The organism is Bradyrhizobium sp. AZCC 1578 (genome assembly GCF_036924675.1).
GTDB lineage: Bacteria > Pseudomonadota > Alphaproteobacteria > Rhizobiales > Xanthobacteraceae > Bradyrhizobium.
Window position 1 is genome coordinate 5039733 of record NZ_JAZHRZ010000001.1, and the last position, 109881, is coordinate 5149613.

General features: G+C 63.5%; 116 protein-coding genes and 3 pseudogenes (2 of these 119 running past the window's edge). 58 read left to right on the forward strand and 61 right to left on the reverse strand.

What is annotated here, in order from left to right; all coding sequences use genetic code 11:
• The 5 genes from V1290_RS24105 to V1290_RS24125 all read right to left on the reverse strand — a co-directional run.
• Positions 1-156 carry the 5' end (the start) of a cupin domain-containing protein gene (locus tag V1290_RS24105; RefSeq protein ID WP_442894137.1) on the reverse strand. It extends 252 nt beyond the left edge of the window, so only the first 156 of its 408 coding nucleotides appear in the window; the start codon lies at positions 154-156; its stop codon lies off the left edge, out of view.
• A 21-nt stretch (positions 157-177) separates the two neighbouring features.
• Positions 178-639, reverse strand: a complete 462-nt coding sequence (locus V1290_RS24110; RefSeq protein ID WP_334366680.1) for a carboxymuconolactone decarboxylase family protein — start codon at positions 637-639, stop codon at positions 178-180.
• Between the two features lie 82 nt (positions 640-721).
• Positions 722-1507: a fumarylacetoacetate hydrolase family protein gene (locus tag V1290_RS24115; RefSeq protein ID WP_334366681.1), complete on the reverse strand. Its 786-nt coding sequence runs from the start codon at positions 1505-1507 to the stop codon at positions 722-724.
• Positions 1508-1521: 14 nt separating this feature from the next.
• A complete protein-coding gene (locus tag V1290_RS24120) occupies positions 1522-2889 on the reverse strand; it encodes an LLM class flavin-dependent oxidoreductase (protein WP_334366682.1) in 1368 nt (455 codons plus the stop codon).
• A gap of 31 nt (positions 2890-2920) precedes the next feature.
• A complete protein-coding gene (locus V1290_RS24125) occupies positions 2921-3973 on the reverse strand; it encodes an Ldh family oxidoreductase (RefSeq protein WP_334366683.1) in 1053 nt (350 codons plus the stop codon).
• Between the two features lie 381 nt (positions 3974-4354).
• On the opposite strand from V1290_RS24125, the gene V1290_RS24130 reads away from it, so the two are divergent.
• Positions 4355-8443, forward strand: a complete 4089-nt coding sequence (locus tag V1290_RS24130; protein WP_334366684.1) for a sensor domain-containing phosphodiesterase — start codon at positions 4355-4357, stop codon at positions 8441-8443.
• On the opposite strand, the gene V1290_RS24135 is transcribed toward V1290_RS24130, so the two are convergent.
• The 3 genes from V1290_RS24135 to V1290_RS24145 form a co-directional block, all read right to left on the reverse strand.
• The gene (locus tag V1290_RS24135) at positions 8417-8761 is read right to left on the reverse strand and encodes a hypothetical protein (protein WP_334366685.1); all 345 of its coding nucleotides are present in this window, start codon (positions 8759-8761) and stop codon (positions 8417-8419) included. The two genes, V1290_RS24130 and V1290_RS24135, sit on opposite strands and share 27 nt — an antisense overlap.
• A gap of 60 nt (positions 8762-8821) precedes the next feature.
• A complete protein-coding gene (locus V1290_RS24140) occupies positions 8822-9061 on the reverse strand; it encodes a DUF2171 domain-containing protein (RefSeq protein WP_334366686.1) in 240 nt (79 codons plus the stop codon).
• Between the two features lie 88 nt (positions 9062-9149).
• Positions 9150-9617 carry a cupin domain-containing protein gene (locus tag V1290_RS24145; protein WP_334366687.1) on the reverse strand — a complete coding sequence of 156 codons (468 nt, stop codon included), beginning with the start codon at positions 9615-9617 and terminating at the stop codon, positions 9150-9152.
• 220 nt (positions 9618-9837) lie between these two features.
• Between V1290_RS24145 and V1290_RS24150 the strand changes: the two are divergent.
• The 4 genes and pseudogenes from V1290_RS24150 to V1290_RS24165 all read left to right on the forward strand — a co-directional run bounded on the left by V1290_RS24150 (position 9838) and on the right by V1290_RS24165 (position 12590).
• A pseudogene (locus V1290_RS24150) lies at positions 9838-10441 on the forward strand (3-keto-disaccharide hydrolase).
• Positions 10442-10526: 85 nt separating this feature from the next.
• Positions 10527-10907 carry a hypothetical protein gene (locus tag V1290_RS24155; RefSeq protein ID WP_334366688.1) on the forward strand — a complete coding sequence of 127 codons (381 nt, stop codon included), beginning with the start codon at positions 10527-10529 and terminating at the stop codon, positions 10905-10907.
• A gap of 231 nt (positions 10908-11138) precedes the next feature.
• Positions 11139-12170, forward strand: a complete 1032-nt coding sequence (locus tag V1290_RS24160) for a glycosyltransferase family 2 protein (RefSeq protein WP_442895072.1) — start codon at positions 11139-11141, stop codon at positions 12168-12170.
• A gap of 228 nt (positions 12171-12398) precedes the next feature.
• The gene (locus tag V1290_RS24165) at positions 12399-12590 is read left to right on the forward strand and encodes a hypothetical protein (protein WP_334366689.1); all 192 of its coding nucleotides are present in this window, start codon (positions 12399-12401) and stop codon (positions 12588-12590) included.
• Between the two features lie 183 nt (positions 12591-12773).
• On the opposite strand, the gene V1290_RS24170 is transcribed toward V1290_RS24165, so the two are convergent.
• The 4 genes from V1290_RS24170 to V1290_RS24185 form a co-directional block, all read right to left on the reverse strand.
• Positions 12774-13721, reverse strand: a complete 948-nt coding sequence (locus tag V1290_RS24170; protein ID WP_334366690.1) for a DUF5996 family protein — start codon at positions 13719-13721, stop codon at positions 12774-12776.
• Between the two features lie 169 nt (positions 13722-13890).
• Positions 13891-14490 (reverse strand): NAD(P)H:quinone oxidoreductase, encoded by a 600-nt coding sequence (gene wrbA, locus V1290_RS24175; protein WP_334366691.1) that lies wholly within the window; start codon positions 14488-14490, stop codon positions 13891-13893.
• 174 nt (positions 14491-14664) lie between these two features.
• Positions 14665-15363, reverse strand: coding sequence for a pirin family protein (locus V1290_RS24180; protein WP_065743667.1), 699 nt, complete (start codon positions 15361-15363; stop codon positions 14665-14667).
• 72 nt (positions 15364-15435) lie between these two features.
• Positions 15436-16188 (reverse strand): SDR family NAD(P)-dependent oxidoreductase, encoded by a 753-nt coding sequence (locus tag V1290_RS24185; protein ID WP_334366692.1) that lies wholly within the window; start codon positions 16186-16188, stop codon positions 15436-15438.
• Positions 16189-16304: 116 nt separating this feature from the next.
• Here V1290_RS24185 and V1290_RS24190 point away from each other — a divergent pair, with 116 nt between their 5' ends.
• From V1290_RS24190 to V1290_RS24200, 3 genes are all read left to right on the forward strand, one after another.
• A complete protein-coding gene (locus V1290_RS24190; protein WP_334366693.1) occupies positions 16305-17219 on the forward strand; it encodes a LysR family transcriptional regulator in 915 nt (304 codons plus the stop codon).
• 286 nt (positions 17220-17505) lie between these two features.
• Positions 17506-18495 (forward strand): tripartite tricarboxylate transporter substrate binding protein, encoded by a 990-nt coding sequence (locus tag V1290_RS24195; protein ID WP_334366694.1) that lies wholly within the window; start codon positions 17506-17508, stop codon positions 18493-18495.
• A 124-nt stretch (positions 18496-18619) separates the two neighbouring features.
• Complete coding sequence (locus V1290_RS24200) at positions 18620-18991, forward strand: hypothetical protein (RefSeq protein WP_334366695.1); 372 nt, start codon at positions 18620-18622, stop codon at positions 18989-18991.
• Here V1290_RS24200 and V1290_RS24205 read toward each other — a convergent pair.
• The 3 genes from V1290_RS24205 to V1290_RS24215 form a co-directional block, all read right to left on the reverse strand.
• Positions 18988-19473: a YbaK/EbsC family protein gene (locus V1290_RS24205; protein WP_334366696.1), complete on the reverse strand. Its 486-nt coding sequence runs from the start codon at positions 19471-19473 to the stop codon at positions 18988-18990. The genes V1290_RS24200 and V1290_RS24205 overlap by 4 nt on opposite strands.
• Before the next feature lies 1 nt (position 19474).
• On the reverse strand, positions 19475-20221 hold the full coding sequence (locus V1290_RS24210) for a haloacid dehalogenase type II (RefSeq protein ID WP_334366697.1): 747 nt from the start codon (positions 20219-20221) through the stop codon (positions 19475-19477).
• A gap of 62 nt (positions 20222-20283) precedes the next feature.
• Positions 20284-21168 (reverse strand): amidohydrolase family protein, encoded by an 885-nt coding sequence (locus V1290_RS24215; RefSeq protein ID WP_057838072.1) that lies wholly within the window; start codon positions 21166-21168, stop codon positions 20284-20286.
• A 105-nt stretch (positions 21169-21273) separates the two neighbouring features.
• Between V1290_RS24215 and V1290_RS24220 the strand changes: the two genes are divergently transcribed.
• The 4 genes from V1290_RS24220 (at position 21274) to V1290_RS24235 (ending at position 23345) form a co-directional block, all read left to right on the forward strand.
• On the forward strand, positions 21274-21750 hold the full coding sequence (locus V1290_RS24220; RefSeq protein ID WP_334366698.1) for a MaoC family dehydratase: 477 nt from the start codon (positions 21274-21276) through the stop codon (positions 21748-21750).
• Positions 21751-21764: 14 nt separating this feature from the next.
• Positions 21765-22214 (forward strand): MaoC family dehydratase, encoded by a 450-nt coding sequence (locus V1290_RS24225; protein WP_334366699.1) that lies wholly within the window; start codon positions 21765-21767, stop codon positions 22212-22214.
• A gap of 256 nt (positions 22215-22470) precedes the next feature.
• On the forward strand, positions 22471-22596 hold the full coding sequence (ykgO, locus tag V1290_RS24230; protein ID WP_002718645.1) for a type B 50S ribosomal protein L36: 126 nt from the start codon (positions 22471-22473) through the stop codon (positions 22594-22596).
• A gap of 149 nt (positions 22597-22745) precedes the next feature.
• Positions 22746-23345 carry a tetratricopeptide repeat protein gene (locus tag V1290_RS24235; RefSeq protein WP_442893803.1) on the forward strand — a complete coding sequence of 200 codons (600 nt, stop codon included), beginning with the start codon at positions 22746-22748 and terminating at the stop codon, positions 23343-23345.
• Positions 23346-23525: 180 nt separating this feature from the next.
• Here V1290_RS24235 and V1290_RS24240 read toward each other — a convergent pair whose 3' ends face one another.
• Positions 23526-23705, reverse strand: a complete 180-nt coding sequence (locus V1290_RS24240) for a hypothetical protein (protein ID WP_028351545.1) — start codon at positions 23703-23705, stop codon at positions 23526-23528.
• A 263-nt stretch (positions 23706-23968) separates the two neighbouring features.
• Between V1290_RS24240 and V1290_RS24245 the strand changes: the two genes are divergently transcribed.
• Together V1290_RS24245 and V1290_RS24250 are read left to right on the forward strand one after the other, a co-directional pair.
• Positions 23969-24934, forward strand: coding sequence for an alpha/beta fold hydrolase (locus tag V1290_RS24245; RefSeq protein WP_334366700.1), 966 nt, complete (start codon positions 23969-23971; stop codon positions 24932-24934).
• A 127-nt stretch (positions 24935-25061) separates the two neighbouring features.
• Entirely contained in the window at positions 25062-25355 is a 294-nt protein-coding gene (locus V1290_RS24250; protein ID WP_334366701.1) for an antibiotic biosynthesis monooxygenase, read from the forward strand.
• 228 nt (positions 25356-25583) lie between these two features.
• Here V1290_RS24250 and cycA read toward each other — a convergent pair whose 3' ends face one another.
• Positions 25584-25976, reverse strand: a complete 393-nt coding sequence (gene cycA / locus V1290_RS24255) for a cytochrome c-550 CycA (protein WP_334366702.1) — start codon at positions 25974-25976, stop codon at positions 25584-25586.
• 225 nt (positions 25977-26201) lie between these two features.
• Between cycA and V1290_RS24260 the strand changes: the two genes are divergently transcribed.
• The 6 genes from V1290_RS24260 to V1290_RS24285 all read left to right on the forward strand — a co-directional run bounded on the left by V1290_RS24260 (position 26202) and on the right by V1290_RS24285 (position 33165).
• Complete coding sequence (locus tag V1290_RS24260) at positions 26202-27695, forward strand: FAD-linked oxidase C-terminal domain-containing protein (protein ID WP_334366703.1); 1494 nt, start codon at positions 26202-26204, stop codon at positions 27693-27695.
• A gap of 403 nt (positions 27696-28098) precedes the next feature.
• Positions 28099-29337, forward strand: coding sequence for an FAD-binding protein (locus V1290_RS24265; RefSeq protein WP_334366704.1), 1239 nt, complete (start codon positions 28099-28101; stop codon positions 29335-29337).
• The gene (gene glcF, locus V1290_RS24270; RefSeq protein ID WP_334366705.1) at positions 29334-30644 is read left to right on the forward strand and encodes a glycolate oxidase subunit GlcF; all 1311 of its coding nucleotides are present in this window, start codon (positions 29334-29336) and stop codon (positions 30642-30644) included. The genes V1290_RS24265 and glcF overlap by 4 nt, the downstream gene beginning before the upstream one ends.
• 221 nt (positions 30645-30865) lie before the next feature.
• On the forward strand, positions 30866-31219 hold the full coding sequence (locus tag V1290_RS24275) for a histone (protein ID WP_334366706.1): 354 nt from the start codon (positions 30866-30868) through the stop codon (positions 31217-31219).
• Positions 31220-31595: 376 nt separating this feature from the next.
• Positions 31596-32585: a TorF family putative porin gene (locus tag V1290_RS24280; protein ID WP_334366707.1), complete on the forward strand. Its 990-nt coding sequence runs from the start codon at positions 31596-31598 to the stop codon at positions 32583-32585.
• Positions 32586-32652: 67 nt separating this feature from the next.
• Complete coding sequence (locus V1290_RS24285) at positions 32653-33165, forward strand: HPP family protein (protein WP_334366708.1); 513 nt, start codon at positions 32653-32655, stop codon at positions 33163-33165.
• A 24-nt stretch (positions 33166-33189) separates the two neighbouring features.
• Here the strand turns inward: V1290_RS24285 and V1290_RS24290 are convergent, their stop codons facing one another.
• On the reverse strand, positions 33190-34932 hold the full coding sequence (locus tag V1290_RS24290) for an ABC transporter ATP-binding protein/permease (protein WP_334366709.1): 1743 nt from the start codon (positions 34930-34932) through the stop codon (positions 33190-33192).
• A gap of 289 nt (positions 34933-35221) precedes the next feature.
• Between V1290_RS24290 and V1290_RS24295 the strand changes: the two genes are divergently transcribed.
• The gene (locus V1290_RS24295) at positions 35222-36886 is read left to right on the forward strand and encodes an L-lactate permease (RefSeq protein WP_334366710.1); all 1665 of its coding nucleotides are present in this window, start codon (positions 35222-35224) and stop codon (positions 36884-36886) included.
• A 154-nt stretch (positions 36887-37040) separates the two neighbouring features.
• Positions 37041-37457: an META domain-containing protein gene (locus V1290_RS24300; RefSeq protein ID WP_334366711.1), complete on the forward strand. Its 417-nt coding sequence runs from the start codon at positions 37041-37043 to the stop codon at positions 37455-37457.
• Between the two features lie 13 nt (positions 37458-37470).
• Here V1290_RS24300 and V1290_RS24305 read toward each other — a convergent pair whose 3' ends face one another.
• Positions 37471-38061: a hypothetical protein gene (locus V1290_RS24305; RefSeq protein ID WP_334366712.1), complete on the reverse strand. Its 591-nt coding sequence runs from the start codon at positions 38059-38061 to the stop codon at positions 37471-37473.
• A 430-nt stretch (positions 38062-38491) separates the two neighbouring features.
• Here V1290_RS24305 and V1290_RS24310 point away from each other — a divergent pair, with 430 nt between their 5' ends.
• Both V1290_RS24310 and V1290_RS24315 read left to right on the forward strand, forming a co-directional pair.
• Entirely contained in the window at positions 38492-38950 is a 459-nt protein-coding gene (locus tag V1290_RS24310) for a cupin domain-containing protein (protein WP_334366713.1), read from the forward strand.
• A 68-nt stretch (positions 38951-39018) separates the two neighbouring features.
• Entirely contained in the window at positions 39019-39489 is a 471-nt protein-coding gene (locus V1290_RS24315; RefSeq protein WP_334366714.1) for an SgcJ/EcaC family oxidoreductase, read from the forward strand.
• Positions 39490-39504: 15 nt separating this feature from the next.
• On the opposite strand, the gene V1290_RS24320 is transcribed toward V1290_RS24315, so the two are convergent.
• From V1290_RS24320 to V1290_RS24340, 5 genes are all read right to left on the reverse strand, one after another.
• The gene (locus V1290_RS24320) at positions 39505-40713 is read right to left on the reverse strand and encodes a hypothetical protein (protein WP_334366715.1); all 1209 of its coding nucleotides are present in this window, start codon (positions 40711-40713) and stop codon (positions 39505-39507) included.
• A 92-nt stretch (positions 40714-40805) separates the two neighbouring features.
• Positions 40806-41174, reverse strand: a complete 369-nt coding sequence (locus tag V1290_RS24325) for a hypothetical protein (RefSeq protein WP_334366716.1) — start codon at positions 41172-41174, stop codon at positions 40806-40808.
• Between the two features lie 32 nt (positions 41175-41206).
• On the reverse strand, positions 41207-41425 hold the full coding sequence (locus V1290_RS24330) for a hypothetical protein (RefSeq protein WP_334366717.1): 219 nt from the start codon (positions 41423-41425) through the stop codon (positions 41207-41209).
• A gap of 145 nt (positions 41426-41570) precedes the next feature.
• The gene (groL, locus tag V1290_RS24335) at positions 41571-43217 is read right to left on the reverse strand and encodes a chaperonin GroEL (RefSeq protein ID WP_028351510.1); all 1647 of its coding nucleotides are present in this window, start codon (positions 43215-43217) and stop codon (positions 41571-41573) included.
• A gap of 130 nt (positions 43218-43347) precedes the next feature.
• Positions 43348-43644 carry a co-chaperone GroES gene (locus V1290_RS24340; protein WP_065731467.1) on the reverse strand — a complete coding sequence of 99 codons (297 nt, stop codon included), beginning with the start codon at positions 43642-43644 and terminating at the stop codon, positions 43348-43350.
• 352 nt (positions 43645-43996) lie between these two features.
• On the opposite strand from V1290_RS24340, the gene V1290_RS24345 reads away from it, so the two are divergent.
• Entirely contained in the window at positions 43997-44506 is a 510-nt protein-coding gene (locus V1290_RS24345; RefSeq protein ID WP_334366718.1) for a hypothetical protein, read from the forward strand.
• A 157-nt stretch (positions 44507-44663) separates the two neighbouring features.
• Here V1290_RS24345 and V1290_RS24350 read toward each other — a convergent pair whose 3' ends face one another.
• The gene (locus V1290_RS24350; RefSeq protein WP_334366719.1) at positions 44664-45434 is read right to left on the reverse strand and encodes a protein phosphatase CheZ; all 771 of its coding nucleotides are present in this window, start codon (positions 45432-45434) and stop codon (positions 44664-44666) included.
• Positions 45435-45743: 309 nt separating this feature from the next.
• On the opposite strand from V1290_RS24350, the gene V1290_RS24355 reads away from it, so the two are divergent.
• Entirely contained in the window at positions 45744-46538 is a 795-nt protein-coding gene (locus V1290_RS24355) for a L,D-transpeptidase (protein WP_334366720.1), read from the forward strand.
• A 210-nt stretch (positions 46539-46748) separates the two neighbouring features.
• Here the strand turns inward: V1290_RS24355 and V1290_RS24360 are convergent, their stop codons facing one another.
• The 6 genes from V1290_RS24360 to V1290_RS24385 all read right to left on the reverse strand — a co-directional run bounded on the left by V1290_RS24360 (position 46749) and on the right by V1290_RS24385 (position 52711).
• The gene (locus tag V1290_RS24360) at positions 46749-47555 is read right to left on the reverse strand and encodes a DUF2076 domain-containing protein (protein WP_334366721.1); all 807 of its coding nucleotides are present in this window, start codon (positions 47553-47555) and stop codon (positions 46749-46751) included.
• Between the two features lie 132 nt (positions 47556-47687).
• Positions 47688-48533 (reverse strand): ChbG/HpnK family deacetylase, encoded by an 846-nt coding sequence (locus V1290_RS24365; RefSeq protein WP_334366722.1) that lies wholly within the window; start codon positions 48531-48533, stop codon positions 47688-47690.
• Entirely contained in the window at positions 48530-49576 is a 1047-nt protein-coding gene (locus tag V1290_RS24370; protein WP_334366723.1) for a glycosyltransferase family 2 protein, read from the reverse strand. The genes V1290_RS24365 and V1290_RS24370 overlap by 4 nt, the downstream gene beginning before the upstream one ends.
• 75 nt (positions 49577-49651) lie before the next feature.
• Positions 49652-50629, reverse strand: coding sequence for an ATP phosphoribosyltransferase (gene hisG / locus V1290_RS24375; RefSeq protein WP_334366724.1), 978 nt, complete (start codon positions 50627-50629; stop codon positions 49652-49654).
• Positions 50626-51792 (reverse strand): ATP phosphoribosyltransferase regulatory subunit, encoded by a 1167-nt coding sequence (locus V1290_RS24380; protein WP_334366726.1) that lies wholly within the window; start codon positions 51790-51792, stop codon positions 50626-50628. The genes hisG and V1290_RS24380 overlap by 4 nt, the downstream gene beginning before the upstream one ends.
• A gap of 166 nt (positions 51793-51958) precedes the next feature.
• Positions 51959-52711, reverse strand: coding sequence for a 16S rRNA (uracil(1498)-N(3))-methyltransferase (locus tag V1290_RS24385; protein WP_334366727.1), 753 nt, complete (start codon positions 52709-52711; stop codon positions 51959-51961).
• Between the two features lie 209 nt (positions 52712-52920).
• Here V1290_RS24385 and V1290_RS24390 point away from each other — a divergent pair, with 209 nt between their 5' ends.
• Positions 52921-53574, forward strand: a complete 654-nt coding sequence (locus V1290_RS24390; protein ID WP_334369163.1) for a hypothetical protein — start codon at positions 52921-52923, stop codon at positions 53572-53574.
• A gap of 10 nt (positions 53575-53584) precedes the next feature.
• A complete protein-coding gene (gene ubiA, locus V1290_RS24395; RefSeq protein WP_334366728.1) occupies positions 53585-54520 on the forward strand; it encodes a 4-hydroxybenzoate octaprenyltransferase in 936 nt (311 codons plus the stop codon).
• Between the two features lie 395 nt (positions 54521-54915).
• Here ubiA and V1290_RS24400 read toward each other — a convergent pair whose 3' ends face one another.
• Positions 54916-55443: a DUF6101 family protein gene (locus V1290_RS24400; RefSeq protein ID WP_334366729.1), complete on the reverse strand. Its 528-nt coding sequence runs from the start codon at positions 55441-55443 to the stop codon at positions 54916-54918.
• A 249-nt stretch (positions 55444-55692) separates the two neighbouring features.
• Between V1290_RS24400 and V1290_RS24405 the strand changes: the two genes are divergently transcribed.
• The 6 genes from V1290_RS24405 to lpxK all read left to right on the forward strand — a co-directional run bounded on the left by V1290_RS24405 (position 55693) and on the right by lpxK (position 61226).
• Positions 55693-57093, forward strand: a complete 1401-nt coding sequence (locus tag V1290_RS24405; RefSeq protein WP_334366730.1) for a TldD/PmbA family protein — start codon at positions 55693-55695, stop codon at positions 57091-57093.
• Positions 57080-57889 (forward strand): inositol monophosphatase family protein, encoded by an 810-nt coding sequence (locus V1290_RS24410; protein WP_334366731.1) that lies wholly within the window; start codon positions 57080-57082, stop codon positions 57887-57889. Before V1290_RS24405 ends, V1290_RS24410 begins: the two co-directional genes overlap by 14 nt.
• Before the next feature lie 93 nt (positions 57890-57982).
• Complete coding sequence (locus V1290_RS24415; protein WP_028351494.1) at positions 57983-58231, forward strand: DUF4170 domain-containing protein; 249 nt, start codon at positions 57983-57985, stop codon at positions 58229-58231.
• Positions 58228-58941, forward strand: coding sequence for a lysophospholipid acyltransferase family protein (locus V1290_RS24420; RefSeq protein WP_334366732.1), 714 nt, complete (start codon positions 58228-58230; stop codon positions 58939-58941). The genes V1290_RS24415 and V1290_RS24420 overlap by 4 nt, the downstream gene beginning before the upstream one ends.
• Positions 58934-60238, forward strand: a complete 1305-nt coding sequence (locus tag V1290_RS24425; protein ID WP_334366733.1) for a 3-deoxy-D-manno-octulosonic acid transferase — start codon at positions 58934-58936, stop codon at positions 60236-60238. Before V1290_RS24420 ends, V1290_RS24425 begins: the two co-directional genes overlap by 8 nt.
• Positions 60231-61226 carry a tetraacyldisaccharide 4'-kinase gene (lpxK, locus tag V1290_RS24430; protein WP_334366734.1) on the forward strand — a complete coding sequence of 332 codons (996 nt, stop codon included), beginning with the start codon at positions 60231-60233 and terminating at the stop codon, positions 61224-61226. Before V1290_RS24425 ends, lpxK begins: the two co-directional genes overlap by 8 nt.
• Here the strand turns inward: lpxK and V1290_RS24435 are convergent.
• Positions 61223-61450: a DUF2093 domain-containing protein gene (locus tag V1290_RS24435; RefSeq protein WP_057842324.1), complete on the reverse strand. Its 228-nt coding sequence runs from the start codon at positions 61448-61450 to the stop codon at positions 61223-61225. The two genes, lpxK and V1290_RS24435, sit on opposite strands and share 4 nt — an antisense overlap.
• A gap of 187 nt (positions 61451-61637) precedes the next feature.
• Here V1290_RS24435 and V1290_RS24440 point away from each other — a divergent pair, with 187 nt between their 5' ends.
• A complete protein-coding gene (locus V1290_RS24440; RefSeq protein WP_334366735.1) occupies positions 61638-62471 on the forward strand; it encodes a dienelactone hydrolase family protein in 834 nt (277 codons plus the stop codon).
• A gap of 1 nt (position 62472) precedes the next feature.
• Here V1290_RS24440 and xseA read toward each other — a convergent pair whose 3' ends face one another.
• Positions 62473-64092, reverse strand: coding sequence for an exodeoxyribonuclease VII large subunit (gene xseA / locus V1290_RS24445; protein WP_334366736.1), 1620 nt, complete (start codon positions 64090-64092; stop codon positions 62473-62475).
• 136 nt (positions 64093-64228) lie between these two features.
• Between xseA and V1290_RS24450 the strand changes: the two genes are divergently transcribed.
• From V1290_RS24450 to purD, 4 genes are all read left to right on the forward strand, one after another.
• Positions 64229-65239, forward strand: coding sequence for an alpha/beta fold hydrolase (locus V1290_RS24450; protein ID WP_334366737.1), 1011 nt, complete (start codon positions 64229-64231; stop codon positions 65237-65239).
• 25 nt (positions 65240-65264) lie between these two features.
• Positions 65265-65816, forward strand: coding sequence for a hypothetical protein (locus V1290_RS24455; RefSeq protein WP_334366738.1), 552 nt, complete (start codon positions 65265-65267; stop codon positions 65814-65816).
• A 4-nt stretch (positions 65817-65820) separates the two neighbouring features.
• Positions 65821-66126, forward strand: coding sequence for a winged helix-turn-helix domain-containing protein (locus V1290_RS24460; RefSeq protein WP_275189683.1), 306 nt, complete (start codon positions 65821-65823; stop codon positions 66124-66126).
• A gap of 95 nt (positions 66127-66221) precedes the next feature.
• A complete protein-coding gene (gene purD / locus V1290_RS24465) occupies positions 66222-67505 on the forward strand; it encodes a phosphoribosylamine--glycine ligase (RefSeq protein WP_334366739.1) in 1284 nt (427 codons plus the stop codon).
• Positions 67506-67603: 98 nt separating this feature from the next.
• Here the strand turns inward: purD and V1290_RS24470 are convergent, their stop codons facing one another.
• On the reverse strand, positions 67604-68836 hold the full coding sequence (locus tag V1290_RS24470) for an acyl-CoA dehydrogenase family protein (RefSeq protein ID WP_334366740.1): 1233 nt from the start codon (positions 68834-68836) through the stop codon (positions 67604-67606).
• Positions 68837-68959: 123 nt separating this feature from the next.
• Between V1290_RS24470 and V1290_RS24475 the strand changes: the two genes are divergently transcribed.
• The gene (locus tag V1290_RS24475; protein WP_334366741.1) at positions 68960-69865 is read left to right on the forward strand and encodes an alpha/beta fold hydrolase; all 906 of its coding nucleotides are present in this window, start codon (positions 68960-68962) and stop codon (positions 69863-69865) included.
• Positions 69866-69976: 111 nt separating this feature from the next.
• Here the strand turns inward: V1290_RS24475 and V1290_RS24480 are convergent, their stop codons facing one another.
• Positions 69977-70435 (reverse strand): nucleoside deaminase, encoded by a 459-nt coding sequence (locus V1290_RS24480; protein WP_334366742.1) that lies wholly within the window; start codon positions 70433-70435, stop codon positions 69977-69979.
• Between the two features lie 153 nt (positions 70436-70588).
• On the opposite strand from V1290_RS24480, the gene V1290_RS24485 reads away from it, so the two are divergent.
• Together V1290_RS24485 and rsmD are read left to right on the forward strand one after the other, a co-directional pair.
• Entirely contained in the window at positions 70589-72571 is a 1983-nt protein-coding gene (locus V1290_RS24485) for a pseudouridine synthase (protein WP_334366743.1), read from the forward strand.
• Positions 72572-72750: 179 nt separating this feature from the next.
• Positions 72751-73305, forward strand: a complete 555-nt coding sequence (gene rsmD / locus V1290_RS24490) for a 16S rRNA (guanine(966)-N(2))-methyltransferase RsmD (protein ID WP_334366744.1) — start codon at positions 72751-72753, stop codon at positions 73303-73305.
• A gap of 298 nt (positions 73306-73603) precedes the next feature.
• Here rsmD and mutL read toward each other — a convergent pair whose 3' ends face one another.
• Positions 73604-75409, reverse strand: coding sequence for a DNA mismatch repair endonuclease MutL (mutL, locus tag V1290_RS24495; RefSeq protein ID WP_334366745.1), 1806 nt, complete (start codon positions 75407-75409; stop codon positions 73604-73606).
• A gap of 304 nt (positions 75410-75713) precedes the next feature.
• Between mutL and V1290_RS24500 the strand changes: the two genes are divergently transcribed.
• The 3 genes from V1290_RS24500 to V1290_RS24510 all read left to right on the forward strand — a co-directional run bounded on the left by V1290_RS24500 (position 75714) and on the right by V1290_RS24510 (position 76911).
• Positions 75714-76004 (forward strand): hypothetical protein, encoded by a 291-nt coding sequence (locus V1290_RS24500; protein WP_334366746.1) that lies wholly within the window; start codon positions 75714-75716, stop codon positions 76002-76004.
• A 176-nt stretch (positions 76005-76180) separates the two neighbouring features.
• On the forward strand, positions 76181-76387 hold the full coding sequence (locus tag V1290_RS24505) for a YgaP family membrane protein (protein ID WP_334366747.1): 207 nt from the start codon (positions 76181-76183) through the stop codon (positions 76385-76387).
• Positions 76384-76911: an RNA polymerase sigma factor gene (locus tag V1290_RS24510; protein ID WP_334366748.1), complete on the forward strand. Its 528-nt coding sequence runs from the start codon at positions 76384-76386 to the stop codon at positions 76909-76911. Before V1290_RS24505 ends, V1290_RS24510 begins: the two co-directional genes overlap by 4 nt.
• Before the next feature lie 20 nt (positions 76912-76931).
• Here the strand turns inward: V1290_RS24510 and arfB are convergent, their stop codons facing one another.
• The 6 genes and pseudogenes from arfB to ileS all read right to left on the reverse strand — a co-directional run.
• On the reverse strand, positions 76932-77348 hold the full coding sequence (gene arfB, locus V1290_RS24515; RefSeq protein WP_213288168.1) for an alternative ribosome rescue aminoacyl-tRNA hydrolase ArfB: 417 nt from the start codon (positions 77346-77348) through the stop codon (positions 76932-76934).
• A 227-nt stretch (positions 77349-77575) separates the two neighbouring features.
• The gene (locus tag V1290_RS24520; protein ID WP_442895012.1) at positions 77576-78946 is read right to left on the reverse strand and encodes a M16 family metallopeptidase; all 1371 of its coding nucleotides are present in this window, start codon (positions 78944-78946) and stop codon (positions 77576-77578) included.
• Positions 78943-80334, reverse strand: coding sequence for a M16 family metallopeptidase (locus V1290_RS24525; RefSeq protein WP_442894068.1), 1392 nt, complete (start codon positions 80332-80334; stop codon positions 78943-78945). The genes V1290_RS24520 and V1290_RS24525 overlap by 4 nt, the downstream gene beginning before the upstream one ends.
• Before the next feature lie 163 nt (positions 80335-80497).
• The gene (locus V1290_RS24530) at positions 80498-81214 is read right to left on the reverse strand and encodes a hypothetical protein (RefSeq protein WP_334366750.1); all 717 of its coding nucleotides are present in this window, start codon (positions 81212-81214) and stop codon (positions 80498-80500) included.
• Between the two features lie 91 nt (positions 81215-81305).
• Complete coding sequence (lspA, locus tag V1290_RS24535) at positions 81306-81824, reverse strand: signal peptidase II (protein WP_334366751.1); 519 nt, start codon at positions 81822-81824, stop codon at positions 81306-81308.
• Between the two features lie 513 nt (positions 81825-82337).
• Positions 82338-85355: pseudogene (gene ileS, locus V1290_RS24540) on the reverse strand (isoleucine--tRNA ligase); the annotation flags it as partial.
• Between the two features lie 249 nt (positions 85356-85604).
• Here ileS and V1290_RS24545 point away from each other — a divergent pair.
• Both V1290_RS24545 and V1290_RS24550 read left to right on the forward strand, forming a co-directional pair.
• Positions 85605-85949, forward strand: coding sequence for an MbcA/ParS/Xre antitoxin family protein (locus tag V1290_RS24545; RefSeq protein WP_334366752.1), 345 nt, complete (start codon positions 85605-85607; stop codon positions 85947-85949).
• A 9-nt stretch (positions 85950-85958) separates the two neighbouring features.
• On the forward strand, positions 85959-86399 hold the full coding sequence (locus V1290_RS24550) for an RES family NAD+ phosphorylase (RefSeq protein WP_334366753.1): 441 nt from the start codon (positions 85959-85961) through the stop codon (positions 86397-86399).
• A gap of 20 nt (positions 86400-86419) precedes the next feature.
• On the opposite strand, the pseudogene V1290_RS24555 reads toward V1290_RS24550, so the two are convergent.
• Positions 86420-86973: pseudogene (locus V1290_RS24555) on the reverse strand (sugar O-acetyltransferase).
• Positions 86970-87953 (reverse strand): bifunctional riboflavin kinase/FAD synthetase, encoded by a 984-nt coding sequence (locus tag V1290_RS24560; protein ID WP_334366754.1) that lies wholly within the window; start codon positions 87951-87953, stop codon positions 86970-86972. Before V1290_RS24560 ends, V1290_RS24555 begins: the two are co-directional and overlap by 4 nt.
• 211 nt (positions 87954-88164) lie before the next feature.
• Between V1290_RS24560 and V1290_RS24565 the strand changes: the two genes are divergently transcribed.
• Positions 88165-88560, forward strand: coding sequence for a response regulator (locus tag V1290_RS24565; RefSeq protein WP_028350718.1), 396 nt, complete (start codon positions 88165-88167; stop codon positions 88558-88560).
• A gap of 167 nt (positions 88561-88727) precedes the next feature.
• Here V1290_RS24565 and V1290_RS24570 read toward each other — a convergent pair whose 3' ends face one another.
• The 9 genes from V1290_RS24570 to uvrC form a co-directional block, all read right to left on the reverse strand.
• On the reverse strand, positions 88728-89582 hold the full coding sequence (locus V1290_RS24570; RefSeq protein WP_334366755.1) for a TIGR01459 family HAD-type hydrolase: 855 nt from the start codon (positions 89580-89582) through the stop codon (positions 88728-88730).
• A gap of 15 nt (positions 89583-89597) precedes the next feature.
• Positions 89598-91070, reverse strand: a complete 1473-nt coding sequence (locus tag V1290_RS24575) for an EAL domain-containing protein (protein ID WP_334366756.1) — start codon at positions 91068-91070, stop codon at positions 89598-89600.
• A gap of 186 nt (positions 91071-91256) precedes the next feature.
• A complete protein-coding gene (locus V1290_RS24580; RefSeq protein ID WP_334366757.1) occupies positions 91257-91835 on the reverse strand; it encodes a phage holin family protein in 579 nt (192 codons plus the stop codon).
• A 102-nt stretch (positions 91836-91937) separates the two neighbouring features.
• Positions 91938-93284, reverse strand: coding sequence for an aspartate aminotransferase family protein (locus V1290_RS24585; protein WP_334366758.1), 1347 nt, complete (start codon positions 93282-93284; stop codon positions 91938-91940).
• A 104-nt stretch (positions 93285-93388) separates the two neighbouring features.
• Complete coding sequence (gene prmB, locus V1290_RS24590) at positions 93389-94354, reverse strand: 50S ribosomal protein L3 N(5)-glutamine methyltransferase (RefSeq protein WP_334366759.1); 966 nt, start codon at positions 94352-94354, stop codon at positions 93389-93391.
• Entirely contained in the window at positions 94354-94821 is a 468-nt protein-coding gene (locus tag V1290_RS24595; protein ID WP_334366760.1) for a molybdenum cofactor biosynthesis protein MoaE, read from the reverse strand. The genes prmB and V1290_RS24595 overlap by 1 nt, the downstream gene beginning before the upstream one ends.
• A gap of 6 nt (positions 94822-94827) precedes the next feature.
• Positions 94828-95079, reverse strand: coding sequence for a molybdopterin converting factor subunit 1 (gene moaD, locus V1290_RS24600; RefSeq protein WP_028350725.1), 252 nt, complete (start codon positions 95077-95079; stop codon positions 94828-94830).
• A complete protein-coding gene (pgsA, locus tag V1290_RS24605) occupies positions 95076-95690 on the reverse strand; it encodes a CDP-diacylglycerol--glycerol-3-phosphate 3-phosphatidyltransferase (RefSeq protein WP_334366761.1) in 615 nt (204 codons plus the stop codon). Before pgsA ends, moaD begins: the two co-directional genes overlap by 4 nt.
• A 102-nt stretch (positions 95691-95792) precedes the next feature.
• Positions 95793-97856, reverse strand: coding sequence for an excinuclease ABC subunit UvrC (gene uvrC / locus V1290_RS24610; RefSeq protein ID WP_334366762.1), 2064 nt, complete (start codon positions 97854-97856; stop codon positions 95793-95795).
• A gap of 221 nt (positions 97857-98077) precedes the next feature.
• Between uvrC and V1290_RS24615 the strand changes: the two genes are divergently transcribed.
• On the forward strand, positions 98078-98704 hold the full coding sequence (locus V1290_RS24615; RefSeq protein ID WP_334366763.1) for an outer membrane protein: 627 nt from the start codon (positions 98078-98080) through the stop codon (positions 98702-98704).
• A gap of 163 nt (positions 98705-98867) precedes the next feature.
• On the opposite strand, the gene V1290_RS24620 is transcribed toward V1290_RS24615, so the two are convergent.
• Both V1290_RS24620 and V1290_RS24625 read right to left on the reverse strand, forming a co-directional pair.
• Positions 98868-99083, reverse strand: a complete 216-nt coding sequence (locus V1290_RS24620) for a cold-shock protein (RefSeq protein ID WP_028350729.1) — start codon at positions 99081-99083, stop codon at positions 98868-98870.
• 262 nt (positions 99084-99345) lie between these two features.
• A complete protein-coding gene (locus tag V1290_RS24625) occupies positions 99346-100206 on the reverse strand; it encodes a 23S rRNA (adenine(2030)-N(6))-methyltransferase RlmJ (protein ID WP_334366765.1) in 861 nt (286 codons plus the stop codon).
• Between the two features lie 109 nt (positions 100207-100315).
• Between V1290_RS24625 and V1290_RS24630 the strand changes: the two genes are divergently transcribed.
• Genes V1290_RS24630 through V1290_RS24650 form a run of 5 tightly spaced genes read left to right on the forward strand, consistent with a single transcriptional unit; the run spans position 100316 to position 102279 of the window.
• On the forward strand, positions 100316-100504 hold the full coding sequence (locus V1290_RS24630) for a hypothetical protein (protein WP_334366766.1): 189 nt from the start codon (positions 100316-100318) through the stop codon (positions 100502-100504).
• Positions 100497-100799 (forward strand): hypothetical protein, encoded by a 303-nt coding sequence (locus tag V1290_RS24635; RefSeq protein ID WP_334366767.1) that lies wholly within the window; start codon positions 100497-100499, stop codon positions 100797-100799. The genes V1290_RS24630 and V1290_RS24635 overlap by 8 nt, the downstream gene beginning before the upstream one ends.
• Positions 100800-100807: 8 nt before the next feature.
• A complete protein-coding gene (locus V1290_RS24640; RefSeq protein WP_334366768.1) occupies positions 100808-101149 on the forward strand; it encodes an ArsR/SmtB family transcription factor in 342 nt (113 codons plus the stop codon).
• A gap of 3 nt (positions 101150-101152) precedes the next feature.
• A complete protein-coding gene (locus tag V1290_RS24645) occupies positions 101153-101659 on the forward strand; it encodes an SRPBCC family protein (RefSeq protein WP_334366769.1) in 507 nt (168 codons plus the stop codon).
• Entirely contained in the window at positions 101659-102279 is a 621-nt protein-coding gene (locus V1290_RS24650; protein ID WP_334366770.1) for a dihydrofolate reductase family protein, read from the forward strand. The genes V1290_RS24645 and V1290_RS24650 overlap by 1 nt, the downstream gene beginning before the upstream one ends.
• Positions 102280-102609: 330 nt before the next feature.
• Here the strand turns inward: V1290_RS24650 and V1290_RS24655 are convergent, their stop codons facing one another.
• Together V1290_RS24655 and V1290_RS24660 are read right to left on the reverse strand one after the other, a co-directional pair.
• Positions 102610-103290 carry a ribonuclease T2 gene (locus tag V1290_RS24655; RefSeq protein WP_334366771.1) on the reverse strand — a complete coding sequence of 227 codons (681 nt, stop codon included), beginning with the start codon at positions 103288-103290 and terminating at the stop codon, positions 102610-102612.
• A gap of 125 nt (positions 103291-103415) precedes the next feature.
• The gene (locus tag V1290_RS24660) at positions 103416-103877 is read right to left on the reverse strand and encodes a hypothetical protein (RefSeq protein ID WP_334366772.1); all 462 of its coding nucleotides are present in this window, start codon (positions 103875-103877) and stop codon (positions 103416-103418) included.
• A 164-nt stretch (positions 103878-104041) separates the two neighbouring features.
• Between V1290_RS24660 and V1290_RS24665 the strand changes: the two genes are divergently transcribed.
• The gene (locus V1290_RS24665; RefSeq protein ID WP_334366773.1) at positions 104042-104347 is read left to right on the forward strand and encodes a hypothetical protein; all 306 of its coding nucleotides are present in this window, start codon (positions 104042-104044) and stop codon (positions 104345-104347) included.
• A gap of 102 nt (positions 104348-104449) precedes the next feature.
• A complete protein-coding gene (locus tag V1290_RS24670; protein WP_334366774.1) occupies positions 104450-104986 on the forward strand; it encodes a DUF3617 domain-containing protein in 537 nt (178 codons plus the stop codon).
• A gap of 173 nt (positions 104987-105159) precedes the next feature.
• Here the strand turns inward: V1290_RS24670 and V1290_RS24675 are convergent, their stop codons facing one another.
• The 3 genes from V1290_RS24675 to V1290_RS24685 are packed head-to-tail and all read right to left on the reverse strand — an operon-like array spanning position 105160 to position 107839.
• On the reverse strand, positions 105160-106545 hold the full coding sequence (locus V1290_RS24675; RefSeq protein WP_334366775.1) for an ATP-binding protein: 1386 nt from the start codon (positions 106543-106545) through the stop codon (positions 105160-105162).
• Between the two features lie 8 nt (positions 106546-106553).
• On the reverse strand, positions 106554-107294 hold the full coding sequence (locus tag V1290_RS24680; RefSeq protein WP_334366776.1) for a response regulator transcription factor: 741 nt from the start codon (positions 107292-107294) through the stop codon (positions 106554-106556).
• A complete protein-coding gene (locus V1290_RS24685; RefSeq protein ID WP_334366777.1) occupies positions 107291-107839 on the reverse strand; it encodes a MarR family winged helix-turn-helix transcriptional regulator in 549 nt (182 codons plus the stop codon). The genes V1290_RS24680 and V1290_RS24685 overlap by 4 nt, the downstream gene beginning before the upstream one ends.
• Positions 107840-108171: 332 nt before the next feature.
• On the opposite strand from V1290_RS24685, the gene V1290_RS24690 reads away from it, so the two are divergent.
• Positions 108172-109248 carry a branched-chain amino acid aminotransferase gene (locus V1290_RS24690; protein WP_334366778.1) on the forward strand — a complete coding sequence of 359 codons (1077 nt, stop codon included), beginning with the start codon at positions 108172-108174 and terminating at the stop codon, positions 109246-109248.
• Between the two features lie 264 nt (positions 109249-109512).
• Positions 109513-109881, forward strand: partial view of a histidine--tRNA ligase gene (gene hisS, locus V1290_RS24695; RefSeq protein WP_442895073.1) — the 5' portion only. 1011 nt of this gene lie beyond the right edge of the window; 369 of the gene's 1380 nt are visible here — the first part of the coding sequence; it begins with the start codon at positions 109513-109515; the stop codon falls past the right edge of the window.

Sequence of the window (109881 nt, forward strand, 5' to 3'; positions counted from 1 at the left end):
GTAGTTGACCACGACGGCCGTCAGGCTCTTGCCGGGCACGTTGGGAAGTTTCTCTGAACGAACCGGCGTTACCTTGTCGCCTTCGGCATGGGCTGCGGGTATGCCGACGATTGCCAGCGCAACCACGGCCGCTGCCGCGACATGATGCATCGTCAATTTCATATTGACCTCCTCGCTTTACGCCACTGCCGCCTTTGTCTTGACCGGGTGCACCGCGCGAAAAGCGATCGCCAGCCGGTTCCAAGCATTGATAGCCCCGATCAGCATGGTCAGATTGACCGTCTCCGCTTCCGAGAAGTGGGCGCGCACGTCTTCGTAGAGATCGTCAGGGGCATGCGTTTCAGCAATCAGCGTCAGCGCGTCGGTCCAGGCCAACGCCGCGCGTTCACGGTCGGTGTAGAGCGGCGACTCGTGCCATGCACTCAACAGATACAGCCGTTGCTCGGTCTCGCCGAGCTTGCGGGCGTCCTGGGTGTGCATGTTGATGCAGTACGCGCAGCCGTTGATCTGCGAGGCGCGCGTCTTCACCAGTTCGATCAGCGACTTTTCGAGACCTGAAGCGGCGATCTGGGCCTCCAGCGCGACAAGCGCTTTGATGGTCTCAGGCGCGGCCTGGTAGTAATTCATCCGGGGCTTCATGCGCTTCTCCTTCTCTGCGACGCTTTCAATTTGAGCGGTTGTTTCAGTGTACGCTGACCGCCTGTCTTCATTTCTGAGGACGTTAGACCTTCTCCTTCACAAACCTGTTCCGCAACGTTCCGATGCCGGTGATGTCGATCTCGACGACATCGCCGGCCTTCAAATCAGGCGAGGCGCCGTCGGTGCCCATCCAGATCACGTCGCCCGGCGACAGCGTGAAATATTTGGAGAGTTCGACGAGGAACGGCACGATGCCGAAGATCATGTCGTTGGTGCGGAAGCGGCCGGTTTCAAGGCCGTTGACCCGGATCACCGTTTCCATCCTGTCGAGGTCGGGGTCGGTCTCGATCCACGGGCCCATCGGCTTGAAGGTGTCGGCGTTCTTGGAGCGCCACAGGCTGCGGTCGGCCTTCTGCCAGGTGCGCTCGCTGACGTCGTTGCCGATCGTGTAGCCGAACACGCAATCCATCGCGTTGGCCTCGGTGAGGTGTTTTGCCTTCTTGCCGATGACGACCACCAACTCGCCCTCGTAATGAATCTTCTCGGTCGCGCTCGCCGGGATCACCACATCCTCATTATGGGCGATCAGCGCGTTCTGCGCGCGATAGCCGATCTCGGGCCGGTCGGGTACGTTCGGCGCCGTGCCGGCCTTGTCGGCGGCTTCCTTGAGGTATTTGAGATAATTCAGCCCGACGCAATAGAAGGTGCGCGGGATCAGCGGCAGCTCGATCTTGACGTCCTTCAGCGCATGCGACTGCGTTCCGCGCTGCCATTCGCCGAACGGATCGCCATCGACGGCGATCACGCGCTCGCCCTCGACAATGCCCCAGGATGTCTTGCCGGCGGCGGTGAATTTGAGCCAACGCATAATGTGTCCTCTTGTTATTCGGCGGCGGCCTGCGGCCGGGTTTTCCAGGCGCCGGCGGCAGGCCGCTTCAAGCCGAGATTGTCGCGCAGGGTCTTGCCGGCATAGTCCTTGTGAAACAGGCCGCGGCGCTGCAATTCCGGCACCACATGCTTGACGAAGTCGGCGTAGGAGCCTGGCACGATAGTGGCCGCGATGACAAAGCCGTCGCAGCCGCGCTCGACGAACATCTCTTCGAGTTTGTCCGCGATCTCCTTCGGGCCGCCGACGATCGCGTCCTGCACCTGGCCGCGGCCGGAGAAGGTGACGAAGTCGCGCGCGCTGGGATTGCTCCTGCCTGATGCCTTCAGCACGCCGTCGCGAATGCCGAGGATGCCCTGCATGCTCTTGAGCTCTTCCGTGGTCAGCGGCGCATCGAGCGGCTTGGCGGCGAAGTCGAAGTTCAGCGCTTCCGCCAGCAGCGACAGTGCATCGATTTCCAGCGGCAGCTTGTTGATGACGGCCATCTTGTCCTCAGCCTCGGCCTTGGTCGCGCCGCAGACGGGGGTGGTGAGGTTGCAGAGAAACATCTGGTCGGGATCGCGGCCAGATTTCGCCGCTTCGTTGCGGACGGCCGCATAGCCTTCCTTGGCGGCGGCCACGTTGCGCGCGGCGGTGAAGATCACTTCGCCCCATCGCCCGGCAAAGCGCTGGCCGCGACCGGACGCGCCGGCCTGGATGATGACGGGATGGCCCTGCTCCGAGCGGGGCACGGTGAACGGCCCGCGCGACTTGAAGAATTGTCCCTTGTGGTCGAGCCGCTTCACCTTGGCCGGATCGGCGAAGCGGCCGCTCTTCTTGTCCATGATCAAGGAGCCGTCTTCCCAAGTGTCCCAATGGCCGAGCACGACTTCCATGAACTCGTCGGCACGATCGTAGCGGAAATCATGTTCGAGATGGGCGTCCTTGCCCATGTTGTGGGCCTCGCCGTCATTGAGCGAGGTAACGACGTTCCAGCCCGCGCGTCCCCCCGACATCAGGTCGAGGGTAGCGAAGCGGCGGGCGACGTCGAACGGCTCGTAATAGGTGGTCGAGCAGGTCGACCCCAGGCCGAGCTTCGTCGTGACCATGCCCATCGTGGTCAGCACGATCAGCGGGTCCATCTTCACGCAGCGGATGCCGTATTCGACGGTGTGGGCATGATCGTTGCCGTAGCGGTCGGGCATCGCCAGGCGGTCGTCGAAGAATGCCATGTGAAATTTGCCGGCTTCGAGGATCCGGGCGATCTCCTGGTAGTAGTCGGCCGACATCGAATCGTCGCGCGATTCCGGGTGCCGCCATGAACTCGGCAGGTTGGTGCAGTTCTGCGCCTGCAAAAATCCCACCAGCGCCATTTGCCGTGTCATGCCGTTCTCCTTGTGCGGACTGGTTTGGATTTCATTTCAGGTCGAGCTTAGCGATGAGCTTGTAGTCGGTAGCGAGTGCCTTCAATTTTTCCCAGGTGGCGTCCTCGACCTCGATACCGTCGCGCCTGCGCTGCTGCTCGCGGATATGTTCGATCTCGCCGGGATAGAACACGCCGGGCGAGCCTTCCGACGGCGGCGTCGATTTGAGATAACGCGCGAACTCGCCGACCTCCTTCTCGAAATCCTTCAGGGGACGGAAGGCCGCAACGTTAAACACCGCCATGAAACATCCGTCGTTGTGCCGGCCGGTCGGCTCGACGCCAAAACCGAGGCCGGTGAGCAGGCCACAGAGCACTTCCACCATCGCCGCCAGCCCACTTCCCTTGTAGCCTTCGCTGCCGCCGAGCGGCAGCAGCGCGCCGCCCTTGCGATACTGGGTGGGGTCGGTGGTGTGCCGTCCGTCGGCGTCGATGATCCAGCCTTGCGGAATCCGTTCGCCGCGCGCGACCGACAGTGCGATCTTGCCGGCCGCCACCGCCGAGGTGGCCATGTCAAGATAGAACGGCGCCTCAAGATCCGACGGCACCGCAATCGAGATCGGGTTGGTGCCGAGCCTTGCCTCGCGGCCGCCGAACGGCGCGACATGTTTCGGCGAGCGGCCGGAATCCGCGGCGGCAATCCCGATCATGCCGGCCCGCATCGCCATCAGCGGGTAGGCGGCGAGACGCCCGACGTGGCTTTGCCGGAACACCGTGCAGGCGGCGACATTGGCGGTCTTCGCCTTCTCGATCGTCAGGGCCATCGCCTTGGCGTTGACATGAAAGCCGAACCCCCAATGGCCGTCGATCACGGTCGTGGTCGGCGATTCCTGGACGATCGTCCATTTGGCGCCGGGCACGATATGGCCGGCCTTGATGCGGTCGATGTAGGTCGGGATCGCGATCACCCCGTGCGAGTCGTGGCCGGCGAGATTGGCGTTGACGCAGCCGACAGCGACCGCACTGGCTTCCTCTTCAGTTGCACCGGCAGCCCTAAGCAGAGCCGCGCCGATTCGCGTGAGACGGTCGGCCTGGACCATCGGCATGGGAGTTTCCTCACCTTGAGCGCCCGCGCGAACCGCGGGTCGTGCTTGGTACCGGCATGCTCTCAAAGCGCCCGCGCCAGGGCAAGCGTGGAAATATCCTGTTAGCCATGCCGTCAGCACGGCCCTCACGTATCTGGATTTTCATCCTGCAAAATTCGAAAATTGCTTGCAGCCGGTCCCGCATCCCGGCCGGCGCGCGCCAGCGGTATGGCTGACAAATCGTGAATGGGCCGTAGTTCTCCGGAGCAGCGTCGTTCGCCGTTGGTCTGACATTTACTCTGAATCGCAACTCGCGGCCGCCAATAACGAGCATTTAGGCCTGTTGCACGCATAAAATCCGCAAGGGGCAGCCCGGCGCTGCCGGCAGGGAGCTTGGGGACGGTGACGACCGACATCGCGCGAACACTCGCGGCGTTGAATGCGACCAACGAAGCGATTCTGTACGCCAAATCGCCCGAAGAACTATATGCGAAGGTCTGCGAAGCCGCGTTCTCGGTCGGCGACTTCCTGGCGGTCTCGGTCTTCCTGCTGGAGAGGGAAACCAATCTCCTGCGCTTCGCCGCCGGCTGCGGCGATGACGTGCCCCGCCTTCGCAGCATCGACATTTCGATCGTGGCTGGTACGCCCGAGGGTAACGGGGTTGCCGGGCCCGCCTTCCGCGACCGGCGCGCATGCGTCAGCAATGATTTCCTGAACGACCAGCGTTCTCTGGCCTGGCGCGAGGGCGCCAAGGCCAACCAGGTGGGTGCGGCGGCGGCGCTGCCGCTGATCTGCAATGGCCAGAGCGTCGGCGTGTTGCTGGTCTCGCGGCGCGAGGCGCACTCGATCGACGCGCAGCTCGTATCGATGCTGGAGCGCGTCTCGGCAAACATTTCGTTTGCGCTCGATAATTTCGACCACGAGGCCGCACGAAAGAACGGCGAGCGTGCGATGCGGCGGTTGAACCGGATGTTCGGCGCCATCAGCGCGACCAACGAAGCCATTCTTCGCGCCAAGACCGAACAAGATCTCTATCAGCGTGTTTGCGACGCCGCGGTATACAGCGGCAAATCCGCGGCCACAGTGGTCCTGCTCGCAGAGCCGGACTCGATCTGGCTGAAGCCGGCCGCCGGGACGGGCGCAATCGTCGAACAGATCATGCGAGCGCCGTTCTCGATCGACGCGGGCAACCCGTACGGAACGGGCGTCTGCGGCAAGGCATTCCGGACACAGCAGCCGGCCGTCAACAACGACATCCTCAATTCGACACAGGGGCAGCCTTGGCATCAGGCCACCCGCGAGACGGGCGTTATCGCCTGCGTCGCCGCTCCCTTGATTAAGGCGGATGAGAGTATCGGCGTGCTGCTGTTCTTCGTCGGAAAGCTGTGGGCGGAGGATGAAGAGATCGTCGCGCTGATGGCGCGGATTGCGGAAAACGTCTCCTTCGCGCTGGAAAACTTCGAGCGCGCCAGCGAGAAGGCGCGGGCCGACGCCCAGAAGCAACGTCTGGCGCGCATGCTGGCGGCGCTCAGCGCCACCAACGAAGCGATCGTCCGCGCGACGTCGCGGGCCGAGCTGTTCGAACTGGTGTGCGAAGCTGCCGCAAACGGCGGACGGTTCAACTCGACCAGTATCCTGTTGGCCCGCCCCGACAGCCACGATATCGATCTGGTCGCCGTTGCAGGGCCGACGGCAGACAACATGCGGCGGGTCAAGGTCTCGACCAACGCGGATCTGCCTGAAGGGCGCGGTCTCTGCGGCAATGCGTTCCGCTCCAGGCGAGCTTGCATCGCAAACGACTTTCGGACCGATCCGCGAGGATCGGCATTTCGTCAGTTCATTCACAGCGACGGTGCTATGTCTGGCGCCGCATTTCCGCTGCTCGTTTCCGGTCAGCCCGTCGGCGTGATGTTCTTCATCTCGTCCGAGAAAGACACGTTTACGCCCGAATTTGCCGAACTGCTGCAGCGGCTCACGGAGAATGTGTCGTTCGCGCTGGAAAATTTCGACCGTGCGGACGAGAAGGCGAGGACCGAAAGTCAGAAAGAGCGCCTGACGCGGATGTTCGCTGCTTTGAGCAGGACCAACGAAGCCATCATGCGGGCCAAGTCCCGCACGGAGCTCTTTGATCTCGTGTGCGAAGCTGCAGCAAATGGCGGCAGGTTCACGTCGGCCACCATTGCGCTGGCAACTCCGGGCAGCGACCTTCTCAGGATCGTGGCCGCCTCCGGCCCGGCAGCCGAGACGACGCGCCATGTCAGGTTGTCGACCGATGAAAGCCGTCCCGAGGGACGTGGGCTCAGCGGAACGGCGTTCCGAACCAGGCGTCCATGCATCACCAATGATTATGTTGGCGACCAGCGCGTTGCCGCCTTCCAGGCCGTCGTAGGTAGCTATGGCGCTCAGTCGGGCGCCGCCTTTCCCCTCCTGGTGCATGACGAGCCAGTTGGCGTCATGATTTACATGTCTCTGGATAAGGACACTTTCACTCCCGAATTTTCGGAACTGCTGCAGCGATTGGCCGACAACGTATCTTTCGCTTTGGAGAATTTCGACCGCGCCGACGACAAGGCGAGGACCGAAATCCAGAAGGAGCGCCTGACGCGGATGCTGGCGGCGCTGAGCGCGACCAATGAGGCGATCATCCGCGCGACGTCGCGGGCGGAACTGTTCGACCTGGTGTGCGAGGCCGCGGCTGACGGCGGCAAGTTTACCCTGACTTCCATCGTGTTGACGAAACCCGACAGCGACTATCTCGACGTTGTCGCTGCCGCCGGTCCGACTGCCCTCAGCGCACGTCTGGCAAAGATATCGGCCAGTGAGGCACACCCGGAGGGACGTGGGCTGTGCGGCCAGGCGATCCGTTCGCAGCGCGCCTGCATCATCAACGATTACCTCGCTGATCCCAATACCGAGGCGTTTCATCACCTAGCGCGTCTTGATGGTACGAATTCCGGCGCTTCATTCCCCCTGCTGGTGCATGGGAAAGCCGTCGGCGTGATGTCGTTCATGTCGCTCGAGAAGGATACGTTCACGCCCGAATTTGCCGAGTTGTTGCAACGGCTCGTCGACAACGTGTCCTTTGCGCTGGAGAATTTCGACCGCGCGGATGAAAAGACCCGCGCGGACGAGCGGATCGAGTACCTGGCGTCGCACGACAGCCTGACCAACCTGCCGAACCGGGAAATGTTCAACGGTATGCTTCGCCGCGCGATCGACGCCGCCGCGCGCTACCAGCGGCAGTTTGCGCTGCTGTTTATCGACCTCGACAGGTTCAAGATCATCAACGATTCGCTGGGGCATGACGCCGGCGACATGTTGCTGGTGGAAATCGGCGACAGGCTACGCCGCGCGCTGCGCTCGAGCGACGTCGTGGCGCGGCTCGGCGGCGACGAGTTCGTGGTCATTCTGGAGGAGGCGGCCGAGCGTCACGAGGTGGAGCGCATAGCCGGCGAGCTTCTCTCCGTACTGGGCCAGCCGCTGCAGCTCAGCGGTCACGAATGCCACACCACCGCCTCGATCGGAATTGCGATGTATCCGTCGGATGGTACCGACATGCAGACGCTGACCAAGAACGCCGACATGGCGATGTATCTCGCCAAGGAGGACGGCAAGAACGGCTTCCGCTTCTTTACCAAGGAGATCAAGACGCAGTCGATCGAGCGGCTGACGCTGGAGAGCGCGCTTCGCCGCGCGCTGGAGCGCGACCAGTTCTCGCTGCATTATCAGCCGAAGATCGACATGGCGAGCGGCCAGATCACCGGCATCGAGGCGCTGCTGCGCTGGGTACACCCTGAACTCGGCACCGTCTCCCCGGGACAATTCATCCCGCTCGCCGAAGAAACCGGCCTGATCGTTCCGATCGGCTGCTGGGTGCTCAAGGAAGCCTGCGCGCAGAACATGGCCTGGCAGCGCCGTGGCCTGCGGCCGGTGACAATGGCGGTCAACCTGTCGCCGCGACAATTCGCCGATCCGCATCTGCTGCACGATGTCGACGAGGCGCTGTTGGCAAGCGGCATGTCGCCGGTGCTGCTGCAGCTTGAAGTCACCGAAAGCATGGTGATGCGGAATGTCTCGCGCGCGATCAAGGTGCTCGACGCGATCCAGAGCCGCGGCATTCGCCTTGCGATCGACGATTTCGGAACCGGCTATTCGTCGATGTCGCTAATGAAACAGTTCCCGATCGATACCATCAAGATCGATCGCTCTTTCATTCGCGACCTGCCTGTCGATTCCGAAGACCAGGCGATTGCGCAGGCGATCATCAGCATGGGCAACGCGCTTGGCATGACCGTCATTGCGGAGGGTGTCGAGACTGTCGAGCAGGAGGTGTTTCTGCGCGATCACGCCTGCGACGAGATGCAGGGCTTTCTGTTCTCGAAACCGCTGCCTGCAAAGCAGATGGCTGATTTGCTTCGGGCCGAACCGCGGCTCGCCTCGCCGCCGCTGCAGCCGGAAGCCGGGTCAGGGTTGGAACGCACCGTCGTCTGACGGCTGCGGGTGCAGTTCACGCGCGAGCTTTGCGTCGCAAGCGTCAGCCTTGCGAGGAAAGTCGTCCGGCCAGGGCAGGGTCGTCTGTCCCGCAATGGCTTTGAGAAAGAGTTTGGCCGCGGCGGCATATGTCGCCTGGTTGGGCAAGCCAAGCTCGGCACACCATTCCGCCGACAGGGATTGCGGCGCGCCGCGCAACTCCATCGCCGGTCCCCACCACCATGCCGGGGCGGGCGATCGTTCGGTTTCGGGAACAGCCCGCCAGCGTGCATACTCGCCAATCAAGCGTTCGAACTGCAATCGCGCCGCCGGATGCATCTCATCTCCTGTCATCCGATGATATCCATATCCGCACGCGGCGCAATGCGTGTCAGCCGGTCACTGCCGGCCGTGCTGCCAGTGCGCGGTCACATCCGCGCCCGATTTATTGAGATGCACGTGCTGATCGACATGATCGACCCATGACATCGGAATGAAGTGGTGATGCTCGCCATCAGGCGAGCTCTGCTTGGTCAGCTTGATCTTGTCGATTCCTTCCAGATGATCGACTTTTCCGACCGTCTTCTTGTCCGACGAGATGACGTCCATGTGTTCCTTGATCTGCGCGGTAACAGCCATGTTCTACATCCCTAAAGCTGGTTGAGAACATAAAAACGCGCCGCATCAAAAATAGTTGCCCGCGGGAATTGACCGGCGAGGCCCGGGGTCACTTCTCTTCTGCCGCCGTCGAGGTCGCCGGACCTTCGCCCATGATCAGCAGCACAGCATCTTCATCCTTGGCGCCGTCCCAATGCACCTGCTTGCCGAAATGCGTGACGAAACTGCCGGCCGGCATCGGCGTCGTGTTGGCCGGATCGAATTTCGGCCCCGTGCCGACCCACCACGTGCCCTGCAGCACGACGATGTAGCGATCGTTGGGATGGAAGTGCGGACGGCTGAAATGATTGCCCTTGGTCCACTTGTTGTAGACCATGTAGAAGCCGGGTTTTGCGGGATCGCCGACCACGACGGCACTTTGCGCGCCGGCCGCATTGACCGGGCCCCAGGGAATCTGGTCCGGCAGTTTGTAAGCGACCGCGGCCGGATTGAGTTCCGCCGCAGCGGTCATGCCCGTCATTGCAATGAACGCCGGCAGTATCACGAGGCATCGCCAAGATCCGCTTGTCAGCTTCATGGATTCCTCCGATCGGCTCGTGAGCCGAGGCTCATGTCTGTGGGTCCATCCACGCTAGCCGCTCCCGTTCTCGTGGGACAAGGTGGGCACATGCATGCGTGACCGGCTGCGATACGCACGATGCGTATAACGCACCTGCAGCATGAAAAACGGATTTCCGCCCGGCGTTGTGATGCTAGGTTGCCGGCCCAACCAAGAGCAGCATGGGAGGGCTATGTTCATGAAGCGTTTGTCGAGACTTGCGGCCGGCCTGTTGATGGGTGCGGCCGCCGTTCAATTTTCCAGCGTCGCGTCCGGCCAGAGCGATGGCTGGGTGACGCTTGTCGACGGCACCAAGATGGGCGACTGGACCGAGGTCGGCAAAGCCAACTGGGCGATGAAGGACGGCGCGCTGGTCGCAGACAAGATCACTGAAGGCAAGGATCCCTCGTATCTCGTCAGCAAGGCCTCCTACAAGGATTTCGAGATGAAGGTCGAGTTCTGGGCCGACGATGACGCCAACAGCGGAATTTTCATTCGCTGCGACCAGTCGACCAAAATCGATGCCAAGACTTGCTATGAGGTCAACATCTTCGACAAGCGGCCCGATCCGACCTACGGCACCGGCGCGATTGTCGATGTGGCCAAGGTCGACCCGATGCCGAAGGCGGGCGGCAAATGGAACACCTACGAAATCACGGCCAAGGGCTCGCAACTCGTCGTCGTGCTGAACGGACAGAAGACCGTTGATGTTCAGGACTCAAAACACGCCAGCGGCCCGTTCGCGCTGCAGTACGGCTCTGGGCGTGATCAAATTCCGCAAGGTGCAGATCAAACCGCTGTAAAGTCGTTGGGGCTTGTGCCGCTCTTTGGGCTCCCTCTCCCGCGTGCGGGGCAGGCATAGGCGGCCTCCGGCCGCCGTTCTTCAAGATGACGCTGATGCGGAGCATCAGCTTCGGGTGGGGGTGTCGCCGCACCGGGATTGTCGACATTGAAGCGGAAGTCGATCCGCCTCAATCCCGACCAGGCGCACCTGTCTTCAGCGGGTACATCAAGGCGCCATTCGGCCTCGAATGGCACCGAGAGTTTGCGCATCTGAACGGCAAGCGCATGAGCTATCCCGAATGGGGCGGGCGCAATTTCGGCGACAATCCGTTCTTCACTCAGCAGATGCATCATTGGTTCATGAAGAACGAAGACAGGATTGCCTACGCTGCTTATTTCGACGTCAACGGTGCTTGGCCCACCCAGATCGACAACGGCCAGTTTCCGAACTCGCAAAGACTGTTCCGAAAACTGTTCAGCCGCTGATCCGCACTCAGCGTTCGTTCAGTGCGGATTAACTCCATCCATTAACCGTCGCCGGAATTCAGTCCGTCACGTTTCGCTGCCGGATCGGTTCTTGCACCACCGTGCGCGTTACGTCCGCAAGGACAGGATAATCCCCAAGCGAGCGGCTTTATCGAGACGGAAATGTCCCGGAATTAATCCGGCAATCCCGTTTCGGGACGATGAGACATATTCGTGAACGACCAGACTTTCATGGCAGAGAGCTCGATCGGCGATATCAGGATGGAGCGGCCTGATCCGGCGGTCAGGGCTCTGCGTGCGCTGGTGGCGGCTTCACCGGCGCTCGATCCAGGAATCGAAACGGTGGTGTGCATCCCCTGTTTTCGCCGTCCCGAATACCTGCGCCGGACGCTGCAGTCGCTTGCCGTTCAGCGCACCAGCCGCCGCTTCGCCATCGTGATGGTGGAGAACGATGCGTCGAGGAGCGAGAGCGTGCCGGTTGCCGCCGAATACCTCGCGTCGGGGAAATTCTCGGGGCTCTGCGTGATCGAGCCGCGGCAGGGGAACTGCTATGCCATCAATGCCGCCTTCGAGACGGCGCTGCAGATGTTCCCGCTGGCCACCAGCTTCCTGATGATCGACGATGACGAAATCGCTTCGCTGGATTGGCTGGAGCAGATGGTAGGGACCGCGGGGGCGACCGGCGCCGACATCGTCGGCGGTCCGGTACTTCCTGAATTCGATGACGAACGGAAGCGTGGGCTGTGGCGCCATCCCGCGTTTGCACCGGCCTACGACGCCTCAGGTCCGGTGCCGGTAATCTATCGCTGCGGCAATTGCCTGATCCGGCGCGCGGTGTTTGATCGGTTGGGCATGCCGGCGTTCGACCTCCGTTTCAATTTTCTCGGTGGCGGAGACACCGATTTCTTCTACCGCTGTAGAAGGCTTGGCCTGCGGTTTCATTGGGCGGCCGAAGCCGCGATCAGCGAGACCGTGCCGCAAAGCCGGACCAGCCTCAAATGGCTGGCAATACGGAGCCTGCGGATCGGCGCGATCAATTATCACGTCCAGCGCAAGGCGACGCTAACGTTCTGGTTACGGACGAAGCTGACCGCCAAACTGCTGGCCGCCCTGCCGCTTTCGCTCGGCTACGCCGTGCACGCAGTCTTCACCGAGCGTGAGTGGACCATTGCCATGCATCCCATCACGGTGGCGATCGGCAGCGTGCTGGCCGCGTTCGGCCTCGAGCCGCAGCCCTACAAGGCATCGAAGATCGTCTCATGAGACAGCTCATCGGCGCATCCGAAATCCGCGACGTCCCCACTGTCGCGCGATAAGAGCTGACACATTGTTGCCGCACGGGAACTGCCGTGCAAATCTGCAACACGTGCCAGGATTATGCAGCCGTTCATCGTGTGTTCGCGAGAGTTGATGATCCGTTTAGCCGCACGCGCGTATGCTGCGCTTCGGGTGATGGGCTACTCGTGAATTGCTGCCGTGGGGAGAGCCAACATGCCAGCCTATATTCATCATGATGGCATTGAGCCAGGTTTCGTCCTTTGTCCGAGCTGTGTCGGACTTCCGATGTATGTGCGCGACGTCGAACCGCATTGGAGCCAAGCCAAAATTGACTTCACCTATGAATGCGCCGATTGCGGCGCCGAAGTTCGCCAGACCATTATGAAGCCGCAACTGCGGCATTAGTGGCAGTGCGTAGGGGGCAAAGTTTCGTAGGGTGGGCAAAGCGAAGCGTGCCCACCACTCTCGATCTCCGCATGTGTGATGGTGGGCACGCGGAGCCTGTCATCACTCCGCGAGCGGCCTTGCGCTCGTCGCCGGGCGCGCGTTCGCGCGACCCGTTGGTTTTGCCCACCTTACACAGCAGCTTCAAACCTGCCTCACCACCCCGGGCTGCCCGGAATCGCATTCCAACGCGTCGCGATCCCAATTTGCCGCGATTGCCACGGCCTCATAGGTGCTGTGCAGGAAATCGAGCAGCGCCTTGTCGGGATCGGCAGCCGTCCGGACAGCGTCGTATGGTAGAATGAATTCGCCGAGCGCTTCGCTGAAGAACGCCGCATCCGGTTGCACCTTCGCCGCGCGAAAACCCGGCGGCTCGGGATAGGCATAGGAATAGAAGGCGGGATAATCGATAGCGCCACCGCCCGGCCAGAACCCGGCGCTGCTGACTTCGTGTGAATAGGCTTCATGTGCAACCGCGTCGGGCAAATGCGGCACGCCGCCGGGATGGCGTGGCGCGCGGCGTCCCGAGAAGCGCGTCACCGCGAGATCGAAACTGCCCCAGAAGAAATGCACCGGGCTGGCCTTGCCGAGGAAGCCGGTTCGGAATTGCTTGAAGATGCGGTCGCAGTTGATGAGAATTTGCAGGAAGCATCCGACGGCATCTGGATCGTAGGCGGCGTGCACGGTGTCCTCGGAGAATTTTATCGGATCGGGCAGTTCGTTCGGCATCTCGTCGATGGCAACGGCAATGCCGAGCTCGGCAAGCGCTGCCATCGTGGCAGCATAGAAGCTGGCGACCGAATGTCCTGCTAGCACAAATTGCTCTAGCGAGCCGTCGCTGGTCGAGATGCGCAGCGTGTGGTCAATGAAATCGAAGTCGATCTGGAACGTTCGTGCGCCGTCGGGCACTGGCGATGTCGTCAATCCGCGCGACGTGACATAAAGCGCCACGTGCCAGGAATGATTGAGCCATGGCGATTTAGCGAGGCGGATCTTGCCGACGATCTGGGTCCAAAGATGGAGCGTCGCATAGGTGTCACGCCACGCCGCGGTCGGCAATTCCGGCCACCGGACTTGCGAATTATTGCTCATGCTAGAACCTTTGCGTGCAGACCGGGAGGTCGAAGGCCTATCACGAATTCATAAGGCGTTTGGAAACTATGCCTCACGATTTCGTGCATTCCGGGCAGCGCCGCGCGCTGCGCTCTCGAAGGACTAGATTGGGCGGCATTCGTAAGAGAGAACGCCGCCCATCGTTGCATCAGCCATGCAGCTTGTTCGCGGTCTCCGCGATTACGCGCCCCTGATAGCGCGCAGCGGCGAGTTCGTTTTCGCTCGGCTGGCGGCTGCCGTCGCCGCCGGTGATCGTGGTGGCGCCATAGGGCGCGCCGCCGGTGATTTCGTCGAGCTTCATCTGGCCGGCAAAGCCGTAGTTCAGGCCGACGACCGTCATGCCGAAGTGCAAGAGATTGGTGATAATCGAAAACAGCGTGGTTTCCTGCCCGCCATGCTGGGTCGCCGTTGCGGTAAAGGCTCCGCCGACCTTGCCGTGCAGCGCGCCCTTGGCCCAGAGGCCACCGGCCTGGTCGAGGAAGTTCGCCATCTGCGACGTCATTCGGCCGAAGCGCGTGCCGGTGCCGATGACGATCGCGTCGTAATTGGCGAGGTCCTCGATTTTTGCGATCGGCGCGGCTTGATCGAGCTTGTAATGCGAGGCCTTGGCGACCGCTTCAGGCACGAGCTCCGGCACGCGCTTGATGTCGACGGTGGCGCCGGCCTTTCGCGCACCTTCGGCTACGGCACTCGCCATCGCCTCGATGTGACCGTAAGCGGAATAATAGAGCACGAGTACTTTCGCCATGGTGGTTGTCCTTTGGTTTTGATGTGAGTTGTTCTTGGGGCTGTCATTGCCGCGCTTGACCCGGCAATCCACCAATCTTCGGAAAGACTCTTCCGAAGCGGGATGGATGCCCGGGTCATCTAGCGCGAAGACGCGCTTCGCGCTTTTGCCCGGGCATGACAAGCGGTGAATGGCCTAAGCCGCGTCGACCAGCACCAGTTCGGAATCTTCCAGCGCGGTAATCGTCAGCTTCGCCTCGTCGCGGATCGCAGCGCCGTCGCGGGCATTGACGCGCACGCCGTTGACTTCGACGCTGCCGGCCGCCGGCACGAGATAGAGGTGACGCGCCTTCGCCGCCTCGTACGCCGCGCTCTCGCCCGCCTTCAGCGTGGTGGCGAGCACCCGCGCATCGGCGCGGATCGGCAGCGCATCCTTGTCGCCGGCAATGCCGCTGGCGATGGTGACGAGCTTGCCGGAGCGATCCGACTTCGGAAACGGTTTGGCGCCCCAGGTCGGCTGGCCACCCCTCGTCGTCGGCTCGATCCAGATCTGGAAGATCTTGGTCTTGCTCGGCTCCAGATTGTACTCGGAGTGACGAATGCCGCTTCCGGCGCTCATCACCTGCACGTCGCCGGCTTCAGTCCGGCCCTTGTTGCCGAGCGAGTCCTGGTGCGTGATCGCGCCTTCGCGGACATAGGTGATGATTTCCATGTTGGCGTGGGGATGGGCGGGAAAACCGGTGTTCGGCGCGATCTCGTCATCGTTCCACACCCGCAACGCGCCGTGGCCCATATTGTCGGGATCGTAATGGCTGCCAAACGAGAAGTGGTGTTTTGCCTTCAGCCAGCCGTGATCGGCGCTGCCGAGTTTTGCAAATGGTCTGAGTTCGATCATGGGATATTCCTTCGTTGAAAGTTCTTGAATGAAGTGGCCGGGCGGCTTGCGCCCGGCCGCGCTGGATTTGAGTTACGCGCCGAAGCCGCCATCGACATTGAGCACTGTGCCCGTCACGAACGACGCTTCGGGACTCGCGAGAAAGACCACGCCGGCTGCGATCTCTTCCGGCTTGCCGAAGCGCTGCAGCGCGTGCTGCTTGCGCTGGAGGTCGGCGATCTCGCGGTCGTCATCCGGGTTCATGTCGGTGTTGATCGAGCCCGGCTGCAGCACATTCACGGTGATGCCGCGGGGACCGAGGTCGCGCGCCGCGCCCTTGGTGTAGCCGACAACGGCAGCCTTGGTGGCGGCGTAATCGGCAAGGCCGGGGAATGAGGCGCGGGTCGCGATATCGGAGCCGATCGTGACGATGCGTCCGCCTTCACCCATCAGCTTCGCCGCCGCGCGGATCGCGGTGATGACACCATCGACGTTCACGGCACTCTGCTGGGCCAATGCTGCAGTGTCGGCATTGGGATCATCGACCGCGCCGCCGACGGCAACGCCGGCGTTGTTGACGAGGATGTCGAGCCGGCCGAAATCCTTCGCGACCTTCTTCACCAGTTGGTCGACCTCGGCGGAGGATGCCTGATCGGCCTTGTAAGCGCGGGCGTTGACGCCCTTGACCTTCAACTCGGCGACAACCGCTTCCGCCTTGTCGGGGGAGGCGACATAACTGATCGCGACGTTGGCGCCTTCTGCCGCAAGCGCACGGGCAGACGCTGCGCCGATGCCGCGCGAACCGCCGGTGACGAGGGCTACCTTGCCTGAGAGCTTCTTGGTCATTGGATTTCTCCGTTGCTCGAATTCCGATGGCCACTGGATATGCCTCCCGCCGTGGTATAGAAATAGAAACTATTGAAACTCATTGTTTCCAATAAAGAGCCCTGAAGGTGATCCGAATGTCCAAGCTCCCGGATTTCGAGGCGTTGGCGATTTTCGCAAAAGTCGTGGAATTGCGGTCATTTGCGGCGGCCGCCACCGAGTTGGCGCTGTCCAAGGCCACGGTATCCAAGGCCGTCAGTCGGCTCGAGCAGCGGCTCGGCGCGCGGCTGTTCAACCGCACCTCGCGGCGGCTGGCGCTGACCGATGCCGGGCAAAGGCTCGCCGAGCGCGCCGCGCGGCTCTTGGCCGACGGCGAGGACGCCGAGAACGAGGCCTTGTCGCAATCGATGGCGCCGCGCGGATTGGTGCGGCTCGCGGTGCCGATGACGTTCGGCGTGAAAGCCGTTGCGCCGATCTTGCCGGAATTTCTCACAGCCTTCCCGGAAGTCTCGATCGACCTTCACCTGAGCGACGCGACGGTGGATCTGATCGGCGAGGGCTTCGATGCCGGCCTGCGCATCGCGCGCCTGCCGGACTCGTCGCTGATCGCGCGGCGGCTCTGCGCGATGCCACGCTACACGGTCGCGGCGCCGTCCTATCTCAAGCGCCATGGCAGGCCGACGCATCCGATGCATCTGGCGGAGCATAAATGCTTCGGCTACGCCTATCTCTCGACGGCCGGCGTCTGGCACTACACCAACGCGTCAGGCGAGCAGGCCAGCGTGCGGCCCGCCGGCCAGCTCCGCGTCAACAATGGCGAGGCGCTGTTGCCGTCCGTCATCGCCGGCCTCGGCATCGCGGATTTGCCGGACTTCATTATCGGCGACGCCATTGCCTCCGGCGAGGTGGAAGTGATCCTGAAAGGCTGGCACCAGCCCGAAGGCGCGGTGCACCTGGTGACGCCGCCCGGCGGCCCAAGGCCTGCGCGCGTCGAAGTGCTGGCGGAGTTTCTGGCCAAGCAGTTCTCAAAAGCGAAGAAGAGAAGACCATAAAGCGGCGAGGGGATCTGCTTTTACCCTCCCCTGGAGGGGGAGGGTCGACTCACATTGAGCAAAGCGAAATGTGAGACGAGGTGGGGTGATCTCTCAACTCGGGCACTGTTGGATGGGGAGAGACCGTCACCCCACCCCGCCGCTCATTGCATGAGCGTCGACCCTCCCCCTCCAGGGGAGGGTGGGGGCCTCCAGGGGAGGGTGAAGGGCAGGGCTATCGCAACGTGACCGGCTTCAGCTAGGCTCGCCTAATAACCAAAACAAAAAGCATCGGGGAGAAACTACCATGAACCGCCGCGAACTCCTGAAAGTCGCCGCCGCATTGCCGCTGGCGCACGCCGCGCTCTCCAACACCGTCTTCGCGCAAGGCCCATATCCCTCGCGCAACATCACCATGATCGTGCCGTTTCCGCCCGGCGGGCAGGCCGATCTCGCAGCGCGGCCGATCGCGCAGGCGCTGGAGCGGATCCTCGGTAAGCCTGTGATCGTCGACAACCGCGCCGGCGGCGGTGGTGGATCGGTCGGCAACGCGGCGGCGGCGCGTGCCGAGCCTGACGGGCACACACTATTGATGACGCTGTCTTCGCTTGCGGTGCTGCCGGAAGCCGACCGGTTGTTCGATCGTCCGGTGGCGTATGAAGTCTCGCAATTCGCGCCGATCGCGCGCGTGCTCGCCGATCCGACGCTGCTGGCGGTGCCGGCATCCGCGCCGTGGAAGACGCTGCAGGATTTCGTCGATGACGCTAAAAAGCGTCCCGGGCAAATTCCCTACGGCTCGTCCGGTCCCTACGGCACGCTGCACGTGGCGATGGAGATGTTTGCCGCGAGCGCCGGCATTAAATTGCTGCACGTGCCGTTCCGTGGCGCGGGGCCGGCGCTGACCGCACTCTTGAGCGGCACCGTGCAGGCAGTGGCATCGGCGCCGGGCACGCTGAAGCAACAGGTCGATGACGGCAAGATGCGCGTGCTCGCCAATTGGGGCTCCGAGCGCATCAAGAGTTTTCCCGATCTGCCTACCTTCAAGGAGCTCGGTTACAAGGATGTCGAGTTCTACATCTGGGCGGGACTGTTTGCGCAACGCGCATTGCCGGCGCCGATCACGACGCGGCTGCGCGAAGCGATGGCGGAAGCCGTGAAGGCGCCCGAGGTGGTCAAGACCTATGAGACCGCCGGCAGCCCGGTCGCCTACCTGGACGCGCCGGAATTTGCAAAATTCGTCGCGGAAGACAGCGCGCGGCTGGTCGCGGCGGTGAAGAAGATCGGCAAGGTGGAGTAGGGAACCCGCTTCACATTTTTTTGTTCGCACTAACGTCGCGTGGCCGCATTCATTCGACAGGCTTAGTGCCGTCGCCGCGCGGAGCTTCCGCGCCTGTGAAAATTGAAAAGAAGGGGACCTGTCCATGCAAACGCAGCGGATCGTCCTTGCACTCGCCCTCGCGATCGGCGGCGGAACTGGCGCAGCCGTTCCCGCTTTCTCGCAGGAATATCGCGGAACCTGGGAACAGCAGATGGCCTGCACGCCCGACGTCTGGCGGCTCTGCGGCGACCAGATCCCGGACGTCAACCGGATCGTGGCATGTTTGCGGCAGAACACGCCGCAGCTCTCCACCGGTTGCCGTGCGGTATTCCAATCGCAGGCCGACGCGCAGCAGCCGCCGCCACGCGGGCTGCAGCAAAACGCGCCGCGGGCCCGTGCCCCGCAGCCAGGACCGCCGCCGGCGGTACGGCCGCGGCCGATGCAGCCTCCGCCCTATTATGAGGAATACGATTAGGCCGCGGCTTCCGACGCAGGCCTGAGTTCGCAGACGTCGACCCATTCGGCCGACGTCAGTTCGGCCATCCGCGCTGGCGTGATCTTCACTGCGCTGTGGGTCGAGCCCGCGGCCGGCACCACCACGTCGAACGCCTGCAGCGACACGTCACAATAGATCGGCAGCGGCGTCTTCAGTCCGAACGGGCACACGCCGCCGACCTCATGACCGGTGATCTCGGCGACCTCGTCGAGCCCGAGCATCTTCGGCTTTACACCGAACAGTGCCTTCACTTTCTTGTTGTCCATCCGAGACGTGCCGGCGGCCACGATCAGCACCACGCGATCGCCGACCCGCAAGCTCAGCGTCTTGGCGATCCGCGCCGGCTCGACGCCGTAAGCCTCGGCGGCGAGCGCAACGGTAGCGGAGCTTATCTCGGATTCGATCACGGCAATATCAGGCGCCTTCTCGGCGAAGAAGGCGCGGACGGACTCAAGACTCATTTCAGGACCTTTGGGCAGACACCAGTGCGGGCAGTTCGGAGAGGCTGTGGATGCGATGATCGGGCTCAAATCCCAATTCATCCATCTGGGTGCGCAATATCTTGAACATCGTCAAGGGCGGCAGCGTCTCGCTTTCGAGGCAGGCCAGCGCCATCGCTTCCGGCGTCACCCGCTCGATCCAGGCGACGTTGAGCCCGAACGCCTTGGCGCCGCAGGCGTCCCAGGGGTTGGAGGAGATGAACAGCACCTCGGCGGGCGGCACCTGCAGCACCTCCTCGATCAGCGCATAGACCCCGGGGCTGGGCTTGAAGATCTTCTTCGCATCGACGCTGATGGTCGCATCGAGCACGCGCTCGAGCCCGCTGTTCTTCACCAGCGCGCCCAGCATACCGGGACTGCCGTTAGACAGGATCGCGAGCTTGCAATCCTTCATCGCCGACAGCGCCGCAAGCGCATCCGGATAGAGATCGAGATGCAGATATTTGTCGATGATGCGCGCGAAAGTCTCATCGTCATACTGCAGCCCGAGGCTGCGCAGCGTGTAGGCCAGTGAGTCGCGCGTGGCGACCGAGAAATCCTGATAGCGTCCCATCAGCGAGCGCAGCCAGGTGTATTCGAGCTGCTTGATGCGCCAGACCTGGGTGATGATTTCGCCATAGCCCGGAAACGCGTCCTCGGTGACGTCAGCCACCGACTGGACATCGTAAAGCGTGCCATAGGCATCGAAGACAACGGCTTTGATGGTCACTGCGTTGCATCCTCCCGCCGATCGTCGTCGTGTCGAGAAACTCCCCCGCCGATGATACTCCTTTAGATACCCAAAATCTTCCTTGCGTTGGCTTTCATCACCTTCGGCCTGATCTCCTCGCGGATCTCGAGCTTGGCGAAATCGGCCAGCCAGCGATCCGGCGTGATCACCGGCCAGTCCGAGCCGAACAGCATCTTGTCCTGCAAAATCGAGTTGATGTAGCGCACCAGGATCGGCGGAAAATATTTCGGCGACCAGCCGGAGAGGTCGATATAGACGTTCGGCTTGTGCGTCGCGACCGATAGCGCCTCTTCCTGCCACGGGAAGGAGGGATGCGCGAGGATGATCTTGAGGTCGGGGAAGTCAGCCGCGACATCGTCCATGTACATCGGGTTGGAATATTTTAAGCGCATCCCCATGCCGCCGGGCATGCCGGAACCTACGCCAGTCTGCCCGGTGTGAAACAATGCGATCGCGCCGCCGTCGTTGATCGCTTCGTAAAGCGGATAGGCCATGCGGTCGTTGGCGTAAAAGCCTTGCATGGTCGGATGGAATTTGAAGCCGCGGACGCCGTATTCCTCGATCAGCTTGCGCGCCTCGCGCACGCCTAACTTGCCCTTGTGCGGATCGATCGAGACGAACGGGATCAAAACATCGAGATGATCGGAGGCAACCTCCAGCATCTCGTAATTGTTGTAGCGGCGAAAGCCGGTCTCGCGCTCGGCATCGACCGGGAAGATCACGGCCGCGATGTTCTTCGAGCGGTAATAGGCCGCGGTCTCCGGCACGGTCGGCGGATGCTTGTGCGGCGATTTGAAGTATTCGGCCATGCGCTCCTGAAAATCGTCATAGCCGTCGTCGCCATGCAACCCGCAGGGCTCTTCCGCATGGGTGTGGATGTCGATCGCGACGACTTTCTCGATATCGGGCAGCTTGAGCTTGGGCATTTGAGTTTCCCGCCGGCTTGATTTTTGGGTCTGGAAAATTGATTATACTATATAACGAATTCCGCAAGGCGGCAGAACAAAAGACGGAAAATAAGGGAGCGCGGCATGGCCCAAACGCAGGCCTTCGAGACCGATTTCTGGAAAGACGCCAACTTGAGAAAGGTCTGGGACGACATCGTTCCCGGCGAGCCGCGCAAAACCATCCCCTACACGCTGACCAAAGAGGCGATCGAGCTGTACTGCAAATCGGTCGGCGAAAGTCATCCGATCTATTTCGACGAGGCCTATGCGAAGACCACGCGCTATGGGGGGCTGATCGCGCCGCCCTCGATCCACATCCTCTTGATGTTCTCCTGCACCCCGGCGGATGATTGGATGCGCTCGCCGGGCACCGTCAATGCCGGGCAATCCTGGAGCTACAACATTCCGGCGCGGCCTGGCGACGTCATCACCTTGCAGGCCCGCGCGCTCGACAAGTTCATCAAGCGCGAGCGGCTGTTCGTGGTGCACGACAACGTCTTCTTTAATCAGAAGGACGACGTAATCTGTTCCGGCCGCGGCTGGACGATTCGGCCGATCTGAGCGGGGAGGTTGCGATGACCACGACGTTCGAAAAGCTCAGAGCCGGCGATGCCATCGACGGTCCCGCCTTCGCGGTTAGCCGCGAGTCCATCCGACTGTTTTGCGACGCTTCGCTCGACTACAACCCGCTGCATCTCGACGACGAGTACATGAAGGGCAGTTTCGGCAAGACCAATTTCGGCGGCATCATCATGCACGGCATGAACAATTTTGGCCTGATCTCGCGCATGATCACCGACTGGGCGTACCCTGCAGGCGCGATCCAACGCCGGCTCGAGACGCGATGGGTCAAGCCGGTCAGGCCGGGCGATACCATCCAGCCCACCGGAATCATCAAGGCCAAGCAGGTGACCGAAAAATCCCGTTGGATAATGATCGACGTGGTGGTGAAGAACCAGACGGGTGAAAAGGTCGCGACCGGCGAGGCCCTGGTCGAGTTCCCGCGCGACCTGTTCTGCCAGTGAATCCGGAGAGTCTTCGGAAGGCCAGTCGATTCGGTACCGGTCGGAATGCCGGGCATCGATCTGCCCGCGTTAGGTCCGGAACGGGACAGATGGACCCGAAAACGGCGCATCTGGATTGACATCCGCGCCCGCGCTGCTTAGAAACCGCCCCGTCCCGGGCGGTTGGCCGCTTTTCGGGATTAATCCCATTTTGCCACTTTCGGGTAGCTCAGGTTCGGGCCTCCAACACGGCCTTTCAAAGCATCAGGATTGTCCCATGAAGGTCCGTAACTCCTTGAAATCGCTGCGCGGCCGCCACCGCAACAACCGTCTGGTCCGCCGCAAGGGCCGGGTCTACGTGATCAACAAGGTGCAGCGCCGCTTCAAGGCCCGCCAGGGTTAATCCTGGCGGCCCAGCCGGCTTTTTTCTTCGCTTCACGGGTCTTTGACGATCTGCTGCTTTGCGGCGCGATTTTGCGCGTCTAGACTTGCTCCATGGTTTTGAGATTCCCAGGCGCCCGTAACTGCCGGATCGTGGTCCTCGCCGCTGTCATGACGGCCGTGCCGGCCGCTGCGTTTGCCCAGAACGACCCCAGGGTCATTCCTCCACCGAAATCCGAGAAGAAGTTACCGGAAGCGCCGAGCAAGCTTCCGAAGGTTGGCGCGGATCGCACCCGTGGGCTGGATTTCCTGTTCGGCGCCCTGAAAGCTGCCCCCGATGAAGCCAGCGCCAAACACGTCGAGGCGCGGATCTGGGCGCAGTGGATGCAGACGCCGAGCGACACGGCTGCGCTGTTGATGCTGCGCGCCAAGGCCGCGATGGATGCGCAGAAGATCGACGTCGCGCTAAAACTGCTGGATTCTCTCGTCAAACTGCGTCCCGATTACGTCGAGGCATGGAATCGTCGCGCCACGCTGTATTACCTGAAGAACGACTACACCCGTTCGCTCGAGGACATCCGGCAGGTGCTGATCCGCGAGCCCCGGCATTTCGGCGCGCTCGCCGGGCTTGGCATGATCATGCAGGAGATCGGCGACGAAAAGCGCGCGCTGGAAGCGTTCCGCAAGGCGCTGGCCGTCAATCCGCATCTCGAGAAGGTGCCGGAACTGGTCAAGACGCTGACCGAAAAGGTCGAAGGCCGCGATATCTGAACTTTCGCGGCAACCAGGCCACCGCGAAAAGCTAGATCGTCACGAGCAATCCCCTCGTCGACGCCCAGGTCGGGCGGAAACATCTCATTCGGCACGCCGCCCGCAGAGACACCGGAAAATGAGCACCAACCAGAGTGCTCTTGAGCCGTTTGCGTCTTTGGAAGTCGGCTCACAAAGGACCTAGTGTACGGCGTTGCTGCCCCGGGCCAGACCGTCGAGGCCTACCGCCGCGTAGATTTGCGCCAACTCCGTCTCAAGCTGCTCGTTGACCCGCAGCAGCGCCTTGAGTGCGCCGCGGATGTCGCCATTGCAACTCGCTACGATCTGATCGATGGCGGCTTCGCTTGCGTCGGAAATCATGGGTAGTCCTCCGATGATACGCTGGAACAATTTGTAGTGAGCGCCCCTGTTCCTGTGGATGTTGGGTACAGTGCAAGCGCCTGGCTACCCCCCAATCAGGCACGCGCACACATGGCAAAAGTGGCAACGACACTGTACAAACTTGCTGATGACGTCAGTATGACCCCGCTATCCACAGGTTCGGCCCCCTGTGGACAGTCTCTAAAACCCGCGCCGGTCCGGGCCGTAGCTCGCTGGTGCAGAAAATCAGCCGGAAACTCTCGATGGTGGTGGTGATCCTAGTGGCGGCGCTGGCGGTGCTGGTGCTGGCCACGCAAGCCGGCGTTTTTCTCAGCGAACGGGCCCATCCGGCCCAGGGCCGGATGGTCGAGGTGGCGGGCGGAGCCCTGCATATCCTCGATATCGGTCCGCGCGATGCAGCGGGGCCGCCGGTCGTGATGCTGCACGGCGCCAGTTCCAATCTGGAAGTGATGCGGCAGCCGGTCGGGGAGCGGCTTGCCAGAAAGCACCGCGTGATCCTGATCGACCGTCCCGGGCATGGCTGGAGCACCCGCACGCGCCTTCAGGACTCCACGCCCGAAATTCAGGCCCGCATGATCGAGGAGGCGCTGGCCAAGCTCGGCGTCGGCCAGGCGATCTTTGTGGTGCATTCCTGGGCCGGCGCGTTGGGGGCGCGTATCGCGCTGGACTACCCGCAGGCTGTCGCCGGTTTGGTGATGCTCGCGCCGGTGGCCTATCCTTGGCCCGGCGGCGTCGGGCGCTACAACAAACTGATCGCCACGCCGGTGGTCGGCCCGCTGTTCGCCTACACCATCACGCTGCCGCTCGGAATGCTGCTGGCGGATTCGGGCGCGCGGGGCGTGTTCCTGCCGCAGACCATGCCGGATGGCTTTGTCAAAAACACCGCCACGCCGCTGTTGCTGCGGCCGCGCGAATTCATCGCCAATGCGCGCGATCTGGTGACGCTGAAAGCGGCGGTGGCCGAGCAGGCGCCGCGCTACGGCGAGATCAAGGCGCCCGTCACCATCATCACCGGCGACGCCGACAAGACGGTGTCGACCAACATCCACTCACGGCCGTTCGCTGCGGCCGCCCCGAACGTGAAACTGATCGTGCTGCCGGGCGTCGGTCACATGATCCAGAATGCGGTTCCCGATCTCGTCATTGCCGAAATCGAGGCGATGATCGGCGCGTTGCCGCCGAGTGTGGCGACCGCAGCGGCGCCTTGAGCGTGCGCGTGGCCTGACGGCATTGGATGAGATACGATCAACGCGCGCGGGATTCCGCTGCTCGTCCCGCGAGGGATGAAGCTTAAGAGTTGCGATATCGGGCAGCTTACGTTCGAGGGAGAGCCCCATGTACGCCGCCATTCGTCAGGGCAAGGCCAAGCCCGGCAAGGCCGAAGAGCTGACACGCAGAATCAAGGAGGGCGCGATTCCCGTCATCAGCGGCGTCGAGGGCTTCATGGGCTACTATGTGGTCTATGCGCCCGACGATACGGTGATCGCGATCAGCCTGTTCAACAACTATGCGGCCGCCGAGGAATCCAACAAGCGCGCGCTGGCGTGGATCGAACACGACCTGGCGCCGCTGTTGACCGGACCGGCCACCGCGATGGCCGGACCGGTGATCGTGCACACGCTGGCTTGAGGCTTGATGCGGCGAGCGCTGAGATCTCTCAATCAGAGCCGGGCTGCATTCTCACCCTCCCCTGGAGGGGCAGGGTCGGCTCACATGGAGCGTAGCGAGATGTGAGACGGGGTGGGGTGATCTCTCCACTCAGGCACTGTTGGGCGTGGAGAGACCGTCACCCCACCCCGCCGCTCATTACATGAGCATCGACCCTCCCCCTCCAGGGGAGGGTAAGAGGCCCAGCTCTCACTTCTGCTTCCCGTCCTTGTCGAACGAGGAGACATAGGCCCAGAGGTCGCCGGCTTCTTTCTCGTTCTTGATGCCGGCGAAGATCATCTTGGTGCCGGGAATCTTCGCCTTTGGATCCTTGATGTATTCGAGGAACACATCCTTGCCCCAGGTGATGCCGGAATTCTTGTTGGCTTCCGAATAGGCATAACCTTCGATGGTGCCGGACTTGCGGCCATCGAGCCCGTTCAGTACCGGGCCGACCTTGTTCTTGGCGCCCTCGCCGATCGCATGGCAGGCTAGGCATTTATTGAACGAGGTCTTGCCCGCGGCTGCGTCCTGCGCCAGCGCGCCCGATGACGCGGCCAATGAGGTAACGACGACCAGCGCGCTCAAAGTCGATATTTTCATGTGGTGCTCTTCGTTTCTTCCCAGAGAGGCGGATTTCTTGTGGCAGGCCCGCTTGGATTGGACAAGCCACGAAACTTTGACAGGTTTCACCATTGCCGACTTGTCCCAGAGAGAACTGATCGTTTGAGGCGTGGCAATCCGACCTTCGGATAGCCTACCCAAACCTTGGCAGACGTGCTTGATTTACCACCACAAATCGTTATTCGCCGGGCCTGGAGGATTCGCATGGCCATCATGATGCCGGCTTCCGATCAGGCGGTTCTGGAACGCCGGGATGCCATCGTTGCCGCTCTTCGCACGATCGTGCCGGGTGAGGGCGTGATCGACAGTGCGGCCGAGATGCTGGCCTATGAGTCCGATGGTCTCACCGCCTACCGGCAGCCGCCGATGGTCGTGGTGCTGCCCGATACCACGGAGCAGGTATCCAGGATTCTCAAATACTGCTTCGAACAGGGCATCAAGGTGGTGCCGCGCGGCTCCGGCACGTCACTGTCAGGCGGCGCTCTGCCGCTCGTGGACGGCGTGCTGCTGGGCTTGGGCAAGTTCAAACGCATCCGCGAGATTGATTTCGATAACCGCGTGGTGGTCACCGAACCCGGCGTCACCAACCTCGCCATCAGCCAGGCGGTGGCGCATGCCGGTTTCTATTACGCGCCCGATCCCTCCTCGCAGATCGCCTGCTCGATCGGCGGCAATGTCGCGGAGAATTCCGGCGGCGTGCATTGCCTGAAATACGGTATGACCACCAACAACGTGCTGGGCTGCGAGATCGTGCTGATGTCCGGCGAGATCCTGCGCATCGGCGGCAAGGCCGCCGAAAATTCCGGCTACGATTTGATGGGCATCATCACCGGCTCGGAGGGCCTGCTCGGCGTCATCACCGAGATCACGGTGCGAATCCTGCAGAAGCCGGAGACGGCCCGCGCCCTGATGGTCGGCTTTGCCGAGGTCGAGGCCGCCGGCGAATGCGTGGCACGGATCATCGGCGCCGGCATCATCCCCGGCGGCATGGAAATGATGGACAAGCCGGCGATCCACGCCGCCGAGGCTTTTGTTCACGCCGGCTATCCGCTCGATGTCGAGGCGCTTCTGATCATCGAGCTCGATGGTCCGAGCGTCGAGGTCGACGAATTGATCAAGCGGGTCGAGGCAATCGCGCAAGGCTGCGGCTCGACGAGCTGCCAGATTTCGACGTCGGAGGCCGAGCGCAATCTGTTCTGGGCCGGCCGCAAGGCGGCGTTTCCGGCGGTGGGGCGGATATCGCCGGACTATCTCTGCATGGACGGCACGATTCCGCGCGGTGCGCTGCCGAAGGCGCTCGCGCGCATCCGCGACCTCTCGGCGAAATACGATCTGCGCGTCGCCAATGTGTTTCACGCCGGCGACGGCAATCTGCACCCCTTGATCCTTTACGACGCCAACAAGCCTGGCGAGATCGAGCGGGCGGAAGCCTTCGGCGCCGACATCCTGCGGGCCTGCGTCGAATTCGGCGGCGTGCTCACCGGCGAGCATGGCGTCGGCATCGAGAAGCGCGATTTGATGGGCGAGATGTTTTCCGAAATCGACCTCAACCAGCAGCAGCGCCTGAAATGCGCCTTCGACGCGCAGGGCCTGCTCAACCCCGGAAAAGTGTTTCCGACGCTGCATCGCTGCGCCGAACTCGGCCGCATGCACGTGCGCGCCGGCAGACTGGCGTTTCCGGACATTCCGAGATTTTAGTGATGAATCTCGAACTTGTGCGCACACCGGAGCGGTTCTGTTACGAGCACCACCCGTGCGGCTCACCCCTCTCCCCAACCTCGAGAGCGAGCTTTGCTCGCCTCGGACCCCGCAAGGGGGGAGGGAGCCTGATGAGCGCGCTCACCTCACTTTGCCTCACAGCGCCAGCGTCCTGTGAGCGAGCAGGAGTATCGCGACTCGTCAGGGACGCACGGGTGGATGGGCTCCCTCCCCCCTCGCGGGGTCCGAGGCGAGCAAAGCTCGCTCTCGAGGTTGGGGAGAGGGGTAAGCCCCGGGCGCTGACCGGAGAGAGGCAGCGACTCTGTATCAGCAAACCGCAGGCGACGATCGGCACGATAAGCCGCGGTCCCGCCATGTGTGCAATGTGCAATTCAGGTGCGCCGTGGACACGCTAAGAGTACGTGACGCCAAGGAGGTCGAGGAGGTGGTGCGGGCGGCGATCGCCGGCGAGCAGCCGCTTGAGATCGTCGGCCATGGCACCAAGCGTGGCATCGGCCAGCCGATGGCGACCAATGCCGTGCTCGATGTGTCGGCGCTGAACGCCGTCAGCGCCTATGAGCCGAACGAACTGATCATCACGGTGCAGGCCGGCGCCCCGCTCGCTGACGTGCAGTCGCTGATCGATTCCAAGAACCAGCAATTCGCCTTCGAGCCGATCGATACGTCGGCACTGACAGGCGTATCCGGCAACGGCACCATTGGAGGCATGATCGGCTCAGGTCTCGCCGGTCCGCGCCGCATCAAGGCCGGCGGCGCCCGCGATCACCTGCTGGGCGCGCATGCGGTGTCCGGCTTCGGCGACAGCTTCAAGACCGGCGGACGGGTGGTGAAGAACGTCACCGGCTACGATCTCTGCAAGCTCCTGACGGGGTCGTGGGGCACGCTGGCGGTCATGACCGAAGTCACGCTGAAGGTGATGCCGAAGCCTGAGAGCGAGCGCACGCTGGTGCTCGCAGGCCTCGACGACGTGGCCGCGAACCGGGCGATGACCGCAGCAGTCGGCTCGCCGTTTGACGTCTCGGGCGCGGCGCACCTGCCGAATTCGGCGTTCCGCCCTGCGACCGGCGCGCTTGCGGATTTTGCCTCTCAGGGGCAGGCGGTCACGCTATTGCGGCTTGAAGGCATCGCAGCTTCGGTCGCGGATCGCGCCACTTCGCTGGGCAAAACGCTTGCGCCGTTCGGGTCGGTGGAAATGCTTGAGGACGCTGCCTCGGCAACGCTCTGGAACGCGATCCGCGACGTCGAACCTTTCGCCGCAAGCGGCGCGCTCGGCGCCTGGCCGGTGTGGCGGATCGTGTGTCCGCCGGCATCCGGCGGCGCGCTCGGGCAGGCGCTGGCGCGCGAGACCGGGGGTGACGTGATCTATGATTGGGGCGGCGGCCTGATCTGGGCGGCCTTGCCGCCCAAGCCGGACGCGCTAACCGCGATGGTGCGTCAGCGCGTCGAGGCGGCCGGCGGCCACGCCTCGCTGATCCGCGCGTCCGAAGAGACCAGGCAAAATGTCGACGTTTTCCATCCGCAATCCGGCGGCATCGCCGCGCTGAGCGAGCGCGTGCGCCACAGCTTCGATCCGAAGATCATCCTCAACCGCGGCCGGATGGTGAGGGTATCTGTGTCATGAAAACCGAATTCTCACTGGCCCAGCTCGCCGATCCCGATATCGCCGAAGCCGACAAGATCCTGCGTGCCTGCGTGCATTGCGGCTTCTGCACCGCGACCTGTCCGACTTACGTCCTGCTCGGCGACGAGCTCGATAGCCCGCGCGGGCGCATCTACCTGATCAAGGAGATGTTGGAAAAGGACCGCCCGCCGACGGCGGAGGTGGTCAAGCATATCGACCGCTGCCTTTCCTGCCTGGCCTGCATGACGACCTGTCCGTCCGGCGTGCATTACATGCACCTGGTCGATCAGGCGCGGGTCCGGATCGAGCGCGACTATGCGCGGCCGTTGACCGAGCGGGCCTTGCGCGCGGTGCTGGCGCTGGTGCTGCCGCGGCCAGAGCTGTTTCGCGCCAGCATGATCATGGCGCGGCTCGCCCGCCCGTTCGCGGCCCTGCTGCCGGCGAAGGCGGCCGCGACCCCCGGCCTGATGCGGCGAATCAAGGCGATGCTGGCGCTCGCGCCGAAACGTCTTCCGCCGCCGGGCCCCTCGGGCGGCAGCGTGTTTCCGGCCCAGGGCGAGAAGCGCGGGCGGGTCGCCCTATTGCAGGGCTGTGCCCAGCAGGTGCTGGCGCCGCGCATCAACCAGGCGGCCATCAATCTCCTGACGCGCCACGGCATCGAGGTCGTCCTGGTCAGGGACGAGCAATGCTGCGGCGCGCTCACCCATCACCTCGGGCAGGACGGCGACGCGCTGGCGCGGGCCCGCGCCAACATCACGCTGTGGAAAAAGGAGGCGGAACAAGGCGGCCTCGATGCCATCCTGATCACGGCGTCGGGCTGCGGCACGGTCATCAAGGACTATGGTTTCATGCTGCGCGAGGATCGCGATTTCGCTGGCCCCGCAGCGCAAATCTCTGCGCTGGCAAAGGATATCACCGAGTATCTTGCCGGCATCGCGCTCACGCCATCGAGCCAGAAAGGCGACGTGACGGTGGCCTATCACTCGGCCTGTTCGCTGCAGCATGGACAGAAAATCACAGCCCTTCCGAAAGAATTGCTTTCCAAGAATGGATTCGTGGTGAAAGATGTACCTGAGAGCCATTTGTGTTGCGGTTCGGCGGGGACCTACAACATTCTCCAGCCTGACATTGCGAGCAGGTTGCGCGATCGAAAGGTCGCCAACATTGCGACAGTCAAACCGGACATGATCGCTGCGGGCAATATTGGGTGCATGGTGCAAATTGCCGGCGGTACGTCAGTTCCTGTGGTGCACACGATTGAGCTTCTCGATTGGGCGACGGGAGGTCCCAGGCCAGGATTGAATTGATCGATCGGCCCTTGGGCATGATCCGGAAGGCCTGCTCCGCGGCTCGACAGCGGATCGGCATCCGGTTTTCCTCGGGGCAGGCGCGCGCTAAGCGTCTCGCCCGGAGATCATGCCCAGACAAGGATGGAGCGGGAGGGCACTTCGAAGAAGTGTCGCCCCGGTCTAGCCTGCGGACTATCGAAGCGCTCGACAGCATGGACAAGCGCAACAGGAGGACCACGATGGCGAAGAAGAGTAAGAAGGCGAAGAAGGCTAAAAAGGCCAAGAAGGCCGTAGCGGCGAAGAAGAAGTCCGCCAGGAAGTCGGCGAAGAAGGCTGCCAAGAAATCAGCGAAGAAGGGCGCCAAGAAGTCGGCGAAGAAATCCGCCAAGAAGGCGGCCAAGAAGGCCGCACCGAAAAAGGCTGCAAAGAAGAGCCCGGCCAAGAAAAGGAAGGCGGCTGCCAAGCCCGCCGCTCCCCAGCCGCAGCCGGCGATGACAGAGCCCGAACCGGCGCCTGCGCCGAGCTGGGCTTCTCCGGAGCCGTCCAACCCGTCATGGGGATCGGGCTCCTCCAACGGCGGCGATCAGCACTAGCTCGCTCGCCGAGACCGGATATTTCGAGAGGCCGCAGCGTCCCACCCGCTGCGGCCTTTTCGTTGGGACTGCCGAAAGGACTGATTCGTAAGAGCCGCTCTCCGGTGTGTCACCGGTGCCGCCTTTTTCCGGGTGCATACGCCGGTGGACAATCCGGGAACCCCTAAAATTGTTGTGAGAATGCAACACACGCCCAGAACATTTCTGGAAATGGCCTAAACGCCTAAAAAGGCGGCACGTGCTTGACTTTTTTGCTTCACGACCATGACGCTGCGGCCCACTCTGTGACCGCGTTAAGACATTTGGCCGCAGTCGGTTATCGCTTTGCCCGGGGGGCGCCGGAGCTGGACTGTCAAGAAGGGTGATGGGGATCGATATGAAGAAAGTGGCTTTGTTAGCAACGGCGCTGGCAATGGTGTCCGGTTCGGCTCTCGCCGCGGATCTGCGGGTGAAGGCCGTCAAGGCGCCGCCGCCGGTCGCGTTCGATCCCTGGGATATCGCCTTCGGCGCCGGGATCACCAACGACTACATCTTCCGCGGCATCACCCAGTCCAATCACAAGCCCTCGGTCAACGCCTATTTCGAGCCGCGCTACAACGTCACCAAGGACCTCCAGCTCTATGTTGGCTTGGGTGCCGCGAGCATCTCGTTCCCGAACCGCGCGGCCGCTGAAGTCGACGCTTACGGCGGTGTCCGCGCGACGTTTGGTGCTTTCGCTGTCGACGTCGGTGCCTGGGGCTACCTCTATCCGGGTGGCACCTGCCACTACGGTGCGGCAACTGACACTGCCGGCGTCCCGCTCAGCCTCGAATGCCAGACGAATGCTCTGCTCAACGGCAACGTCATCAAAAAGGACCTCAGCTTCTTCGAGGTCTATGGCAAGGTGAACTACACCTTCAACGACAACTTCTCGCTGGGCGGCAATGTCTATTATACGCCGAGCTTCCTCAACACCGGCGCCGAAGGCACCTACGCTTCGATCGTCGGCAAGGCGATCGCGCCGAGCGCCTGGTTCGGCGCCAGCGGCATCGGCATGTATGTGTCGGGTGAATTCGGCCGTCAGTGGCTCGGTACCTCCGACTCCTTCTACGGCGTGGCTGCGTTCCCGAACGGCATCAACTATGCCGATTACAACACCTGGAACATCGGCATTGGCTTCACCTACAAGGTGTTCACGCTGGACTTCCGTTACTCCGACACCAACCTGTCGCAGGGTGATTGTAACGCCTTCACGAGCGACCATACCGCGACGTTCAACGGTAGCTTCACGCCAATCAATCCGACTGGCGTTGGCTCCAAGTGGTGCGGCGCTGCCGGTATCGTCAAACTGTCGGCTGACCTGACCGCGATGACCAACCTGAAGTAAGATCTTCCTGTCGAAGACGAGGGGGCGGCAGAGCGATCTGCCGCCCCTTTTCTTTTGGGTAGCGCAGATGAAACGGGATTGGCGGCGCGCGGCGTATCGGGCGATCTCCCGCAACGATCACCGCAACGTTCTGGCCGGCGCGGTCGCGGGCCTCGGCGGCGCGATTGCCATCGGCGTCATGGAGTGGTTTTCGTTCGCCGCGCATTATCCGCTCGCGGTGATTCCGTTCGCCACCTCGATCGTGCTGGTGATCGGATCGCTTGACGTGGCGCCGGCGCAGCCGCGCGCCCTGATCGGCGGTCACGTGGTGTCGGCCCTGGTCGGCCTGATCGTGCTGAAGCTGACGGGACCGCAGGCCTGGGCAGCGGCCGCCGCCGTCGGCCTTTCGATTCTGGCGATGTACGTCACCGGGACCTTTCACCCGCCGGCAGGCATCAACCCGCTGCTGGTGGTCTCAGGCAATCTGCCCTGGACGTTCCTGCTCGCGCCGGTGGTGGCCGGCGCGCTGCTGTTGACCGCGTTCTCCTACATCTGGCACCGCTGGGTGCGCCGCCAGCCATGGCCGCGGCGCTGGCTGTAGGGAAGGGACGATGCCGCACTACGGCTACGACGCCGCGGCGCTCTTGCTGTCCTGCAGCGCGAATCCGTCTCCCGCTCGGGCAAGCACGACATTGCGATCATGGAAGACGTCGAGCGTCGAACGATGGCCGATCGAGACGATGGTGGTCGCCGGCAATTTGGCCTCGAGCAGGCGATACAGCGCCGCCTCCGAAGGTTCGTCGAGCGACGCCGTCGCCTCGTCGAGGAACAGGTACTGCGGCACATGCAACAGCGCCCGTGCCAATCCAAGCCGCTGCTGCTCACCGAGCGACAGCGTCCGATTCCAGTGCCCGTGTTCATCGAGTTGCGACGCGAGCTTCGGCAGCCCGACCAATTCGAGTGTCTGGCTGATCTGCGCAGGCGTGAACGCGCCTTCCTTGGCCGGATATTCAACCGCCGCCCGTAGCGTCCCGGTCGGGAAATACGGCCGCTGCGGCAGCATCATCAATGTCGCCCCGGCAGGCACGGCGATCGAGCCAGAGCCGAACGGCCAGATGCCGGCGATGGCGCGGAACAGCGTGGATTTGCCGGAGCCGGACGGGCCGGTAACCAGCGTGCGCTCGCCTCTGCGCAAGCTGAATCCATCTGTGTTCAACAGCGGCGTTCCGTTCGGCAGACGCAGTGCCAATCCCTTGAGGTCGATGGCGCCTTCGCCCGCCTTGACCACGTGAATTCGCTCGCTGCGGGTTGCCAGTTCGCCCGCCGCCACGATCCCCGCCTCAAACCCGTCGAGGCGGTTGACCACGGCCTGCCATTCGGCAAGCTGACGATAGATGGAGATGAAGAACGACAGCGCGCCCTGCACGTTCGAAAACGCCGATGCGGTTTGCATCATGCCGCCGAGCTGAATCTTCTCGGCGAAATAGGCCGGTGCCACCAGTACATAGGGAAAGACCACGGAAGCCTGATTGTAGCTCGCCGTGAACGCCGTTATCTTCTTGGTCCGGCTCATGATGGCGAGCCAGTTCTCCACCACGCGTCCGAAGCGAACGAGCAGGCGCTCACGCTCGGCCTGCTCGCCGCGCAGCAGCGCGATCTGCTCGGAATTTTCGCGCACGCGCACCAGGTTGAAGCGAAAATCTGCTTCATATTGCTGCTGCCGGAAATCGAGGCCCACCAGCGGCCAGCCGATCAGGTGGGTCAGGATGGTGCCGAGCACCGAGTAGATCAATGCGCCCCAGACAAGGTAGCCGGGAATTGCATATTCCTGGCCGAACAGGTGCAGCGGTGCGGCGTTCGAAAGTGCCCAGAGTATGGCGACAAAGGATACCAGCGTAACAATCGAGTTCAGCAATCCCAGGCCAATGTTGAGCGTGCGATCGACGAACAGCTTGACGTCGTCGGTCATGCGCTGGTCGGGGTTGTCGGCCGCGTCCCCCTGAAGCTGCATCCGGTAGTGGTTGGCCTGACGTAGCCAGTCACCGAGATATTGCGCGGTCATCCAGTGCCGCCAGCGGATTTGCAGCCATTGATTGAGATAGAGCTGATAGACCGCCAGCACGACAAAGATGGTGACCACGACGCAGAAATAGATGATCTCGCTGACGAAGGAGTCCCAGTTGCGATCCTGCAGCGCGTTGTAGAAGCGGGCGTTCCACTGAGTGATCAGGACGTTGATGGCGACGATGGCAAGCTCGATGGCGATCACCGCGGCCAGCAAGCCGCGGCCGGCCCATTTGTCCTCGGAACGGAAATAGGGGGCGGAGATGCGCCACACCGTGGCGAGTGTCGAGCGGAGGTTTTTCACAGGATTGCCGTCTCCGGGATGGGGCTTAAGGCCCTGAAGGAATGGAGGAATCAGGCTCTACTACTAGGTTATGGATTTCGCCTGCCTGCGGCGGCTTGTCGCACCCTCGGCTAGACCCTAGCATGGCTGTGAGGGCGAGGGGCAGCGGCCATCGAACCTTCGCGAGGTTGTGAGCGTTGGCGGTGCCAGGGCTGCCCAACCCCGCTTTTCCAAGTTGTTCCCGCCAATCGCTCAACCCATGCCCGGCCACCCACGCTGGCGGGCCAACAACAATGTCGGGAGAACCGCAATGTGGGATCAAATCTATAATCCGCTTGGCAACACGGCATTGTCGACGATCGCCGCCGCCGTGCCTGTCGTCACGCTGTTGGTGCTGATTGCCAGTGGCAAGGTCAAGGCGCATCTCGCGGCCATCATTGCGCTGATCGCAGCCAACATCATCACGATAGGCATCTTCACCATGCCCGCCGGCATGTCGATCCGCGCCTCGTTGCTTGGCGTCGTGGTCGGCTTCTTCCCGATCGGCTGGATCGTTCTCAACGTCATCTTTCTGTATCGCATCACGGTCGAGACCGGGCGGTTCGAACTGCTGCAGCGGGCGATCGGCGGCGTCACCACCGACCGCAGGCTGCAGCTCCTGTTGATCGCGTTCGCGTTCGGCGCCTTCTTCGAAGGCGCCTCCGGCTTCGGCACGCCGGTCGCGATCACCGGCGCCGTCCTGATCGGGCTCGGCTTCTCGCCGCTGGCGGCCTCCGGCCTCTCGCTGATCGCCAACACCGCGCCGGTCGCCTACGGCGCACTGGGTACGCCGATCCAGGGGCTGGCGTCGGTGACCGGCCTCGATCCCTACGTGCTCGGCGCCATGGTCGGCCGGCAGTTGCCGTTCTTCTCGCTGATCGTCCCGTTCTGGCTGATCTGGGCGTTTGCAGGCTGGCGCGGCATGGTGGCGATCTGGCCGGCCATTCTCGTCACCGGCGTCTCCTTCGCAGTCCCGCAGTTCGTGATCTCGAACTTCATCAATCCCTGGATCGTCGATATCGGCGCCTCGCTGATCTCGATGGGCTGCCTGATCCTGTTCCTCAAAGTGTGGCAACCGCGCGAACTCTGGACGTCGCCCGCATTGCGCGGCCACGATGAATCGGCAGCGACCATGGCGCCGGCCAAGCCGCTGAATACGGCCAAGCTCAGCCAGGCGCAGCTCTGGAGCGCGCTGCTGCCGTGGATCATCGTCTGCGTCGTCATGCTGATCTGGGGCAGCGGCATGTTCAAGAACTGGGCGAATTCGATCTTCGTCTGGAAGTATCAGGTGCCCGAGCTGCACAACATGATCAACAAGGTGCCGCCGGTCGCCGCCAAGCCGACGCCGGAGGCCGCATTGTTCGACTTCACCTATCTGTCGTTCACCGGCACCGGCATGCTGATCGCCGCAATCATTTCAGGCTTCCTGATGGGCTTCTCGCCGGCGAAGATGATCGCCGAATACGGCCGCACCATCAGGCTGTGCGCGATCTCGCTGATCACGATCTCGGCGATGCTGGCCATCGGCACGCTGACGCGGCTCTCCGGCGTCGACGCCACGCTAGGCCTCGCCTTTGCCGCGACCGGCGTGCTCTATCCGTTCTTCGGCACGCTGCTCGGCTGGCTCGGCGTGGCGCTGACGGGATCTGATACCGCGTCCAACGTGCTGTTCGGCAATCTGCAGAAGATCACCTCCGAACAGCTCGGCCTGTCGCCGGTGCTGATGGCCGCCGCCAACTCGTCCGGCGGCGTCATGGGCAAGATGATCGACGCGCAATCGATTGTCGTCGCCTCGACCGCGACCAACTGGTACGGCCACGAAGGCTCGATCCTTCGCTACGTCTTCCTGCATTCGATCGTGCTGGCCTGCCTCGTCGGCATGCTGGTAACGCTGCAGGCCTACGTCTATCCGTTCACGATGATGGTGCTGAAATAGGCGCTATCGACTCTCTCGCCAAAAATCCCCGCTGGCCGTCGCCCGCGGGGATTTTTTGTCGCGCGGCGCTGTCTTCGGACGGTCTAGCCAACGGCTCACTTGTCCAATAGAACGGCGCGCGGCGGTAGGGTCTGGAATTTTTTCGAGAGGTGGCATGATTTCATTCGCACGCACGGCCCGGGCAGGCGCCGCTTCGCTCTTGCTGATCGCGACGGTCCTGGCCTTCAGCCCGGCGCGCGCCGATGACGGCTTTCCGTTCGGGACGGAAATGCAGCTCGATGTCGGCCGCCAGCCCGGATCCAAGCGGATTCCCAATCTCGAGATCGGCGACAAGGGCGAGGTGGTCCTGGAACTCTGGTGCAAGGGCGGTAAGGGCCAGTTTTCGGTCGCTGGCAATACCGTGATCTTCGTTCCCGGCGCGATGGAGAACCGCACTTGTCCGCCGGATCACGCGCAGCAGGATGATGAGCTGATTGCAGCGCTCGCCGAGGCCGGCACCTGGAAGCGGCAGGGCGATTTCGTATCGTTCATCGGCGCAAAGACGCTGCGCTTCCGCATCAACACGAACTAAATCGGAACTTCGGTCAGGGCGTCGCGATCAGGCCGCTGGCGGTGGCAACAACCCAGCGTCCGCCCCAGCGCACGATCGATTCGACGCGTCCGATTCCGGGAATGGTGTCGCCGCGTGCGGCCATCCTGATACCGTCGGGGCCTTCGAGAACGGCAGTGCCATCCCGAACATCGACAACCGTCCAGCCGGAAATGGTGGTCGGCTTGGTTTCCGGCGCCGCCACCAAAGGCTGCGGCCGCATCGCAATCGGCGAGGCGCTCGCATTTGCCTGGGAAGTCGGGCCCGCAGACGGACGTGCACCGGCCGACAACACGGCGGACGGCTTGGGAATGCTTCCGACGATGGCGGGCGAGTCTGAGGTGGATGCGGTCTTCCGGGTGCCTTCAACCTTGCCGCTCGACCGTGTTTCAGCCATGCGCGGCGCGGGTGCTTCCTTCTGCGCAACGGCTTCAAGGCCGAGCGTGCCTGCCAACTCGGGCCAACTCAGGCCACCGGCCCATCCCAACCCAAAGCTTGCCGCCACGGCCGCGGTGACCAGCAACACGTTGCGCGCCCGGTCGCGAAATGACTCCCGCACCACCAATACGTCATCGCGATCGGGCACGAGAAAATCCCACGAACCCGCCGGCTGCTCCGGCCCTCGGCCGTCAACCACATTCCCCGACAAGATGCTTTCAACGGTACTCGGCTCGCGGTCTTGCATGGTGTGACCCAGGTTCAGCTAGCCGATGATGTTCCTTTAAACTGAATCGAGTCTTAACAACCTGGCAATCGAACTGCTGCAGCGAGCTCGGTTGACAGGAAAGATGTTCGTCTGGGTCATTGGCGTCGAACCGTACCACGCGAAGGACCCAAAGCGGACACCGAGCCTATTAAGTCAGCATCTCTGACGTGTGGTTCGCCCTTCGCTGATGATGTAGTTTTTCTGGTGTGACGCACGCAACATTGTGGCGCGAGGCTTCACTCCAGTCCCCATAACTGACCGCCCATTGCGATTTGCGTCTCTTGCTGCATACAGCTTGGGAGGAACTCGCATGAAAAAGTTGCTGCTAACGGCGACCGGCTTGATTGCGCTCTCCATTCCGGCAATGGCCCAAAATACCGAGGTCCGGGTGATGCCCGATACGCTCACCTGGAAGGATAATCCAGCCTTTCCGAAGGGCGTTCAGATTGCGACCCTGGTCGGTGATCCGACGAAAGCGGGCGAGGTTGTTGTCTTGCGCATCAAGTTTCCACCTAACTTCCAGATGCCTCCGCATACGCATCCCTATTCCGAAGTTGTTACAGTCATAAGCGGTGACGTCGGCAGCAGCCATGGTGAAAAATTCGAAAAGAAGGGTGATCTCCTGAAGCCAGGCGCGCTATGGGTGTACCCCGCAAGACACCCGCACTACGCCTGGACCGGAAACGAGGAAGGGATACTTCAAGTCCAATTTATCGGCCCTGGTGGCATCGATTACATCAATCCGGCTGACGATCCGCGCAAACAGTAGCCGCTTGCATTGCAAGAGGCCGTCTCAAGCGGACACTTGCCTGCACGGTATTCACAAGGGAGGATGTCATGCAATCTTCTCCAAAATTGGCGAGCGCAGCACTTGCCCTGTGCATGGTGGTGTTGTCGTTTGGCTCCAGTGCCTTGGCCGAGCCGAAAGCGGAAGTGGCGGCGGCGACCTCGGGATGGGGCCAGGCTCTTGGCGAAGGCGATCCCGAAAAGGTGTTGCCGCTCTATTCGGACGATGCCGTGCTCTGGGGCACACTGTCGCCGACCGTGCGCTCCGACCGGGCGGCGCTACGAGACTATTTCGTGGGCGCCTTCAAGGTTCTGCCCAGCCTCAAGGTCACCTTCGGCGATCAACTCATCCGCGTGTACGGGAATGCAGCAGTCAATACTGGCTACTACACGTTTTCTTATGTGAAGGATGGCGAGACGAAGACCTTGCCCGCGCGCTACAGCTTCACCTATGTCAAGAACGGCCAGCGTTGGCTGATCGTCGACCACCATTCCTCGGCCATGCCATCAACCTCGAGGTAGCTGGCTAAATCATCGTTACTTCCACACCGACCTGTCGGCATCCCAGCGCTGGCCCTTGAACTCCTTGGCCAGCGCTTCGAGCGAGCCGTTGTCGTCCTTCGGCTCGCCGCCTTCCTCGTCGCCGGTGGATTCTTCCGATAAATGCAGTTTTGGGCCGGCGCCTTCATCTGCGGTCGTGATCACCGGGCTCGAGATCCACAGCATGAGCCGATCGGTGGCGCCTGGTTTGTCCGGCGAGACCAGCGCGGTGACCTCGACAGTTTCGGTCAGCGCGAGCGCGGGATAGATCGGGCTCGGCCGCTTGAAGCTCAGCGTCAGTTTCCCGGTGTTGGCGTCCCACTCGGTGCCTGCGGGCTTGGCGGTGAGCGTTTTCGCGAGCACGCCTGAAATGGCGGACGCGATCTTGTCCCTGTTGATCTTGTCGCCGTCGCGCCACTCGGCTGCGGCAAAGCGGATGGTGCGGTCCATTTCGATGCTGCCACTGGTCCATCCCGCGGCGACCACGCCGGGCATCGACTTCGCCTTCGCAATCAGCGCTGCGGCGCGCTCCGGATCGACCGTCAGATTGATGGTCTGCTCGCCGGCGCGCAGCGCATCGCAGGAGATCGAAAGGCTGGAGAGCCCGACTTCGACGGCCTCGCCCTTCAGGCTTTTCAGAAAATCCAGCGCGGCGTCGAGCTTGACCCGCACGCCGATCGCTTCCGGCGAGACGTCGGTAAAATCCTTCGGCGCCGGCGTGATGCCGTCGTCGCTGGTCTGGTTGTCCAGAAATTCCTTCTCGCTGAGATCGGAATTGTCGGTCGAGGTCACTTCGGTCACGGTCTGGCCGATGCTGATCTGGCCGCGGAACTCGAAGGTGTCGCCGACAGGCTTGCGCACCAGCTTGACGGTAACCGGCAGCTTGTCACCGAGGCTCTGCGTGGAGCCGGTCAGGTTCTGGCCGCTGACGGCGAGGTTGGCGACGAAGCGGTCCTTGCGGTCCGCACCCTTCGCGGCGGGGTAGCAGACGTCGAGGGTAGCGGCGGTAACGTTCTTGCCCTGACGGGTTTCCTTCAGAATGACATCGGCATTGCCGTCCATCAGCCCGTCGATCGCGGTGAAATAGCGCGTCTCGGTAGCACCGGGCGCGGTCTTGGGCTGCAGTTTCATCTGGGCGAAGGCGAGGTCCGAAGCGGCCGTGACAACCGCCAGGAGCAACAGAGCGGCGCAGAGAAAAAATCGCATGCGAACGGCCTCGTTATGGCGGGGGGTGAATGCGTTCACTTTTCCAGAACTAGCCCGGATTCGCGACTTAATTTTTGCCCCGCATTTCCCGTCTAACCGCCGGATCTGGCGGCGGCCGTTTTTTCGCCGAAATAGAAGCCGGTCACGGCGCCCACCAGGCCGACGAGAGGTGTGAGAACCAACTCGATCACGACCCGAATGGCCTTCAGTTCGTTAGTTTCCGGCGTGCAACTATTCGCGACGTGGCAGCCATAAATTGTGATTAGGCCAGTCACGACGACCGCCGCGACCACACCGACTAATGTCCACACCAGCCAAAGCGCAATAGTGCCGCGAATGTTCTCGCGGTCGGGCGTCGGATCGTAGGGCTTCTCGATGATTTGACCTGCGGTAGCAGGTACACTTGCTGTACGTCCTGTAGTTGTTGCCCCAAGCGTATTCAGATCCTGCACGTCAGACATCGGTGCCCCCAAAGACCGGTGCTACGAGATTGTTATATGCGGGAGACCTTCTTGAAGGTCTTGTTGCTTTCTTCGATCAGGATCGATGCGCCGGCGGCTTCCTTGTCGGAAAGATATTTTTCGCGGACGATCGCATCTTGCAAGACGGTGTTGGCCGACACGCCACGCTGCTTCGCCAGATCGACCAGTGCATCAAACAGCTCTTTGGGAAGGTCCGCAGTGATCTTAACGGGCTCGTTTGGGTCAGCCATTCGAAAATCTCCGGTTACCGGCAAATATAAGCCGCGTCCGAGGTGGCGTGAAGTAGGTCGGAAAAATATTGGACTGAACGAAAAAGCCCGCCACCTTGCAGGCGGCGGGCTGGTTTTGCAGCGGAAGTAGTCGGACTGAAGGCTCTCAGAAGCCCATGCCGCCCATTCCCCCCATGCCGCCGCCGCCGCCGGGCATCGCCGGGGCGGGCTCCTTCGGCAGTTCGGCGACCATGGCTTCGGTGGTCACCAAAAGGCCGGCTACCGACGAAGCGTCCTGCAGCGCGGTGCGCACCACCTTGGCCGGATCGATGATGCCCTTGTCGACCATGTCGACATATTCCTCGGTCTGGGCGTCGAAGCCGAAAGTCTCCGACTTGTTCTCCAGGATCTTGCCGACCACGATCGAGCCTTCGACGCCGGCGTTTTCCGAGATCTGGCGAACCGGGGCTTCCAGCGCCTTCAGCACGATATTGATACCGGCCTGAACGTCGGAATTGTCGTTGTTGATGCGGCCGACCGCCTTCTTGGCGCGGAGCAGCGCCACGCCGCCGCCCGGCACGATGCCTTCCTGGACGGCCGCCCGAGTCGCGTTGAGGGCGTCCTCGACGCGGTCCTTCTTTTCCTTGACCTCGACTTCGGTCGCGCCGCCGACCTTGATCACCGCGACGCCGCCGGCGAGTTTTGCAAGACGCTCCTGCAGCTTCTCGCGGTCGTAGTCCGAGGTGGTCTCCTCGATCTGCGCCTTGATCTGGGTAACGCGGGCCTCGATGTCCTTCTTCTTGCCGGCGCCCTTGACGATCGTGGTGTTCTCCTTGTCGATCACCACCTTGCCGGCGCGGCCGAGCATGTTGATGGTGACGCTTTCGAGCTTCATGCCGAGTTCATCGGAGATGAGCTGACCGCCGGTCAGGATCGCGATGTCTTCCAGCATCGCCTTGCGGCGATCGCCAAAACCCGGTGCCTTGACGGCGGCGACCTTCAGTCCGCCGCGCAGGCGGTTGACCACCAGCGTCGCCAGCGCCTCACCCTCGACGTCCTCGGCGATGATCAGGAGCGGACGGCCGGACTGCACCACGGCCTCCAGCACCGGCAGCATCGACTGCAGGCCGGACAGCTTCTTCTCGTGCAAGAGCACGTAGACGTCTTCCAGCTCGGCGGTCATCTTCTCGGCGTTAGTGATGAAGTAGGGCGACAGGTAGCCGCGGTCGAACTTCATGCCCTCGACGATGTCGACTTCGGTCTCGAGCGACTTGTTTTCCTCGACCGTGATCACGCCTTCATTGCCGACCTTCTGCATCGCCTGCGCGATCATCTTGCCGATCGCAGTGTCGCCATTGGCCGAGATGGTGCCGATCTGGGCGACTTCGGAGGAGGCGGCGACCGGCTTGGAGCGCTTCTCGAGGTCCTTGACCACGGCGTGAACCGCGATGTCGATGCCGCGCTTCAGGTCCATCGGGTTCATGCCGGCGGCGACGGCCTTGCCGCCCTCGCGCACGATCGCCTGCGCGAGCACGGTGGCGGTGGTGGTGCCGTCGCCCGCGGTGTCGTTGGTCTTGGAGGCGACTTCGCGCAGCATCTGCGCGCCCATGTTCTCGAACTTGTCCTCGAGCTCGATTTCCTTGGCGACGGTGACACCGTCCTTGGTGATGCGGGGAGCGCCGAAGCTCTTCTCGATCACGACGTTGCGGCCCTTCGGACCGAGCGTCACCTTCACCGCGTTGGCGAGAACGTCGACGCCGCGCAGCATGCGGTCGCGGGCGTCGCCGGAAAATTTAACGTCTTTGGCAGCCATTTGAGTTGCTCCTGGAAAATGGACCTCATCCTGAGGAGCGGGCATCGCCCGCGTCTCGAAGGATGATTTGTGAAAGCCGGCCCCTTCGAGACGGCAGCTTCGCTGCCTCCTCAGGGTGAGGCAGAGTGCCTTACGTCAGCACGCCCATGATGTCGGACTCCTTCATGATCAGGAGTTCCTCGCCATCGAGCTTGACCTCGGTGCCCGACCATTTGCCGAACAGCACGCGGTCGCCGACCTTGACGTCGATCGGAATCAGCTTGCCGGCCTCGTCGCGGCCGCCCGGGCCCACGGCGGTGACTTCGCCCTGCGACGGCTTTTCCTTGGCGCTGTCGGGAATGATGATGCCGCCCTTGGTCTTCTCTTCGGCATCGATGCGCTTGACCACGACGCGGTCGTGCAGTGGACGGAATTTGGTTTTAGCCATGACGTCTCCTCTTGAAGTTCCTCTGGGAGGCTTAGGTTTCGGGTCTGTACCACTCGAAAATGGCTGGGAATGCCGGTATTCGACGCCGCCCCGGGGCGGGGCAGCACAACCCTTAGCAATCATTGTATTTGAGTGCTAAACGTGGGGCCGGGGAATATGTCTTGGCGCTGATCCTGTCAAGCAAACAAGGAGATTAAAGCCTTGGTGAGGCCAATATAGGATGGTGCTTCGGAAACCAAATCGGTGCAGCGGCGTCATTTCAACCGACGTCATTGCTCCGGCAGGCTTTTTGCGGTTGGCTGCTTATCGGCTGCTTGACGGGAGCGGCCAAGTGATTGCTCGGGGGAATGCGATGATCAGCTCACGTAATGCGCGTACGGTTGCCAATCTGGCGATCGCGTCGGCGCTTTCGATCTTGCTGGCGGCGTGCAGCAGCATGAGCCTGCCGTCGCTGTCATCCAGTCCGCCGCCCGAGCCTGAAGTCGCGCCGGAAATGCCGGCAACCGTCCGCGCCGACGAGATCGTCGGCCGCTGGGGCCTTGCCTCGTTCCAGAATCCCAATGACCGCGCCCGCACCGAGGCCGCGGCGCGCGGGCAGTGCAAGCAGCCCTACGTGATCGGCGCTGGCGCCAATGGCGGCGTGGTCATGCATCTGGCCGATCAGGCGACGCCGCAGGAACTGCGCCTTAAGGGCAGTCCGAGCGGCAAGAACTATATCGGCCCGCCCGGTCCGGCCGGCGGCGACCAGGACCGCGAGATCGTCTCGTTCGACGGCCGTGTCATGGTCACCCGCTTCATCGAAAAGGATGCCGCGGTCCGTTACGGCAACATGGTCTATGTCCGCTGCGCGCCGCGGGCGTGAGGTGAATAATGAGACGTCCGTCATTCCGGGATGGTGCGTAAGCACCCCGGAATCTCGAGATTCCGGGTTCGCACTTCGTGCGCCCCGGAATGACAGCGACAAAAAAAACGCCGGCATCGCTGCCGGCGTTTTGTTTAGCGCACGTTAACCAGCCCGATCAATCGAACAGGGCGTCGATGTCGTTCTGCGAGGCGTGGCCGTCGTCGCCGTCCATCTTCGGGCCGTTGAGCAGCTTGGCATCGCCTTCGCGGGTATCGACGATCGGGGGTGCGTGCGCCTTGATGGCATCGACGCCACCCCAGATTTCCATCATCTCGACGATGTGCTGTTCGATGAACCTCATCGTGTTCATCACCTTGCTGATGCGCTGGCCTGTCAAGTCCTGGAAATTGCAGGCCTCGAAGATCGAGACGACGCGTTCCTGGATCTCCTCGCTGAGCAGCTTCTGCTGGTCCGGAGAAATGTTCTTGGAAAGCGCGGTCGCCGCCTGGTCGATCGCTTCGGTGGCTTCGAGAATCTGCTGGGTGGCCTGTTCGGTGCCGCCGACGACGGCGCCGAGTTCGCCATTGACCTTGGCCATTTCCTGGCCGTCAAAGCTCTTGCCGTGCAGGGTGGCGATTTCGCGCTTGGTGCGGTTGATGGCGTCGTGAATGAGGTCGAGCTCGACCTTCAGCTTCTCGCACTGCTCGATCTGCGCGCGATAGGTTTCCAGAAGCGCGTGGGACTCGGCGACTTCGCGGATAATGTCCGCGCTCTCGGTCGAAGCGGCGCGGGCGTGGCCGAAGCCGGCCATCTGTGACCGGATCGCGCGCAGCTCGGCCATGATCTCGCGATGCATCGGGCCGATCTCGCCGCCTTCTGTAGGCATGACAATTGGCGCATCGCCCAGAATGGCTTCGATACGAAAACGTTTGCGATTTACCGACATGAGTTTTTCCCACCCCTTAATTGCCCGCGTGTTTTAAACCATGGCGATTTAACGTCAGGTTCACGGCGCAATATCGCGCGTTGGCGCTTTGCCCGCGGCCGCACACCAGCGATTAACCATGAGGGGAGCGCGTTCACGCAAAATAAACGCTACCGGACAAATCCGGACGCGCTTGCCGACGTGGTGAATCGAAACACGGCTTCTGTTTACCAAACCGATTAGGTTTTGATTTGTATTGATCGCGCGCAGCGGCGCTCGTCGCGCTGCGGCGCCGCGAACCCGCAGTGACGAACAGTACAGAGTACGTCGATGTCCGGAAAAATCCTTGTTGCGCTCTTCGCGAGCGTGTCTTGCCTTTGCTTCGCCAGTGAGGCTGCAGCGATCGACGCCTCATCATCAGCTGAACCCACCGTGATCTACGCCCGCCAACCGGCGCCGGTGCGCATGGCCTCTGCCCAACGCTCCAACATGGGCGGCGGCTTCATCGAATTCCTGTTCGGCGATGCCCCGCAGGGCGGGCGCTATCAACAAGCGCCGGCCTATCAGCAGCAGCCGGATTACGGCTATGGCGGGCGGCGCGCGTTGCTGCCGCCGATGGATCCGCAGCAGTCGATGCGGCGCGAGGAGGAGGAAGCGTTCGATCCCGCGCAGCACCGGCTCGATCCGAAATATGAAAAGCAGGTGGTCGAGTATCACGGCAAGGAAAGCCCAGGCACCATCGTGATCGATACCCCGAACAAGTTCCTGTTCCTGGTGCAGGGCGACGGCAAGGCGCTGCGCTACGGCGTTGGCGTCGGCCGTCCCGGCTTCACCTGGTCGGGCGTCAAGACGATCTCGGCGAAGAAGGAATGGCCGGCCTGGACGCCGCCACCGGAAATGTTGGCGCGCCGCCCTGATCTGCCGCGGCACATGGAAGGCGGCCCGCAAAATCCGCTCGGCGCGCGCGCTATGTATCTGGGATCATCGCTGTATCGCATCCACGGCTCCAACGAGCCATGGACCATCGGCACCAATGTCTCGTCCGGCTGCATCCGCATGCGCAACGAGGACGTGATCGATCTCTACGGCCGCGTCGGCGTCGGCGCGAAAGTGGTAGTGATCTGATACGAGCCGCAAAAACAGTGTCGTCCCTGCGAACGCAGGGACCCATAACCACCGGTGCTTGTTGCCTGGCAGGCTGCGGCTCAAACCGCCGCGATTACGTACATCCGTGGTTATGGGTCCCTGATCGCGCTTCGCTTGTCAGGGACGACAGCGGAGGAAATCAAAACGGCCGCCTATCGGGCGGCCGTTTCGTTTGATCGCCGACGCGCGTCAGGCGTAATCGCCGTCACCGCCGTCACCGCCATCGTCGCCGTCGAAGCCATCGGCATCGTGATCCATGTCATCGTCATCGTGCGAGGCTTGATCGAAGAATCCCTGCCGCGAACCACTGTCATCATTGTTGTCGGCGCGTCGGCTCGACGACCCGATGTCGTTGATTCCGGCCTCGCGCGCGAGATCGCCGCCGGACTGATCGCCCCACGGCCTGCGGTCTTCGACACCGCCGCTGTGGTTTGCCGTGTCGCCGAAAGCTTGATGATTGCCGCCGCCGCCCATCATCCCTCGAATGCTGTTGAGCAGCAGCGATCCGCCGACCACGCCGGCTGCGGCTGCTGCCGCCGTGCCGAGGAATGAGCCGCCACCGCCGCCTTGCTGCGGCTGCTGCGCGCCATAGGGTTGGCCGTAGGCCGGCTGGTTATATTGTCCGGGCGGCGGCGTCTGCTGCAGCACCTGGCCGCTGTTCCACGTCGGGCGGCCGCCCATGTCGGGCGCGCGAACATTGGGCACAGAGCCGTGCTGCTGATTCTGCCCGAAGATCGCGTCGCGCATCGAATCGAGGAAGCCGCCGGGTTGGTTTTGCTGGCCCGCCGCCGCTTCCAATTCCTGGATGCGCGTGTCGGCGCGCTTCAGTGCCTCGTCCTGCACAAGCGCGGTTTGCACCAGCGCATAGACCGCGTTGGGCGCGTTGCGCAGGCCCTCCATGATTGCGGACATGGCCTCCGGATCGCGCTTGGCGCTCTCCAGCTTGGCGAGCCGGTCGAAAAGATCGTCAATCAGTTGGCGTTCTTGCGGTGTCATGGCCCTCTCCCTCGCGTCGAATCGCGATCGATGCGCCCGAGGATGTAAGGAGGGTTTTGTGTCGCAAGTAGTGGGCGGCCGAATTAAATTTTGGTATGCGACAAAACGCCAAGCGGCTTTCGCGGATATCTGTCAGCTCAATGTGATTCTATTCGCCGCCAGCAATGTCGGGAATCGATCGCTTGCCAGAAATGCGTGTTCCGCCTCGCGCTGGGTGGTCAGGGGATCGAGGCCCTCGAGCGTTTCGTCGACAAAGCCGGGGTGGCACATCACGAGCCCGCCTTCCGGTAGCCCTTCGAGGAACTGTCCCATCAGCACGCCGAAATCGGGCTCCTTCGAAAAATCATAGGCGCCGGCGAAGGCGGGGTTGAACGGGATCTTCGCATGAACGGCGCGCTTGCGAAATTGCGCGCTGAGAACGTCGAGCAGCAAAGCCTTCGGCGCGCTGAGCAGTTGGCCCAACGGCTTGAGGCGTCCGCCTTGGCGAACCCAGGCGCTGGGGGCCGCCTCCTTGACCGCGTGCAGAAAAGCGTCGCGCACCCCAGGGAAGAGTTGCGCGTGCTGATGGCCGTCGACGAAATCGGGCGCGCGGCCGAACAGGTCCTTGAAGGCTGCAAACTGGGCTGCGAGTTCGTCTTCGATCATTTCGGAATCGAGCCGCCGCAGCAGGCCCGCGCGCAGCAGTTTCGGAAACGGCAGGAACAAGCCGCCATCGACCGGCCTGAAGTGCATCGTCAGCGGACGAAACGGCGTAGTCAGCGTCGCATGCAGTCCGATCGCGCATCGCGGGCTCGCCGCCGCAACCTCCTGCAACGCGGCGACTTCGGCGCGTCCGATCGCGGCGCCGACCACCATCACCGAGGTGGCATTGAGACGGCCGCGGCCGATCAAATCGCGGATGGCGCGGTTGACGCCTTCGGCCAGCCCGTAATCGTCGGCGCACAGCCAGATCCGGCGCGGCGGCGCGGCATCATTCATTCGGCGGCGGTCCGTTCGGTGGCGCTGGCCGCCGTCTCGCCATCGGCACGCTTCTCGTTGTGCTCGGCGACGAAGTAGATCGGACGCGCCTTCAGCTCGGAAAGGATCTTGCCGATATATTCGCCGACGATGCCGATCATGATGAGCTGCACGCCGCCGATCGTCATCATGCCGATCATCAGCGAGGGATAGCCGGGGACCTGCTTGCCGGTGGTCCAGACCTCCCAGAGAATGGTGAGGCCGAACAGGAAGGCGCTGATGGCGAGCAGCACGCCGAGCAGGCTGGCAAAGCGCAGCGGCGCCACCGAGAACGACGTCAGTCCCTCGATGGACAGGCCAATCAGCCGGCCCGGGCTGAACGTGGTGACACCGTGCGCGCGCGGCGCCGGCTCGTAATCGACGCGGATCTGGCGGAAGCCGATCCAATTCGACAGGCCCTTGAAGAAGCGGTTGCGTTCGGGAAGCTGCCGCAGCGCGGCCGCCGCGCGCGGCGACAGCAGGCGGAAGTCGCCGGCGTCCTCGGGGATCTTCTGCCGCGCGCCCCAATTGATCAGCGCGTAGAAGCCACGTACGGCCTGGCGGCGCAGGAACGATTCATTGTCGCGATGCGCCTTCGCTGTATAGACGACATCGTAGCCGTCATCGATCCAGTGCGCGACGAGCTTTTCGACCAGGCTCGGCGGATGTTGGCCATCGCCGTCCATGAACAGGATGGCGCCGCGGCGCGCATGGTCGAGCCCCGCCATCAGGGCCGCCTCCTTGCCGAAATTGCGCGACAGCGAGACGACCTGCACGTCGAGCGCATCGGCAGCAAGCGAACGCGCGATCGCAAGCGTGTTGTCGGCGCTGCCGTCGTCGACATAGACCACTTCGCAGACGAGGCCGTAGCGCGCCTTCAGCGTCTTGGCGAGCCCAATCAATCGCTCGTGCAGCAAAGCGAGCCCTGCCGCCTCGTTGTACAGCGGCAGGACAATCGACAAGCCTTTCGCCGCCGCGCTGGCTGCGGTCGTCGTCAGGCGGGAAACGTCAGAGCCGAGCGTCATCAATCAGGTCCCAGATTATCCAACCATATATGTTACCTGCGAGATGCTGTCGCAACGATGAACGAAACGGCAGCCTTATTGCCGCAGGAACGTCTCGAGCCTGGCAAATAACGGGTTTTCGCGGTCGAGCACATAGTCGAGCGAGGCGATCGAGACCGTGTCGGCGCCATGCTCGCGCAGGAAGCTGCCGAGCGCGTAAAGATGCATCGGCGGGCAGTGCAGCGTGAGCATGCCGGACGAGGTCGGCCCGCCGAACGGCGCCACCACGCCAAAGCGGTTATGCGCCTCGTTAAGCAACGCCTCGTTGCAGCCGGCGAAACGGGTGCGCACCTCGCGATATTTGCTGGCCCGGGCGCGAGCGGCGATGTGATCGAGGATGACGCGCGCGGTCTCGCGGGCTTCAGCCGACCAGTCGGCATCGCGGGAGGCCACGAGGTTGGCCTGGCTGCGCAAAATCACGCCGTCGTCGAGCACCTTCAGCCCGTTGGCGGCGAGCGTCGCGCCTGTCGTCGTGATGTCGACGATCATCTCGGCGGTGCCGACGGCAGGCGCGCCCTCGGTGGCGCCGGCGCTTTCGACGATGCGATAGTCGACCACGCCGTGAGCGGCGAAGAAGTTGCGCGTCAGGTTGATGTACTTGGTCGCGACCCGCATCCGCCGGTTATGCTGGGCGCGGAAGCCGGTGGTGACGTCGTCGAGATCGGCCATGGTGCGGACGTCGATCCAGGCTTGCGGCACCGCGACCACGACATTGGCGCTGCCGAAGCCGAGGCTGTCGATCAGCAGCACGCGTTTGTCGGCATCGGGGATGCTTTCGCGCAACAGATCCTCGCCGGTGACGCCGAGATGCACCATGCCGCGCGCGAGCTGGGAAGCGATTTCGCTCGCCGAGAGATAGGCGATCTCGACATTGTCGAGGCCTGCAATGGTGCCGCGATAGTCGCGCGCGCCGCGCGGTTTTGCCAGCGCAAGCCCCGCGCGCGTGAAAAACGCCTCGGTATTTTCCTGCAGGCGGCCCTTGGAGGGAACGGCGAGGACGAAGGGAACGGTCATGCGGCGCTCCCTTGCGCGTTGGATTGGCCGAGCTGCGTCAGCGCTTCGATCCACACCGAGAATCCGACCGCCGGGATCGGCGAGGCCGAGCCGAGTTGCGTCATCAGGCCATCGTAGCGCCCGCCAGCAACCAGCGGCTCGACGTCATTACCCTTGGCATGCAGTTCGAATTCAAAGCCGGTGTAATAATCGAGCCCGCGCCCGAACGAGGTGGAGAAGCGCGTCAGCTTGGTGTCGATGCCGCGCGCGGCCATGAAGCCGACGCGGCTTTCGAGCTCATCGATCGCCGCGGTCAGATCGAGCTTGGCGTCTGATGCCAGCGCGCGCAGTTGCGCCACCGATTCATCGGGATCGCCCGCAATCGCCAGGAAGCGCTTGATGATATCGAGCGCGTCGCGCGGCAGTGCACCGCCCTTCAGCGTCGATTGTTCGAGGAAGCGATCGGCGATTTCGTCGACAGTGCGTCCGCCGACATTGGTGGTGCCGGCGATCGACATCAGATCAGTAACCAGCGCCAGCGCCGCCTTGCGATCGGAGCCGGCGAGCGCCGCGAGCACGCCCTCATATTCGTTGCGGCCGGGCGCAGTCGCAAGCGTCAGCCGTTCGATGTCCTCGGCGAGGCTGACCTTGCGGTTGAAATCCTTGATCAGCCGCCGCCGCCACACCGGATAGAGATCGAGCGCGTCGATCAGCGCAGTGAACAGCGCGACGTCGCCGGTGCGGATTTCGACATCCTTCAATCCGAACGCCGAGGTCGCTCCCAGCGCCAGCGCCAGCATTTCCGCATCCGCCGCGGCGCGGTCCTGCCGGCCGAAGGATTCGATGCCGGCCTGCAAGAATTCGCTGGGCCGCCCGCCCCGATAGCGGAACACCGGCCCGAGATAGCTGAAGCCCGCCGGCTTTCCGGCGCGTTCCGAGGCGAGATAGTCCCGCGCCACCGGAATGGTGAGGTCGGGGCGCAGGCAGAGTTCCTCGCCGGAAGCGTCGGCCGTCAGGTAAAGGCTCTTGCGGATGTCCTCGCCGGAGAGGTCGAGGAACGGCTCCGCCGGCTGCAGGATAGCAGGGTGCGCCTGGACGTAACCGCCTTGTGCAAACGACAATAGCAGCGCGTCCGCCCAGGCGGCGGACCCGGCAGCACCTCTGACGGCAGCGGTCGCGGTCATTTTGCGTCCAAATATCCGGAAAAACCGGGTTCCAGGGTCGTTTGGGGCTCCCCGGGGGTCCGGGCGGCTCATTGCCGCAGGCCTTAGCATGGCCGGGGCGGCGTTTCGACAGCGATTGGCCAACTGAATTAATGGGCGATGTCTCGCCCGGTCAGCCCTCCACCGGCTATCCCGGCCCCTGCCAGTCGCCAAGCGCGGCCTGCACCAGCGCCAGCGCGGCGACACCAGCGGTATCGGCGCGCAGGATGCGGGGGCCCAGAGACAGCCGCAGCGTCCTGGGCTGCCGCAGCAAGAGCGCCCGCTCTTCCTCGGCAAATCCGCCCTCGGGGCCAATCAGGACGTCGATCCCCTCAGCCGCGGTTAACCCCTGTTGCAGCGCCTCGATGGGATTGCCGATGTCAGCCGCCTCGTCACAGAACACCAGCAGGCGGCCGGTCTCGCGCTGTTCGAGAAATCGGTCCAGCGCGATCGGCTCGGCAACGTGCGCAAGGCTCAGGATTCCGCATTGCTCGGCGGCCTCGATGACGTTGGCGCGCATCCGCTCGCCGTTCACCCGCGAAACCTGGGTGTGCCGCGTCAGCACCGGCTGCAGGCTTGAGGCTCCCATCTCGACCGCCTTCTGCACCATGTAGTCGAGGCGCGCGTGTTTAAGCGGCGCAAAGACATAGGCGATATCGGGCAGGCGGTCCTGCGGCCGCGTCTGCGCGACGATGCTCAAGGCGTCGGGTCGCTTGCGGCCCTCGATTGCTGCCTGCCACTCGCCGTCGCGGCCGTTGAACACCAAAATGGTTTCGCCGGCCGCGAGCCGCAGCACATTGCCCAGATAATTGCTCTGGTTGCGCTCCAGCGCGATTCTTTCGCCCTCCCGCAAGGGGGCGTCGACGAACAGGCGCGGGGCGCGAAAATCGAGGTCAGGCATCCGTAATATTCCGTGTCCGCGCCGCTTTTAGCCTAAAGCGCTAGAATCCGGACGCTATTTTTAACTTCCGGGGCGCCCCTGCGCCGCGCTGCTGCCCCAATCAACGGGTTGTTAAGCGTCGGCAGGAATCGTAAAAAGTGCCCACCGCAAATCCGCTTCGTTTTCGAAGACGCTGGGGTTGCCTGGACCTAGCCGGAGATACCGCCTTGATGATCCGCCGCCTGATTGTGCCGCTGACCGCTGCCGTCGTGACCGTTCACGCGGGCCAAGCCTTCGCGCAGGGCGCGTTTCCGGCCCCCTTGCCGAACCAAAGCGCCGCGCCTGCGAATTCGCCGTTTCCGCCGGTGAATGGCGCAGCACCATCGGCCTCGGTCGGCGCCCCGTCGCCGTTCCCGTCGCAGGGCGCTGCCCCGGTTTCCAAAGGATTCAGCGGCCCGCCGCCACAGGCCAGCGGTTCGGCGGACGCCTGCATGCAGGGCTTCGTCCCGCTGCGCGAGGAAGCCGAGCGGCGCGGCAAGCTGATCAAGGCCGCGAGCGACCGCAAGGCGCCGCCAGATGAAGCCTGCAAGCTGATCGGCAATTTCGGCCAGGCCGAATTGAAGATGATCAAGTACGTCGAGACCAATTCGGCTAAATGCGGAATTCCGCCGCAGATCGCGGACCAGCTCAAGAACGGCCACAAGAATACCGAGAAGATGCAGAAGCAGGTCTGTGCCGTTGCGCAGCAAGCGCAGGCCCGCGGCCCGGCCGGGCCAAGCCTGAGCGAGGTGCTCGGCTCCTCCGCGGCGCTCCCTGAGGCGCAGACGGTCAGGAAGGGTGGCAGCACCTTCGATACGCTGAACGGCAACGTTCTCGCGCGATGACCGCGATCCGATGAGCGACGCGACCACCCGCGTTGCCGACGCCACCGGCAACTGGGTCGATACGCATGCTCCATCCTGGTCGCGGCCCTATTTGCGGCTTTCCCGTTACGACCGTCCGATCGGCTCGTGGCTGTTGCTGATGCCATGCTGGTGGTCGGCGGCGCTGGCCGCCGGCGTCGCGCGTGACATCTCGCAATTGCCGTTCGTGATCGTGCTGTTCTTCATCGGCGCTTTCGTCATGCGCGGCGCCGGCTGCGCCTGGAACGACATCACCGACCGCGAGCTCGACGCCAGCGTCGAGCGCACGCGCTCGCGGCCGCTGCCCGCGGGTCAGATCAGCGTGACGCAGGCGTTCGCCTTTTTGGTCCTGCAGGCGCTGATCGGGCTCGCGGTGCTCTTGCAGTTCAACCGCTTTGCGATTCTGACCGGCGTCGCCTCGCTCGTCATCGTCGCGGTCTATCCCTTCATGAAGCGCATCACCTGGTGGCCGCAGGTCGTGCTGGGGCTGGCGTTCTCCTGGGGTGCGCTGATGGGATTTGCCGTCACGCTCGGCCGCATCGATCTCACCGCGCTCGTGCTCTATGCCGGCTCGATCGCCTGGGTGATCGGCTACGACACGATCTACGCCCATCAGGACACCGAGGACGATGCGCTGATCGGCATCAAGTCGACCGCCCGCCTGTTCGGCGCGCGCACCCATCTGGCGCTTTCGGTATTTTATGCGCTCGCGGTGGTTCTGATCGGCGTGGCGCTGGCGCTGGCCGGGGTGCGCTGGCCGGCCTGGATCGGGTTGGTGGCGTTTGCAACGCATCTCGCCTGGCAGATCAGGACGCTCGACATTAGCAATCCCGCGCTGTGCCTGCGCCTGTTCAAGTCGAACCGCGATGCGGGGCTGTTGCTGTTTGCGGGATTACTGATTGACGCGGTGATGCGTTCGGTCTCGTAGGGTGGGCAAAGGCGCGTAGCGACGTGCCCACCATCGATCATCAAGCAAGCTTCATGATGGTAGGCACGCTTTCGCTTTGCCCACCCTCTACCTACGTGTCCGCGAACTGATTTGCCGCGTACGCCACAGTTGCTCTGATGAGAGGGCAGGAAGTTCTTAAAACAAACTCGGGCGTACTTCGCCGGGTGATCGCGAAGGTGTGCCGGTGTTTGAAAATTGAATCCGAAAGCTCCTCCGTCGTCCCTGCGAACGCAGGGACCCATAACCACCGGCCGAAATTGCTTGATGAGGTCGTTGTTGCCTGGTCTTTTCCGAGAACAACGGCCGCGGAGTATGGGTCCCCGCGTTCGCAGGGACGACAGCAGTTGCTTGGCGAGAGTTCTGTTAAAGCAAACTCAATCCCGCGCGATGATCTCGCGCTCGTCGTGATGAACGGTCTCGGTGTTGCCGAGATTGCCGAGCCGACGGCGCACTAAAAATTTCGGGCGGCGGGCGCGGATCGCGTTGTGGCGGCGACGGCGGGCGGCCGGTTCGCGGTTTTCATCTTCCGCCAACAGCGGCAGCGCGAAGATGTCGCTCCACATCTGCCAGGCGGAGGCGATCTCCTCGTCGTCGGAGCTCACGCACAAGGGAATGTTCAAGGACGGGTCCCGATGCGCCAGCACCAGCATCTGTGCATCGTGGTCGAGACCACGCAGTGCTACGCCGAGAAAATCGCTGACGCGGACGTTGATCGCCATCCGCATGCCCTTGACGGCACGGTGCAGCACGACGCGCTCGCGATAAAGTTCGATCCTGCGCACGCCGCCGTCCGCACGGGTGTCGTGCGCATGGAAGCTGAGCGGCAGAGAAAGAGGGTCGAGCCGCAATGAACGGCTCGACCCGGCGGGATTGATCCCGCTTGTTGCTGTTTGACGCCTCACGGCTCTCATCTCCCCGCCGGGATTATGTTCCCGGTCGATACGCGAGACCTTAGCCGAGCGATTTCCGTTTCGCCTTAAAAAGCCTGGTTAACCCAACGTCACCCGCCAGCATGATTGACGAGACCTTGCGGCGATGCCGAAAATGTTTGGTATTTGGCGTCGCAAAATGCTTGAAATCCCTGTGAATCAGGCACATCTCAGGGCCTTACCGGCCGGCGTCCGAACCCTTCAATGTCAGGGATTTTGTTTGTGAACTCTTCACCATCCACGGCTTCGCCGCTTTCGAAGGCCCCTGCAACTTCCGACCTGTTCGATCAATCGGCGCTCTCGACGCTGGCGCAGCGGCTGGTCGAGGCCGCCAAGCGTGCGGGCGCGGATGCCGCCGATGCGGTCGCGGTGCGCGGGGTTTCGCAAGGCGTCGAAGTCCGCGATGGCCGGGTCGAGGAATCCGAGCGTTCCGAAGGCGACGACGTCGGATTGCGCGTGCTGGTCGGCCAGCGTCAGGCGGTGGTCTCGACCAACGATATTTCCGGCGACGGTGTCGCTAAGCTCGCCGAGCGGGCGGTCGCAATGGCCCGCGTCGCGCCCGACGACAAATATGTCGGCCTCGCCGATCCCTCGCTGCTCGCGCGCGAGTTTGCCGAGCTCGATCTGCTCGACCGAAATATTCCGACCACGAGCGAACTCGAGCGGCGTGCCTGCGAAGCGGAAGCCGCAGCTCTGGCAGTCAAGGGCGTGACCAAGTCGAGCGGTGCGTCTGCCTCGAGCGGCATCGGCGGCATGGTGCTGGTGACCTCGACCGGCTTCCACGGCTCATATTTGCGCTCCAGCCACGGCATCTCGGTGACCGCGATCTCCGGCGAAGGCACCAGCATGGAGCGCGATTACGACTTCACCTCGGCCCCGCATGCGTCCGACCTCGATTCTCCCGAGAGCGTCGGCCGCAGGGCAGGCGAGCGTACCGTGGCGCGTTCCAATCCGCGCAAGGTCGAGACCTGCAAGGTGCCGGTCGTCTACGATCCCCGGGCCTCGGGGTCGCTGGTCGGTCATCTCGTCGGCGCCATCAACGGCGCTTCGATTGCGCGCAAGACCAGCTTCCTCAAGGACAAGCTCGGCGAGCAGTTGTTTTCGAGGAACATCCGCATCATCGACGACCCCTTACGCGTGCGCGGATTGCGCTCGCAGACTTTTGACGCCGAGGGCGTCAGAGTGAAGAAGCTTGCACTCATCGACGAGGGCGTGCTGACCACCTGGCTGCTGGACTGCGCCACCGCCCGCGAGCTCGGGATGGTCACGACCGGACATGCCCATCGCGGCGTCTCCTCGTCGCCGTCGCCGGGGTCGTACAATCTGCATCTCGAACCCGGCGCGATGACGCCGAAGGAACTGATCGCCGACATCAAGCAGGGCTTTTACGTCACGGACCTGATCGGCTCCGGTGTCAACGGCGTGACCGGCGATTACAGCCGCGGCGCCTCCGGTTTCTGGATCGAGAACGGCGAGCTCACTTACCCCGTCAGCGAGGTGACGATCGCCGGCCACCTGCTGGAGATGTTCAAATCGCTCGTTCCGGCCAACGACCTGGAATTCCGCTACGGCGTCAACGCGCCGACGCTCCGCATCGAGGGCTTGACGCTTGGCGGACGCTGATACCGCCGACCGGATCTGGGCGCGCGATGCCGCGCTGCTGACGGGCACCGTGCGCGAAGCCGGCGCGCTGGCGCTATCGCTGTTTCGCACCGAATTGAAGAACTGGACCAAGGGCATTTCCTCGCCGGTCTCCGAGGCCGATATCGCCGTCAACGACCTCGTCGAGCGGCGGCTGCGCGCGGCGACGCCGGAATATGGCTGGCTGTCCGAGGAAAGCGTCGATGATGACACACGGCTCGGCAAGGAACTGGTCTGGATCGTCGATCCGATCGACGGCACCCGCGCCTATCTCGCGCATCGTGAAGACTGGTGCGTGAGCGTGGCGCTGGTTTCGGGTTCAACGCCGGTACTGGCCGCAGTGTTCGCGCCCGCCAGCGACGAGTTCTTTTTCGCAATGCGCGGCAAGGGCACCATGCTGAACGGAAAGCGGGTCCGTGCATCCGCAGGAACGGAGCTCGATTTTTCCCGCATGGCCGGCCCAAAACCGCTGGTGCAGCGGCTGAGTTCGTCACTGGACGACATCACGCTGCATCCGCGAATCGGATCGCTGGCGCTGCGGCTGTGCCGGGTCGCCGATGGCAGTCTCGATGCCGCTTTTGCGGGCGGCCAAAGCCGCGATTGGGATCTTGCCGCGGCGAATTTGATCGTGCAGGAAGCGAATGGTAGAATGACCGCGCTCTCGGGGGATGCGATTGAGTATAATCGCCGGGAGGTGGTGCACGGGGTGCTTGTGGCAGCGGGATACGATCGGCATGCGCGCATTGTCGAGCATTTCCGGGATCGTCGGCTGCCCTGAATCGGTTGAAATCCGTGCCACAAATCATCCCGTTCATACCGCGATTCACAATATCGATCTTGCTCGCCGGGCACCTCGTTAGGAAAGACCATCATGCCAGATAGTGCCCCGCAGCAATTGCTGCATCTCGTCATCGGCGGCGAGTTGACGGATCTCGAACACGTCACGTTCAAGGACCTCGACCAGGTCGATATCGTCGGCGTGTATCCCAATTACGCATCCGCTTACGCGGCCTGGAAGGCGAAGGCGCAGCAGACCGTCGATAATGCCCACATGCGCTACTTCGTGGTTCACCTCCACCGGCTGCTCGACCCAGGTCAAGACACGAAGTCCTCCAGTTGAAACGCCTCCTTCGCGATTTGCTGCGCAGCACTTGGGTTCAGCGCGCGCTGGGTGTGCTTGCGGCCGAATATCTGCGGCTGGTCTGGCTGACCAACCGCTTCAGTTATGACCCCGCCAACGTCTACGACATCGTCGAGCCGGAGATGCCGGCGATCTTCGCGTTCTGGCACGGCCAGCATTTCATGACGCCGTTCATTAAGAAGAAGGAGAGCCACCGCGCCAAGGTCCTGATCTCGCGACACCGCGACGGCGAGTTCAACGCCATCGCTGCCGAGCGGCTCGGCATCGGAACCATCAGGGGCTCCGGCGATCATAGTGGCGCCTTCCACCGCAAGGGCGGCGTCGGCGCGTTTCGGGAGATGCTGCAGGCGCTGGAAGACAAATGGAACGTCGCTACCACTGCCGACGTGCCGAAGCGCGCGCGGGTGGTCGGGCTTGGCATCATCATGCTGGCGCGGGAGTCTGGCCGGCCGATCATGCCCTTTGCGATGGTGACCAGCCGGTTCATCCGGTTGAAAAACTGGGACTCCACCACCATCAATTTGCCATTCGGGCGCGGTGCCGTGGTAGGCATTGAACATATATACGTGCCGCCGGATGCCGACGCCGAGACTATGGAAAAGCTGCGCCTTCAGGTAGAAGCTTTGCTGAACGAAGCGACTCGTCGCGCCTACGCGGCTGTCGGGCGTCCGGAGGCAGCTCTTGGCTGATCCACTGCCGATGACGTTGCGCGTCTACCGGAAACTGTCCTCCGTGATGGTTCCGTTGTCGCCTGCCGTCATCAACCGGCGCTTGAAGCTCGGCAAGGAGGACCCGGCGCGGGTCGGCGAGCGCCGCGGCATGAGCGCCGATGTTCGCCCCGCAGGGCCTCTTGTGTGGATTCACGGCGCCAGCGTCGGCGAAGTGCTGGCGGCGGCTGCGCTGATCGAGCGGCTGCGGGCCTTGGACCTGCGCATCCTCCTGACGTCGGGCACGGTGACTTCGGCTGCGATCGTCGCCAAGCGGTTCCCCCCTGACGTCATCCATCAATATGTCCCCTATGACTCGCCGCGCTACGTCGCGCGATTCCTCGATCATTGGCGTCCGTCGCTGGCGCTGTTCATCGAGTCCGATCTTTGGCCGAACCTGATCCTGTCGAGTGCCGCGCGGCGGCTGCCGATGGTGCTGATCAATGGACGGATGTCGCAGCGCTCGTTTCCGCGCTGGCGTCGTGTCGCCGGCACCATTTCGGCGCTGCTCGACAAGTTCGACATCTGCCTGGCGCAGTCGCAGACCGATGCGGATCGCTTTGCCGCGCTGGGCAGCCGCAACGTCATGATCACGGGAAATCTCAAGCTCGACGTTCCCGCGCCGCCGGCTGACGCCAACAAGCTGGATATGCTGATGTCGATGACGCGCGGCCGCCCGGTGGTGGTTGCGGCCTCCACGCATCCGGGCGAAGAAGAAATCGTGACGGCAACCCACCGGACGCTCGCCGGATTCTTCCCGGGGCTGCTGACGGTGATCGTGCCGCGGCACCCCGACCGCGGCGAGGCCATCGCGCGCATGATCTCCGCTTCGGGCCTCAATCCGACCCTGCGCTCGCACGAGGACTTGCCTACCGCCACGACCGACATTTATGTCGCCGACACCATGGGCGAACTGGGACTGTTCTACAGGCTGGCGCCGATCGTATTCATGGGCGGATCGCTGGTCGAGCATGGCGGGCAGAATCCGATCGAGGCGATCAAGCTCGGCGCCTCGATCGTCCACGGCCCTCACGTCTTCAACTTCACCGACGTCTACGAAGCCCTCGATTCAGCGGGCGGCGCGCGGCGGGCCGATACGCAGGAAGCGCTGGTCAATCAGTTCGGGCAGATGCTCGCCGATCCCAAGGCGCGCGAAGCCGTGCTCACCGCATCCGAGCGCGTGGTCGGTCAGCTCGGCGGCGCGCTGGAGCGAACGCTCTCTGCGCTTGAGCCGTATCTGCTGCAGTTGCGGATCGAGATGGGAACCGGCAATGCGTGAGCCGGGCTTCTGGCACGGCCCGTCCTCGCTCAACTCGCATCTGTTGAAACCGCTCGGCGCGCTCTATGGCGCCATCGCCGCACAGCGCCTGCAGCGCAAGGGATTGAATGCCGGCATTCCGGTGCTCTGCGTCGGCAATTACCACGTCGGCGGCGCCGGCAAGACGCCGACTGTGCTGGCGCTGGCGAAGCTCATGCGCGACCTCGGCGAGACGCCGGTCGTGCTGAGCCGCGGCTATGGCGGCGAATTGCGCGGGCCGGTCCGGGTCGATCCTGAGCGGCACGCGGCGGCCGATGTCGGCGACGAACCGCTGATGCTGGCAGGTCATCTGCCGGTCGTGGTGTCGCGCAAGCGCGCCGACGGCGTGCCGCTGGCGCGCTCGCAAGGCGCGACCGTGATCCTGATGGACGACGGCTTCCAGAATCCGTCGATCATCAAGGACGCATCCCTGATCGTGATCGACAGCGAACGCGGACTTGGCAACGGGAAGGTATTTCCCGCCGGACCGCTGCGCGCGCCGCTGCGGCCGCAATTGGCCCGCACCGACGCGCTGATCATTGTCGGCAACGGCACCGCTGCCGAGCCAGTGGCCGCCGAGATTGCCGCACAGGGCAAGCCGGTACTGCGCGCGCATCTGAAGCCGGATGACGCGCCGGTCGCCGCGCTTCGGGGCAAGCGCGTGCTGGCATTTGCCGGCATCGGCGATCCCGTGCGATTCTTCAACACGCTGCGCTCAAGCGGCATCGATGTCGTCAGGCAGCAGGCCTTCGCCGATCATCATCCGTATTCACAAGCCGAGATCGAAGGCTTGATTACCGAGGCCGAGCGCGACGGGCTGACATTGGTGACGACGGAAAAGGATCTGGCGCGGCTGCGCGATCGGCAGCACATCGTGCCGTTCGCGGTAACGCTGGAGTTCGACGATCCTGCGCGCCTGCGAAAATTCGTCGCCGACCGGCTATTCAAGGCGCGCGAGAAGCGATCTTAACCCTGCGTCTTCAGCGCACCGGGAAAGTGCCGCTGCAGCACGGCGCCGGGAACCGAATAGGCCTCCTGCAGATCGACGCTCCAGTACTTCAATTCGTCGAGCGGAATCCGCACGTCGGTGACGGCGCAGCGCACGTAGGTTCCGGGCGAGATCACGCGGAAATCGCCGTCCAGATATTGCACCTGCGCTTCGCCATGGCCCGAGGGGCCGAATTTATTGAGCACCGTCAAACTCTCCGATGGGCCGGCCCGCGGGCTGGCCTTAAGTGTAATTTTTGTGGATTCGATCTATCATAAATAGGTCGTACTGTCCGCCCCGCAAACTGACCTACTTGTGATGATTTTGCGCCCACCTGCATGATAGCGTGAATTTCATCGTGCCCGCAGCGTCATACCGATCCGACAGAGACCGATGCGCCTGTTGTCAGCAACGCTATTCCTGACGCTCCTTGCTGCGGCCTCCACGGCCAGTGCCACGCCGTTGCCGACCCCCCGCCAGGTCGATATTCCGGCGACCGGACTGACCCTGCACGCGCAGCTCTACAAGCCTGATGGTGACGGGCCATTTCCCACGGTAATCGCGCTGCATGGCTGCGGCGGATTGAGCGGGCAATCCGAGCCGGTGCTGCCGCGCTACCGTGACTGGGCGGAACAGCTCCTGAAGTCCGGCCATGCCGTGCTGTTGCCGGACAGTTACGGTTCGCGCGAGCTCGACCCGCAATGCCGCGTCAACGAGCGCCGCGTGCTTGCCCGTCGCGAGCGGGTGGCCGACGTCAACGCGTCGCGGCGATGGCTGTTGCAGCAGCCCTGGGTCGCGCGTGACCGCATCAGCCTGATCGGATGGGCCAACGGCGCCAGCGCGGTGCTGTGGGCGGTACGCCCGCAATCATCTTCGCGCGGGACTGACCCGGATTTCCGCTCGGCCATCGCATTCTATCCGGACTGCCGGATCTCCTCCGGCCTCGGCTGGAGCACGCGGGTGCCGACGCTGCTGTTGATTGGCGCGAAGGACGACGTCAGTTCGCCACACGCCTGCCGTCAGATGGTGGAGGGAGCTCGCGGCCGCAGCGCGCTGGCGCGAATCGTGGTCTATCCTGGGGCGGCTCACGATTTCGACCGCGCCAACCTTCCGCTGCGGGCGATCGCGGGGGCCGACGCGGCATTGCCCGAACACGGCCATATCGGCACCGACGCGGATGCGCGAAAGGATGCGCAACAGCGCGTCACGGAGTGGCTGGCGCGCTAAACTAGAACAGGCTTCCCTGATCGACCGGTTTTGGCACGCGCTTCGGCGCTGCCGGCTTGGCCTCGCGCGGGGCTGGCTTGGCAGGGCTCGCGGGGGCAGTCGTCGCGGCCGGCCGGTCCGCATCCGCGGTGACGCCCACGCGGCCGTCGGCGAATTCGACTGAGAGGCGTGCGCTCGGTCCGACCGCGGCGGCGGCATGGACGGCGTGGCCGTGCTCGTCGCGCACCAGGGCAAAGCCGCGGGCGAGCACGCCGCGATAGGACAGCGCCGACAGCAATTGCCCGCTATGGGCGACCCGCGCGTCGAGACGCTGCATGGCGGTCAGAAGCGCGCGGCGGGCGCGCTCGGCCAGCCGTTGCGTGCGTTCGCGGTCGCGTGCGATGGCATTGCGCTGGGCCTGGGCGTTGGAGAGTTTTGATGCCTTGAGCCTGACCTCCAGCCCGGCAAAGCGGTCGCGCCGGTTGCGCAGCAGGGCGCGGGCGGACAGCCTGATCCGTTCACCCGACACCGTGAGACGATGGCTGGCCTGCGCGACCTGTCCGCGCAACACCTTCAGCGTCAGGCCGGCGCTGAGATGCGAAAAGCGGCGGTGATGGGCGTGCGTATTGGCCTTCAATGCGCGGGGCAGGGCGGCGCCGAGGTGATCCAGCCGCTGCCTGGGGATCGCGAGCAGTTCGCTCAAGCTCGGCAGCGCGCGGGCGGTGGCGCGCAATTCGTTGCGGCGGCTCTCCTGGCCGCGTTGCCAGCACACCATGGTGCGGCGCGCCAGGCTTTCCACCTCGGCGAACAATTCGCTGCGCACGGGAACGGCCATTTCGGCCGCCGCCGTCGGCGTCGGCGCGCGCTTGTCGGCGGCGAAATCGATCAGCGTGATATCGGTCTCGTGGCCGACGGCCGAGATCAGCGGGATCACGCTATCGGCGGCAGCGCGAACCACGATCTCCTCGTTGAACGACCACAAATCCTCCAGGGAGCCGCCGCCGCGCGCGACGATCAGGAGATCGGGCCGCGGGATTCGTCCGGTCTCGGGTAGCGCGTTGAAACCGCGGATGGCGGCCGCAACCTGCTCGGCCGAGCCTTCGCCCTGCACCTTGACGGGCCACACCAGCACGCGGCGGGGAAAACGGTCCTCCAACCGATGCAGGATGTCTCTGATAACCGCGCCTGTCGGCGAGGTGACGACCCCGATCACTTCCGGCAGCCACGGCAGCAATTGCTTGCGCGCCTCGTCGAACAGGCCCTCGGCGGCGAGCTTCCGCTTGCGCTCCTCCATCAGCGCCATCAGCGCGCCGATGCCGGCGGGCTCCAGCGAGTCGATGACGATCTGGTATTTCGAGGAGTTTGGATAAGTCGTGAGCTTGCCGGTGGCGATGACCTCAAGCCCCTCCTGCGGCTTGAAGCGCATCCGGGCATGGGCGAACTTCCAGATCACCGCCTCGATCTTGGCGCTCTCGTCCTTCAGCGCGAAATAGCAATGACCCGAGGAGTGCGGCCCGCGAAAGCCGGAGATTTCGCCGCGGACGCGGACATGGCCAAAGCGGTCCTCGACCGTCCGCTTCAGCGCGGAGGAGAGTTCCGAGACGGTGAATTCGGGCGCGTTGATCAGGTTATCTGGCGGCATCGGCAACTGATTCGGACGTTTGAGGCGTTGCCGCAACGTAGGGATTTTTAATCATCCCCGCCAATCGAGGACTTGTGGAACTCAAATACTCTGTAGTACAGAGTTCTCTACATTGTGTTCAGGCGAGGCGAGGTCGATGTTGAAATTCCTAATCCGCGGCTTCGTGAGCCTCGTGAAATGGGGCCTGTGCGGCATCGGCGTGCTGGCGCTGGTGGTGCTGGCCCTGCTGGCAACGCCGCTGCAGCCGTTGCCGGAACTGCAAGCAATCTCGCGGGCGCGAGCCACCGTCGATCTTTCCAGCCTGCCTGCGATTGAGCGGTTCCAGGCCCGCGACGGCACATGGCTCGGTTTCCGCCATTATAGCGCGGGCGGCGCGCCGACGGGGCGCGTGGCGATCGTGATTCATGGCTCCTCCGGCTCCAGCGGCGGCACCATCCATGCGCTGTCGCAGGCGCTGGCTGCGCACGGCGTGGAGACCTTTGCGGTCGATATGCGGGGCCACGGCACGTCAGGCACGCGCGGCGATATCGGCTATGTCGGCCAGCTTGAGGACGATCTCGCCGATTTCGTCGCGGTGTTGCGCAGCAGCGTGCCATCAGCGCCGCTGACCTTGATCGGCCATTCCTCCGGCGGCGGCTTTACGCTGCGCGTGGCGGGCTCGCCGATTCAGAACCTGTTCGAGCGCTTCGTGCTGCTCGCTCCCTATCTCGGCTACGATGCTCCCTCCACCCGGCCGAGTTCCGGCGGCTGGGCGCGCGCCGATATCCCGCGCATCCTCGGGCTGACGGCGCTACGCGCCATCGGCGTCAACTGCTGTGAGGCGCTGCCGGTGCTGGCGCTCGCGGTACCACCGAACTCCGAGAAGACGCTGGTGTCGACCTATACCGACCGGTTGATGCGCAACTTTGCGGCGCGCAGCGACTTCCGCCGCGATCTCGCTGCGGCGGCGAGACCTCTCACTATCATCTGCGGCGCCGACGACGAATTGATGCTCGCGGACAAATACGCCGAAGCCGTGCGTGGCGCGAAGGTCGCGGTCGACGTCAGGGTGCTCGACGGGATCAACCACATGGGTATCGTCGCCGCGCCGAAGGCGGTATCCATCATCGCCGAAGATGTTGCCACGCGCGCCATGGCGGGGTCATAGCGGCGAAGGGGTGGGGATGGGCAACATGATCGACAGCCGCGCGGCCTCCGAGGCGCTCGCCGACATCAACGAGATGACGCGCCGCGTCCGGCAATCGCGGATCTACCATCTCGCCAGCCTGATGCTGATCATGTGGGGCGCGCTGGTATTTGCCGGCTATCTCGGCTCGTTTCTGCTGCCGCGCCAGGCCGGCTATTTCTGGGCCGCGCTGAACGTCGCGGGCGTCGCGGGATCGTTTGCGATCAGCGCCTTCGGATATCGCAAGACAGGCATTCGCACCTTCGACTTCAGGATGCTGATCGCGTTCGTGCTGTTCTTCGCCTTTGGGTTCCTCTGCACCAGCGTGCTCGGCCACTTCACGCCGCGCCAAATGGGCACGTTCTGGCCAATTTATTTCATGCTGCTCTACGTCATCGCCGGACTCTGGTTCGGACAAGCCTTTGTCGTGATCGGTCTTTGCATCAGCGCACTGGCGCTGGTCGGATACTTCCTGGTCGGCGACTGGTTCGACCTGTGGATGGCCTTTGTCGATGGCGGCGGGCTGATGCTCGGCGGCTGGTGGATGCGCCGGAGCTAGCGCCATGGCCGAGATCGACGATATCATCCATCAACCCCTGCGCTTGCGGATCATGGCGGGGCTGAACGCATTACCATCGGGCACCGGGCTGGAATTCTCAAAACTGAAGCAACTCACCGGCGCTACCGACGGCAATCTCGGCGCCCATATCGAGACGCTGGCCAAGGCCGGTTATGTCGCGGTGGAAAAGGCCTTTGTCGGCAAGAAGCCGCAGACCACGGTAACCGCGACCGCGGCCGGCCGCGGCGCCTTCGCCCGCCATGTCGCCACGCTGCAGGAGATCATCGCCGCGTCAGGGGGGAAAGTGTAGCGAAACTCCTCTGCACAAGCGTGATGCTCCCCTTGCGGGGGGAGGGAGTTTTATGCGACCGACTTGGCCTTGAACTCCCGTATCTGGCCAGATTCATGAACATTCTCCTGCTCGGTTCCGGCGGCCGCGAACATGCTCTGGCGTGGAAAATCGCCGCTTCCCCGCTGCTGACCAAATTGTGGTGCGCGCCGGGCAATGCCGGCATCGCGCGCGAAGCTGAATGCGTCGCGCTCGACGTTGCGAATCATGGCGCGGTGATCGAGTTCTGCAAAACGAACGCCGTGGATCTCGTCGTGGTCGGCCCTGAAACGCCGCTTGCCGCCGGGATCGTCGACGATCTCGCTGGTGCCGGCATCAAGGCGTTCGGTCCGAGCAAGCAGGCGGCGCAACTCGAGGGCTCCAAGGGATTTACGAAGGACCTGTGCCGCGAATTCGATATTCCGACTGGCGCCTATCGTCGTTTTGACAATGCGGCCGACGCTCTCGCCTATGTGCGCACGCAGGGCGCGCCGATCGTGGTCAAGGCCGATGGGTTGGCCGCCGGCAAGGGCGTCGTGGTAGCGAAGACTTTGGCTGAGGCGGAAGCTGCCATCGCCATGATGTTCGACGGCGCGTTCGGCGCGGCCGGTACCGAAGTCGTGATCGAGGAATTCCTCGCCGGCCGCGAGATCAGCTTCTTTGCGCTATGCGACGGCGACACCGCGATCCCGCTCGCCTCGGCGCAAGACCACAAGCGCGTGTTCGATCACGACGAGGGGCCGAACACCGGCGGCATGGGCGCCTATTCGCCGACCCCGTTCGTGACGGCTGAAATTCACGACCAGATCATGGCGCGGATCATCCTGCCGACCGTCGCGGGCATGAAGAAGCGCGGCGCGCCGTTTCGCGGCGTGCTCTACGCCGGCGTGATGCTGACGGAGCAGGGGCCAAAACTGTTCGAATACAACGTCCGCTTTGGCGACCCCGAGTGCCAGGTGCTGATGCTGCGAATGATGTCGGACATCGTGCCGGCGTTTCTGGCGGCCTGCGACGGAGAACTGAAGCATTTCGACCTGCGCTGGTTTCCCGATCCGGCGCTGACCGTGGTGATGGCGGCGAAGGGTTATCCCGGCGACTACAAGAAGGGCACGCGCATCGACGGGCTCGATGATGCGGCCAAGATTGAGGGCGTCGAAATCTTCCATGCCGGTACGGCTGCGAAGGATGGTGGCATTGTCGCCAACGGCGGCCGCGTGCTGAACGTCTGCGCGATGGGCAAGACCGTCACTGAGGCGAGAGAGCGTGCCTATCAGGCCGTCGATCGCATCAAATGGCCGGATGGTTTTTGCCGCCGTGACATCGCCTGGCAGGCGGTGGAGGTGGAGAGGGCGCGGGGCTGACCGCTCCTTCCGTCATTGCGAGGAGCGCAGCGACGAAGCAATCCAACTATCCCGGCGCGGAGAAGTGGATTGCTTCGCTTCGCTCGCAATGACGATGGCTACAACAAATCCCCGCCTGCTGCACTCGCAGTCGTGCCGTGCTCGCGGAACGCCTTGATGACGTTCTTGCCGATCTTCCACTTGTGTACTTCATCCGGACCGTCGACCAGCCGCTGCGAGCGCACCTGGGTGTACCACTTCGCCAGCGGCGTATCCTGGCTGAAGCCGAGCGCGCCGTGGAGCTGGATCGCGGTGTCGATCACCTTGTGCACCATGTGCGCATGGAAGATCTTTGCGATCGAGTTCTCCTGGCGGATGTCGAGGCCTTTTTCCGCCTTGTAGGCGATGTGCAGCAGCATCAGGCGGCCGATGTAGAGTTCGCTGGCGCAATCGGCGAGCATGAACTGCACCGCCTGCCGGTCGGCGAGCAATTTACCGAAGGTCGAGCGCTTGGTGACATGGGCGACTGCCATGTCCAGCGCGCGTTGCGCCTTGGCGACGTTGTGCATGCCGTGGCGCAGGCGGCCATAAGCGAGACGGTGCTGGCCCATTGCAAAGCCATTGCCTTCGCCGCCGAGCAGATTGTCGGCCGGCACCTTCAGATCCCTGATCTCGATCTCGGAGTGGCCGCCGTGCAGGATGTCGTCATGCGGTCCCTCGATCGCCATGTTGGCGACATTGCGCTTGATCTTATAGCCGGGGTTCGGCAACTCCACGATGAAGGTGGAATACTGCTTGTGCCGCGGCGCGTTCGGATCGGTCTTGGCCATCACCAGCGCCATGTCGGCCACGCTGGCGGAGGAGGAAAACCACTTCTCGCCGTTCAGGACGTAGTTCTCGTTGCCGTCCTTGACTGCCGTGGTCTGCATGCCGGTGGCGTCGGCACCAGCGGCCTTTTCCGTCATCGAGAAGCAGATGCGCTTGTCGCCGTTGAGTAGGGGTTTAAGGAACTTCTCCTTCTGATATTCCGTGCCGTGGGCCAGGATCGTCATCATCGAGGCGTCGTCGGGACCTTGCGTGTTCATCGACAGCGCACCCAGCATGCTCTCGCCGAGCTCCATCTGCACCAGCGCGTTGGCGAGCGGGCCGAGGCCCATGCCGCCATATTCCTTCGGCACCCACGGGCACCACAGACCGCGCGCCCGGGCCTTGGCCCGTAGCGGGCCGAGCACTTCAGCGAGCGGCTTGGTGTCGAGTTCCTTCTCCGCCGGGATGCATTCCTCCTGCACCCATTTGCGAACCTTCTCGCGGATCGCCTTGGCCTCAGACGGGATTTCGAAATCGATCGACATCGCTGGTTTCCTCGCGTCTTGTTGTTGTTGGTCGGACTTGAGGGATGGCATAAACCTGCGGTCTGCCAGCGGCAACGGCAAACAAAGTTTCAAGCAAGTGCTGCAGCCCACGAAGGAGTGCCTATGCCCGATCTTGCCGATCTGTTTCCCGGATACGCGGCCGAATGGATCAACACCTCGTCGGGCCGCATCTTTGCCCGTGTCGGCGGCAACGGCCCGCCGCTTTTGCTGCTGCACGGGTTTTCGTCGACGCATGTGATGTGGCACCAAGTCGCGCCGCAGCTCGCGGACCAGTTCACGCTGATCATCGCTGACCTGCCGGGCTATGGCTGGTCGGACATGCCCCGCAGCGATGAGAACCATACGCCCTACACCAAGCGCGCGATGGCGCAGGCGATGGTGGAGGCGATGGAGCAGCTCGGCCACGTGCATTTCGCACTTGCCGGACACGACCGCGGCGGCCGCGTGTCATACCGGCTGGCGCTCGATCATCCCGGCCGGTTGTCGAAGCTCGCGGTGCTCGATATCGCGCCGACCTATGACTATTGGGAGAAGCTGAACCGGCTTTCGGCGCTGAAGATCTACCACTGGGCGTTTCTGGCGCAGCCCTATCCGCTGCCGGAAACGCTGATCGCCAACAACGGAGAATTTTTCCTCAAGTACAAGATGGCCAGCCAGACCAAATCGAAGACGCTCGACGCGATCGATCCGCGCGCGCTGGAACATTATCTCGCGCCGTTCCGCGATCCCGCCCGCGTGCATGCGATGTGCGAGGACTACCGCGCCGGTGCCTATGCCGACTACGAAATCGACAAGGCCGATTTCGACGCCGGAAAGAAGATCACGATTCCAATGCTGGCGCTGTGGGGCGATGCCGGCGTCGCGCCTGCTGCAACGACGCCGCTCGATGCGTGGAAGAAATGGGCGACGAACGTGGAAGGTGCGCCGGTGGACTCGGGGCATTTTCTGGCGGAGGAGAATCCGGACGTGACGGCGAAATTGTTAAAAGAATTCTTCATGGCACCATGAGTTGGCGCGGACCTCTCCTACGTCATTGCGAGGAGCGGAGCGACGAAGCAATCCATCCGTCCGTTATGTCGCGACGTGGATTGCTTCGCTTCGCTCGCAATGACGGCGGGGCTACCGTCTCACCTTGAAGAACTCCTTGAGCAGCGCTGCCGCCTCTGTCTCTCCCACAGCCGAGTAAACCTCCGGCACGTGATGGCAGGTCGGCTGCGCGAAGAAGCGCACGCCGGAATCCACCGCGCCGCCCTTGGGATCGGCGGCGCCGTAATAGAGCCGCCGGATCCGCGCAAACGAGATCGCGCCGGCGCACATCGTGCAGGGCTCCAGCGTGACGTAGAGGTCGCAATCGACCAGCCGCTCGGTCCCGATGACCTCCGCCGCCTGCCGGATCGCCAATATTTCGGCGTGCGCGGTCGGATCGCGGTCGGTCAGCGTCCGGTTGCCGGCGGTGGCGATCACCTCGTAATCCCGCACGATCACGCAGCCGATCGGAACTTCGCCGGCCTTTCCGGCGTTTTCGGCCGTTTTTAGCGCCAAATCCATGAAAGAAGGGGCAGTCATGCCTCGTATCATTGGAATAAACCTGCTATGAGGGCCGCCTTCAGCAAACGTGGATGCCGGTTTTGCGTGAGAATGCGCCTTGAGCGAAGTGCGCGCGCGTTATCGCTATGACAGCCCATCCTGATCCGCCTGATGGCCATTTTATTCGGACCCAAGAGAACATTCATGCCCCGCGATAACGACAAAAACAACGATTCCCGCGGCCGGCGGGACCGTCCCGGGGGCGGCCAGGGCCGCGCCGGCGGAGGCAAGGGCCGCTCGGGAGCGGCGCGGGGGCCTGAGAAGAAGTTTGCCAAGCGCGGCTTTGGTGCCCGGGATGGCGACGAGCGCGGCGGTGAGCGGCGTCCCTATGCCGGGAAGTCCGAAGGGGCAAAATCGTTCGGCAAGAAGCCCTACGCCGGCAAGCGGGAAGGTGCTTCGTTCCGCCGCGACGACGACCGTCCGCCGCGCCGGGATTTTGGCGATCGGCCTCGGGCAAGATTTGACCGGGAGGATCGTTCCGGCGGTGATCGCCCCGAGCGGGGGCCGCGCAAGGATTTTCGCGCGCGGGACGATCGCGATGGCGACAAGCGTTCGTTCAAACCGCGTGGCGACCGGGGGAGCCATGCTCGCGACGAGCGTCCCGCGCGTCGTGAGCGCGAAGAGGGCCGTCCGGCCGGGCGTTCCTCCGACAGGAAATTCGGCGACAAGCGGCCTTACACGCCGCGCGGAGAAGGTTTCCGCAAAGACGGCGACCGTCCGCGTGGCGATCGGCCCTATGGTGATCGTGCGCCGCGCGATGGCGAGAAGCGAATTTCGCGCAGTCCACGCAAGGATTTTGGTGATCGTCCCGAGCGGGGTGAGGACAAGCCGTGGCAAAGGCGTGATGATCGTGGCGGCGGCGAACGTCCGCGGTTTTCGCGCTCGCGCGAGGACCGGCCGAAGTTCGATCGTCCGTGCGAGCGCGGCGATCGAGACCGTGACAGGGAGCGGCCGGCAGGCCGCACCGAGTGGCAGGAGCATCCGCGCAGCGAGGGACGCTTTCGCGACCGGCCGCGCCGCGACAACGAGGACGACGGCAAGATATTCGCAAAGCGCCCGGCCTTCGGCGGCCGTGGCGCGTATCGCGAGCGCCCGACCGATTTCGACAAGTGCGCGCCGCGCGCGGAGCCGAAGCCGAAGAAGGCCGGAGAGCGCATCGCCAAGGTGGTGGCCCGCGCAGGCTTGGCCTCGCGCCGCGATGCCGAGGAATGGATCACGCAGGGCCGCGTCACCGTCAACGGCCGCGTCATCAATTCGCCGGCGCTCGACGTCACCGCCAATGACGTGATCGCCGTCGATGGCAAGGTGTTGCCGCCGCGCGAGCGCACGCGACTGTTCATGTATCACAAGCCGCGCGGGCTGATGACCACGCATGCCGATCCCGAAGGGCGGCCGACCGTGTTCGACAATCTGCCGGAAGGCCTGCCGCGGCTGATCTCGGTCGGCCGGCTCGATTTCAACACCGAGGGCCTGCTGCTGCTGACCAATGACGGCGGACTCGCGCGTGCGCTCGAACTGCCCGACACCGGCTGGCTCAGGCGTTATCGCGTGCGCGCTCACGGCGAGGTCACGCAGGCGCAGCTCGATGACCTGAAAAAAGGCGTCGAAGTCGACGGCGTCAAGTACGGCTCGATCGATGCAACGCTGGAGCGCGACCAGGGCGCCAACGTCTGGCTGGTGTTCGCGATCCGCGAAGGCAAGAACCGCGAGGTCCGCAACGTCATGGCGCATCTCGGCCTCGAGGTGAACCGCCTGATCCGCGTCTCCTACGGACCGTTCCAGCTCGGCGAACTGGCCGAGGGCCAGGTCGAGGAGGTCAAGACCCGTGTGCTGCGCGAGCAGCTCGGCGAGAAGATCGCTGCACTCGCGGGCGCGGATTTCAACCGGCCGATGCCGGGCGAGAAATCCGATAGTGAGGACGACGCAGCGCGCGGCAAGAAGCCGTTCAAGCCGGCGGGCAAGAGCGCGCTGATCGCCGACCGCAAGGGCCGCCGCGTGCTGGTGCAGCGCACCGGCAGCGAGGAAGCCCGCGCGCGCAACGAGGACGAGGCCAACGGCTACGGCCCGCCGCGCCGCCCGCGACGCGGCTATCACGGCAAGCGCGACCTGAAGCCGCGGGACGAGTAGGGACGCCAGATGAGTGTCGCGCTTCCTTTGGTCTCTGCCCCGGCGCATACTGCGTTCCCTCCCCCCTTGCGGGGGAGGGCTAGGGAGAGGGGTATCCCACGGGAAGTCTGCCCGTGTGGCACCCCCTTCCCCAACCCTTCCCCGCAAGGGGGAAGGGAGCACAGCCGGGCCGCACGTTGATGCGTGTCGTCGGCGGACGATTGAAGGGCCGTAATATCGCCTCGCCCTCCTCGCGGGACATTCGCCCGACGGCGGATCGCCTGCGCGAGTCCGTGTTCAACATCCTGATCCACGCCTACGACGATCCGATTCAAGGCGCGCGCGTGCTCGACCTGTTCGCCGGTACCGGCGCGCTCGGCATCGAGGCGGTGTCGCGCGGCGCCAGCTTCACGCTGTTCGTCGACAACGGCGCCGAAGCGCGCGCGCTGTTGCGCAACAATGTCGAGGCGCTGGGGCTCGGCGGCGTGACAAAAGTCTATCGCCGCGACGCCGCCAATCTCGGCCCGGCGCATCCGGTCGAGCCGTTCTCGCTGGTGTTTCTCGATCCGCCCTATGGCAAGGGGCTAGCGGAGAAGGCGCTGGCCTCGCTGCGCGATGGCGGTTGGCTGACGGCGGGGGCGCTGCTGGTGGTGGAGGAAGCGAAGGATGCGGCGTTCGCAGCGCCCGAGGGCTTCGAGGAGCTCGAGCGGCGGGCGTATGACGATACGGAGTTCGTGTTTTTGCGGGCGGAGTGACGCTTTCTTACCCTGGCCCTTGACGAGTACGGCGATCGACGGCGGAGGCCAGCCGCAAGCCGTCAGTCAGAAATGAGCTGGCTCAAATAGTCCGGGGGCTTCCGGCGGGTCGGTCAATCTCTCCCGGAAACATGAGCCGTGGCACGTCCAAGCCTGCCATTTGCCATCAGCCGTTTCAACCGTGACACGGCACGGATCAGTCGCGGTTTTTTCAATTTCGCGACTGCAGAAGCAGCATGGTCCGAACATAACTGACATTTTCGTCACTCACCAAGGGGGAACAAGAAGCGGCTTGCAGCTACCGCCGCCCGAACAGCTTCTCGATATCGCTCAACTTCAATTCCACATAAGTCGGGCGGCCGTGATTGCACTGGCCGGAGTTCGGCGTGTCTTCCATCTCGCGCAGAAGCGCGTTCATCTCTTCGGGCTTGAGGCGTCTCCCGGCGCGGACCGAGCCGTGGCAGGCCATGGTGGCGGCGACATGCATCAGGCGGCGCTCCAGCGGCAGTGCCTCGTCCCATTCGGCCATGTGCTCGGCGAGATCGCGCAGCAACCCTGCGGCATTTGCCTTGCCGAGCAGCGACGGTGTCTCGCGCACCGCCACCGCGCCGGGGCCGAAGGATTCGATCGCAAGTCCGAAGGAGGCGAGTTCCTCGGCGCGCGCCAGCAGCTTCTCGACGGTCGCCTCATCGAGTTCGACGATCTCGGGGATCAGCAGAATCTGCCGCTGCACGCCGTTCTTCGCCAGCGACGCCTTCAGCTTCTCGTAGACAATGCGCTCATGGGCGGCATGCTGGTCCACGACGATCAGGCCGTCGCGGGTTTGCGAGACGATATAGGTCTCGTGGATTTGCGTCCGCGCCGCGCCAAGCGGTCGGTCGAGCAGGTCGGCAGAGGACTGCGCCTCGAAGCGCACGTCGGCGGTCGGCGCGCCGACATCGAACGCGGCTTGCCCGGCTTCGGCGAGCGCCGTTGCCGCCGCGCCTTCGAACGAAGGCCTGACCGGATAGGCCGGCGAACTCCGCCAGTCCCAGTTGGTCGGGCGCGGCGCAAAGGACGGACGAAACGCCGACAGCGCCGCACCGTCGGTATTGGCAGCGGTGCGCCGGCCCTCGCGGGCGAGGCCGTCCTTGAGCGCATGCACGATCAGCGCACGAACAAGCCCGGCGTTGCGAAACCGCACCTCGGTCTTGGCCGGATGCACGTTGGCGTCGACCTCCTGCGGCGCCAGCGTCACGAACAGCGCGACGACCGGATGCCGGTCGCGCGGCAGATAGTCGGAATAGGCCGCGCGCACCGCGCCGAGGAGGAGCTTGTCGCGGACCGGGCGGCCGTTGACGAACAGATATTGCCCGAGCGCATTGGCGCGGGTCAGCGAGGGGGCGGCGGCAAAGCCCTCGACCACGACGCCTTCGCGCTCGGAGCGCACTTCAATGGCGCAAGAACGGAAATCGTGACCCAAGATGTCGCCGAGCCGCGTCAGCCGGCCCGCAGCACCCGGCAGCGCCGCGGCCCAGGTCACCGGCGCGCGTTCCTCGCCGGCCAAGGTGAAAGCGATGTCGGGCCGCGCCATCGCGAGGCGCCGCACCACTTCGCGGATCGCCTCGGCCTCGGTGCGGTCGGTCTTGAGGAATTTCAGCCGGGCGGGCGTTGCATAAAAGAGATCGCTGACCTCGACGCGGGTGCCTTGCGACAGCGCGGCCGGCATGATCTGCGATTTCAGGCCGCCTTCGACCGACAGCGACCAGGCATGCGGTTCGCTGGCGTGGCGCGTGGTGATACCGAGCTTCGCTACGGCGCCGATCGAGGGCAGGGCCTCGCCGCGAAAGCCCAGCGTTCGAATGCGTAACAGATCCTCATCATCGAGCTTCGAGGTGGCGTGACGGTCGACGGCGAGTGCGAGATCGCCATGAGTCATTCCGCTGCCGTCATCGATGATGCCGATCCGCCGCCTGCCGCCGCCATCGGTGAAAATGTCGACGCGGCTGGCGCTGGCGTCGATGGCGTTTTCGACCAGTTCCTTCACCACGCTCGCGGGACGCTCGACCACTTCGCCGGCGGCGATGCGGTTGACGACCTGTTCGGGAAGCTGGCGGACGGGCATGAGGTCTCAGATCGATTCGAGGCTGGACGACGATTTTACGCGGCTACCGAGTCAAATGCATGTGTTCAAAATATTTTTACGGAACTTTCCGGATGCTGCGGAGGCGCCGAATATGCGGTCTGCATGTGGCCAAGGATTCGCAAAATGACCTCGAAATCCCTGCACGATCACCACATCGCGCGGCTTGCATGGCGAGCGCACCGTTCGCGGATAACGACTGATCCGGCGATGAACATGTTCGGGTTGTGAACGGTGCCTGAAGAAACCGAACTGTTTGTCGTTCGACAAAACCTTGGAGAAATGGATGAAGCTAGTGAAAACCTCGGCGATCGCGGTTGCAATCTCGGCTCTGCTTGCCGGTCCGGTACTGGCGCAAGGCGCCTCATCCGACACCCAGATCCGCGGCGGAGCAAAGGGCACGACCCAGATGCAGGGCGGCGCGGCGGGCAGCATGGACGAAGACGCGCCGGCGGGCGCCGCGGGCCAGAGGGCAGGCGCCAAGCCGGGTGCTAAAGGCACCGTCGGAGCGGGCGGTAGTGCAGCGCCGCCCAAGGCCACGGGCGGAGCGGCGACCCCTCCAGCAAGCAGCCGCTAAGTGCCTGGAGGAAACCCGCCTCCTCCGACGGGTTGCTCTCCAACAGAACTCCGGCCGTGTGGCGGCCGGAGTTTTTTTGTGCCTCGACCGGCGACCCGCGAACCGAAAGCTCGGCCCGGCGGCTCTATTTGACGAGAACGCGCTGACATTCTTTCGCGCAATCAAAGGGAGCTGCTATGTTTTATCGCAAGAATTTGCCGGGCTGGGAGCGGGCGATGCGGACGATCGGGGGCGTTGTGATGATCGCCTATGGGCTGCTCGGCATGCCCGGCACGACGGCCGGCTACCTGATCGCGGCCACCGGCGCGGTCGCAATCGCGACCGGATTTTTCGGCTTTTGTCCGATGTGCGCCATGGTCGGCCGCAGGCTTCCCTCATCATGAGCGTGTTGGTCCGTGCGGGGCGCTTCAATCCCTCGCTGATCGAGGCCGCTCGCGGCGGCGACACCGCGGCGCGGGTGTCGCTGATCGCAGCCGCTCAGCCGGATATCCGCCGCTATGCCGCACGCAATTGCCGCGCGGCCGATATCGACGACGCGGTTCAGGAAACGCTGCTGCTGTTGTACCGGCGGGTCGGCGCGTTGCGCGCGGTGACGTCGTTTTCGGCGTGGCTGTTTTCGGTGGCGCGCCGCGCCTGCCTTCGCTTGCTGCGCCGCGCGACGGAAACACGGGCGGCCGACGATGCGGAGGCGCGCCTGGCGCATCTTGCGCCAGAAGACATTCGCATCGATCTTTCTCGCGCCATCCAGTCGCTGCCCGACCACTATCGCGAGGTGATCCTGCTGCGCGATATCGAGGAGTTGTCGATCGACGAGATCGCTGGTGTTCTTGGGTTGACACGCGAAAGCGTCAAAGCGCGCATCCACCGCGCGCGGATCATGATCCGGGAATATCTAGTTCGCGATTGAGACGTCGTGATCGGCGGTGTTCAATCGTCAAAGCGCGCCGTGCGTTTCGCCTTGACGTCGCTGCGGCGCTTCTTGCCTTCCAGCCGCCGCTGCTTCGATCCGAAGGTCGGCTTGGTCGGTCGGCGCGGCGTCGGGCGGATCAGGGCCTCGCGCAACAATTCGAGCAGGCGATCGATGGCGTCGGCCCGGTTGCGCTCCTGGGTGCGGAAGCGCTGGGCGTGGATCACGATCACGCCCTCCTTGGTCATGCGCTGGCCGGCGAGCCGCACCAGCCGTGCGGCCGCATCCTCCGGCAGCGCGATCTTGCGCGTGTCGAAACGGAGCTGCGCTGCGGTCGCGAGCTTGTTGACATTCTGCCCGCCCGGGCCGGAGGCGCGGACGAAGCCGATCTCAATGTCGTTTTCGTCAATCGTGAGGTCGCGGGAAACCCGCAGCATGGCGTTCACCGGAATGCTAGAGAATCGGCGAATGCAAGATAGCGGTTTTGAATTGAAGCCGCTTGCCGCGCGCTCGGTCGTTCCCTCCCCCCTTGCGGGGGAGGGTTAGGGAGAGGGGTAAGCCACAAGCACCGGAACTCGCGGCCACCCCTCTCCCCAGCCCTCCCCCGCAAGGGGGGAGGGAGCGCAGAGTGCCGTATCGCTAGAGTGTGGCTAAGCTTAAAGGCCTAGTTCGCTCTCGGCGGCGCCGCGGCGGGCTGCGCGGCGGCTTGCGGGGCGCGGCCGACGATCACGGTGAGCAAGCCCTGGCCCCACAGCTTCTGCGCCGCCTTTTTGGCGTCGTCCAGCGTGACCGCGTCGACCAGGGCATTGCGCTTCTCGATGTAGTCGATCGGCAGCTTGTCGAGCTGGTATTGCAGCAGTGCCTGCGCCAGCTTCGAAGAGGTGTCGAGCGCCAGCATCTGCGAGCCCTTGAGGTACGACTTGGCCTCGTCCAGCTCCTTCTGGGTCGGGCCTTCCTCGGCGATGCGGCGGATTTCCTTCTCGATCGCGTCCACCGTCTCACCGGCGCGGTCGGCACGGGTGCCGGTATTGCCGATGAACAGCGCGGAGCGATCCATCCAGAGCAGGGATTCATAAACGGAATAGGCAAGGCCGCGCTTTTCGCGCACCTCCTTGTAGAGCCGCGATGACAGCCCGCCGCCGCCGAGGATGTGGTTCACGACGTAGGCGGCCATGAAATTCGGATCGTGGCGGCGAACGCCGGGGCCGCCGAACGTCACCACGGTCTGCGGCACGTCGAGCGGCACGAACGCGCGCTGCGGCGGCTTGGTGGCCTCGACCTCGGCGATCGGCGTGAGGCTGGCCTTGGCCGGCAGTCCGCCGAACGTCTTGTCCAGGAGCTTGCCGAGCGTGTCGGCATCGATGTCGCCGACCACAGCGATCCGCAAGTTATCCTTTGCAATCACGCGGCGGACGTAGTCCTTCATGTCGGCGACATCGATCTTCGGCACGCTGTCGAGCGTGCCGTTGGCCTGCCGGCCGTAGGGATGATCGCCAAAAGCGACTTCCAGGAATTTACGGCTCGCCAGCGAGGTCGGGTTGGTGGTGTCGCGGCGCAGCCCGGAGAGCACCTGCGCGCGAATGCGCTCGACGTCGACGGCATCGAAACGCGGCGAGGTCAGCGCCAGATGGAGCAGGCCGAAAGCCTCGTCCTTGTTGTCCTTGAGCATCCGAAGCGAGCCGCGGAAATAATCCCGGGTCGACGAAAAGCTCAGTTCGATGGCGCGGCGCTCGAGGCGCTCGTGGAAGGTTTTGGAATCGAGATCGCCGGAGCCTTCATCGAGCAGGCTGGCGACCATGTTGCCGACGCCGGACTTGCCGGCCGGATCCTGGGCGGCGCCGCCGGCGAAGGCGTATTCCATCGCTATCAGCGGCACAGTGGCGTCCTGCACGAACCAGGCCTCGATGCCGCCAGGCGAGACCAGCCGCTGGATCTTGGCTGCGGCGTACGACGGGCTCGCCGCCAGCAACAGCAGGACGGTGACGGCGATCAGGGCGGATGCGAGGCGCTGCGCGGGAATCGAAAAACGGATCACGAGCGCTTCTCCTCGCGTTTTTGCGCGGTATCCTTGATCAGATAGCCGGTCACCGAGCGTTTCTTGTCGAGCCATTTCTGCGCGGCGTCACGGACCTGCTCGGCGGTGACGGCGCGAATCCGGTCCGGCCAGCTCCTGATGTCGTCGATGGAAAGCCCCGTGGTCAGCGCGCCGCCATACCAGCGCGCCAGCGTGGCCTGGTTGTCCTGGGCGTAGATCGCTTCCGCAATCAACTGGGTCTTGACCCGCTCGAGATCCTCGGCGCGGGCCGGGTTCTGGATGACCTCCGCGATCACGCCGTCGATCACCTGCTCTACTTGCGAAAACTCCACGCCGGGCTTTGGCGAAACCGAGATCGAGAACTGCGAGGGATCCAGCGCGGTGCCCTGGTAACCGGCACCGGCGCTGATCGCGAGCTGACGGTCGATTACCAGTGCGCGATAGAGATAGGAGTTGGAGCCGCCGCCCATCAGTTGCGCGAGCACGTCGAGCGCCGGGCCTTCGCCGGCCGCAGCGGTCGTGGAAGAGGGGACGAGATAATAGCGCCGCAGGCTGGTCTGTTCGACGCGCGGATCGGACAGCGTCACCGTGCGCGGTGCCGCCGGCACCGGCTCCTGCGGGCGGATTCGTTGCGCGGCAATGGCCGGCTGCGCCGGGATGCCGCCATAGGCCTTCTCGACCATCGCTTGGACTTCCTTGGCATCGACGTCGCCCGCGATCACCAGGATCGCGTTGTTCGGCGCGTAGAAGCGCTTGTAGAACGCCAGCGCATCCTCGCGGTCGAGCTTCTCGATCTCCTGGCGCCAGCCGATCACCGGGCGGCCATAGGGATGGTTGAGATACAGCGCCGCCATGATCTGCTCGGTGAGTCGGGCGTCCGGATTGTTGGCGACCCGCATGTTGAATTCCTCGAGCACGACATCGCGCTCGGGAAGCACGTTCTCATCCTTGAGGATGAGGCCGGTCATGCGGTCGGCCTCGAATTCCATCATTTTCGCCAACTGCTCGCGCGGCACGCGCTGGAAATAGCCGGTGTAATCGAGCGAGGTGAAGGCGTTCTCGTTGCCGCCGATCCGCAGCACGGTCTGCGAAAATTCACCGGCGGGATGTTTCGCGGTCCCCTTGAACATCAGATGTTCGAGGAAGTGCGCCAGTCCGGATTTGCCCGGCGTCTCGTCGGCGGAGCCGACCTTGTACCACATCATCTGCGTGACGACGGGTGTGCGGTGATCCGGGATCACCACGACTTGCAGGCCGTTGTCGAGGGTGAAGCTGGCGGGACGTTCCGACGTGACCGTGGTCTGGGCGAATGCGCCGCCGGCGGAGAAAGCAAACGTCGAGATGAGGGCTATCGCGAGAGAAACGGCAAGACGGTGTGAGGACATCATGACCTATCTGGCGCTAAAATTCCGCAAAGCTGGTTGCCGGCCCTGCGAAACGAATCCGCGCAAATGTTAGAAGTAACCCGACAAAACCGTTCGGATCAAAGCCGCGGCATCGTACACCGCGCCCGGTTCCGGCAATCGTCACGATGGCGAGAGATCAGCTTAACTAATCGCCATATTTGCCCTTGGCCGGATTATATTCCTTGTTCAGCGATTCCTTCGGTCCGGTGCCGTAGGCAAAATTGGACGACGGCGTCTGGTAGCCGGGCGGAGGTTGGGTCAGCGATTCCCGCGTCGGCTCACCCTTGAAGGGAGCCGTCTCGGTCTTGCTGCCGCCGAACAGGCCGCTGAAGCCGCCGTTATAGCCGAGCTGCGACGGGCTCAGGATCGGATTGTTGTTGGAGGTACCCGGCTGCACCGGATCGTTGTCCTTGCGGGCGGGCGCCGCGGTCTTGCCTACCGCGAGTTCGGCCGGCGTCAGGATGCGGGACGCTTCACGCGGGTCCTTGTTCTCTTTCTTGCGGGCCGCAATCGCCGCCTTGCGGCGCTGCTCGTCGGGGTCCTTTGGCCAATTCGGCGCCTTCGCGTCGGCTGCGGCCGCGGCCGGCGGCGGCAAATCCAGCTTGGGTGGAACGACCAGCGGGGAGCGCTCGCGGTATTCGATGCCGCGATTTTCCATGTTGGTGCCGCCAAGGCCGCGCATGATGCCTTCGATGATCTTTTCCTCGAAGGTCTTGTCGTCTTCGTCCTCGTCATCAGCCGCGCGTACGGGGCCAGCGGCCATCACGAGACCTATGCCGAGAGCGATGGCGGCGAACCGCAGCGCCCGGGTGAGCGAGCTGGTCTGCATCATCCAGAAGAAGCGGGGTTCGGTCTCGCGCATCGCGCTGTTCCCATTCCAATTTCTGCAACACGCGGGGGCCGGGCTTAAGGGGCCTAACGGCGCCAGACCGCAGGGGTCGTATCGGCCGGGATCAGGGCGCTTTTGCGGCGGGTACCCCCAGGAACGAGTCATACAATAGGCCTGCTACCCCGGCAACAATGGCCACATCCGCAAGATTAAACACGTACCAATTGAAGGGTTTTCCCCCGATCTCGATGTGGAACAGGGCGAAATCGACCACCGCGCCGTGCACGAATCGGTCGACGCCGTTGCCGAGCGCGCCGCCGATGATCAGGCCGAGCGCCAGTGTCGCGAGACGCGTGCTGGAGCGCGCCATCCAGATCCCCAGCACGATCACCGCAATCGCCTTGATCGCCATCAGCGCGAGCTGGGCGAGTTGGTTATCGCTCTGGAACCAGCCAAAGCTGATCCCGACGTTCCAGGCCAGCACCAGGTCGAAGAACGGCGTGACCCTGACCGCGCCGCGATTGGCGAGGTCGAACACGTAGAGCAGCCAAAGCTTCGAGGCCTGGTCGATCACCAGCGTCGCGAGCGCGGCAACGGCGCCGGCGCGAAGGTGAGGGGTTACGAAGCGCTCCTTGCCGGACACTTATCTCGCCTTCTTCTTTTTCTTCTTTTTCGACGCGGTCGCAGACGACTTTCTTCCCGCCTTCTTGGCAGTCTTTTTGTTCGCCTTCTTTACCGCTTTCTTAGCTCCCTTCTTGGCCGCCTTCGTTGCCGAAGCTGCTTTTTTGGATTTGGCGGCTTTCCCGACCTTCGCTTTCTTGGCTTTGGCTTTCTTGGCCGTGGTTTTGTTGGCCGCGGTCTTGTCGGCCTTGGCTTTCTTCGTTGTGGCCTTCTTGGGTTCTGCTTTCTTGACTTCGGCCTTGGGTTCGGGGGCGCTCTTGGCTTTCGCCTCGCTCTTGGCTTGCTCGGCCTCCGCGGTTTCCAAAACCTTCCTGGCTCTGACCTTCTTCGCAGTCGTGTCCGCCGTTGCCTTTCCTGAACCGGCCTGCTCCAGCGCTTCCTCCGCTTGTTGCGGTTGTTCTACAGGTTGCCGCTCGACCAACGCGACAGGCCTGGCGGCCGCTACGGCTGCATCGGCCGGCTTATGGCCCTCGGCAAGCGCCTTCCATTCCCGCAACGCCTGCGCGTCGCGCGGGGAGACGTCGGGATACTCGGCGTCTTCGCCGACCGTGGGCAGGATCTTCCACGACCGTGCGCATTTGGTGCCAACTGCCCTTTCGACCACAACGGCGACGCCGGGCACGTCGGCGAGGCTGAATGCGCTGGCCGGCGCATCGTCGTTGGTCACCATCGCGTTCGAAGTGATGCAGACCTCGGCCAGATCGATGTCGAGCAGCGTGTTGAAGATATTCTTGTCCGACACATAGACCAGCGGCGAGGCCTCGAGCGATGAGCCGATGTTCTTGGCCGCGCGTTCGACTTCGAGCGCGCCGGTGACGACACGGCGGACGTCGCGAATGGTCTCCCACTTCTCCGCCAACTTCTCGTCGCGGAATTGGTCAAAACTTTCGGGGAACAGCGTCAGGTGCACCGAGGCTCCCGCGTCCGGCTTGTACATCCGCCACGCCTCTTCGGTCGTGAAGCTGAGCACCGGCGCCAGCCAGCGCAGGATCGCATCGCAGATGATGTCGATCGCGGTCAGCGCCGCCTTGCGCGTGACCGAGGACGGCGGATCGCAGTAGAGCGCGTCCTTGCGGATATCGAAATAGAACGCCGACAATTCGCTGTTCATGAACGCCGCCAGCGTCGCGACCACCGTCTTGTAGTCGAACTCGGCATAGGCCTGGCGCACGATTGTCGCGCGTTTCGCCAGTTCGTGCAGCATCAAGCGTTCCAGCTCGGGCATGTCGCCATGGGCGACCGCGTCGGCCGGGTTGAAATGATGCAGCGTACCGAGCATCCAGCGGATCGAGTTGCGCAGCTTGCGATAGGTCTCGATGGTGTTCTTGAGGATCTCCGGTCCGATGCGCTGGTCGTCGGCATAGTCGGTGGCGGAGACCCACAGCCGCAGGATATCCGCGCCCGAATCCTTCATCACCTTCTGCGGCTCGACGGTATTGCCGAGCGACTTCGACATCTTGCGGCCGTTCTCGTCCAGCGTGAAGCCGTGAGTTAGCACCACGTCATAGGGCGCGCGGCCGCGGGTGCCCGCGCTTTCCAAAAGCGAGGAATGAAACCAGCCGCGATGCTGGTCGCTGCCCTCGAGATACATCACGGTATCCTCGCCGCCATCGACCTTGCGGACGATGTTGCCGAGGCTGGGAAAATTCTGGCGGTCCTCCAGCACGAAGGCATGCGTCGAGCCGGAGTCGAACCAGACGTCCAGGATGTCGTCGATCTTTTTCCAGTCTTCGCCAGCGCGTTCGCCCAGGAAACGTTCACGTGCGCCGTCCATGTACCAGGCGTCGGCGCCTTCCTCCATGAAGGCTTCGACGATGCGCTGGTTGACGATGTCGTCCTGCAGGATTTCGGCGGAGCCGTCGCCCTTCTCGCGCACGAACACGGCGATCGGCACGCCCCAGGCGCGCTGGCGCGAGATCACCCAGTCCGGGCGGCCGGCGATCATGCCGTTGATGCGGTTCTGCCCTGCGGGCGGCACCCATTGCGTCACCGAGATCGATTTCAGAGCCCGGTTCCGCAAAGTGTCATCGCCGGCCATCGTCATGGGGGTATTCACACCACTGCCCCAAACCAGCTTGTTTGGAGTGATTGCTTTATCCATCGCGATGAACCATTGCGGCGTGTTGCGGAAGATCACCGGCTTCTTCGAGCGCCAGGAATGCGGATACTGATGCTTGAGCCGCCCGCGCGCCAAAAGCTTGCCGGCCTCGACCAGCGCCTTGATGACGGCATCGTTGGCGTCGCCCTTCTCGCCCTTGTCGTTGATGACGCGCCTGCCGGTGAAGCCAGGAGCGTGATCGGTGAAAGCACCGTTCTCGTCGACGGTGTAGGGGATGGCGGTGTTGATGCCGCGTTGATCGAGTTCACGCGCATTTGCCGTCCAGACGTCGAAGTCTTCGCGGCCATGGCCCGGTGCGGTATGGACGAAGCCGGTACCGGTGTCGTCGGTGACATGGTCGCCGGGCAACAGCGGCACCATGAACTCGTAGCCACCGCTAAATCCCTTCAACGGATGGGCGCATTCCACGGCGTCGAGCGTATCGCCGGGCAGGTCGCGCACCTTTTCATAGGCGGTGACGCGCGCCTGCTTGAATACTTCTGCTGCGAGAGCATCGGCGAGGATCAGAAGATCGCCGGTCTTCGCCCAATTGTCGGCAGGCGCATCTGTGACCTTGTAGAGGCCGTAGGCGATCTTCGGCGAGAACGAGATGGCGCGGTTGCCGGGCAGCGTCCACGGCGTCGTGGTCCAGATCACCACGGAAGCCTCGGCCAGCGCGCCATGCGCCGGCGAGGTGATCGGAAACTTCACCCAGACCATGTCGGATGTGTAGTCCTCGTACTCGACCTCGGCTTCGGCCAGCGCGGTCTTCTCGACCACGCTCCACATCACGGGCTTGGAGCCGCGATAGAGCGTGCCGTTGGCGGCGAACTTCATTAATTCGCGCGCGATCTGGGCTTCGGCCGGATAGCTCATGGTGGCGTAGGGGTGGTCCCAATCGCCGATGATGCCGAGCCGCTTGAACTCCTCACGCTGTACGTTGAGCCAGTGCGTCGCATAGGCGCGGCACTCCTTGCGGAACGCCACCATCGCGGTGGAGTCGCGGAAGTCCGGCTTCGGCTTGCCCTTGGAGCGGTAGTTCTCTTCCTCGATCTTCCATTCGATCGGCAGGCCGTGACAGTCCCAGCCCGGCACGTAGTTGGAATCGAAGCCGAGCATCTGCTGGCTCTTGGTCACGACGTCCTTGAGGATCTTGTTCAGCGCGTGGCCGATATGGATGTTGCCGTTGGCATAGGGCGGCCCGTCATGCAGCACGAATTTGGCGCGGCCCTGCGCGCTCTCGCGCAGCTTTCCGTAGAGGTCGATCTCGTTCCAGTATTTGAGGATCTCCGGCTCGCGCTGCGGCAGGCCGGCGCGCATCGGGAATTCCGTCTGCGGCAGGAACAGGGTTTTCGAATAATCTGTGACGTCGGACTTTTGCGGCTGTTGGGACATGAATGCTCTGGTTTGGCTCGAAGACGGCGCTGAAAAGCGGATATCGCGGGGTGAACAGGGAAATCCCGGTCTTGCGCCGAGCCAAAGCTCAGGCGGAAGCCGGGCCGCTAATGCTGATGGTGCGCCGCGCAAACATGGGGCTTTCCATAGCAGGGGATCGGGGAAATCGCAAAGAGCTAGATACCGGGCCAAGGTGCAGTTGCGGTTTCCTCTGGAAACGCTAATTTATTGATGGACGGAGAGAATTTCATGAGCGCATCGGCTGCCGAGGTTTTGGAAGAGCTCAAGGAGCTTCGGAGGCACGGAGACCTGAACAACGGGATTCTTTTGCAGGCCGTGCAGGAATTGCCGGGGTTTTCGCGTGAGATTGTTTCGCTCGTAGGCGGTCCCGGACCAGAGGTGTTGGTTCGGCTTCTTGATATTAGAGCGCTTGCCGAACGCGTTTTCGGTGACAGGGAGAGGGCTGAAGCTTGGTTGACGCGGTCGAATTCCTCGCTTTCCGGCCAAAAGCCGCTTGATCTCTTGAAGGATGAACTGGGCGCGGCAGTCGTCCGAGAGATGCTCGAACGGATCGATCACGGAATTTTTGCCTGAGCTCGCAAAATGGAGCTTTGGCGCATTTCGAACTACGCCGATCTTTCCGGGATCGGGGGCTTGCGGGCTGCGGGGCGATGGCACTCACAGGGCCGCCGCATCATCTATCTCGCCGATCATTCATCGAGCGCCTTGCTCGAGATGCTGGTTCATATGGACCGCGATCTGATTCCGGCTAGCTACCAATTGCTGCGTATCGTTGCTCCCGACGACATTGCCATTGGAATGATCGATACCGAGTTGCCGCCGGACTGGCGCGCGCGGACGTTGACGAGCAGAGAAATCGGAGATCGATGGCTTGATCGCGCAACGAGCGCCTTACTTCGGGTGCCGTCGGCAATCAATGCAAAAGGCAGCAACTACCTCCTGAATCCTGAGCATCCGGACGCCGCAAAGATTGCAGTGGCAGAAATCATCAGAGCGCCGTTCGATCCTCGATTGCTTCCCTGAAAAGCTAGCGGTCAAGCCGCTCATTTCAAACGCGACCGGGCCGGGTTTCCCGCGACGATGACGGCCGCGCCGACGTCCCGCGTGACCACGCTGCCGGCGCCGATTACGGCGCCATCACCGATCGTGACGCCGGCAGGATGATGGCGCCGCCCCCGATCCAGACATCGCTGCCGATTCGCACCGGACGACCGAATTCAAGGCCGGTTCGCCGCGTTTCGGCGTCGCGCGGGTGATCGGCGGCGTAGATTTGCGTCGCCGGTCCGATCTGGGTGCGGTCGCCGATCGTCACTTCAACCACGTCGAGGATGACGCAATTGAAGTTGAGAAACACCTCATCGCCGAGCTGGATATTGTAGCCATAGTCGCAAAAGAACGGCGGACGGATCACGGCGCCGGTGCCGACACGGCCGAAATGGGCCGATAGCAGCGCATGCCGCTCGGACACAGGCGCAGCCAGCGCCGCATTGTAGCGCGCGAGCCAGGCCTTGTTGGCGGCGGCATCCGCCTGCAGTTCGGAATCGCCAGGGCGATAGAGTTCGCCGGCCAGCATCTTTTGCTTTTCGGTCTTGCTCAACCGATCACTCCAAGCTTGGGAAAAGCATCCGGGGCGGCAGCCAGCCGCTCGCGGGCGCGCGCGCTGTCGTCGTCCATCTGCCGGATCAACGCGTCGATCGAGTCGAATTTAAGTTCGTCCCGGATGAAGCCGATGAAGGCGATATCGAGCACCGCGCCGTAGAGGTCGCCCTTGAAGTCGAACAGGAACACTTCCAACAGCGGGGCGCCGTTGTCGAAAGTCGGGCGGCGGCCGAAGCTTGCGACGGCGTCGAAGCGCACATGATCCTTTCCTTGCCCGTGGCCGACCCGCACCGCATAGATGCCATGCTTGAGGCTGCAATTCTTGTCGAGGCGGATGTTGGCGGTGGGGTATCCGAGGTCGCGGCCGCGCTTGTCGCCATGGATCACCGCGCCGCTGACGAACCACGGTCCGCCCAGCATGGCGGTGGCTTCGTCGATCTGGCCCTCCGCCAGCGCCATGCGGATCGCGCTGGAGGACACCGGCCGCTCCTCGATGTCTACATGGGCCTGAACGTCGACCTCGATGCCGAGCCGCGGCCCCTCGCTGACCAACAGGCTCGGCGAACCGGCCCGTCCCTTGCCGAAATGAAAGTCGTAGCCAACGGCAATGCCGCTGACGCCGAGCCGCCCGATCAGGTCATGGTGAATGAAATCTTGCGCCGAGGTTCCGGCGCGGGTCTTGTCGAAGGTCATCACGACCGCGCCGTTCAGCCCCGTTCCGGCCAGCAGCCGCAGCTTTTTTGTCTCGTCGGAGAGGCGGAACTGGGGGCTGTTCGGGCTGAAGAAGCTGCGCGGATGCGGCTCGAAAGTGACGGCAAAGGCCGGCTTGCCGTGGGCGCGGCCCATCCGCAAAGCCGCGTCGATCACGGCCCGGTGGCCCAGATGGACGCCGTCGAAATTGCCCATCGCGACCACCGCCCCGCGGGGGATGTCGGCGGCAGGGGTGGTGTCTCGGATAACGGTAAAACCAGTTGTCATTTCAGGGATTCTTGGTCTCGGTGAAGGCGGCCGGACGGTGACGCGGCGGCGCCGTCGAAGTCAAGCCGGGCGGGTCGGGCCAAAACGGATGCAATCCGGTGTCGTCCGGTTAACGGGCTGTTTAACGGCTGATGCTAGAGGTTTGGGGAGGACTGCGGGTCCCGCAGGCCTGTCGATTTTTTGTGGCGTAAAGCGTCGAGTGGGGGAAAAGATGGCGGTTGATTTGTCCATGCCGGTTCTGGTGGTTGATGACTACAGCACCATGATCCGCATCATCCGAAATCTTTTGAAGCAACTCGGCTTCGACAACATCGACGACGCCAGCGACGGCTCGGCCGCGCTGAACAAAATGCGCAGCAAGAAATACGGACTGGTGATCTCGGACTGGAACATGGAGCCGATGACCGGCTACGACCTGCTCAAGGAAGTCCGCGCCGACCCCAACCTTGCCACCACGCCCTTCATCATGATCACGGCGGAATCCAAGACCGAGAACGTGATCGCCGCCAAGAAGGCCGGCGTGAACAACTACATCGTCAAGCCGTTCAACGCGGCGACGCTGAAGACCAAGATCGAGGCGGTCTTCCCGGACATGGCGACAGCGTAAGGCGCCTGGTCTCCAGCTCGCTCCAATTCTTGTGATGCCCGGCCCAATCCCGGGCATGCTGCGCTCTCATGAGCCCTACCAGGTCTTGCCTTTTCGGATGATGTAAGACCCATTCCTACTTTGCATGGGGTTGTTTTCGCAATTTTGAGTCCGGTGCAGCGATGCACCTACCACCGCAGCTCCCGCATCAGCGCGCGGGGTGGATGTCCGAACAGCTCCTTCACCGAGGCCGGGTCGAGCTGGTCGATGCCCTCGAACTCCTCGGAATGGATGCCGCGGGTGAGGAAAAGACAATCGATTCCGAAGCCGTGCGCGCCGGTGAGATCGGTCCGCACCGAATCCCCGATGGCCAGCACGCGGTCGAGCGGTGCCGAATGGCCGCGGCGCTCGGCGGCGAGCGCCATCGCGCGTTCATAAATCGGCCGGTGCGGCTTGCCGTAGAAGATCGCCTCGCCGCCGAGCTCGCGATAAAGCTCGGCGATCGCGCCGGCGCAATAGATCAGCCGGTCGCCGCGTTCGACCACGATGTCGGGGTTTGCGCAGACCAGCGGCAGTTTGTGCTCGCGCGCCTGCAGCAGCATTGCGCGATAGTCTTCCGCCGATTCGGTTTCATCGTCGAACAGGCCGGTGCAGATGATGTAGTCGGCCTGCTCCAGCGGCGCCATCACGGCGTCGAGTCCGCGATGGATCGAGGAGTCCCGTTCCGGACCGATCCAGAATATCTTCTTGCCGGGGTGATCGGCGACGAAACTCCGGGTCAGGTCCCCGGAACTGACGATGGCGTCGTAGGTTTCGTCGGCGACGCCGAGCTTGCGCAATTGGCGCTGCACGGAATCGGCCGGCCGCGGTGCGTTGGTGATCAGGATGACGGTAGCTCCGCGCTGGCGGCAGGTGTGCAGCGCCTCGCAGGCTTCGGGGAAGGACTCCAGCCCATTGTGCACCACGCCCCAGATATCGGACAGGATGACCTCGACGCCGTCCATGAGGTCGCGTAGCCGCTCGACGAAGCGCAATGAGGTCATGATTCCGGATGCCTGTTAGCCCGGTCCCGCGGCACGGCGCGCCAACGCGGCATTGCCGGTCGCCCGCATCGGGGGCTCCGCGGCCTGGCTGGCCATGGGGACGGGGTTGCTGGGGCCATTGGGGCTGCCGGATTGCTTGTTCGCTGTCGCCCCGCCGGTAGCAGATGCCCCCTCGGGCCGCAACGGCCGCGGCGGTGCAAACAGAAAGCCCTGTCCAAACCGCACGTCATAGTCGAGCAGGTCCACCACCGCGCGCTCGCCCTCGATCTTCTCGGCGATCAGGTCGATGCCGAAACGGCCGAGCAGGTCGGAAAGATCGGAAGGGTGGATGTCCGAGGTCGAGCTCTGCTTGGGGTCGAGCAGCAATGCCGCGGGCACCTTGATGAAACGGACGCCGCGATCGGCGAGGTCGCGCGGCTCGATCCGCAAGTCGGTGACATGGTCGATCGAGAAACGATAACCACGCTGCGACAGCGCGGCCAGATTCTCGATTTCGGTCGGGCGGAGATTGCGGAACGTCGCCTGCTTGAACTCGAGCACGAAGGAGGGCGCCAGCGCCCGATTGGCCTCGAGGAAGTCGAGGCATTGCGCGAAATTGGCGGCATTGCCGAGCGTCGCCGCAGAGACGTTGCAGAACACGCCGACGTCCTTGTTGCGCACCATCAGGCGGCGCAGCACCTGGATACAGCGCAGCATCACCATGTGATCGATTTTGCCGATCAACCCGCCGGCTTCGGCGGTGGGGATGAAATCATCGGCGGCGAGGATCTGATCCCTGTCGTCGCGCAGCCGCGTCACCGCCTCGTAGAAGCGCACCTTGCGCTGCGGCAGCGTCACCATCGGCTGCAGGTAGATGTCGAGCCGGTTTTCCTCGACGGCGTTCTTCACCGCGGCGAGCAGTTGCGGCTGGTTGCGCGAGGGCGGAGCGGCTTCCGCGGCAGTTGCAGCCGCTGCCGGCCTTGCGGCAGCAGCCGGTGCGGGCCTGGCGACGATCGGCGCGGCTTGCTCCGCGGCGACCGCCGGTTCGCTCGGAGGTTCGGGATCCGGCCGGCCGGCCGGGGCGGGGGGCGCCGCCGCCGCGCCCGCGGCCAACAGATCCTCATGGCCCGCCACCGAGACGGCCAGTTGCTTGACCAGGACGCCGAGCTCGTTGATTTCGCCGACCACCGCCTGGATGCGGTCGGAGCTTGCGGAATTCGCCGACACCAGGCGGCCCTCGACGGCGGCGAGCCGGCGGCCGAATTCGGCGACCTGACGGGCGAGGTCGGCGGTGCCACGGGAAAGATCGGCGATCTGGCCGCCGACATCCGAGCGGTCGCGCAACCGCATCGATACGGCGTTGTAAAGGATCAGGAAGGTCAGCGCGGTGAGCGCCACGATCGCGGATTCGGTGCCGTTGAAGCCCGCCACCGTATGCAGGACGAGGCCGAGCGAGGCTGCAACCAGCACCATGCAGATGGCGATGAAAATCGTCGAAATGCGAATCATGTCGCGCGCTACGCCTTCAGGTCCGAACTGTGCTCCCCCGGGAAAACACGGAAGTTTCAGGCATCGTCTGACTTGCGCATTCCCCAGCGGAGCAACCTTAGCATCAATGTTGATTCGCAGAGCTAGTGTTCTTTGAACACGGCCGGAACCTGCGATCAAAGCGGTGCAACGGCCAGCGTTGCGCCGTCAAACGTCCGAGTGCCGCGCATGCCATCGCCGTCGCGTTGCCGCCAGGCCCAGTAATGTCGCCATCAGGATTAGACCGGCCTGCAGATGCCTGTCGCCTCCCGGGGATCGGCGCCGAGCACGGCTGCGCGTGGAAGGTGCCGAGGGCGCCTGCAAAATTGACCTGGCGGTGTCCCGCGTCGCTTCGATCTGGTCCGGTTCAATCGGACTGGCCTTGATCGCGACGCGCAGGCGGCTTGTAAGCGAAGGAAACTGCGGCGGCCTTTGTCTGAGTTTGGCGGCGGCGAGCCCGGCGCAAATCGCGGCGATTATCGCGAGCAATGCGCCGATCGCGCCGAAGGCCCAAAACGGCCCGTAATGGATCTCGATCCAGCGAAACAGCGCGGTCATGCCGACCAGGCAAGCGGCGATCAAGAAAATGCCCGCTGCTGCGAACAGGCCTGCGGCGATGGCATAGGAAGTCATCGTTCCGGTCGCCTGATGGGTCCGATCTCGCAAATACGACCGCGTCGCCAGCTTGACCTGATTCAGCTTCAGTCCGATCGCGGCGCGCAGCAAGCCGCTCGAAGGCGCGAGCATTTCCGCAACCCTCCGCCGGTGGAGGCAGGATCGCCTCCGCCAAACGTAATGAACGCGGGGTCGTTTCGAATGTTCCTGCCCGGTCAGAGCCGATGCTGGCGCTTACGCCGTCGCTCGGATCACCTTGGCGACCTTGTCCATAATCTCGCCGATCTGGTCTTCGGTGATAATCAGGGGCGGCGTCAGCGCGAGCGTATCGCCGGCCACCCGTAGCATCAGATCATGGTCGTGGAAGGCGCTGTTGAGCCCGGCAAAGCCGCGCTTGCCCGGCGCATCCGCAACCGGTGCGAGATCGATGCCGGCGGTCAGACCGACGGTGCGGATATCCACGACGCCCGGCTCGTTGCGCAGCGACATCACAGCGTCGGCGAATTTCGGCTCGAGCTCACGCGCGCGCTCGAACAACTTTTCGTCGCGATAGATGTCGAGGGTGGCAAGAGCCGCGGCGCAGGCCAGCGGGTGCGCGGAATAGGTGTAGCCATGGGTCAGCTCGACCACATGTTCCGGGCCACTCATGAAAGCATCATGGATGGTGTCGCGCACCAGCACGCCGCCCATCGGCGCGGCGCCATTGGTAACACCCTTGGCGAAGGTCAGCATGTCGGGCACCACACCATAGCGTTCGGCGGCAAAGGCAAAGCCGAGCCGGCCATAGCCGGTGATGACCTCGTCGAAGATCAGCAAGATGCCGTGCTTCTGGGTGATCTCGCGCAGCCGCTTGAGATAGCCCTTCGGTGCCGGGAGCACGCCGGTCGAGCCAGCCATCGGCTCGACGATCACGGCAGCGATGGTGTTGGCGCCGTGCAGGTTGACGAGCCGTTCGAGCTCGTCGGCGAAATGCGCGCCATATTCCGGCTCGCCCTTGCTGAACGCCTGCTTCTCGCGATCATAGGTCGCCGGCAGATGGTCGACGCCGGTGAGCAGCGAGCCGAACAGTTTTCGGTTGCCGACGATGCCGCCGACGGCGGTGCCGCCGAAGCCGACGCCGTGATAGCCGCGCTCGCGGCCGATCAGGCGCATGCGGCTGCCCTGGCCGTTGATCTGGTGATAGGCCAGCGCGATCTTGAGCGCGGTGTCGGCCGCTTCCGAGCCGGAGTTGCAGAAGAACACGTGGTCGAGCCCATCGGGCGCCAGTTCGGCGATGCGGCTCGCAAGTTCGAAGGCCTGCGGGATGCCGAACTGGAACGGCGGCGCGTAGTCCAGCGCCTCGGCCTGCTTGGCGATCGTCGACGAAATCTCGGTGCGGCCGTGTCCGGCATTGGTGCACCACATGCCCGAGGCACCGTCGATGATCTTGCGACCGTCGACGGTGAAGTAGTGCATGTCTTTCGCGCCGGCGAGCAGCCGCGGGTTCTTCTTGAACGCCCGGTTCGCGGTGAACGGCATCCAGTGCGCGGCGAGATCGTTCGGAACGTTGACGGGGGTGGGGCGGGGGCTCTTATCCAGCATGGAAGGCCTCTTCAGCTTTAACGTCGGATTTGCCCCAAGGTATCAGTTTCGTCGCGACACGGGAACGCCACCACGACGTGATATTTTTCGCGTAATCGGACAGTTCAGAGATCGGCCGCCGCGATCCAGAACACTTCGCCCTCGGAATCCTCGGTGTCGAGCCAGAGCAGCGGCAGTTGCGGATAGGCGGCTTCCAGTTGCGGGCGGCAGCGGCCGATCTCGCATAACAGTCCGCCCTGCGGCGTCAGGTGCGCGGCCGCCTCGTCGAGGATGCGCCTGACAATGTCGAGCCCATCGAAGCCGCCATCGAAGGCGAGTTTCGGTTCGGCTCGGCATTCGCGCGGCAGGCCGGCCATGCCTTCCGCGTCGACATAGGGCGGATTGGAAATGATGAGATCGTAGCGCTTATCCCCCAGCGGCTTGAACAGATCGCCGCGGTACAGCGTGAGCCTGTCCTGAAGCCCGTAATCGCCGACATTGCGTGCGGCGACTTCGAGCGCATCCTTGGAAATGTCCACGGCATCGATCGCCGCATTCGGAAAATTCCGGCTGGCCAGGATGGCGAGGCAGCCCGAGCCGGTGCAGAGATCGAGCACGCTTTCCACCGTGTCAGGATCAGAGATCAGCGAGCCCGCCTCGTCATCGCCATCGCGGCCGAAGTGCTGGTCCAGCAATTCGCCGATGAAGGAACGTGGCACGATGGTCCGCTCGTCGACGTAAAAGGGCAGGCCGCGCATGTAGATTTTGTTGACGAGATAGGCGGCGGGCTTTCGCGTGGTGACGCGGCGCGCGATCAGATCGAGGATCTTCTTGCCTTCGGCGACGGTGACGCGCGCGGTCGCGAACGTCTCGAACTGGTCGGGATGCAGGTGCAGCGCTTCGCAGACCAGGAATGCGGCTTCGGCAAGCGGATCGGTGGTGCCGTGCGCAAATACCAGTTTGGCCTCGACGAAACGGCTGACCGCATAGCGGACGAAATCGAGCAGCGTCAGCAGTTCTCCCGCGCCGACCTTGGGAAGTCTCGATGTGGTCTGGCCGCGCTTCGCCGCCGGCTTGGTGCGCTTGGCCATCAGGACTTGGTCCAGCGCGCGACGGCGGCGTCGTCGTGATCGCGCGCTTCGATCCAGCTCGCGCCTTTTTCGCTTTCCTCGCGCTTCCAGAACGGCGCGTTGGTCTTCAGATAATCCATCAGGAATTCCGCCGCTTCGAAGGCCGCCTGGCGATGCGGCGAGGCGGTTACCACGAGCACGATGTTCTCGCCCGGCGCGATGCGGCCGAACCGGTGAATGATGGTGAGGCCCTGCAAGGGCCAGCGCGACAGCGCCTCGTCGGCGTGGCGGCCGATCTCGGCTTCGGCCATGCCGGGATAATGCTCGAGCGTCAGTGCTGCGATCGGCTCGCCGTTCTCGCTGCCACGGCAGATGCCGCTGAAGGTGACGACGGCGCCGATATCGGTGCGGCCTCTGGTGAGCGCCGCGATCTCCTGCGCAGCGTCGAAATCCGCTTCCTGGATGCGAATGGTCGCGGTGACGGACATAGTAAGTCAGCCGCCGGTCATCGGCGGGAAGAATGCAATCTCGCGTGCGCCTGATATCACGGCATCGGGCTTGACATGGGCCTGGTCGATCGCAGCCCGGATCACCTTCGGCTTTTCGAAGGCATGGGCGTAAGTCTCGCCGCGGCTGGAAAGCCAGCCGATCAGATCGCTCACCGTGCGCACGTCGGCCGGCGGCTCGACGGTTTCTTCGGCGACGCCGACCCGCTCACGCACCCAGGCGAAATATTTGACCCTCATCCCTCATCCTCCTTGATGAGGTGATGGATGCCGGCGCGGAAATAGTCCCAGCCGGTGTAGATCGTGAAGAGCGCCGACATCCACAACAGGACGATCCCGATCAGGGTGGTCGCAGGCAGGAGTTGCTCGCCCGCCTCGCCCGCGATCAGGAAACCGATTGCGACCAACTGGATCGTGGTCTTCCATTTGGCCAGCTTGGTCACGGGTACGCTGACCCGCAACGCCGCGAGATATTCCCTCAAACCCGAGACCAGGATCTCGCGGCACAGGATCACGATGGCGGCCCACAGGGTCCAGCCGTGGATGCTGCTATCGGCGGCCAGCATCAAGAGGCAGGACGCTACCAGGAGCTTGTCGGCGATCGGGTCGAGCATCCGGCCAAAGGCGGATTGCTGGTCCCAAATTCGCGCATAGTAGCCATCGAGGTAATCAGTCACGGCGGCGGCGAGAAAGACCGCCAGCGCTACCCAGCGCAGCCAGAGCGGGCCGTCCTGGATGGATTGGGCGAAAACGCAGCCGACCACCACCGGAATGGCGGCAATACGGGCGTAGGTTAGAATGTTCGGCAGGGACAGGGTCTTGGCCTGTCCCTTAGTTGTCGCGATGTTCATCCGTCTTACCAATACCGCTGGAGCGTGAAGGTCAACCGTGCGGATGTAGATCATCTGTCGCAGGCGACGCCCAAATGACATGCCTCTCGACGCGAAGTCCCCTTAACCCGCCTGTGCATGGAAAAACTCAAAGATCTTGCGGGCGCTCTCGGCGCTAACGCCTGGAACCTTGCCGAGGTCCGCGATCGAGGCCCGCTCGATCTCCTTCAGTGTTCCGAAGTGGTGCAGCAAGGCACGTTTGCGTGACGGGCCGATGCCCGGGATTTCCTGCAAGCCCGCTTCTCGGATGTCCTTTTTCCGCAGTTTGCGGTGCGAGCCGATCACGAAGCGATGCGCCTCGTCGCGCAGCCGCTGGATGAAATACAGGACGGGATCGCGTGGTTCGAGCTTGATGGCTTCGCGGTCAGGCATGAACAGGGTCTCGCGCCCGGCATCGCGGTCCGGGCCTTTTGCCACGGCCATCAGGCAGACCTGCGTCAGTCCCAGACCCTCGAAAATTTCCCTGACGGCGTTGAGCTGGCCACGGCCGCCATCGATGATGACGAGGTCGGGCCATTGCGGAAACGAATCATCGTCGGCCTTGGCCGCATCGCCCTCCGGCGGCTTCAACAGCCGCTTGAAGCGCCGTTCCAGCACTTCGCGCATCATCGCGTAGTCGTCGCCGGGCGTCAGTCCCTCGGACTTGATGTTGAACTTGCGATACTGGTTTTTGATAAAGCCATCCGGTCCCGCCACGATCATTGCACCGACCGCGTTGGTGCCCTGGATGTGACTGTTGTCGTAGACCTCGATGCGCTTCGGCACCTGCGGCAGTCCTAATGTGCTCGCCATCGCTTCCAGGAGCCGGCCCTGGGTCGCGGTATCGGCGAGCTTGCGGCCGAGCGCCTCGCGCGCATTGGTCAGCGCATGCGTGACCAGTTCTTTTTTCTCGCCGCGCTTCGGCACCGAGATTTCGACTTTGTAGCCGGCCTTCACGCACAGGGCGTCGGCCAGCAGCGCGCATTCCTCGATCTCATGCGACAGCAAGATGAGTTTTGGTGGCGGCTTGTCGTCGTAGAATTGTGCGAGGAACGAGGCCAAGACTTCCTGCGGCGTGAACGACTTTTCCGCGCGCGGAAAATAGGCGCGGTTGCCCCAGTTCTGGCCGGTGCGGAAGAAGAACACTTCGACGCAGGAATAGCCGCCTTCCTGATGGATGGCGAACACGTCGGCCTCTTCCACTGTGCGGGGATTGATGCCCTGCTGCGACTGGATCGCCGACAGCGCGGCGAGACGATCGCGATAGAGCGCCGCGGTCTCGAATTCGAGCTCGTTCGATGCCTTCTCCATCTCGGCTGCGAGCAGCTCCTTCACCGCATGGCTGCGGCCGGACAGGAAATCGGTAGCCTCGCGCACCAGCTCGCCATAGCCGGGGAAGTCGATCTCGCGGGTGCAGGGCCCGGAGCAGCGGCGGATCTGGTACAGCAGGCAGGGCCGCGTGCGGCTTTCGAAAAAGCCGTCGGTGCAGGAGCGGATCAGGAACGCGCGCTGCAGCGCCGTGATGGTGCGGTTGACGGCGCCGGCGGATGCGAACGGCCCGAAATATCGTCCGGGCCTGGTCTGGGCGCCGCGATGCTTGAGGATCTGCGGCGCCCAATGGTCGCCTGTGATCAGGATGTAGGGGAACGATTTGTCGTCGCGTAGCTGCACGTTGAAGCGTGGCCGTAGCTGCTTGATCAGGTTGGCTTCCAGCAGCAGCGCTTCGGTCTCGGTCGTGGTGGAAACGATCTCGACCGTGACGGTCGCCGCGATCATCCGAAGGATGCGCGCCGGCAAGGGCGCGTTGACGCGGGCGTAGGAGGCAAGCCGCTTGCGAACGTTTTTCGCCTTGCCGACGTACAGCACGTCGCTGGCGGTATTGAGCATGCGGTAGACGCCGGGAGAGGTCGGTGCCAGCCGCACCGCGTTTTCGATGGCTGCGTGGCCGACCGCCAGCGGGCCTTCGGCAATCGCATCAGTGGGCTCCTCGGGGGCTTCCGGCAGGCGCGCCTCGTCGTCCTCCTCGGCGGCAGATGTCGCGGGATCGACGTCGGCGGCGGCAGTCAGGTCCTGGGGCGGCAAATCCGGCTGGGAACTCCGCCGCGCCTTGCGCGGGGGCTGCGGATGGTCGGTAGAATCGTGATCCATGGGCCTAAATTAAGCGCTGCAGGGCGGCATCGCCAGCGCTCGCGGCGCGCTCTTCGTGGAGACGCTGGTAACGCTTCCTTAAGACTGATGAGTGGGCGCTAACCCGGCTTAACAACCCTTTAACTTAAAACTCTCGATAAATCTTACCGGAAAAAGGTGGAGTTCCGTAACCAGGCCGGTTTCTCGCCGGCAGGGTCGCGGCAGTTGCGTGGAGTTGGGGGATGAGCAGGCTTGTGTGGGGCGCGCTGGCGCTGATCGCTACCGGCTGGACCACGTCGGCGCGGGCGGCCGACCTCTACGGATCGCGCCCGCCCTTGACAGTCAACCAGACGCAGTTCGGCCCCGATAGCTGGGCTGGCCCCTATCTCGGCGGCAACCTCGGCTATGCCTGGGGCTCGGTCGCGAACAATCCGACCAAGCCGTCCGGTTTCGTCGGCGGCGTTCAAGCCGGCTACAATTGGCAGAACGGCGGACCGTGGGTGTTCGGTCTCGAAGGCGACATCCAGGCGACCGGCGCCGAAGAAACCTTCGCGCCATGGAAATTTTCCAACCCTTGGTTCGGCACGATTCGCGGCCGCGCCGGCTACGCGTTCAACAACATCTTGTTCTTCGGCACCGGCGGTCTCGCCTTCGGCGAGCTGCGCGCTACTACCTTTGGCCTGACGGAATCTCATACCAATGTGGGCTGGACGCTCGGCGCCGGCGCCGAAGTGGGACTCGCGCCGAATTGGAGCGCCAAGATCGAATATCTCTATGTCGATCTGGCCAACAGCAACTTCGTTATTACGGGTGCGTCGAACGGTTACCGGTTCGGCCTGATACGGGCCGGCGTGAACTGGCACTTCTAAGAAAAGAAACTGGCGGCGACCACCTCCCGGCGGCAGTAAGTCGCCGGGATTTTTTTGCCTTCAGGCCGCGGGCATTGCAAATCTCCACGCTGTGGACGGCGACGCCATGCCCAGCGCAATCTTCGCAGCAAGAATTCAGTCCGCGTTCAACGTGAGCGTCAGCTCACGATGAAATCACCAGGTTGACCGCCTTGGGGCCTTTGCCCTTCTTATCCGGTTCGACCTCGAACGTAATGCGCTGCCCTTCAGTCAAATCCTTCAATCCGGCCCGCTCGACGGCGGTGATGTGCACGAACACATCGCGGCCGCCGTCATCGGGCTTGATGAAGCCGTAGCCGCGTTCTCCGTTGAAGAACTTGACTGTTCCAGTCATGGCCATCGGGAAACTCCTCCCCCGTATTGCTCTGCCGTTACGCGCATCTCGCGCATCGGCCGACCGGACATTCGCTGCCGGAAGCTTGGCCACCTGAGCTGATCGGATTCACGCCGCCGATCGACCCGGATTCTTATTCGGCCTTGATCACTCCGCCGCAACCATTCGCGGAAGCGGAACGTAAAGCCAGTCCCAACGGACTGAGCATAATACGGTTTCGCGTAAATTGCCTACGGCGATTCGCACTTTCCACCGGCCGCGCCGAGGCTCACGGCTTGGGCGTTTCCAGCCTGAACCGGCCGGCCCCGCCCTGGCCGAGCGGTTTTTCTAGCTCGGGTAGAATTGTCTTCAACTCACCGGCCAGCGTCCACGGCGGATTGACGATTAGGAGGCCGGTGGAGGCGAGGGGGCCGCCCGGCTCCTGCGGCGCAACGCTGAATTCAAGCCGCAGACATTTCCCGGCCGGCCTGCTGGCCGCGGCAGCGCTTGCGACGAGCCGTGCCAGCGTGTCGGTGGCGCGCCGGCTCTTCACGGGATACCAGATCAGATAGCTGCCGGTCGGCCACTTCGCGTAGGCTTCGGCGAATCCGCCGGCCAGCCGCTCGAATTCGTCTTGTTGCTCGAACGAGGGGTCGATCAGCACCAAACCGCGCCGCTCGTTGGGAGGCACGAAGGCCGGCAACGCCGTCCAGCCGTCGAGATCGACCACCCGCGCCTGGCTGTCGCGGCGCAGCGCATCGATCAATTGCCTGCGGGCATTGGGCTCGATTTCACAGGCCGTGAGGCGGTCCTGCGGCCGCAGCAGAGCGCGGGCGATCAGGGGCGATCCGGGATAGGCCTCGAGCCGGCCCGGCGCATTGAATGCCCTGATGATATCGAGATAGGGGGTCACCAGCGGCAGCGCGCTTTCCGAGAACCGCGCCTGCATTACCCGCGCAATGCCGGTCAGCCATTCGCCGCCGCGGCGCGCCTCCTCAGCCGTGAGATCATAGCGCCCGGCGCCGGCATGGGTGTCGATGACGCGAAACGGGGCCTGCTTTTCCTGCAGATAGGTCAGCATGCGTACCAACACGATGTGCTTGATGACATCGGCAAAGCCGCCGGCGTGAAAGGCGTGTCGGTAGTTCATGGCAATCGGCCGACCAATTGGAGAAGACGTATTGTCTTCTACTCGTCGGGGCCGGGCTTGTCCTGCTTCGCGAAACGCTTCGGAGGACCAGGGCTCCGGCGTACCTCCGATGAGCGAACGATATGTTCACCTGATCGGCGCTGACGATGTCAGGTCCGCCGGCCACGCAATGCAATCCGCCGCTGATCGAATGCAGAGCGCGGCGGCGAACATGGAGCGCGCCTTCGAGAGCCACCAGCGCTTTCTCGAAGACTGGCTGAGCCGATTCGAGCAAATCATGGAGCGGAAGAATGGCTAAGACGTTGACCAAACTGCAGTTCAGCAATCCGCTGATGGCCACCCGCACCGAGGAGTCGTTCCACCTCAGCACGCTGCTCGACCTCGTCGGGAGGGACGGGTTCGTCGCCGGCAGCGACCTGCTGGCGGTGTCGTCGCTCTACCCCGGCCTCGAGCTAGCCATCACCGGCGTGCACTGGCTCACCGGGCTGCCGCTGGTCGGCGCGCAGATCCTGGTGGTTCTGCTGGCGCGATCGTCATCTGACAAGACCCGCCTGATTTCTTCCGACTTGACGCATGCCGATATCGGAATATGATGGCGCCCATGGCACGAGCAGCGACGACGTCGGACATCTTCAACGCTATCGCCGAGCCGCAGCGCCGGGAAATCCTGGTACTGCTGCGGATGGGTGAGCGGCCAGTGACCGAGTTGGCCCAGGAGCTGGGGATGACCCAGCCGGGGGCGTCCAAACACCTGCGGGTGCTCCGGGAGGTCGGGCTGGTCCGGGACCGCAAGGCAGGCAAGCAGCGCCTGTACGGCATTGACGCCCGCAAGCTGCGACCGGTCCATGAGTGGACTGGCGGGTTCGAGCGGTTCTGGAATGAGAGCTTTGACCGACTGGACGCGTACGTGCAGGACCTCAAGCAGGCAAGGCAGAAGGAGTGACCGATGGCCGCGACAGGACACGACGCGCGAGCGCAGTCAGCGACGGCCGACCGCGAGATCGTGATCTCCCGCGTCATCGATGGCCCGCGGGAGCTGGTGTTCGAGGCATTCACCGAAGTCCGGCATCTGTCGAGATGGTGGGGACCGGAGGGATTCACCACCACCACGCGGGCGTTCGAGTTCCGCGTCGGCGGGGAGTGGGACTTCGTGATGCACGGACCGGACGGGACGGACTACCAGGAGTGGATCTCCTGGACCGAGATCGCCCCGCCGGAGCGGATCGCGATGCTGCATGGTGAGTCCCGCGGCGACCCGAACGCCTTTGAGTCGGTCCTCACGTTCGGGCCCGACGGCGCGGCGACCCGGATCGAGATGCGCACGGTGTTCCCCACCAAGGAGCTGCGCGACGAGGCGGTCGAGAAGTACCACGCGATCGAGGGCGGCCAGCAGACCCTGAGCAAACTGGCTGCCTACGTCACCGAGATCGTTCGAAAAGGAGTTGAGGACTGATGGCCGGGAGGGTGTTCTTTAGCGTGTCGATGTCGCTGGACGGGTTCATCGCGCCCGAGTCCCTCGAGGATTTGATGGGGCAGCAGTGGATGGAACTGCAGCAGTGGATGTTCCCGCAGCGGTTTATCCGGGAGAACCTGAAGCTCGGCGAGGGCGGCGAGGAGGGGCGCGACAACGACATTGTGCGGGAGACGTTCGAGCGCACCGGCGCGAGCGTGATGGGCAAGCGCATGTTCGACGCCGGCGAGCAGGCTTGGCCGGAGGAGGCGCCGTTCCACACGCCGGTCTTCGTCGTGACGCACGAGAAGCGTGACCCCTGGGAGCGGCTGGGTGGGACCACCTTTCACTTCGTCAATGACGGCATCGAGTCCGCGCTCGATCAGGCTCGCGAGGCCGCCGGCGACCGAGACGTCCGTATCGCGGGCGGCGGCGCAACGATTCTGGAGTACGTGAACGCTGGCCTGATCGACGAGTTCTCGATCGCGCTTTCACCCGTGCTGTTCGGCTCCGGAATCCGCCTGTTCGAGGGCGTGGACGCGGGCCGCGTGGCCCTGGAGCCGGTCCGCGCGGAGCCGACGCGGCGGGTGACCCACCTGACCTACGCAGTCCGGGAGCGGTAACTGTCTCGACCTCAGCGCTTCCCCGCCGAGGTCAGCAGCGCGGTGAGTTCCTCGAAGCTCTGATCGTCAGGAAGGGCGAGCGTTCGGGCTGCGATCTCGGCCTGAAAACCCGGCGAAGCCTTGGCGAAGACGGGATGGCGAAGACGGGTCCTGCTTCGCGAAACGCCTCAGGATCAGGGCCAAAATGTCGGCGACGTTTTGCTGCAGATAGGTCCCGGCCATCCACGTGTCTTGCAGATGACGATAAGCCGTGGATGACCGGGAACGCAGACAACTCTAGGCAGTCTGCGCAAGGCGGCCGCCATGCCTGGCATGGCGGTAAGCGGGTCTTCAGCCGCCCCTTACCGGCGGCATCACCACCTCGTCACGCCGGCAGGCGCGGCGGTCGATTTCGTCGCAGGCGCGGAATTCCATGTCCTTGCTCAGGCAGACCCGCACCTCGCTCAGGCGCCGGCTCGAGCAGGTCACCGAAATCGCCGAACTGCTCAAGCCCGGGTTGATCTTGATAAAGGCCTCCTCGACATCGCCGGGGGCGATGGTCTTCTGCTCCGGCAATTGCAGGAATTCCTCGGGAATCTTTACCGCCGCGCGCGCCTTCCGGATGCTCTCGAAATAGGCTCGCGCGCCAAGGCCCGAACAGGTGCCGTGCTTGTCCCACTCGTTGAAGATCAGGCCGGGCGCCGGCATCAGGTCCAGCATCGAGGTCATGATGTTGCGATCGAGCCGCGGCGAGGGCCGCTGGCAATATTCGGGAAAGCCGCGCTCATATTGCGGCCACAGGCCGTGAACCACGAAGGAATAGGGGCGGCTGCACTGGGCCTGTGATCGCCCGCTATTGCCGCGCTCAGCCGCCGCCTCGCAGAAGGAGGGCGACCAGGAAAGAGCCAGGACATAAAAATCGAATTCGCCTGGCGCGTTCTGCCGGCGGTCTTGTGCGGACGCTGTCCCGGCCAGGACGACAACAAGAGCCAGCGAAATCAGAAGCCGCGAAATAATGATGGACCCGTGCATCGAACGCCCCCTCTACTCGACTACCGGGAGCCTAGCAGGGAGTCGGAACATTTCAAGAACAAAATTGGATCAATCCCACAATCGGCCCGAGTCGGCCGGGGATCGCTTGCCGGATTTCAGGGCGATCAGGGCCGCGCGGCCCTGCAGCCGGGGCTGTAGGCCCAGTTGCGGTCAAGCCCGGTCACGCACCATTCGACGCCCTGGCCGAAGCCGGCAAAGCCGCCATCCTCGATGATCGAGTAGTGCACGGTGCGCATCTTGCCGTCGCTCAGCATCACGTCGCCGCTGCAGTAGCGGCGCGGAATGTTGTCGGACTGCCATGGTCGAAAGGCGGTTTCATGGATCCGGCTGTAACCGGTAATCGTCAGCGCCGAATTCCAGAACTTGCTCTCTTTCTCCTGGAACTGGTACGCGATCGTCGATAGCGCCCGCTCGCATTCGGCGACGCGGCCGTCATAGCGTGGGCCGAACAACCCGAAATTGAGCTCCATGGGGTTGGCGGCCTGCGCGGCCTGGCTGGAGACCAACAAAGCGAGCGCCGCTGCCGTCAGGCCGAGTGCTCTCAAGGATGTGAACAAATTGCGCATGGGAATCCGCCAGTAAGCCAACGCATGGACGGTGCCGCGAAGCCCTGACAAGGTCAAGTGCAGCGCGGCAACACCTGACAGCCAAGTCCGCCTCGTGCCGCAAGCATTCTTTTCACGGCCATCGGCGCACACTATGGTGCGGTTCGAGCGAAATGGAGTCTGCGATGCGAAGAATTGTGGCCGCGAGCCTGATTGCCATGGGCGGGATGCTGGCGGCGGCGCCGGCGCAGGCGCATTGGTGGGATATCGACACAGTACCGCCGTTCAAGGGCAACGACACCGGCGGCATCATCGCCTATCCGCTCGCGATGCAGGCTGACGCCCGCCAGCTCGCCGTCGATCACTGCGCCCGCTACGGCAAGGTGGTGAAATTCCTCGGCGTGCAGCCCAATTACGGCGGCTACGTTTCCTTTGCCTGCCGCTGGGTGCCCTATGGCGCCGCTGAGCGGCCGCTGCGCACGCTTTACTGAGCGCTGCCGCTACCTGTTTTCCGGCTGGACATGTTTTCGCCACGCGGAGCGTGTGTTCACTTCGCGATGACGATCTCTGGAAGAATTCAGCGGGGGCCACCCATGAGACGACTGCTTCTTGTATCTTGTTCGGCCGTTGGTGTGCTTGCTCTGTTGCCGGAAAGCGGCGCTATCGCCGTGGAGTTGCCGGTGCGCAAGGCCGGCCTGTGGGAGATGAAAGTGGTGAGCACGGGCTCGCCGTCATCCGAGATGACGATGCACCAATGCACCGACGAGACCACCGACAAGGGCATGAGCACCGCAATGTCGCCATTGGCCAAGGAGATCTGCTCCAAGCAGGATATCCAGAAGACCGCAACCGGCTACGTCACTGATTCCGTCTGCGGCGTCGCCGGGATCACGGTCAAATCCCGTGCCGAGATCACCGGCGACTTCAATTCCGCCTACACCGTAAAATCGACCTCGCAGAGTGAGGGCGGCATGGCCGGCGCTCCGCGCGACAACAGCTCGACGATCGAGGCCAAATGGGTCGGCGCCTGCAAGGCGGATCAGAAGCCAGGCGACATCATCATGCCCGGCGGCATGAAGATGAACATCAAGGACATGGAAAAGCTGAAGGCGCTGATTCCGAAGAAGTAGGGGAAGTAACGAGGTCGCAGAATCTGTCGCGGCGAATTGTCGTCCCTGCGAACCCAGGGGACCCATACGCCGTGCCGTAAATTTTGAGAGCCGCCGTTCAACGGCTTTTTGTTCAACAACGAAGCCCTGTGGTTATGGGTCTCTGCGTTTGCAGGGACGACACAGTTCGGTACCTACACCGGCACCCTTACCGCCGCGCGCAGGCCGCCCATCGGGCTGTCGCCGAGCGTGATGTCGCCGCCGTGCGAGCGGGCGATGTCGCGGGCAATGGCGAGGCCGAGGCCCGTGCCGCCCTCGTCCTGGTTGCGGGCGTCGTCGAGCCGCAGGAACGGCTTGAACACTTCCTCGCGCATATTGACCGGAATGCCCGGCCCGTCGTCGTCGACCGTCACCGTCAGATAGCGGTGATCGCGGTGGCCCGTGATGGCGACCGTGTTGGCGTGGCGCGCCGCATTGGAAACCAGGTTGGCGATGCAGCGCTTGAACGAGGCTGGCTTCACCGTCACCACCGGCAGGCCGTGGAACGTCACGGTTGCGGTATGGCCGTGGCGTTCGGCGTCGCTGCGCAACTCCTCCAGCGCCATCGCCATGTCGGTCGGCTGCGCGATCTCGCCGCTGTCGCCGCGCGCGAAGGCGAGATAGGCCTCGAGCATGCCGGACATTTCGTCGACGTCCTTGCGCATGCCGTCGACTTCGGGACTGTCGCCGATCAGCGCCAGCTCGAGCTTGAAGCGGGTCAGGATGGTGCGCAAATCGTGGCTGACGCCGGCGAGCATCGCGGTGCGCTGATCGATCGAGCGTTCGACGCGGGCCTTCATCTCCAGGAATGCCTGTGCCGCCTGCCGCACCTCCCGCGCGCCGCGCGGACGGAAATTCGGCACCTCGCGGCCCTTGCCGAAACTTTCGGCGGCGTCCGCCAGCCGCAGGATTGGCCTGATCTGGTTGCGCAGGAACAGCACCGCGACGATCAGCAGGATCGAGGAGGTGCCGAGCATCCAGAAGATGAAAATCTCCGAATTGGAGGCATAGGCGGCGCTGCGCTGCGCGAACACGCGCATCACGGCATCGTCGAGCTGGATGCGGATTTCAACCAGATTGGACTTGCCGACGGTATCGATCCAGAACGGGCGGCGGATCTGGCGGCCGATCTGCGACGACAGGGTCTGGTCGAGCAGCGAGAAGAATGGTTTCGGCCCGGGCTGCGGCATATCGCCGACGGGAAGAAAATCGACGACCAGTTGCAGCCGCTGCCCGATGTGGCGCAACTGCGCGCGGTCCTTGTCCTGCGGAAAGGCCTTGTAGACGTCGATCAGGCTGGCGATGTCCTGCACCACGGCCGCCGACAGGCGCCGTGTCACCGTGTTCCAGTGCCGCTCCATGAACACGAACGCCACGACCGTTTGCAGGATCACCATCGGCACGATCATGATCAGGAGCGCCCGGGCATAGAGGCCGGTCGGCATCCAGCCCTTGAACGCGTTACCCATCCAGCCATTGGCCCTGGAGACGCGTTGCGACGCGTTGCGGATGAACGTCAGGCCGGTGTCGAGCGTGCTCATGAGCTGGCTCAGGGCGACGCAACCAGGCGATAGCCGATGCCGCGCGCCGCCTGCAGGAACAGCGGATTGGCGGGATCGCGCTCGATCTTGCGCCGCAGCCGGTTGATCTGCACGTCGACTGCGCGCTCGTTCACCGTGCCGCCGCCGGTCAGCGCCGCGCGCGGCACCGTTTCGCCGGGACTGGCGGCCAGGATGCGCAGCATTTCGCGCTCGCGGTCGGTCAGGTGAACGATCTCCTCGCCCTGGCGCAGTTCGCCACGATCGAGATGGAAAATGTAGGGGCCGAACGCGATCTGCTCCAGCGCCTCCACCGGCGGCGGCGCGGAGCGCTTGAGGATATTGCCGATCCGCAAGATCAGCTCGCGCGGCTCGAACGGCTTCGCAACATAATCGTCGGCGCCGATCTGCAGGCCCTCGATCCGCGCCTCCGCCTCGTGACGCGCCGTCAGCATGATGATCGGCACCGACGAGGAGGTGCGAATGAATCGCGCCAGGTCGAACCCGGTTTCGCCGGGCATCATGACGTCGAGGATCAGGAGGTCGAAATGCAGGCCGAGCAGTTTTGCGCGCGCATCGCCCGCGCTTGAGGCAGTGGTGACGCGATAGCCCTCGCCGGTCAGAAACCGCGACAACAGATCGCGGATACGGCGGTCGTCGTCGACCAAGAGCAGATGCGGGGCGTCATCAGCCAGTTGCCGCGGCGCGCGCGTGGTGGCTGCAGCGATGGTTGCTCCTTGCGGCACAGTCACTCCCTTGGCTTCTTGCTGCCGATCCCGAAGATCGCCTCCAACACCTTGTCGGGGTCGTCGCGATCGATCATCGCGCGCAGGAACTCGCTGATCGCGGCGACACCTTCGGGATTGATGTCCCGGAGCGCGCGGGTGATGCGATCGGTCTGCAGCCCTGCGAGCTTTGCCACCAAGGCTTCGCCCTTCGGGGTGGCGTAAAGAAGGCGCTGCCGGCGGTCGTTATTGCCCGTCTTCTGGATGATGTAGCCCTCATCGAGCAACTGCTTGAGCACCCGGCCAAGCGACTGCTTGGTGATCCGCAACACGTCCAGGAGGTCGGCGACCTTGAGGCCGGGGTAGCGGTAGACGAAATGCATCACGCGGTGATGGGCGCGGCCGAACCCGAAAGCCTCGAGCTCATGGTCGGCGTCGCCGACGAAGTCGCGATAGGCGAAAAACAGCAGCTCGATAATGTCCCAGCGAAATTCGCCAGCCCGCGGGGCAGGGCTGGCGGCCTCCTGCGAATCGGAGGCTACGGAGCCCTTTGAGAAATTTATGTCAGTCATGTTGACATATCTTGGGTTCAATGTTACAAAACTTCCAGCCACGACGAAACTTTAGGTCGTTTCGAACCTGGTGACGTGTCAGGCAGCCGGAAAAAGCCAGCGATGGCGGCAACGGCCGCAAATGGATTACCGTGCGATTGTCGAGCGGCATTTCGGCAAACATACTGGACTTCGGCATCCCGCAAAAGCATGTCCTCGACCGACATGACGGCGACGGAAGCCGGCCGCAAGGCCGGTGATGGTGAAGTTCAGACCCGTGAAGGCCCGGAAGACGCATGCCGGCGCCAATATGGGCGCCGATTTCCAATAGCGGGAAACAAGGGCAAAGGGGAATGAGTTTGAAATTCGAAATCCGGCCTGCGGCGAATCCAACTCCTGAGAGGGAGCGCGCGGCCAAGCTCGTGGACCCGGGCTTCGGCCGGATTTTCACCGATCACATGGCCATCGTCCGCTACAATCAGGCGAACGGCTGGCATGACGCGCGGGTCGAGGCCCGCGCAAATTTTCCGCTCGATCCGGCGACAGCCGTCCTGCACTACGCGCAGGAGATTTTCGAAGGCCTCAAGGCCTATAAGCGCGACAACGGCGTGAACCTGTTCCGCCCCGACGCCAACGCGAGGCGCTTCAACAATTCGGCTGAGCGCATGGCCATGGCGCCGCTGCCCGAGGCTATCTTCATCGAAGCGGTCGAGCAGATCGTGCGCATCGACAGCGCCTGGATCCCGGGCGGCGAGGGCAGCCTCTATTTGCGGCCCTTCATGATCGCGAGCGAGATATTCCTCGGCGTGAAGCCATCGGCGGAATACATCTTCGCCGTCATCGCCTCGCCGGTCGGCTCCTATTTCAAAGGCGGACCTGCGCCGGTGTCGATCTGGGTGTCGGAGAATTATACGCGCGCCGCGATCGGCGGCACCGGGGCCGTCAAATGCGGCGGCAATTACGCCGCGAGCCTGCGCGCGCAGGCTGAGGCCATCCAGCACGGCTGCGATCAGGTCGTTTTTCTCGACGCGATCGAACGCCGCTACATCGAGGAGCTCGGCGGCATGAACGTCTTCTTCGTGTTCGACGACGGCTCGCTCTCGACGCCGCCGCTCGGCACCATCCTGCCGGGCATCACCCGCGATTCGATCATCGCGCTGGCAAAGGATTCCGGCACGGTCGTGCGCGAGGAGCCCTACACGATCGACCAGTGGCGCGCGGATGCCGCCAGCGGAAAACTGAAAGAGGCGTTCGCCTGCGGTACCGCAGCCGTCATCTCGCCGATCGGCAAGGTGTGCTCGGCGAGCGGCGATTTTCTGATCAGCGGCGGCGTCGCCGGCCCTGTCGCCATAGGGCTGCGCAAGAAGCTCGTCGATATCCAGTACGGGCGCGCAGCGGACCCGCACGACTGGATCAGAAAGGTCCTGTGACCGGCGGCGGAATCGTTCCGCTGCTTCTGCAATCGCAGGGTTGCCGGGTGTGGCCGGATCTTTCCGTCATGGCCGGGACGAGCCAGCATGATGAATTCTGGTTCCTGTGCAGACGAGGCCGCGCTTGCCGCGTCCGGCGCGCGCTGATAGGACCGCCGTATGCGTGACAATACCCAAAAGCCCAAAAAACCGCAGAAACTGAAGGCGCGGCTGCCGCGCGGGCTCGAAGACCGTGGCCCGGCCGCGATTGCGGCCACGCGCCAGATGGTCGAGAAAATCCGCGAGGTCTACGAGCGCTACGGTTTTGAGCCGGTGGAAACGCCGGCGATGGAGTTCACCGATGCGCTCGGCAAATTCCTGCCCGACCAGGACCGGCCGAACGAAGGCGTGTTCTCGTTCCAGGACGACGACGAGCAGTGGATCTCGCTGCGCTACGATCTGACAGCGCCGCTGGCGCGCTATGTGGCCGAGAATTTCGACGCGCTGCCGAAGCCGTATCGCAGCTACCGCGCGGGTTACGTCTATCGCAACGAGAAGCCAGGTCCCGGCCGCTTCCGCCAGTTCATGCAGTTCGATGCCGACACGGTGGGCTCGGCCTCGCCGGCGGCGGACGCTGAGATGTGCATGATGGCC

Excerpts from the sequence above, each read along its gene's own strand:
- V1290_RS24300 (WP_334366711.1), top strand. The coding sequence starts at position 37,041 with ATGATTTCATTCGCACGCACGGCCCGGGCAGGCGCCGCTTCGCTCTTG.
- V1290_RS24500 (WP_334366746.1), top strand. The coding sequence starts at position 75,714 with ATGAAGCTAGTGAAAACCTCGGCGATCGCGGTTGCAATCTCGGCTCTG.
- V1290_RS24585 (WP_334366758.1), bottom strand. The coding sequence starts at position 93,284 with ATGCTGGATAAGAGCCCCCGCCCCACCCCCGTCAACGTTCCGAACGAT.
- V1290_RS24340 (WP_065731467.1), bottom strand. The coding sequence starts at position 43,644 with ATGGCTAAAACCAAATTCCGTCCACTGCACGACCGCGTCGTGGTCAAG.
- V1290_RS24285 (WP_334366708.1), top strand. The coding sequence starts at position 32,653 with ATGAAACGGGATTGGCGGCGCGCGGCGTATCGGGCGATCTCCCGCAAC.
- V1290_RS24125 (WP_334366683.1), bottom strand. The coding sequence starts at position 3,973 with ATGCCGATGGTCCAGGCCGACCGTCTCACGCGAATCGGCGCGGCTCTG.
- V1290_RS24390 (WP_334369163.1), top strand. The coding sequence starts at position 52,921 with ATGATCCGCCGCCTGATTGTGCCGCTGACCGCTGCCGTCGTGACCGTT.
- V1290_RS24510 (WP_334366748.1), top strand. The coding sequence starts at position 76,384 with ATGAGCGTGTTGGTCCGTGCGGGGCGCTTCAATCCCTCGCTGATCGAG.
- V1290_RS24530 (WP_334366750.1), bottom strand. The coding sequence starts at position 81,214 with ATGCGCGAGACCGAACCCCGCTTCTTCTGGATGATGCAGACCAGCTCG.
- V1290_RS24670 (WP_334366774.1), top strand. The coding sequence starts at position 104,450 with ATGAGACGACTGCTTCTTGTATCTTGTTCGGCCGTTGGTGTGCTTGCT.
- V1290_RS24170 (WP_334366690.1), bottom strand. The coding sequence starts at position 13,721 with ATGAGCAATAATTCGCAAGTCCGGTGGCCGGAATTGCCGACCGCGGCG.
- V1290_RS24580 (WP_334366757.1), bottom strand. The coding sequence starts at position 91,835 with ATGCTCGCGCCTTCGAGCGGCTTGCTGCGCGCCGCGATCGGACTGAAG.
- V1290_RS24620 (WP_028350729.1), bottom strand. The coding sequence starts at position 99,083 with ATGGCCATGACTGGAACAGTCAAGTTCTTCAACGGAGAACGCGGCTAC.
- moaD (WP_028350725.1), bottom strand. The coding sequence starts at position 95,079 with ATGAGGGTCAAATATTTCGCCTGGGTGCGTGAGCGGGTCGGCGTCGCC.
- V1290_RS24310 (WP_334366713.1), top strand. The coding sequence starts at position 38,492 with ATGAAAAAGTTGCTGCTAACGGCGACCGGCTTGATTGCGCTCTCCATT.
- V1290_RS24360 (WP_334366721.1), bottom strand. The coding sequence starts at position 47,555 with ATGACACCGCAAGAACGCCAACTGATTGACGATCTTTTCGACCGGCTC.
- V1290_RS24245 (WP_334366700.1), top strand. The coding sequence starts at position 23,969 with ATGGTGGTGGTGATCCTAGTGGCGGCGCTGGCGGTGCTGGTGCTGGCC.
- V1290_RS24650 (WP_334366770.1), top strand. The coding sequence starts at position 101,659 with ATGGCCGGGAGGGTGTTCTTTAGCGTGTCGATGTCGCTGGACGGGTTC.
- V1290_RS24115 (WP_334366681.1), bottom strand. The coding sequence starts at position 1,507 with ATGCGTTGGCTCAAATTCACCGCCGCCGGCAAGACATCCTGGGGCATT.
- V1290_RS24195 (WP_334366694.1), top strand. The coding sequence starts at position 17,506 with ATGAACCGCCGCGAACTCCTGAAAGTCGCCGCCGCATTGCCGCTGGCG.
- V1290_RS24550 (WP_334366753.1), top strand. The coding sequence starts at position 85,959 with ATGGAGCTTTGGCGCATTTCGAACTACGCCGATCTTTCCGGGATCGGG.
- V1290_RS24330 (WP_334366717.1), bottom strand. The coding sequence starts at position 41,425 with ATGGCTGACCCAAACGAGCCCGTTAAGATCACTGCGGACCTTCCCAAA.
- V1290_RS24220 (WP_334366698.1), top strand. The coding sequence starts at position 21,274 with ATGGCCCAAACGCAGGCCTTCGAGACCGATTTCTGGAAAGACGCCAAC.
- prmB (WP_334366759.1), bottom strand. The coding sequence starts at position 94,354 with ATGGCCAAGCGCACCAAGCCGGCGGCGAAGCGCGGCCAGACCACATCG.
- glcF (WP_334366705.1), top strand. The coding sequence starts at position 29,334 with ATGAAAACCGAATTCTCACTGGCCCAGCTCGCCGATCCCGATATCGCC.
- V1290_RS24205 (WP_334366696.1), bottom strand. The coding sequence starts at position 19,473 with ATGAGTCTTGAGTCCGTCCGCGCCTTCTTCGCCGAGAAGGCGCCTGAT.
- V1290_RS24450 (WP_334366737.1), top strand. The coding sequence starts at position 64,229 with ATGTTGAAATTCCTAATCCGCGGCTTCGTGAGCCTCGTGAAATGGGGC.
- lpxK (WP_334366734.1), top strand. The coding sequence starts at position 60,231 with ATGCGTGAGCCGGGCTTCTGGCACGGCCCGTCCTCGCTCAACTCGCAT.
- V1290_RS24325 (WP_334366716.1), bottom strand. The coding sequence starts at position 41,174 with ATGTCTGACGTGCAGGATCTGAATACGCTTGGGGCAACAACTACAGGA.
- V1290_RS24460 (WP_275189683.1), top strand. The coding sequence starts at position 65,821 with ATGGCCGAGATCGACGATATCATCCATCAACCCCTGCGCTTGCGGATC.
- V1290_RS24320 (WP_334366715.1), bottom strand. The coding sequence starts at position 40,713 with ATGCGATTTTTTCTCTGCGCCGCTCTGTTGCTCCTGGCGGTTGTCACG.
- V1290_RS24215 (WP_057838072.1), bottom strand. The coding sequence starts at position 21,168 with ATGCCCAAGCTCAAGCTGCCCGATATCGAGAAAGTCGTCGCGATCGAC.
- xseA (WP_334366736.1), bottom strand. The coding sequence starts at position 64,092 with ATGCCGCCAGATAACCTGATCAACGCGCCCGAATTCACCGTCTCGGAA.
- V1290_RS24385 (WP_334366727.1), bottom strand. The coding sequence starts at position 52,711 with ATGCCTGACCTCGATTTTCGCGCCCCGCGCCTGTTCGTCGACGCCCCC.
- V1290_RS24655 (WP_334366771.1), bottom strand. The coding sequence starts at position 103,290 with ATGCACGGGTCCATCATTATTTCGCGGCTTCTGATTTCGCTGGCTCTT.
- V1290_RS24525 (WP_442894068.1), bottom strand. The coding sequence starts at position 80,334 with ATGATGTCCTCACACCGTCTTGCCGTTTCTCTCGCGATAGCCCTCATC.
- V1290_RS24505 (WP_334366747.1), top strand. The coding sequence starts at position 76,181 with ATGTTTTATCGCAAGAATTTGCCGGGCTGGGAGCGGGCGATGCGGACG.
- V1290_RS24350 (WP_334366719.1), bottom strand. The coding sequence starts at position 45,434 with ATGTCGGTAAATCGCAAACGTTTTCGTATCGAAGCCATTCTGGGCGAT.
- V1290_RS24180 (WP_065743667.1), bottom strand. The coding sequence starts at position 15,363 with ATGATCGAACTCAGACCATTTGCAAAACTCGGCAGCGCCGATCACGGC.
- V1290_RS24645 (WP_334366769.1), top strand. The coding sequence starts at position 101,153 with ATGGCCGCGACAGGACACGACGCGCGAGCGCAGTCAGCGACGGCCGAC.
- V1290_RS24280 (WP_334366707.1), top strand. The coding sequence starts at position 31,596 with ATGAAGAAAGTGGCTTTGTTAGCAACGGCGCTGGCAATGGTGTCCGGT.
- wrbA (WP_334366691.1), bottom strand. The coding sequence starts at position 14,490 with ATGGCGAAAGTACTCGTGCTCTATTATTCCGCTTACGGTCACATCGAG.
- V1290_RS24560 (WP_334366754.1), bottom strand. The coding sequence starts at position 87,953 with ATGACAACTGGTTTTACCGTTATCCGAGACACCACCCCTGCCGCCGAC.
- V1290_RS24370 (WP_334366723.1), bottom strand. The coding sequence starts at position 49,576 with ATGACGCTCGGCTCTGACGTTTCCCGCCTGACGACGACCGCAGCCAGC.
- V1290_RS24440 (WP_334366735.1), top strand. The coding sequence starts at position 61,638 with ATGCGCCTGTTGTCAGCAACGCTATTCCTGACGCTCCTTGCTGCGGCC.
- cycA (WP_334366702.1), bottom strand. The coding sequence starts at position 25,976 with ATGAAAATATCGACTTTGAGCGCGCTGGTCGTCGTTACCTCATTGGCC.
- V1290_RS24570 (WP_334366755.1), bottom strand. The coding sequence starts at position 89,582 with ATGACCTCATTGCGCTTCGTCGAGCGGCTACGCGACCTCATGGACGGC.
- V1290_RS24190 (WP_334366693.1), top strand. The coding sequence starts at position 16,305 with ATGTCCAAGCTCCCGGATTTCGAGGCGTTGGCGATTTTCGCAAAAGTC.
- V1290_RS24470 (WP_334366740.1), bottom strand. The coding sequence starts at position 68,836 with ATGTCGATCGATTTCGAAATCCCGTCTGAGGCCAAGGCGATCCGCGAG.
- V1290_RS24575 (WP_334366756.1), bottom strand. The coding sequence starts at position 91,070 with ATGATTCGCATTTCGACGATTTTCATCGCCATCTGCATGGTGCTGGTT.
- V1290_RS24275 (WP_334366706.1), top strand. The coding sequence starts at position 30,866 with ATGGCGAAGAAGAGTAAGAAGGCGAAGAAGGCTAAAAAGGCCAAGAAG.
- V1290_RS24480 (WP_334366742.1), bottom strand. The coding sequence starts at position 70,435 with ATGATACGAGGCATGACTGCCCCTTCTTTCATGGATTTGGCGCTAAAA.
- V1290_RS24475 (WP_334366741.1), top strand. The coding sequence starts at position 68,960 with ATGCCCGATCTTGCCGATCTGTTTCCCGGATACGCGGCCGAATGGATC.
- V1290_RS24160 (WP_442895072.1), top strand. The coding sequence starts at position 11,139 with ATGGCAGAGAGCTCGATCGGCGATATCAGGATGGAGCGGCCTGATCCG.
- V1290_RS24110 (WP_334366680.1), bottom strand. The coding sequence starts at position 639 with ATGAAGCCCCGGATGAATTACTACCAGGCCGCGCCTGAGACCATCAAA.
- V1290_RS24675 (WP_334366775.1), bottom strand. The coding sequence starts at position 106,545 with ATGAGCACGCTCGACACCGGCCTGACGTTCATCCGCAACGCGTCGCAA.
- V1290_RS24415 (WP_028351494.1), top strand. The coding sequence starts at position 57,983 with ATGCCAGATAGTGCCCCGCAGCAATTGCTGCATCTCGTCATCGGCGGC.
- V1290_RS24380 (WP_334366726.1), bottom strand. The coding sequence starts at position 51,792 with ATGACCGCGACCGCTGCCGTCAGAGGTGCTGCCGGGTCCGCCGCCTGG.
- V1290_RS24690 (WP_334366778.1), top strand. The coding sequence starts at position 108,172 with ATGAGTTTGAAATTCGAAATCCGGCCTGCGGCGAATCCAACTCCTGAG.
- V1290_RS24485 (WP_334366743.1), top strand. The coding sequence starts at position 70,589 with ATGCCCCGCGATAACGACAAAAACAACGATTCCCGCGGCCGGCGGGAC.
- hisG (WP_334366724.1), bottom strand. The coding sequence starts at position 50,629 with ATGACCGTTCCCTTCGTCCTCGCCGTTCCCTCCAAGGGCCGCCTGCAG.
- purD (WP_334366739.1), top strand. The coding sequence starts at position 66,222 with ATGAACATTCTCCTGCTCGGTTCCGGCGGCCGCGAACATGCTCTGGCG.
- V1290_RS24455 (WP_334366738.1), top strand. The coding sequence starts at position 65,265 with ATGATCGACAGCCGCGCGGCCTCCGAGGCGCTCGCCGACATCAACGAG.
- V1290_RS24635 (WP_334366767.1), top strand. The coding sequence starts at position 100,497 with ATGGCTAAGACGTTGACCAAACTGCAGTTCAGCAATCCGCTGATGGCC.
- V1290_RS24145 (WP_334366687.1), bottom strand. The coding sequence starts at position 9,617 with ATGAAGCTGACAAGCGGATCTTGGCGATGCCTCGTGATACTGCCGGCG.
- V1290_RS24685 (WP_334366777.1), bottom strand. The coding sequence starts at position 107,839 with ATGACTGACATAAATTTCTCAAAGGGCTCCGTAGCCTCCGATTCGCAG.
- V1290_RS24140 (WP_334366686.1), bottom strand. The coding sequence starts at position 9,061 with ATGGCTGTTACCGCGCAGATCAAGGAACACATGGACGTCATCTCGTCG.
- mutL (WP_334366745.1), bottom strand. The coding sequence starts at position 75,409 with ATGCCCGTCCGCCAGCTTCCCGAACAGGTCGTCAACCGCATCGCCGCC.
- arfB (WP_213288168.1), bottom strand. The coding sequence starts at position 77,348 with ATGCTGCGGGTTTCCCGCGACCTCACGATTGACGAAAACGACATTGAG.
- V1290_RS24260 (WP_334366703.1), top strand. The coding sequence starts at position 26,202 with ATGGCCATCATGATGCCGGCTTCCGATCAGGCGGTTCTGGAACGCCGG.
- V1290_RS24200 (WP_334366695.1), top strand. The coding sequence starts at position 18,620 with ATGCAAACGCAGCGGATCGTCCTTGCACTCGCCCTCGCGATCGGCGGC.
- V1290_RS24545 (WP_334366752.1), top strand. The coding sequence starts at position 85,605 with ATGAGCGCATCGGCTGCCGAGGTTTTGGAAGAGCTCAAGGAGCTTCGG.
- V1290_RS24640 (WP_334366768.1), top strand. The coding sequence starts at position 100,808 with ATGGCACGAGCAGCGACGACGTCGGACATCTTCAACGCTATCGCCGAG.
- V1290_RS24345 (WP_334366718.1), top strand. The coding sequence starts at position 43,997 with ATGATCAGCTCACGTAATGCGCGTACGGTTGCCAATCTGGCGATCGCG.
- V1290_RS24630 (WP_334366766.1), top strand. The coding sequence starts at position 100,316 with ATGAGCGAACGATATGTTCACCTGATCGGCGCTGACGATGTCAGGTCC.
- V1290_RS24660 (WP_334366772.1), bottom strand. The coding sequence starts at position 103,877 with ATGCGCAATTTGTTCACATCCTTGAGAGCACTCGGCCTGACGGCAGCG.
- ykgO (WP_002718645.1), top strand. The coding sequence starts at position 22,471 with ATGAAGGTCCGTAACTCCTTGAAATCGCTGCGCGGCCGCCACCGCAAC.
- V1290_RS24240 (WP_028351545.1), bottom strand. The coding sequence starts at position 23,705 with ATGATTTCCGACGCAAGCGAAGCCGCCATCGATCAGATCGTAGCGAGT.
- V1290_RS24315 (WP_334366714.1), top strand. The coding sequence starts at position 39,019 with ATGCAATCTTCTCCAAAATTGGCGAGCGCAGCACTTGCCCTGTGCATG.
- pgsA (WP_334366761.1), bottom strand. The coding sequence starts at position 95,690 with ATGAACATCGCGACAACTAAGGGACAGGCCAAGACCCTGTCCCTGCCG.
- V1290_RS24185 (WP_334366692.1), bottom strand. The coding sequence starts at position 16,188 with ATGACCAAGAAGCTCTCAGGCAAGGTAGCCCTCGTCACCGGCGGTTCG.
- V1290_RS24235 (WP_442893803.1), top strand. The coding sequence starts at position 22,746 with ATGACGGCCGTGCCGGCCGCTGCGTTTGCCCAGAACGACCCCAGGGTC.
- ubiA (WP_334366728.1), top strand. The coding sequence starts at position 53,585 with ATGAGCGACGCGACCACCCGCGTTGCCGACGCCACCGGCAACTGGGTC.
- V1290_RS24120 (WP_334366682.1), bottom strand. The coding sequence starts at position 2,889 with ATGACACGGCAAATGGCGCTGGTGGGATTTTTGCAGGCGCAGAACTGC.
- V1290_RS24135 (WP_334366685.1), bottom strand. The coding sequence starts at position 8,761 with ATGCATCCGGCGGCGCGATTGCAGTTCGAACGCTTGATTGGCGAGTAT.
- V1290_RS24225 (WP_334366699.1), top strand. The coding sequence starts at position 21,765 with ATGACCACGACGTTCGAAAAGCTCAGAGCCGGCGATGCCATCGACGGT.
- V1290_RS24365 (WP_334366722.1), bottom strand. The coding sequence starts at position 48,533 with ATGAATGATGCCGCGCCGCCGCGCCGGATCTGGCTGTGCGCCGACGAT.
- V1290_RS24565 (WP_028350718.1), top strand. The coding sequence starts at position 88,165 with ATGGCGGTTGATTTGTCCATGCCGGTTCTGGTGGTTGATGACTACAGC.
- V1290_RS24665 (WP_334366773.1), top strand. The coding sequence starts at position 104,042 with ATGCGAAGAATTGTGGCCGCGAGCCTGATTGCCATGGGCGGGATGCTG.
- V1290_RS24155 (WP_334366688.1), top strand. The coding sequence starts at position 10,527 with ATGACGCTGATGCGGAGCATCAGCTTCGGGTGGGGGTGTCGCCGCACC.
- V1290_RS24595 (WP_334366760.1), bottom strand. The coding sequence starts at position 94,821 with ATGTCCGTCACCGCGACCATTCGCATCCAGGAAGCGGATTTCGACGCT.
- V1290_RS24625 (WP_334366765.1), bottom strand. The coding sequence starts at position 100,206 with ATGAACTACCGACACGCCTTTCACGCCGGCGGCTTTGCCGATGTCATC.
- V1290_RS24165 (WP_334366689.1), top strand. The coding sequence starts at position 12,399 with ATGCCAGCCTATATTCATCATGATGGCATTGAGCCAGGTTTCGTCCTT.
- V1290_RS24615 (WP_334366763.1), top strand. The coding sequence starts at position 98,078 with ATGAGCAGGCTTGTGTGGGGCGCGCTGGCGCTGATCGCTACCGGCTGG.
- uvrC (WP_334366762.1), bottom strand. The coding sequence starts at position 97,856 with ATGGATCACGATTCTACCGACCATCCGCAGCCCCCGCGCAAGGCGCGG.
- groL (WP_028351510.1), bottom strand. The coding sequence starts at position 43,217 with ATGGCTGCCAAAGACGTTAAATTTTCCGGCGACGCCCGCGACCGCATG.
- V1290_RS24250 (WP_334366701.1), top strand. The coding sequence starts at position 25,062 with ATGTACGCCGCCATTCGTCAGGGCAAGGCCAAGCCCGGCAAGGCCGAA.
- V1290_RS24295 (WP_334366710.1), top strand. The coding sequence starts at position 35,222 with ATGTGGGATCAAATCTATAATCCGCTTGGCAACACGGCATTGTCGACG.
- V1290_RS24355 (WP_334366720.1), top strand. The coding sequence starts at position 45,744 with ATGTCCGGAAAAATCCTTGTTGCGCTCTTCGCGAGCGTGTCTTGCCTT.
- rsmD (WP_334366744.1), top strand. The coding sequence starts at position 72,751 with ATGCGTGTCGTCGGCGGACGATTGAAGGGCCGTAATATCGCCTCGCCC.